This window comes from Gimesia aquarii, from assembly GCF_007748195.1.
GTDB classification, from domain to species: Bacteria; Planctomycetota; Planctomycetia; order Planctomycetales; family Planctomycetaceae; genus Gimesia; species Gimesia aquarii.
Map to the genome: position 1 here is coordinate 519,045 of NZ_CP037920.1, position 115,343 is coordinate 634,387.

General features: G+C 45.9%; 104 protein-coding genes, 5 tRNA genes and 1 pseudogene (2 of these 110 cut by a window edge). 34 read left to right on the top strand and 76 right to left on the bottom strand.

What is annotated here, in order from left to right; all coding sequences use genetic code 11:
- Positions 1-719, bottom strand: partial view of a 3-keto-disaccharide hydrolase gene (locus V144x_RS02095; RefSeq protein ID WP_232102687.1) — the 5' portion only. 358 nt of this gene lie to the left of the window's left edge; only the first 719 of its 1,077 coding nucleotides appear in the window; its start codon is at positions 717-719; its stop codon lies off the left edge, out of view.
- 367 nt (positions 720-1,086) lie between these two features.
- On the opposite strand from V144x_RS02095, the gene V144x_RS02100 reads away from it, so the two are divergent.
- From V144x_RS02100 to V144x_RS02125, 6 genes are all read left to right on the top strand, one after another.
- Complete coding sequence (locus V144x_RS02100; protein WP_144980692.1) at positions 1,087-1,323, top strand: DUF3311 domain-containing protein; 237 nt, start codon at positions 1,087-1,089, stop codon at positions 1,321-1,323.
- Positions 1,323-3,329, top strand: a complete 2,007-nt coding sequence (locus tag V144x_RS02105; protein ID WP_144980694.1) for a sodium:solute symporter family protein — start codon at positions 1,323-1,325, stop codon at positions 3,327-3,329. Before V144x_RS02100 ends, V144x_RS02105 begins: the two co-directional genes overlap by 1 nt.
- 16 nt (positions 3,330-3,345) lie before the next feature.
- Positions 3,346-3,777, top strand: a complete 432-nt coding sequence (locus V144x_RS02110) for an acyl-CoA thioesterase (RefSeq protein ID WP_144980696.1) — start codon at positions 3,346-3,348, stop codon at positions 3,775-3,777.
- A 20-nt stretch (positions 3,778-3,797) separates the two neighbouring features.
- Positions 3,798-4,490, top strand: coding sequence for an ABC transporter ATP-binding protein (locus tag V144x_RS02115; protein WP_144980699.1), 693 nt, complete (start codon positions 3,798-3,800; stop codon positions 4,488-4,490).
- A gap of 37 nt (positions 4,491-4,527) precedes the next feature.
- Positions 4,528-8,040: an ABC transporter permease gene (locus V144x_RS02120; RefSeq protein ID WP_144980702.1), complete on the top strand. Its 3,513-nt coding sequence runs from the start codon at positions 4,528-4,530 to the stop codon at positions 8,038-8,040.
- 146 nt (positions 8,041-8,186) lie between these two features.
- The gene (locus V144x_RS02125; protein ID WP_144980704.1) at positions 8,187-8,744 is read left to right on the top strand and encodes a hypothetical protein; all 558 of its coding nucleotides are present in this window, start codon (positions 8,187-8,189) and stop codon (positions 8,742-8,744) included.
- Positions 8,745-8,775: 31 nt separating this feature from the next.
- Here V144x_RS02125 and V144x_RS02130 read toward each other — a convergent pair whose 3' ends face one another.
- From V144x_RS02130 to V144x_RS02155, 6 genes are all read right to left on the bottom strand, one after another.
- Positions 8,776-9,219 carry an SRPBCC family protein gene (locus V144x_RS02130; RefSeq protein ID WP_144980707.1) on the bottom strand — a complete coding sequence of 148 codons (444 nt, stop codon included), beginning with the start codon at positions 9,217-9,219 and terminating at the stop codon, positions 8,776-8,778.
- Positions 9,220-9,315: 96 nt separating this feature from the next.
- Complete coding sequence (locus tag V144x_RS02135) at positions 9,316-10,371, bottom strand: tetratricopeptide repeat protein (RefSeq protein ID WP_144980710.1); 1,056 nt, start codon at positions 10,369-10,371, stop codon at positions 9,316-9,318.
- Between the two features lie 902 nt (positions 10,372-11,273).
- On the bottom strand, positions 11,274-11,687 hold the full coding sequence (locus tag V144x_RS02140) for a hypothetical protein (protein ID WP_144980712.1): 414 nt from the start codon (positions 11,685-11,687) through the stop codon (positions 11,274-11,276).
- Between the two features lie 318 nt (positions 11,688-12,005).
- Complete coding sequence (gene rpsU / locus V144x_RS02145; protein ID WP_144980715.1) at positions 12,006-12,203, bottom strand: 30S ribosomal protein S21; 198 nt, start codon at positions 12,201-12,203, stop codon at positions 12,006-12,008.
- A gap of 234 nt (positions 12,204-12,437) precedes the next feature.
- On the bottom strand, positions 12,438-13,346 hold the full coding sequence (thyX, locus tag V144x_RS02150) for an FAD-dependent thymidylate synthase (RefSeq protein WP_144980718.1): 909 nt from the start codon (positions 13,344-13,346) through the stop codon (positions 12,438-12,440).
- 198 nt (positions 13,347-13,544) lie between these two features.
- Positions 13,545-14,609, bottom strand: a complete 1,065-nt coding sequence (locus V144x_RS02155) for a Gfo/Idh/MocA family protein (protein WP_144980721.1) — start codon at positions 14,607-14,609, stop codon at positions 13,545-13,547.
- Between the two features lie 218 nt (positions 14,610-14,827).
- Here V144x_RS02155 and V144x_RS02160 point away from each other — a divergent pair, with 218 nt between their 5' ends.
- From V144x_RS02160 to V144x_RS02180, 5 genes are all read left to right on the top strand, one after another.
- Positions 14,828-15,166: a hypothetical protein gene (locus V144x_RS02160; RefSeq protein ID WP_144980724.1), complete on the top strand. Its 339-nt coding sequence runs from the start codon at positions 14,828-14,830 to the stop codon at positions 15,164-15,166.
- Between the two features lie 2 nt (positions 15,167-15,168).
- On the top strand, positions 15,169-16,215 hold the full coding sequence (locus tag V144x_RS02165; RefSeq protein WP_144980728.1) for a Gfo/Idh/MocA family protein: 1,047 nt from the start codon (positions 15,169-15,171) through the stop codon (positions 16,213-16,215).
- Between the two features lie 365 nt (positions 16,216-16,580).
- Positions 16,581-16,931: an ArsR/SmtB family transcription factor gene (locus V144x_RS02170; protein ID WP_197998723.1), complete on the top strand. Its 351-nt coding sequence runs from the start codon at positions 16,581-16,583 to the stop codon at positions 16,929-16,931.
- Between the two features lie 17 nt (positions 16,932-16,948).
- Positions 16,949-17,476, top strand: coding sequence for an SRPBCC family protein (locus V144x_RS02175; RefSeq protein ID WP_144980731.1), 528 nt, complete (start codon positions 16,949-16,951; stop codon positions 17,474-17,476).
- 17 nt (positions 17,477-17,493) lie between these two features.
- On the top strand, positions 17,494-17,916 hold the full coding sequence (locus V144x_RS02180; protein ID WP_144980733.1) for a hypothetical protein: 423 nt from the start codon (positions 17,494-17,496) through the stop codon (positions 17,914-17,916).
- A gap of 45 nt (positions 17,917-17,961) precedes the next feature.
- On the opposite strand, the gene V144x_RS02185 is transcribed toward V144x_RS02180, so the two are convergent.
- The 7 genes from V144x_RS02185 to miaA form a co-directional block, all read right to left on the bottom strand.
- Complete coding sequence (locus V144x_RS02185) at positions 17,962-19,593, bottom strand: hybrid sensor histidine kinase/response regulator (RefSeq protein WP_144980736.1); 1,632 nt, start codon at positions 19,591-19,593, stop codon at positions 17,962-17,964.
- 226 nt (positions 19,594-19,819) lie between these two features.
- Positions 19,820-20,728: a leucine-rich repeat domain-containing protein gene (locus tag V144x_RS02190; RefSeq protein ID WP_144980739.1), complete on the bottom strand. Its 909-nt coding sequence runs from the start codon at positions 20,726-20,728 to the stop codon at positions 19,820-19,822.
- Positions 20,729-20,744: 16 nt separating this feature from the next.
- Positions 20,745-21,518, bottom strand: coding sequence for an SDR family NAD(P)-dependent oxidoreductase (locus V144x_RS02195; RefSeq protein WP_144980742.1), 774 nt, complete (start codon positions 21,516-21,518; stop codon positions 20,745-20,747).
- A gap of 27 nt (positions 21,519-21,545) precedes the next feature.
- A complete protein-coding gene (gene nadB, locus V144x_RS02200) occupies positions 21,546-23,165 on the bottom strand; it encodes an L-aspartate oxidase (RefSeq protein ID WP_144980745.1) in 1,620 nt (539 codons plus the stop codon).
- Positions 23,166-23,234: 69 nt separating this feature from the next.
- Positions 23,235-24,032 carry an SDR family oxidoreductase gene (locus V144x_RS02205; protein WP_144980748.1) on the bottom strand — a complete coding sequence of 266 codons (798 nt, stop codon included), beginning with the start codon at positions 24,030-24,032 and terminating at the stop codon, positions 23,235-23,237.
- A 53-nt stretch (positions 24,033-24,085) separates the two neighbouring features.
- Complete coding sequence (locus V144x_RS02210) at positions 24,086-24,934, bottom strand: menaquinone biosynthesis family protein (RefSeq protein WP_144980751.1); 849 nt, start codon at positions 24,932-24,934, stop codon at positions 24,086-24,088.
- A gap of 223 nt (positions 24,935-25,157) precedes the next feature.
- Positions 25,158-26,102, bottom strand: a complete 945-nt coding sequence (gene miaA / locus V144x_RS02215; protein WP_144980754.1) for a tRNA (adenosine(37)-N6)-dimethylallyltransferase MiaA — start codon at positions 26,100-26,102, stop codon at positions 25,158-25,160.
- A gap of 187 nt (positions 26,103-26,289) precedes the next feature.
- Here miaA and V144x_RS02220 point away from each other — a divergent pair, with 187 nt between their 5' ends.
- Entirely contained in the window at positions 26,290-26,736 is a 447-nt protein-coding gene (locus V144x_RS02220) for an SRPBCC family protein (protein WP_144980757.1), read from the top strand.
- An 18-nt stretch (positions 26,737-26,754) separates the two neighbouring features.
- Here V144x_RS02220 and V144x_RS02225 read toward each other — a convergent pair whose 3' ends face one another.
- Entirely contained in the window at positions 26,755-28,398 is a 1,644-nt protein-coding gene (locus tag V144x_RS02225) for a flagellar hook-basal body protein (RefSeq protein WP_197998724.1), read from the bottom strand.
- Positions 28,399-28,715: 317 nt separating this feature from the next.
- On the opposite strand from V144x_RS02225, the gene V144x_RS02230 reads away from it, so the two are divergent.
- Entirely contained in the window at positions 28,716-29,996 is a 1,281-nt protein-coding gene (locus tag V144x_RS02230; protein ID WP_144980763.1) for a lactate racemase domain-containing protein, read from the top strand.
- Positions 29,997-30,022: 26 nt separating this feature from the next.
- Positions 30,023-30,757, top strand: coding sequence for an RraA family protein (locus V144x_RS02235; protein WP_144980766.1), 735 nt, complete (start codon positions 30,023-30,025; stop codon positions 30,755-30,757).
- 511 nt (positions 30,758-31,268) lie between these two features.
- On the opposite strand, the gene V144x_RS02240 is transcribed toward V144x_RS02235, so the two are convergent.
- Positions 31,269-33,272, bottom strand: coding sequence for a sigma-54-dependent Fis family transcriptional regulator (locus tag V144x_RS02240; protein ID WP_144980769.1), 2,004 nt, complete (start codon positions 33,270-33,272; stop codon positions 31,269-31,271).
- 456 nt (positions 33,273-33,728) lie between these two features.
- Between V144x_RS02240 and V144x_RS02245 the strand changes: the two genes are divergently transcribed.
- Positions 33,729-34,016: a putative quinol monooxygenase gene (locus V144x_RS02245; RefSeq protein WP_144980771.1), complete on the top strand. Its 288-nt coding sequence runs from the start codon at positions 33,729-33,731 to the stop codon at positions 34,014-34,016.
- A 103-nt stretch (positions 34,017-34,119) separates the two neighbouring features.
- Complete coding sequence (gene ilvD, locus V144x_RS02250) at positions 34,120-35,811, top strand: dihydroxy-acid dehydratase (protein ID WP_144980774.1); 1,692 nt, start codon at positions 34,120-34,122, stop codon at positions 35,809-35,811.
- A gap of 96 nt (positions 35,812-35,907) precedes the next feature.
- Here the strand turns inward: ilvD and V144x_RS02255 are convergent, their stop codons facing one another.
- Together V144x_RS02255 and ispD are read right to left on the bottom strand one after the other, a co-directional pair.
- Positions 35,908-36,447: a hypothetical protein gene (locus tag V144x_RS02255; protein WP_144980777.1), complete on the bottom strand. Its 540-nt coding sequence runs from the start codon at positions 36,445-36,447 to the stop codon at positions 35,908-35,910.
- Between the two features lie 325 nt (positions 36,448-36,772).
- A complete protein-coding gene (gene ispD, locus V144x_RS02260) occupies positions 36,773-37,543 on the bottom strand; it encodes a 2-C-methyl-D-erythritol 4-phosphate cytidylyltransferase (protein WP_144980780.1) in 771 nt (256 codons plus the stop codon).
- Positions 37,544-37,976: 433 nt separating this feature from the next.
- Between ispD and V144x_RS02265 the strand changes: the two genes are divergently transcribed.
- On the top strand, positions 37,977-39,488 hold the full coding sequence (locus V144x_RS02265) for a sigma-54 dependent transcriptional regulator (RefSeq protein ID WP_144980783.1): 1,512 nt from the start codon (positions 37,977-37,979) through the stop codon (positions 39,486-39,488).
- A 55-nt stretch (positions 39,489-39,543) separates the two neighbouring features.
- Here V144x_RS02265 and V144x_RS02270 read toward each other — a convergent pair whose 3' ends face one another.
- Entirely contained in the window at positions 39,544-40,116 is a 573-nt protein-coding gene (locus tag V144x_RS02270) for a VOC family protein (RefSeq protein WP_144980786.1), read from the bottom strand.
- Positions 40,117-40,432: 316 nt separating this feature from the next.
- On the opposite strand from V144x_RS02270, the gene V144x_RS02275 reads away from it, so the two are divergent.
- The gene (locus tag V144x_RS02275; protein ID WP_144980789.1) at positions 40,433-41,362 is read left to right on the top strand and encodes a TolB family protein; all 930 of its coding nucleotides are present in this window, start codon (positions 40,433-40,435) and stop codon (positions 41,360-41,362) included.
- On the opposite strand, the gene V144x_RS02280 is transcribed toward V144x_RS02275, so the two are convergent.
- The gene (locus V144x_RS02280; protein WP_144980792.1) at positions 41,337-44,696 is read right to left on the bottom strand and encodes a M56 family metallopeptidase; all 3,360 of its coding nucleotides are present in this window, start codon (positions 44,694-44,696) and stop codon (positions 41,337-41,339) included. The two genes, V144x_RS02275 and V144x_RS02280, sit on opposite strands and share 26 nt — an antisense overlap.
- Positions 44,683-45,075 carry a BlaI/MecI/CopY family transcriptional regulator gene (locus tag V144x_RS02285; RefSeq protein ID WP_144980795.1) on the bottom strand — a complete coding sequence of 131 codons (393 nt, stop codon included), beginning with the start codon at positions 45,073-45,075 and terminating at the stop codon, positions 44,683-44,685. Before V144x_RS02285 ends, V144x_RS02280 begins: the two co-directional genes overlap by 14 nt.
- Before the next feature lie 315 nt (positions 45,076-45,390).
- On the opposite strand from V144x_RS02285, the gene V144x_RS02290 reads away from it, so the two are divergent.
- Positions 45,391-45,933, top strand: a complete 543-nt coding sequence (locus V144x_RS02290; protein WP_144980798.1) for a DUF2617 family protein — start codon at positions 45,391-45,393, stop codon at positions 45,931-45,933.
- A gap of 181 nt (positions 45,934-46,114) precedes the next feature.
- On the top strand, positions 46,115-46,741 hold the full coding sequence (locus V144x_RS02295) for a hypothetical protein (protein ID WP_144980801.1): 627 nt from the start codon (positions 46,115-46,117) through the stop codon (positions 46,739-46,741).
- 29 nt (positions 46,742-46,770) lie between these two features.
- Here the strand turns inward: V144x_RS02295 and V144x_RS02300 are convergent, their stop codons facing one another.
- On the bottom strand, positions 46,771-47,535 hold the full coding sequence (locus V144x_RS02300) for a CPBP family intramembrane glutamic endopeptidase (RefSeq protein WP_144980804.1): 765 nt from the start codon (positions 47,533-47,535) through the stop codon (positions 46,771-46,773).
- On the bottom strand, positions 47,532-48,815 hold the full coding sequence (locus tag V144x_RS02305; protein ID WP_144980807.1) for an HD-GYP domain-containing protein: 1,284 nt from the start codon (positions 48,813-48,815) through the stop codon (positions 47,532-47,534). Before V144x_RS02305 ends, V144x_RS02300 begins: the two co-directional genes overlap by 4 nt.
- 520 nt (positions 48,816-49,335) lie before the next feature.
- Here V144x_RS02305 and V144x_RS02310 point away from each other — a divergent pair.
- The gene (locus V144x_RS02310; protein WP_144980810.1) at positions 49,336-50,271 is read left to right on the top strand and encodes a serine O-acetyltransferase; all 936 of its coding nucleotides are present in this window, start codon (positions 49,336-49,338) and stop codon (positions 50,269-50,271) included.
- Between the two features lie 102 nt (positions 50,272-50,373).
- On the opposite strand, the gene V144x_RS02315 is transcribed toward V144x_RS02310, so the two are convergent.
- Positions 50,374-51,213 carry an FHA domain-containing protein gene (locus tag V144x_RS02315; protein ID WP_144980813.1) on the bottom strand — a complete coding sequence of 280 codons (840 nt, stop codon included), beginning with the start codon at positions 51,211-51,213 and terminating at the stop codon, positions 50,374-50,376.
- 480 nt (positions 51,214-51,693) lie between these two features.
- On the bottom strand, positions 51,694-52,800 hold the full coding sequence (locus tag V144x_RS02320) for a hypothetical protein (protein ID WP_144980815.1): 1,107 nt from the start codon (positions 52,798-52,800) through the stop codon (positions 51,694-51,696).
- A gap of 229 nt (positions 52,801-53,029) precedes the next feature.
- Between V144x_RS02320 and bioD the strand changes: the two genes are divergently transcribed.
- The gene (gene bioD / locus V144x_RS02325) at positions 53,030-53,773 is read left to right on the top strand and encodes a dethiobiotin synthase (RefSeq protein WP_144980818.1); all 744 of its coding nucleotides are present in this window, start codon (positions 53,030-53,032) and stop codon (positions 53,771-53,773) included.
- 109 nt (positions 53,774-53,882) lie between these two features.
- Positions 53,883-55,367, top strand: coding sequence for a hypothetical protein (locus V144x_RS02330; protein WP_144980821.1), 1,485 nt, complete (start codon positions 53,883-53,885; stop codon positions 55,365-55,367).
- Positions 55,368-55,586: 219 nt separating this feature from the next.
- On the opposite strand, the gene V144x_RS02335 is transcribed toward V144x_RS02330, so the two are convergent.
- On the bottom strand, positions 55,587-57,095 hold the full coding sequence (locus V144x_RS02335) for a Do family serine endopeptidase (protein ID WP_144980824.1): 1,509 nt from the start codon (positions 57,093-57,095) through the stop codon (positions 55,587-55,589).
- 525 nt (positions 57,096-57,620) lie between these two features.
- On the opposite strand from V144x_RS02335, the gene rnc reads away from it, so the two are divergent.
- Positions 57,621-58,364 carry a ribonuclease III gene (gene rnc / locus V144x_RS02340; protein ID WP_144980827.1) on the top strand — a complete coding sequence of 248 codons (744 nt, stop codon included), beginning with the start codon at positions 57,621-57,623 and terminating at the stop codon, positions 58,362-58,364.
- A 487-nt stretch (positions 58,365-58,851) separates the two neighbouring features.
- Here the strand turns inward: rnc and V144x_RS02345 are convergent, their stop codons facing one another.
- Complete coding sequence (locus V144x_RS02345; RefSeq protein ID WP_144980830.1) at positions 58,852-60,417, bottom strand: transglutaminase-like domain-containing protein; 1,566 nt, start codon at positions 60,415-60,417, stop codon at positions 58,852-58,854.
- A 278-nt stretch (positions 60,418-60,695) separates the two neighbouring features.
- Positions 60,696-61,157 carry a hypothetical protein gene (locus V144x_RS02350; RefSeq protein ID WP_144980833.1) on the bottom strand — a complete coding sequence of 154 codons (462 nt, stop codon included), beginning with the start codon at positions 61,155-61,157 and terminating at the stop codon, positions 60,696-60,698.
- Positions 61,158-61,717: 560 nt separating this feature from the next.
- Between V144x_RS02350 and V144x_RS02355 the strand changes: the two genes are divergently transcribed.
- Together V144x_RS02355 and V144x_RS02360 are read left to right on the top strand one after the other, a co-directional pair.
- Complete coding sequence (locus tag V144x_RS02355) at positions 61,718-62,848, top strand: BON domain-containing protein (RefSeq protein WP_144980835.1); 1,131 nt, start codon at positions 61,718-61,720, stop codon at positions 62,846-62,848.
- A gap of 303 nt (positions 62,849-63,151) precedes the next feature.
- Complete coding sequence (locus V144x_RS02360) at positions 63,152-63,736, top strand: hypothetical protein (protein WP_144980838.1); 585 nt, start codon at positions 63,152-63,154, stop codon at positions 63,734-63,736.
- 149 nt (positions 63,737-63,885) lie between these two features.
- Here V144x_RS02360 and V144x_RS02365 read toward each other — a convergent pair whose 3' ends face one another.
- The 46 genes and pseudogenes from V144x_RS02365 to V144x_RS02590 form a co-directional block, all read right to left on the bottom strand.
- Complete coding sequence (locus V144x_RS02365; RefSeq protein WP_144980841.1) at positions 63,886-65,682, bottom strand: C25 family cysteine peptidase; 1,797 nt, start codon at positions 65,680-65,682, stop codon at positions 63,886-63,888.
- Positions 65,683-65,898: 216 nt separating this feature from the next.
- Entirely contained in the window at positions 65,899-66,492 is a 594-nt protein-coding gene (locus V144x_RS02370) for a putative metallopeptidase (protein ID WP_144980844.1), read from the bottom strand.
- A 306-nt stretch (positions 66,493-66,798) separates the two neighbouring features.
- Complete coding sequence (locus V144x_RS02375) at positions 66,799-67,512, bottom strand: bL17 family ribosomal protein (protein ID WP_144980847.1); 714 nt, start codon at positions 67,510-67,512, stop codon at positions 66,799-66,801.
- An 80-nt stretch (positions 67,513-67,592) separates the two neighbouring features.
- Positions 67,593-68,609: a DNA-directed RNA polymerase subunit alpha gene (locus V144x_RS02380; RefSeq protein ID WP_197993175.1), complete on the bottom strand. Its 1,017-nt coding sequence runs from the start codon at positions 68,607-68,609 to the stop codon at positions 67,593-67,595.
- A 127-nt stretch (positions 68,610-68,736) separates the two neighbouring features.
- Positions 68,737-69,117, bottom strand: a complete 381-nt coding sequence (gene rpsK / locus V144x_RS02385) for a 30S ribosomal protein S11 (protein WP_144980850.1) — start codon at positions 69,115-69,117, stop codon at positions 68,737-68,739.
- Between the two features lie 163 nt (positions 69,118-69,280).
- Positions 69,281-69,667 (bottom strand): 30S ribosomal protein S13, encoded by a 387-nt coding sequence (gene rpsM / locus V144x_RS02390; RefSeq protein WP_144980853.1) that lies wholly within the window; start codon positions 69,665-69,667, stop codon positions 69,281-69,283.
- Between the two features lie 66 nt (positions 69,668-69,733).
- Complete coding sequence (gene rpmJ, locus V144x_RS02395) at positions 69,734-69,850, bottom strand: 50S ribosomal protein L36 (RefSeq protein WP_144980856.1); 117 nt, start codon at positions 69,848-69,850, stop codon at positions 69,734-69,736.
- Positions 69,851-70,102: 252 nt separating this feature from the next.
- Entirely contained in the window at positions 70,103-71,464 is a 1,362-nt protein-coding gene (secY, locus tag V144x_RS02400; RefSeq protein WP_144980859.1) for a preprotein translocase subunit SecY, read from the bottom strand.
- A 129-nt stretch (positions 71,465-71,593) separates the two neighbouring features.
- On the bottom strand, positions 71,594-72,046 hold the full coding sequence (rplO, locus tag V144x_RS02405) for a 50S ribosomal protein L15 (protein WP_144980862.1): 453 nt from the start codon (positions 72,044-72,046) through the stop codon (positions 71,594-71,596).
- A complete protein-coding gene (gene rpsE, locus V144x_RS02410) occupies positions 72,046-72,525 on the bottom strand; it encodes a 30S ribosomal protein S5 (protein ID WP_144980865.1) in 480 nt (159 codons plus the stop codon). Before rpsE ends, rplO begins: the two co-directional genes overlap by 1 nt.
- Before the next feature lie 39 nt (positions 72,526-72,564).
- Positions 72,565-72,930: a 50S ribosomal protein L18 gene (gene rplR, locus V144x_RS02415; RefSeq protein WP_144980868.1), complete on the bottom strand. Its 366-nt coding sequence runs from the start codon at positions 72,928-72,930 to the stop codon at positions 72,565-72,567.
- A 65-nt stretch (positions 72,931-72,995) separates the two neighbouring features.
- Positions 72,996-73,541: a 50S ribosomal protein L6 gene (gene rplF / locus V144x_RS02420; protein ID WP_144980871.1), complete on the bottom strand. Its 546-nt coding sequence runs from the start codon at positions 73,539-73,541 to the stop codon at positions 72,996-72,998.
- 66 nt (positions 73,542-73,607) lie between these two features.
- The gene (gene rpsH, locus V144x_RS02425) at positions 73,608-74,003 is read right to left on the bottom strand and encodes a 30S ribosomal protein S8 (protein WP_144980875.1); all 396 of its coding nucleotides are present in this window, start codon (positions 74,001-74,003) and stop codon (positions 73,608-73,610) included.
- 66 nt (positions 74,004-74,069) lie between these two features.
- Entirely contained in the window at positions 74,070-74,615 is a 546-nt protein-coding gene (gene rplE, locus V144x_RS02430) for a 50S ribosomal protein L5 (RefSeq protein WP_144980878.1), read from the bottom strand.
- Positions 74,616-74,677: 62 nt separating this feature from the next.
- On the bottom strand, positions 74,678-75,031 hold the full coding sequence (gene rplX, locus V144x_RS02435; protein ID WP_144980881.1) for a 50S ribosomal protein L24: 354 nt from the start codon (positions 75,029-75,031) through the stop codon (positions 74,678-74,680).
- Positions 75,032-75,033: 2 nt separating this feature from the next.
- The gene (rplN, locus tag V144x_RS02440; protein WP_144980884.1) at positions 75,034-75,402 is read right to left on the bottom strand and encodes a 50S ribosomal protein L14; all 369 of its coding nucleotides are present in this window, start codon (positions 75,400-75,402) and stop codon (positions 75,034-75,036) included.
- A 114-nt stretch (positions 75,403-75,516) separates the two neighbouring features.
- Positions 75,517-75,750, bottom strand: a pseudogene (gene rpsQ, locus V144x_RS02445) (30S ribosomal protein S17); the annotation flags it as partial.
- 22 nt (positions 75,751-75,772) lie between these two features.
- Positions 75,773-75,982: a 50S ribosomal protein L29 gene (gene rpmC / locus V144x_RS02450; protein WP_144980890.1), complete on the bottom strand. Its 210-nt coding sequence runs from the start codon at positions 75,980-75,982 to the stop codon at positions 75,773-75,775.
- A gap of 91 nt (positions 75,983-76,073) precedes the next feature.
- On the bottom strand, positions 76,074-76,493 hold the full coding sequence (gene rplP, locus V144x_RS02455) for a 50S ribosomal protein L16 (RefSeq protein WP_144980893.1): 420 nt from the start codon (positions 76,491-76,493) through the stop codon (positions 76,074-76,076).
- A complete protein-coding gene (gene rpsC, locus V144x_RS02460) occupies positions 76,432-77,133 on the bottom strand; it encodes a 30S ribosomal protein S3 (RefSeq protein WP_144980896.1) in 702 nt (233 codons plus the stop codon). Before rpsC ends, rplP begins: the two co-directional genes overlap by 62 nt.
- Positions 77,134-77,218: 85 nt before the next feature.
- Positions 77,219-77,563, bottom strand: a complete 345-nt coding sequence (gene rplV / locus V144x_RS02465; RefSeq protein ID WP_144980899.1) for a 50S ribosomal protein L22 — start codon at positions 77,561-77,563, stop codon at positions 77,219-77,221.
- Between the two features lie 80 nt (positions 77,564-77,643).
- Positions 77,644-77,910 carry a 30S ribosomal protein S19 gene (gene rpsS / locus V144x_RS02470; RefSeq protein WP_144980902.1) on the bottom strand — a complete coding sequence of 89 codons (267 nt, stop codon included), beginning with the start codon at positions 77,908-77,910 and terminating at the stop codon, positions 77,644-77,646.
- 58 nt (positions 77,911-77,968) lie between these two features.
- Positions 77,969-78,826: a 50S ribosomal protein L2 gene (rplB, locus tag V144x_RS02475; RefSeq protein ID WP_144980905.1), complete on the bottom strand. Its 858-nt coding sequence runs from the start codon at positions 78,824-78,826 to the stop codon at positions 77,969-77,971.
- Positions 78,827-78,908: 82 nt separating this feature from the next.
- Positions 78,909-79,217 (bottom strand): 50S ribosomal protein L23, encoded by a 309-nt coding sequence (gene rplW, locus V144x_RS02480; RefSeq protein ID WP_144980908.1) that lies wholly within the window; start codon positions 79,215-79,217, stop codon positions 78,909-78,911.
- Between the two features lie 53 nt (positions 79,218-79,270).
- A complete protein-coding gene (gene rplD, locus V144x_RS02485) occupies positions 79,271-79,900 on the bottom strand; it encodes a 50S ribosomal protein L4 (RefSeq protein WP_144980911.1) in 630 nt (209 codons plus the stop codon).
- Between the two features lie 55 nt (positions 79,901-79,955).
- Positions 79,956-80,645, bottom strand: a complete 690-nt coding sequence (gene rplC, locus V144x_RS02490) for a 50S ribosomal protein L3 (RefSeq protein ID WP_144980914.1) — start codon at positions 80,643-80,645, stop codon at positions 79,956-79,958.
- 159 nt (positions 80,646-80,804) lie between these two features.
- Positions 80,805-81,137: a 30S ribosomal protein S10 gene (gene rpsJ, locus V144x_RS02495; protein ID WP_002649712.1), complete on the bottom strand. Its 333-nt coding sequence runs from the start codon at positions 81,135-81,137 to the stop codon at positions 80,805-80,807.
- Positions 81,138-81,401: 264 nt separating this feature from the next.
- Positions 81,402-83,501: an elongation factor G gene (gene fusA, locus V144x_RS02500; RefSeq protein WP_144980917.1), complete on the bottom strand. Its 2,100-nt coding sequence runs from the start codon at positions 83,499-83,501 to the stop codon at positions 81,402-81,404.
- 256 nt (positions 83,502-83,757) lie between these two features.
- Complete coding sequence (gene rpsG / locus V144x_RS02505) at positions 83,758-84,237, bottom strand: 30S ribosomal protein S7 (protein WP_144980920.1); 480 nt, start codon at positions 84,235-84,237, stop codon at positions 83,758-83,760.
- 91 nt (positions 84,238-84,328) lie between these two features.
- Complete coding sequence (gene rpsL, locus V144x_RS02510) at positions 84,329-84,700, bottom strand: 30S ribosomal protein S12 (protein WP_144980923.1); 372 nt, start codon at positions 84,698-84,700, stop codon at positions 84,329-84,331.
- Between the two features lie 195 nt (positions 84,701-84,895).
- A complete protein-coding gene (gene rpoC, locus V144x_RS02515) occupies positions 84,896-89,302 on the bottom strand; it encodes a DNA-directed RNA polymerase subunit beta' (RefSeq protein WP_144980926.1) in 4,407 nt (1,468 codons plus the stop codon).
- A 98-nt stretch (positions 89,303-89,400) separates the two neighbouring features.
- The gene (rpoB, locus tag V144x_RS02520; RefSeq protein WP_144980929.1) at positions 89,401-93,117 is read right to left on the bottom strand and encodes a DNA-directed RNA polymerase subunit beta; all 3,717 of its coding nucleotides are present in this window, start codon (positions 93,115-93,117) and stop codon (positions 89,401-89,403) included.
- A gap of 537 nt (positions 93,118-93,654) precedes the next feature.
- Positions 93,655-94,071 (bottom strand): 50S ribosomal protein L7/L12, encoded by a 417-nt coding sequence (gene rplL, locus V144x_RS02525; protein ID WP_144980932.1) that lies wholly within the window; start codon positions 94,069-94,071, stop codon positions 93,655-93,657.
- A gap of 134 nt (positions 94,072-94,205) precedes the next feature.
- Entirely contained in the window at positions 94,206-94,724 is a 519-nt protein-coding gene (rplJ, locus tag V144x_RS02530) for a 50S ribosomal protein L10 (RefSeq protein WP_144980935.1), read from the bottom strand.
- 87 nt (positions 94,725-94,811) lie between these two features.
- The gene (rplA, locus tag V144x_RS02535; protein ID WP_144980938.1) at positions 94,812-95,516 is read right to left on the bottom strand and encodes a 50S ribosomal protein L1; all 705 of its coding nucleotides are present in this window, start codon (positions 95,514-95,516) and stop codon (positions 94,812-94,814) included.
- Positions 95,517-95,605: 89 nt separating this feature from the next.
- Positions 95,606-96,031, bottom strand: a complete 426-nt coding sequence (gene rplK / locus V144x_RS02540) for a 50S ribosomal protein L11 (RefSeq protein WP_144980941.1) — start codon at positions 96,029-96,031, stop codon at positions 95,606-95,608.
- A 64-nt stretch (positions 96,032-96,095) separates the two neighbouring features.
- A complete protein-coding gene (gene nusG, locus V144x_RS02545) occupies positions 96,096-96,680 on the bottom strand; it encodes a transcription termination/antitermination protein NusG (protein WP_144980944.1) in 585 nt (194 codons plus the stop codon).
- A gap of 178 nt (positions 96,681-96,858) precedes the next feature.
- Positions 96,859-97,290: a preprotein translocase subunit SecE gene (gene secE / locus V144x_RS02550; RefSeq protein WP_144980947.1), complete on the bottom strand. Its 432-nt coding sequence runs from the start codon at positions 97,288-97,290 to the stop codon at positions 96,859-96,861.
- Between the two features lie 134 nt (positions 97,291-97,424).
- Positions 97,425-97,497: transfer RNA gene (locus V144x_RS02555), tRNA-Trp, on the bottom strand.
- A gap of 87 nt (positions 97,498-97,584) precedes the next feature.
- Positions 97,585-97,740 carry a 50S ribosomal protein L33 gene (gene rpmG, locus V144x_RS02560; RefSeq protein WP_144980952.1) on the bottom strand — a complete coding sequence of 52 codons (156 nt, stop codon included), beginning with the start codon at positions 97,738-97,740 and terminating at the stop codon, positions 97,585-97,587.
- 116 nt (positions 97,741-97,856) lie between these two features.
- Positions 97,857-99,053 carry an elongation factor Tu gene (gene tuf / locus V144x_RS02565; protein WP_144980955.1) on the bottom strand — a complete coding sequence of 399 codons (1,197 nt, stop codon included), beginning with the start codon at positions 99,051-99,053 and terminating at the stop codon, positions 97,857-97,859.
- A gap of 150 nt (positions 99,054-99,203) precedes the next feature.
- A tRNA-Thr gene (locus V144x_RS02570) sits at positions 99,204-99,276 on the bottom strand.
- A gap of 38 nt (positions 99,277-99,314) precedes the next feature.
- Positions 99,315-99,385, bottom strand: a tRNA-Gly gene (locus V144x_RS02575).
- 34 nt (positions 99,386-99,419) lie between these two features.
- Positions 99,420-99,501 (bottom strand) — tRNA-Tyr (locus V144x_RS02580).
- A gap of 83 nt (positions 99,502-99,584) precedes the next feature.
- A tRNA-Thr gene (locus tag V144x_RS02585) sits at positions 99,585-99,657 on the bottom strand.
- A 373-nt stretch (positions 99,658-100,030) separates the two neighbouring features.
- Positions 100,031-101,701, bottom strand: coding sequence for a sigma-70 family RNA polymerase sigma factor (locus V144x_RS02590; protein WP_144980958.1), 1,671 nt, complete (start codon positions 101,699-101,701; stop codon positions 100,031-100,033).
- 804 nt (positions 101,702-102,505) lie between these two features.
- Between V144x_RS02590 and V144x_RS02595 the strand changes: the two genes are divergently transcribed.
- Together V144x_RS02595 and V144x_RS02600 are read left to right on the top strand one after the other, a co-directional pair.
- The gene (locus tag V144x_RS02595; protein ID WP_144980961.1) at positions 102,506-104,125 is read left to right on the top strand and encodes a DUF1549 domain-containing protein; all 1,620 of its coding nucleotides are present in this window, start codon (positions 102,506-102,508) and stop codon (positions 104,123-104,125) included.
- Between the two features lie 23 nt (positions 104,126-104,148).
- Positions 104,149-105,432: a DUF1501 domain-containing protein gene (locus V144x_RS02600; RefSeq protein ID WP_144980964.1), complete on the top strand. Its 1,284-nt coding sequence runs from the start codon at positions 104,149-104,151 to the stop codon at positions 105,430-105,432.
- Positions 105,433-105,543: 111 nt separating this feature from the next.
- Here the strand turns inward: V144x_RS02600 and V144x_RS02605 are convergent, their stop codons facing one another.
- Both V144x_RS02605 and V144x_RS02610 read right to left on the bottom strand, forming a co-directional pair.
- The gene (locus V144x_RS02605; RefSeq protein WP_144980967.1) at positions 105,544-105,963 is read right to left on the bottom strand and encodes a hypothetical protein; all 420 of its coding nucleotides are present in this window, start codon (positions 105,961-105,963) and stop codon (positions 105,544-105,546) included.
- A gap of 143 nt (positions 105,964-106,106) precedes the next feature.
- Positions 106,107-106,943: a DUF1559 domain-containing protein gene (locus tag V144x_RS02610; RefSeq protein WP_144980970.1), complete on the bottom strand. Its 837-nt coding sequence runs from the start codon at positions 106,941-106,943 to the stop codon at positions 106,107-106,109.
- Positions 106,944-107,430: 487 nt separating this feature from the next.
- Here V144x_RS02610 and V144x_RS02615 point away from each other — a divergent pair, with 487 nt between their 5' ends.
- The 6 genes from V144x_RS02615 to V144x_RS02640 form a co-directional block, all read left to right on the top strand.
- On the top strand, positions 107,431-109,521 hold the full coding sequence (locus V144x_RS02615) for a zinc ribbon domain-containing protein (protein WP_144980972.1): 2,091 nt from the start codon (positions 107,431-107,433) through the stop codon (positions 109,519-109,521).
- Between the two features lie 83 nt (positions 109,522-109,604).
- On the top strand, positions 109,605-110,501 hold the full coding sequence (locus V144x_RS02620) for a DUF4974 domain-containing protein (RefSeq protein ID WP_144980975.1): 897 nt from the start codon (positions 109,605-109,607) through the stop codon (positions 110,499-110,501).
- A gap of 38 nt (positions 110,502-110,539) precedes the next feature.
- Entirely contained in the window at positions 110,540-110,836 is a 297-nt protein-coding gene (locus V144x_RS02625) for a (2Fe-2S)-binding protein (protein WP_144980978.1), read from the top strand.
- Positions 110,837-110,875: 39 nt separating this feature from the next.
- A complete protein-coding gene (locus V144x_RS02630; RefSeq protein ID WP_144980981.1) occupies positions 110,876-111,628 on the top strand; it encodes an ABC transporter ATP-binding protein in 753 nt (250 codons plus the stop codon).
- Positions 111,628-114,012: an ABC transporter permease gene (locus V144x_RS02635; RefSeq protein ID WP_144980984.1), complete on the top strand. Its 2,385-nt coding sequence runs from the start codon at positions 111,628-111,630 to the stop codon at positions 114,010-114,012. The genes V144x_RS02630 and V144x_RS02635 overlap by 1 nt, the downstream gene beginning before the upstream one ends.
- A 2-nt stretch (positions 114,013-114,014) precedes the next feature.
- Positions 114,015-115,343 carry the 5' portion of an efflux RND transporter periplasmic adaptor subunit gene (locus V144x_RS02640; RefSeq protein ID WP_144980987.1) on the top strand. 33 nt of this gene lie beyond the right edge of the window, so the window shows 1,329 of its 1,362 coding nt (coding positions 1-1,329); it begins with the start codon at positions 114,015-114,017; its stop codon lies beyond the right edge, outside the window.

The following is a 115,343-nucleotide window of genomic DNA, read 5'->3' on the forward strand; positions in this document are numbered from 1 at the left end:
TCGTTTTCGACTCCCTCCAGTCCGAACGAATCAAGAACCTGGACTTCATAACGACTTTGTAAATAGATACCGCTATTACTTCGAGCCTGACCTGTAGCATAGGGCATATAAGGCAATCGGAACTCAAGGTGCAGACGAAAACTGCGATATTTCTTTTTGAGTTCTGTGCCGACACTCAGCAGGCCTTCGTCCGTAATCTTGCCATTTTTGAAGTGCTCAACAGACGATCCATCAAACAATACGGTTGCATTGGCCGGTGGTTTTGCGCCAAGTGTGATACTCGTTCGTTTGTATTTGGAAAGCTGACCGAGTCGATGACCGGCCTGATCTTGTACAACCGCCATGCCTCCTTTTTTCACTTCAATCTCGAATTGATCTCCTTTCAAAGTGAGGACATCCCCGTTGCGTGTCCCTTCTAACTCACTTCTTTCAGAGTGATCCCAGCCATTCCCGGGAAGTCCTCCGTTGTAGACGGATGCGATAAATTTCCCTTCTCCACGGGCAACCACTTGTAGGCCCATCGCACATTCTCCACACCAGGAACAGTTTGTACCAATCAAGCCATAGTATTCGCCTTGAAAATGAAAATCTTCATCCACTTTGTTGATGTCCAGGATCGCAAATTTTTTGTCACCTTTCTTGGCTTGAGCCCATACTTCGGACGACATGAAACTGGAAACAGAGAAAAAACAGACAACTACAAGACGGAATATCAACATCCTATCCTCTCTAAAAGGCTTAATTAGAACAGGTCAATAATTTTGCGTAAGCCACCATTCTGGAGAGGGCGTCCACCATTTGCAAGTCTGGAATTTATGTATGAAGTTTCAAAAAGGCTCAAATCTGCTGAACAGTAATTCTGTTAACAGAAATTAGCGCTTCCGCGATCTTTTCAAGTGGATCTAGCGAGTTTCTTGCCACAATTCTGACCGTTTCGTTGTGAGACCCTGGAAAATTTGTCACAATGGGTTTTCAGTGCGAATCACTAGGGCTGTCAGGTCCTACATCCCGCCAAAGCCCAGCTATCATCTGGCATTTGCAAACCCGCCTGTAATAATGACTCTGTCAATTTAGAAAAGATGACTTATGAGATACGCCATTTATGGATTGGTTGTTGTGCTGATCATCCTTCATCAGGATAACTGGTTATGGGATGACAAAAGACTCATCCTGGGATTCATGCCCATTACCCTGTTGTATCAAGCGGGGATTTCTGTTGGTGCTGCCATTGTCTGGTTTCTCGCGACAAAATTTGCCTGGCCACATCATCTCGAAGAAATTGCTCAGGACACCCCTGCCCAGGAAACAGGAGAAACAGAATAATGACACAGTTAGTCATCATTGGAATCTATTTGAGTTTACTGTTGTGCCTGGGTCTGTTTTCAAGCCGGTTGTTTAGAGGAACCAGTAAAGACTATATGCTGGCTAGCCACTCAATTGGCCCCTTTCTGTTATTGATGTCTATCTTCGGTACCACGATGACAGCGTTTGCGCTGGTTGGTTCGAGTGGTGAAGCTTACAAAGAGGGTGTTGGCGTCTACGGAATGCTGGCATCATCCAGTGGTATCATTCACTCGCTTTGTTTCTTTCTCCTGGGAATTAAACTCTGGTCCTGGGGGCACAAACATGGCTATACCACTCAGATTCAATTTTTCCGTGATCGATTAGAGAGTGATCGCATTGGAATCATTCTGTTTCCGGTTCTGGTAGGCTTAGTGATCCCCTATTTATTGATCGGGGTGATGGCATCAGGGGTGGTCATCAGCAGCATTACCGAAGGCGCATTTGAAAGTTCTTTTGCCGCCTACGATTATGGGATCCCTCCCTGGCTCGGATCTCTCGTGATTAGTATGGTTGTTCTGATCTATGTCTTTTTTGGGGGGATGCGTGGAACCGCCTGGGCGAATACTTTTCAGACCTTGGTATTTATGGTTCTGGGAGTCGTCACTTTTTTCGTAATTTCGAATAAACTTGGTGGTCTCGATGCCGCCAGTCATGCGGTGCTGGAAAAGAACCCTTCCAAACTGATGCGGGCTGTCGACCCGAAAGATCGTGAACGATACGCCGAAAAATATAAACGTTGGACGTTAATCGCCAAATACAACTATGCGCAACGTGTTCTGAAAACGCTTACACTGACTCCTGAGCAAAAAGCAGAGGCGTACAAAGAATTCAAGCCACGGATGCCTAACTGGCAAACGGTAGCGGAAGCAATCTATGCCAGCAAGAATAAGCTTTATGATCTCACAAGTGAGCAAGTCAACAAGGCTCTGTTGAAGCAGGATGATCGAGTGATGCCGGATCCGTTTCCTGAAAAATGGAAAATGGGATTGATGTCGCATCATGATCTACGAGAGTATCCTCGTAAAGCCAATGCGGAAAAAGAGAAGGCGATGTTGATTTTTGCTGAAAAGGTGGGGCATCCTAACCAGGATCTGGATCCGAATGATCCTTCCAAAGGAAAGAAGTGGACGATTAAAAAAGCGCTCGGCGTTTATCGGGCCAGTAATTGGGCACCAGATGCTCCACACCCCATGAGTAAGCTGGTGTTCTTTACCTATTTCTTCGTACCGCTTTCGGTCGGTATGTTTCCTCACTTGTTTCAACATTGGCTTACCGCTCGAAGTGCTTCGACATTCAAACTACCTGTGGTTGCACATCCGCTCTTTATCATGATCGTATGGGTTCCCTGTGTTCTGGTAGGTGTCTGGGCTACGTCTGCAACTTTAAATGGCGCGCCAATGTTTCCACCTCACTTCCCCGCGAATGCGGTTCTAGCGGCAATGGTGAAAAAGATGACTTCGCCCGTATTGGCAGGTTTCTTAACCGCCGGCATTCTGGCAGCGATCATGTCGTCTCTGGACAGTCAGTTCTTGTGTATCGGTACCATGTTTACTGAAGACATTGTGGTCCATTATGGTGGAAAAGATCGTTTTTCCGATAAACAGGTTGTCTTGTTAGCGCGGCTCTTTATTATTTCAGTGGTTGCCATTACCTATGGATGCAGTTTATTGGAACCGCGGCGCGTCTTTACATTGGGAGTCTGGTGCTTCAGTGGATTTTCCAGTTTGTTCCCGATTATTTTTGCGGCCGTCTATTGGAAAAGACTTACAAAACCGGGCGCGTATGCGGGAATTCTGGTTGCCATTGGTTCCTGGTTGTATCTGTTTAAAGAAGCCGATTATGCCTTAAAACCTAACTATACGTTTCTGGGGATGATGCCTGTTGCCACAATGGTTGTTGCTTCAGCAACGGCAATGGTCCTGGTTTCCCTGGTGACAAAGCCGCCCAGTAAAGAAACGCTGGTCCGTTTCTTCCCTGAAGACTAAAACCGTTGAGCTTTACATGTCCTGTACCTTTAAAACAACTCGTCGTGTTGAATTTCACGAAACGGACATGGCGGGGATTGTCCATTTTTCCAACTTCTATAAGTATATGGAACAGGCCGAGCACGAATATTTTCGCTCTCTGGGCTTGACGATTGTCGATACTCAGCAGGATGGCTCTGTCATGGGCTGGCCTCGTGTCTCAGCAAAATGTTCGTTTGAGTCACCCGTTTATTATGGCGATCAACTTGAAATTCGTTTGTTTGTGGAACGTCTCGGTGTAAAATCACTGACGATCGGATACGAATTCTGGCGAGATCAAACCAAGGTTGCCAAAGGGCGAATGAAAACGGTCTGTTGTCATTTCACGCGTGGTAACCCCATGCAGTCGATTGAAATTCCGGAGTGGATTCAAAAGAAAATTGAAGAATCCCAGGATCACTCTGAATAGTTTGTTTGACAAGAACCAAAATGAATGACTCCCACGCGCCATTAATTGTTCGCGAGTTAACTAAGGCATTTTCAATCGCCACGGAATCATTACCGATTCTCGCTGGAGTGAACTTTGCTCTCAAGGAAGGCGAAGCGTTGGCGATCACTGGGCCATCCGGTTCAGGGAAAAGCACATTGCTCTATATTCTGGGAGTTCTCGATACACCCACTTCAGGAGAAGTCATTCAATTCGATCAAAACCCATTTGAACTTAATGCCAGTCAGCAGGCTGAATTTCGTAATCTGAATATCGGATTCATCTTTCAGGATCATCACTTGATGCCTCAGTTTTCGGTTCTGGAAAATGTTTTGATCCCGACGATGGTTCACCAGGGAACGACCAATGAAGCAGAAGATCGTGCCAAACATCTGCTGGAACGAGTGGGCCTGCACGATCGCATGCATCATCGACCCGCACAAATCTCAGGAGGCGAACGACAACGTGTTGCCGTCTGCAGGGCACTGATTAACAATCCACGCTTGTTATTAGCAGATGAACCAACGGGAAATCTCGACCGCAAAAATGCAGAGTCCATTGGCAATTTACTGCTCGAAATTAATCAGGAGCAAAGTACGATCTTAATTTGCGTGACTCATAGTCGCGAACTGGCAACATTGTTTCCCAAACATCTGGAATTACGTGACGGTTTGCTGGTTTCGAAAACCATCTGAACGTTCCATTAGAAATCATCGATAAGAGTTTGTTCCCATGAATCAAGCCCGATTTGTCATCAAAAGCCTGTTGTATTACTGGCGTACAAATTTGGCCGTCTTGTTGGGAGTCATCGCTGCTACTGCTGTCATTGGAGGGGCTTTAATCGTTGGTGATTCGGTTCGAGGTAGCTTAAGGCAGATGACACTCGATCGATTGGGTGAAATCGATTATGTCATCTCCGGCCATCGTTTCTTCTGCGAGCAACTGGCTACGGATCTCAAAAACTCAGCAAAATTACCAGCTGGCATCAAAACGATTGCTCCCGCGCTCGTACTTAGAGGCAGTCTTGAGAAAAACAACAAAGAGCAGCATCTGCGTGTGGGGCAAGTGAATATCTTTGGCACGGACGAACGTCTCTGGTCTCTGCTGGATCATGAAACGGAGATGCCGCATCCTACGGGAGACGAGGCGATTCTCAATGCACGAGTCGCTCAACAATTAGAGGCTTCAGTCGGTGATGAAATCACACTCTGGATTGAACTTCCCTCTGCCATCCCCCGTGATTCCCTGTTAGGCGAGCGAGAAGAACAGTCAGTCGAAATCACCCTCACCGTCAAAGAAATTCTTACAGAAACATCCAAAGCAGGACGTCTGGCACTGCTGCCTAACCAGCAGCTACCGCTGGACCTGTTTCTCTCTTTAAATACACTTCAGGCTGCCTTGGATCTGGATGAAATCAAACCTTCGCGTCGTAACCCAGAATCACGGCCCGGTCGAGTAAATGCTTTGTTTTTCAGTTCAGACACTGAGGCAGCAGGTAGATCGTTCGAAGCATTACAGACGGCAGAAAACCTGGATACTGCGTTGAAAAGCGTATTGACGCTTGAAGATTTGAATCTCAAAATCGTTCCGAATGAACCATTTCACTATCTCTCGCTGGAAAGCGAGCAGATGATTCTGGACCCACAAATTGAGCAGGCGGGCCTCGAAGCAGCAAATAGTTTGCATCTGGATCAATCCCCGGTGATGGTTTACATTGCGAACGAAATCAGTCATCCCGAGCAAAAAGATGAAAATCAAAAGCTGCGATTCTCGATGTATTCTGTTGTCGCCGGTGTCGACTTTTCAGAAAAGGCGCCCTTTGGACCCTTCGTATTTAAAGGTGAAAAACCAAAGCTTCCCCTCAAAGAAAATGAAATTGTTCTCAATCAATGGTTGGCGGACGACTTGAAAGCGAAAGTCGGCGATTCCATTCGCATGACCTATCACGTGGTAGGCTCGCGAGGAGAACTCCCGGAAATTGAAAAGTCGTTTATCGTTCGTGGAATTGTAGCACTCGATGAAACTCCCGCCGCCGACCGAAAGCTGACGCCCGATATGGAAGGCATTACCGATGCGGATACGTTCGGTGACTGGAAACAACCCTTCCCCATGAAGTTGGACCGGGTCACGGAACGAGATGAAGCGTACTGGGACAAATATAAGGCAACCCCCAAAGCGTTTGTTGCTCTGGAAACAGCGCAAACATTGTGGAACAGTCGTTATGGTAATCTGACATCCTTGCGGGTGAGTCCTTTGCCCGATAACTCTCTGAAAGAAACGGCAGACAGATTTGGAACAGAACTCCTCACAAAGATCGATGTTTTTAAAACAGGACTTACGGTCCAGCCCATCAAGTTTTTTGGTTTGATGGCTGCCAGTGGGACCACTGACTTCACGGGGCTGTTTATTGGCTTCAGCTTTTTCATCATCCTGTCAGCCATTATTTTAATCCGCCTGCTATTCAAATTGGGAATTGACCGTCGTGTTTCCTCCATCGGACTCTTATCGGCAATTGGATTTACTCCGCAACAAGTCAGACAAGTCATCTTCAAAGAAGCGTTAGCGGTGATTCTATTAGGGGGAGTGCTGGGCATCATCGCGGCCATCGGATATGCCTCATTGATGTTGTATGGCTTGAAAACCTGGTGGATCGGCGCGATTGGGACACGCTTCCTGTTTCTGCATTTGACGGTCACCAGCCTTGGCGTAGGGATGTTGATTTCCATTTTGTGTTCCGCTTTTGTTATCTGGCGCGCGATGGCCGAACTGAAACGGCTCTCGATACGTAGCCTGCTTTCCGGCGTCAACTCGCCTGAGTCAGACAGCACCAAAGATGCGCGGCGTGTTGGATATCTCTATAAAGTTACTTTCGGACTGGCATTGGTTCTGATATTGGCGACAGTCTCTGGGCTCATTCCACAAACAGAAGCTTTTTCCGGTTTCTCTTTGCAGACAGTTTCCTTCTTTCTGGTAGGAACACTCGCATTGGTATCCAGCCTCTCCTTTTTATCAAGCAGACTACGAATCGAATCGGCAATCCCTATTCAAGGCAGAGGCACAGGAGCCTTAATCAAACTGGGGATTCGAAATGCCGGTCGGTTTCGACAACGTAGCGTTTTAACTACAGCGTTGATCGCGTCAGCAACGTTTGTGTTGGTCTCCGTTGCTGCCGGACATCGTAACCCGGCTGTTGAGACTCCGGAACTCAATTCGGGGAATGGTGGCTTTACGCTCGTTGCAGAATCAACGTCTCCTTTGATCTTTGACCTGAATACTTCTGAAGGCCGCGCGAAAACTCTAATCAACATTCCCGATGATGAATCGACACAACAATTATTGAGTGGGATGGAAGTGATCCCCTTTCGTGTCAAACCGGGAGAAAATGCAAGCTGCCTGAATATTTATCAAACGAGTGTTCCCACCATATTGGGAGTGCCTCAAGAATTGATCGAACGAGGCGGCTTTAAGTTCGCAGATACCCCCGGGAAAAATCCCTGGGAATTGTTGAATGAAAAGCAGGACGATGGCTCGATTCCCGCTCTGGGTGATATGAATACGTTAATGTATAGCCTGCATAAAGGAATTGGAACAACGGTAGGAATTCCCTCCGACGAACGGCCCGAACACAAATTAAAAATCAAAGGCATGTTTGATGGTAGTATTTTTCAAGGGGTGTTGTTGATCTCGGAAGAACACTTTCAAAAACTCTTTCCTGAACAGGCAGGGTTCCAATATTTTTTGATTGAAGTTCCGCCTGAACAAGCTTCGCAACTATCGAGTCTTCTCGAAACAGGTTTAACCGAGTATGGGTTCGATGCCGATCTTGTTGCCAATCGCCTGGCAGATTTTCTTGCTGTTCAAAATACCTACCTCTCTACCTTTCAGACATTAGGGGGCTTGGGATTGCTTTTGGGTACCCTGGGGCTGGCAACTGTAATGCTGCGCAATGTCGTAGAACGACGAAGCGAATTGGCATTGTTGCGAGCAGTCGGAATGACGGGCGGCAATGTCGCGTTGATTGTCCTCTCTGAAAATGCCTTTCTATTAATCTGGGGTCTCGTTTCAGGAACCGTTTCGGCGTTATTAGCGATGCTGCCACATCTGCTCTCAACAGGCGCTGATCTTCCCTGGGAAAGTGGAATCTTGATTCTCTTAGCGGTGCTGATCACAGGTATGCTCGCCGCATTACTGGCAGTCGTTGATGCTATCAGGGCACCTATTTTGGCCACCTTACGGGCGCAATAAGAGTTTGTACAGAGTCGCTTTTTACTGTTTCATACAAAATTTTGTGGTTGTCAGGTGAAGGAGATCTATAAAGTTACTATCATGATGATCTCTCTTTATTACGATTCGAAACGCTCTCTCCTTTCACAATCTCAGGAGTTTTAATAATGTCGAAATGGGCTGTTGTATTATTGTTTGTCGCGGGTGCTGCATTGTCCTGGGGTGTTTATGTTCCTCTGGTTCACGTCGCTGCCCAGAAGTTGCACAGTAATCTGAGAGCGTTTTTGTTTGTAGGGGTCGCTTATTTTCTGGTTGCCGTTTTGATTCCAGCCTTCTTCATTTTTGTACTGGGTAAAGATCCAACGGTTAAAGGAATTCCCAACTTTAATTTTGGTCCGATCATGTGGGGGATCGCAGCGGGTACTGCCGGCGCTATTGGTGCACTGTGTGTGATTTTTGCGGTGACAACAGGTGGAAAAGGGGCCGCCATTTATGTAGCACCACTTGTGTTTGCCGGTGCTCCCATCATCAATACCATCGCCACGATTACTATTTTCCATCCTACAAAAACACTGCCTGATCTGCGGTTTTTTCTGGGGCTGATCCTGGCCGCAGCCGGAGCAGGCATGGTCATGATCTACAAACCGGTCGACAAACCGCAGGCGCCTCCGGCCGTAGAAGAGAAATCGGCTGACCCCGTCGCCAACGACGCGGGGACCAGTTGATGGTCTCGATTTCAACAAAGTATCAATCCTTTTATTTTTGTTGATTTTCACAGTGCGCTTTGACCATATCCATATCCATCCCCACAGCTTTCGCAACCATGCCTTTGATAAGTGGGTTCATCAACCGTGGCAGGAACTTGTACGCCCTGGCCTCCATGATCAGAGTTAGGTTCGTTTTTCCATTTTCTGACCTGACTGTAAAAAGCGAATCCCACACAGTCCCATGACTGTCCGCCACCATCCGCACACGATCATTTTCGGCGTACTCGGTGACTTCTAATTCGGTCGCTACTTCTTTGCCTTTCATGACCCGCGTTTCACGAAAGCGAGTTCCAACACCAGTCTTGGATTCTGTCAGAAACTCAACCTTGATGATATGCGGAATCGCTTCAGAAAACTGACTGATGTCAGCAACGGTATTGAAAACGTCTTCCAATGGTGCGTCAATGGTTCGCGTTATGGTCGTTTGAGTCATGTTGGAATCTCTGCTGTTTAATACATGAAGGCGTCAAGCGTAAGTGGATACAATCACGGTCACACTTCATAACGATCTACATTGTTTACTATCTTGCTATGGTTGAATTGAACGCCAGGCACTGGGCGCCTGGCCTTTTTTAACAATCTCTGACCATTGCTTTAATTTGTCTTTTCCCAGTGTCCAGAATTTGGAGCACAACGTGAGATATTCGAGAACGGCATCTTGTTCGCCTTTCTGAATTAATTCTTTTGCCAGTGTCATATCAGGGCCGAATGAATTCAGTTGGGGTGATCCAGGGGTATTTCCAGCGTTGAGCAAACGTTGTTTTGCTTCTGCAACGTTGCCTGATGCGAGTGCGATCTTTCCGAGAATAATGTTTCCGTGATGGAGATTATTTCCATGGTTCCATCCGGACTCATTCTGTGTCAGCATTTTTTCAGCATACTTTTTGGCTTTGGCCGTTTCCTGAACAGCCAAAGCAACCTTAGCAAGATATTGGAGAATCGCATCCTGCTCACGACTCGATGATAGTTTGTACGCAGTTTCATACTGTTTCAGCGCTCTCTCTGCTGATTCGCGTTCCGCTTCGTGTTTTGCCTTATACGAGTTGGTAATCATATCGAGGTAGTATAGTTGTCCCAGCGCCGCAGGCCATTTCTGATTCTTGGGATCAAGGGCTTGTGCTTTTTGCAACAATTTTTTTGCCAGCTCTCGATCATGCTGCAGGAAATAATTAGCTGAGCTCTGAAGCAGCTTCAGTTTTTGGGGCTCCTTTTCGATTTGAACTTCCCAAGCTTTCTTACCTTGACGATAAGCCAATGGGTTTAATATTGCATTGAGTTGTCCGTAAGGAGTAGCAAGAATTTTAGATTCGGGTGCATTCTTGATAAGCCACAAAACATGCTTTTGATTTGCTTCGCGTGCAGCAGGGTTGAGATATTTTTTGACTGAGTAGTAACCGAGAAGCTGTGTGCGTGAGTCAACATCGCTCGGATTCTCTTGGACTTGTTTTTCAAGGGCTGCTGCTTCTTTTGCTGTCAATTTACCACCCTGTAGCGCAAGGCTGATGGCATCCTTTGCAAATACCGAAGAAGACAGACCGACAAAAACCAGCATCATAATCATGGCTATCAGTGATCGATTTCTCACAACGTTACACCTTTCATCATTTTTTATTTGATTTGAGTTTCTTTAATGCATGACCTCTGCGAGAAATTGGATTTCTCATGAAGATCTAAGATTGTAACAAACTTACAGTTGTAAAGGTCAATGATAAATCGTCAGTCGAATTTCCAATCCAGGGAAATCGTTCTATCATCTCACCTACTTCAAGAAGCTCAATCCACCTGAAACACAAAGTAGCTTGACTTTTTCGGGAATCTTCTCATTCCATTTTCTCCTTGATTTTCAGTGAATTATTTGTACTTGACACTCTCGCGCCTTTCACGAAACTCCCTGTTTCTGCGTCGCGCGCGCGAGGCGGTTTTTTCTGAATACTGTTAACCACGCACAACTTCCTGTTCTTCACCATCAAATGACCGGTTTTTTCCAGCTTTTCACTGGAACAACAGGAACCGGCTCCCGCTGTCTCGTATGCGATTGCTCTCTTTGAGCACACTTTCCGATAGTTCAAGTAACACAAAGTCTCAATTCTGAACCACATCTCAGACAATAACGCGCAAAAGTTTCTATTGACCGCGCCGCGCCATCCTGCATGATGTAAACAACTCAAAAACAAGGTTATGAATGTAATTAAGCGAAACACATGCATGATAAATCTTTCTATGAAAAGCAAACTCCAAAGTTATGACCGCAGTAGAATGTGAAGGTGCTTACCAGATGCTGTAAAACAATCTGACTCAAATGGTCTGAAAAAATGATACGAAATAGCGCCCAGCAACTCGAACTGAAAATCGGTCAGTGCACAGAGAGAATCAATTAGTAGAGTAATAACACCACTCGTATCAATCGGTCCGTTTGGTGATGACTGTTGGTTCATTATTTAGGCTGGGTATATGGTGCATAACCATATGTAATTGCCTGAAATCATATTAAGGAGCTGGTAAAAATGACCAGGCGGCATAGGCCATGGCCAGCAATGCTATGACAGAGAGTGTGGTCCACCCGGAGCGTAGCGCTTTAATTAACTTTTCTTGTGCATCGCTTTCGTTACGTTGTATGGCGCCCAGGCTCAGAAGATACTGACGCAAGTCCAAGGCTAAAAAAATTGCTCCCAGGGCTCGAAGCAGAGGCATAAAAAAGATTCGCATTTCTATAGAACTGTGAATGAGACCTAACCCAGGTCCCACTTCAGATCGAAATAAAATCACAAACGTTGCCAACGATAATAAGCTGAAGAGGATCAGAAATACGAACACAATGATCGCCTCAGTCCGTGTGTTAACCAGAGCATAAAGCGGATGTTTTGATTCTTCATTTGTGTGCATTGTCTCCGTAGATGCCATCACCGGGACTCCCAAAACGAGTAGTAGAATTCTTATTCTATAGCGTAGAAACTTTAACGTATCCTTTCATGCCGTCTCTGTCTACGGTTTACATATCAAGAGAAACAGTAACACACAATTCAGAATCACAAACAGAACCCGTAGGGGCGAACCCATGTGTTCGCCCTCAGGTATCTGTGGTCGGATACGTGGGTCCGATCCTATATCATGTTTTCTGCTTTTGAAGAAATGGGTTCAGGACACCTGTGTTGAGACGCGCACAAAAAAACGCACCCCGTTTCAGGATGCGTTATGAATTCTCAATTTATATCTCAGTGATTACTGATTGTTCTGCAAGCGGGACAATCGTGCGCGGCGTTCTGCACGTCGTCTGTTTCTTCGGTTTTCATCGCTCGGCTTTTCGTAGTATTCTCGACGTCGCATTTCTTTTTTGATACCAGCGTGTTCAACAATCTTACGGAACCGTTTTACTGCCTCCTGAATTGATTCGTTTTCTCGTAACCGAAGCTTAACCACTCAAATCACCTTTTCTTTTCCTGATTGCAATAAAAGTTTGTAAACATAACCATTTGAATATACATCGTCTCATCGAAGATGAGAATTCAGACGTTTTTTAGCTAAAGCGGGTCCGTTCAACAGACCTCACGCTTCAGGGTGGGGAACGACAAAGATAACAAAACAGGCTACTTCTGCAAAGTCAAAGAGAAGAATACTCGCTGAAAAACCTGAGAACTGTTCGCGTGGATAGTTCTATTCGACCCTTAAAATCCCTAATCGTTGCAATTTTGACTGACATTCATCCCGTTCACGACTTCGTTTGAGTGATTTCCAGGTTTCGTCCTGTGCAGCGAGGAACTCTTCTTCGGAAAAGGGGGGTGCCATCGATTTCTCAGCCGCAGAGGCCATCAAACGTTCCAACACACCTTTATCCAGACGGGTCAGGAACATGGCTCCCTGTCGGTAATCTTCAAAGGCTTCCCAGACCACTGGAAACAGCGGTTTGACAATCTGTTCGCCAATGGCGCGGGAATATTCCTGAATCTCCCACTGGGCATGTGAGTCCATTCGCAAACTGAGAAAATGAATCAGGTTATGTAAATCAATTTTCCAGTAAGCCTCGGTATACGTGGCCAATGGCAAATCTTTGCGGGCCTGCTCTCGTGCCACTCCAGCTTCCAGGCGGGCTTCATAAACAGCACGGGCATTCTGTTGAAATTCGGTTTCTTCTGCGGTCAGTTTGATACCAATTTCATCTGGCAGCGGGGCATCACTGCCCTGCCGATTGTTAGTGGCCTGGGCGCGCCATTCGCCGGGAAGCGTTGTTTGTGCAGAGTCGATGGCCACGGAATAACGGGTGCTGTATTCATTGACATTTGCGGTACGGTGACGAATCCATTGTCGCCAGCAATCCATGGGCACCCGCACCAGAAACTTGAGTTCCGCCATTTCAAACGGGGTACTGTGTCGATGTCGCATTAAATAACGGATCAAAGTTCGGTCATCTGATACGCGCTTGGTTCCCTCTCCATAGCTGACACGGGCTGCCTGAACAATCGAACTGTCATCACCCATCACATCTACCAGACACACAAACCCGTCATTGAGCACGGGAATTTTTTTCCAGCGCAATTCTTCAACGAGATCAGACCGCTCCGTCATCGGGGAAACTCCCACCATTCATAGAAAAGATCAATTGAGCTTAAAATCCAACAGCAGTGATATCATTCTGCCTTTGAAATCTATCAGACATTCAACAGCCATTTATAGTCAACCGAGAACGCAAACGACACCTTACCGGCCCGTGTGTCTGCCAAAATCCATAAATTCACTCACCATTGACACCGTTTGTGAATCTGGTCAAAGCATGGAGAGTCGGGACGTAATGTCCACTGTCCGGTTTTCACGTGAGGATTTCAGAGCCGCCAGTAAAATTTCGGTGACATGCCTGGCGGTTGCGGCATTGGACAGGGGAGGTTGAATTGCCTGCCGAATACAGGTCGCCCAATGCTGGTGTGAATTCTGATGAGGATAGCGGGACAAATCGATGGTCTCTTCGATGAGGGGAGCGTCTTCATCCACATTGGAACTGGGATAAAAATACTGCAAAGATTCCGCCTGTCGGCTGCTTACGATTTTGCCGGCTGTCCCATGCACGGAAAATTCATATGTGCGTGCGGCATCACACCAACCAGTCTGTGCTGTGCCCAGCGCGCCATTTTCAAACTCCAGAATCATGGACGCGGTATCTTCCAGACGCGTGGGCTTGGCCACTGTTTTGAGCTTAGCGGTAATCGATTTCACAGACCCCACCACGCCGACCAGATTCGCGATCGCGTACACACCCATATCAAACAGAGCGCCGACGTCTGCTTGATCGGCGTCGAAAAACCAGAGGTCATCCGTGGGTTTCTCTTCGAGAATTTCCTGAATGCCCGCGTAGTAGACTTCAGGCCCTCCATGGCTCGAACGTGCCTGTGCCGAAGAGATGGTTCCCAGTTTCTCATCGTGAATATAATCGCGGGTTGCCAGCACATGCGGATTTGACATATACGGCAGCGCGAGCACGGTCTGGTTATGATGTTCCGTCTCTTCCACAAAGGCATCAGCTTCGTCCATTGATGTGCTCAGCGGTTTTTGCATGTAGACATGTTTGCCCGCCTTGATGGCTTTGATTCCCCATTCCACATGCAGCGGATGAGGTAACGCAATGGCAACCGCATTGATGTTGTCATCATCGATGACCTCCTGATAGTTCTGAGTCGAACGTGGAACGTTGAACTTTCGACAGAGCACATCCAGCCGCGATTGTTTGCGGCCGGCTAACATCACAACTTCACAATCATCCACCGTCTGGAGTTCAGGGAGATGCATCTTGGCTGCGATGCCCCCTGCACCGATAATCCCCACTTTCAAATCCTGCATTGTCTTCTCCACAAATTTCTCTGAACGTTCCACGCACTATGATTTCAGTTTCATCATTTTAAACGAGTATGTAAAGGGTAGACGTCCCTTGATTATAGAAAGCACATTCCGTTCAGTTCTGGACTTGAAGCACTTTGAATTGTCTGGTCGTTGGCTGTAGAATCAATCATATTCAGAACAATAAGTATCCTTCCCCCGAAACTCCTGAAGGAATTTCAATGAGACAATTTCACCACGTGGGCGTGATTACCGATGAACCACAGCAAAATGAAATCTATGTTTCTGAGACCAAAGTTCATGTCACGAATCCGAATGAGCACCCCTACAAAATTGAGTATCTGAGATTCGAAGCCGACACGCCTGTCACGGGACCTGTTCGAGACCAACCCCACATCGCGTTTAAAGTTCCTGATCTCGAGAAGGAAATTGAGGGAGCAGAAATTCTACTGGGACCGTTTCAGGCGATGGAGAATTTAAAAGTGGTCTTCGTGCTGATCGATGGAGCCGTGTATGAGTTTATGGAATTTGCCGATGACACTGAATTTGGAGAATTTTAATAATGAGCTTACAGTCTAGCTTTTTGAAATTGACTTTGATGGCATTAGTCTATCTGGGGTTTTGTAATCTCAGTTTTGCTGAAGAACCAAAAACGCTCCGAATTGGAATCATTGGTCTGGATACTTCGCATTCCAGTAGTTTCTCAAAAATTTTGAATCATCCCCAACCGGAATTCAAAGAGTTTCAAGCCTGCAAAGTAGTTGCCGCTTATCCCAACGGCAGTCGCGAGATCAAAGAGAGCCTGGAAAGTGTTGCTAAAATAACGGAACTGGTCAAGCAGCAGGGAGTCGAAATTGTTCCTACGATTGAGGAGTTACTTTCCAAAGTCGATGCCGTCCTGTTAGAAAGCAACGATGGTCGCGTGCACCTGGAGCAGGCCATTCCTGTGTTAAAAGCTGGTAAACCGCTGTTTGTTGATAAACCCATTGCCGGAGATCTGGCTGATGTGATTGCGATCTTTGAAGCGGCCAGGCATTTTAAAACTCCCGTTTTCAGTTCTTCTTCATTGCGTTATACCGATGGTGCTAAAGAAATTCGTAGCGGTAAGATTGGTGAAATCATCGGCTGTGATGCCTACAGCCCCTGCCCTGTGGAAACGACACATCCCGATTTCTATTGGTACGGAATTCATGGCGTGGAAACGATGTATGCGATTATGGGCCCCGGTTGTGAGACGGTCATCCGCGTGAATACGCCTGAGACAGACCTTGCTGTGGGAACTTGGAAAGAGGGGAAGATTGGTACGTTTCGAGGACGTCGCAAAGCGAATAATGGCTATCAAGGTGGTTATGGTGGAACTGCCTTTGGAACGAAAGGCGTGGCACAGATTGGCAGCTTCAGTGGCTACGAACCATTGCTGGTGGAAGTGGTAAAGTTTTTCCGTACCGGCAAACCTCCGGTATCGAATGCAGAATCCACAGAAATTTATACTTTTATGACGGCCGCTGATCTCAGTAAAGCCAAAGGCGGAGTTCCTGTCAAATTACAGGATGTTTACTCAACGACGTTGAAAGCAGCCAAACAACGACTTGCCAAATATCTGGATTAGGGAAATCGCTGTCACGATCCCTGGTTCAAATTATTCTACTCTGGCTCGATCTCAAATTCGTTTCGGTTAGTCAAACAAAGCGATTCCAAAACAAGTAGATTGCCAGTATCAGACTACAACATGGGAGATCCTGATCTGCTGAAGATGAGCAATGCCAGCAGGATACGGAATTGTTGAAGATCTTCGGTGAAAGACCTGCGGATATATTTCGTGCTCGCTTTATAGAACCTTGAAGTATCGATCCCAAAGCACGGACCCCGGCTATCTTTGTGTAGTACGGCACTGAGAGCCTGTGAGAGGATTTCCAATATTTATCAGACATTTGAACGTTTTTCTCTTTTTATATAACCGATCGGTTATATAATATGGCTATGAAATCAGCCAATCCAACCTATGACGTCTATACCGCAATTGCTGATCCGACGCGTCGCGCTCTGTTGCTGCGATTGTCACACGAAGGTGAAAGAAACGTTAGTGAGTTGTTGGAACCGTTTTCGATAAGTCAGCCAGCAGTCTCGAAGCATCTGAGGATCCTCCGCGAAGCCGGACTGGTTCGCAGTCGGAAAAAGGGTCGAGTGCGGCTTTATGCAGTTGAAGCGAGTAAATTACAGGAAGTACATGACTGGGTGTCACACTTCGAGAAATACTGGGACGACAAACTCGGCGCCTTGGGAGAGTATCTCGACAAGCAGAAAAATTCAAAGCGGAAGACCTGATTGAAGGGGAATTCAAAATGGTTGCACGACGGCCTATTACGATTCGCAAGGAACGGTTTTATCCACATCCGCCAGAGGATGTTTGGGCTGCAATCACTGATTCGCATGCGCTCGCAGAGTGGCTGGAGCCGAACGATCATCAGCCGATCGTGGGGCACAAGTTTCAGTTTCGATGTGACCCCGGACTTTGTGGATCGGGAGTCACGGAATGTGAGGTGTTGGAAGCAGAGCCTCCTGTACGACTCGTCTGGAGCTGGGTTCATGTCCCCAAAGATCCGAACCGTCCACGGCCCAAGCCAATGATAATTTCCTGGACGCTATCGCCAAAGGACGGTGGGACAATGCTGATTCTTGAGCATAGTGGCGCCGAAAATATCGACTGGCTGACTCGAAACATGATGCGAGTTGGCTGGGGGTTCATGATGAAGAAGATGATCGCACGTGTTCTGTCTCGTGTCCAAGAAGGCACGTTCACGCCCGGCGCGATTCCGTTGGAAAAACGTTACTACACCTGTAAGACAATACCAGAGAAGTACATTCGCTAGACGTAGGAGCGAAGCTTATGAAACCAATCGACTTGGCAAAGGCCATCGGCGTGGCCATCGCATTGCTGGCGATTAATGTTCTGGTTGCCATACTCGTAATGCTCGTCTACGTATTTTTCATTAATTCGGGGCATCCAAATGAGTTCTATGAAGCAGCGGCCTTGCGCATTTCGCCATGGTGTTCACACATCGCAGGAACGGCTCTCTTTCTTGGTGCGGGTTACCTGTTCACGAGACGTCTTCATGGCCGGAATGGTTTTCTGTTCGCAGTGACATTCACGGTGTGGTATGCAATCATCGATGCGGCAACTGTCGGGTTCTTGGGAGCCATGGAGATTGAATTTCTGTTGTCTATGACGGCGAAACTCGTGGCGGCGCTATTGGGTGTCTTCTGCGCAAGGCGGACTATAGTCAACGCTGAATTAAAGTCCGTGAACTAATGCCGGCCTGGTATATGATTCTATTTACTTAGCCAGGAATTGTTTTCATGAAGTCACAGCTTCAGCACGACAGATGAGATTCACGGTACCAATCAATTTATTGCGATCAATTGGTTTGGTCAGGTGGTCGTTACAACCTGCCTCGATGCACTTTTCGCGGTCTCCCTCCATCGCATTGGCAGTCAATGAAATGATGGGCCCGGGATAGCCATGCTCGCGAATTTGTCGGGTGGCTTCGTAACCGTCCAAAATCGGCATTTGCATATCCATCAGAATGACATCGTAATGGACGCCGCTTTCCATTGCTTCCACAGCTTTCTGTCGTGCGACTTCTCCATTTTCAGCAACAGTGACTTCCGCCCCCGCTTTCTTCAATATGAAGGCAATCAGTTTTTGATTGTCAGGGCCATCTTCAGCCAATAACACTTTTCTACCCTGAAGCGTCGATTCATTGAAACGAGGAAAAGCGCACTGAGTGAGTTCCTCTTCCTGGTTTGCTTGTTCATCAAGTTTCTGAAGTTGTTGGATGAGTTCCACATTCTCTAAACTTCCCGTCCGAATCGCGGCACTAAATTTCGAGCCTTTGTTATACTCACTCGAGACTAAAATATCTCCACCCAACATTTCTGCCAATCGTTTGCAGATCGTGAGTCCCAGCCCTGTTCCACCGTATTTTCGTGTTGTTGAAGAATCGGCTTGAGTAAATGGGCGGAATAAATTCGACAACTGAGACTCAGTCATTCCAATTCCCTGGTCAATCACAGAAAACTGAATCCGTGGTTCCTCTCCGGGATTGTCCAGTAGTTCTGTCTCAAGACGAATCGTTCCGACTTCCGTAAACTTGATCGCGTTTCCAATGAGGTTAATCAGAATCTGTCTGATTCTTGTGGGGTCTGAATTGATTTTGACAGGTAGTGGGAACTTATAATTCGCTTCCAGTTTCAAGCCTTTCGCCTCGGCTCTGACCTGAACCAGTTCCATCACTTCCTCGATAATTTTCTGAGGAGAACAGGTAATCGATTCGATATCAAGTTTACCGGCTTCGATCTTTGACAAGTCCAGGATGTCGTTGATCAACTCCATCAGGTGTCCACCATTACGTTTGATGGTATCCAGCGAGTCCATAAACAACTCAGGCATTTGATTCGTTTTCGCTTCCAGCTCCAGCAATTCGGTGTATCCCAAAATGGCTGTCATGGGAGTACGGATTTCATGGCTCATGTTTGCCAGGAATGCGCTCTTAGACTGATTGGCTGCTTCAGCTTCTCTTCTTAATGTTTTTTGTTCACGGAGTAATTCCAAAGCGCGAATCGCATTTCTCACGCGGGCCTTAATCTCCGATTCGGTTGCAGGCTTGGGAATGTAATCAAAAGCACCTTCTTCAAAAGCACGGGCAATCCCTTTGCCATCGCTGTGCGAAGTAACCATGATCACGGATACTTGCTCGGCGCTGTAGTTCGCACGAATTTCCTTTAAAACGGAAAAGCCATCTAAGACCGGCATTTCAACATCTAATAATACGATGTCGGGATTGATTTCGCGAACTTTGTTGCTGCCATCTTCACCATCAAAGGCGGTATGTAATTCATATCCATCTTTCGTCAATGCACTCGAAAGAATGCGTCTCACCACATCGGAGTCATCAACGATCAATATTTTGGTAGCTTGATTGTTCATCTCAAAAACTTCTTCAAAGGGGACATTGGAGCGTTCAATGAGCAGTTAGTATTAAATTAGGGCAGAGAATACGCCTGAGTTGCAAATGAGTTGGAAATTCAATCGGTTTTTAATCGGCCTGGAACCGAGAGTTCCGATTAAACCGTTTAAGCACATTAGTCTGCAAATACAGTGAGGGGTATGATCTACAAATGAGTGCCGGTTTTGCTCTTACAGACTCATTCGATCAGTCATCAGAGACTCTCAGGGCAGGGATATCCCTCTTTAAAGTCTCCAGTGATTCGTCAGAAACCTCCGTATTACTAAGGCTTAATTCAATCAAATTTGGTGTGGATGACAGGTAAGCAACTCCCGCGTCGGTCACATCCGTGTGGTCCAGAATCAAAATTCGAAGCTGAGGGAGTCGAGCGAGTTGTTTCAATCCCAGATCGGTGATTTGCGTTCCAGACAGATCCAGGAATTCTAGATTTCGACATTGGGAAAGAACGGTTGCAGTGCGATCTGTGATATGACAATTAGCCAAATTCAATGCTTGTAACGACTCATTATTTGGCATCTGCTTCAATAGTTCCAGCTCTACTTCCGGAAATGTAGAATCCTCTAAACTGAGTCCCTTTAGTTCTTTGGTCTTCAATAAAGTGACCAGACATGATTTCTCAATCTGGCATCTTTGTAGTTTAAGTCTCTTTAAATTCGAGAGACTCGAAATCGAGATCGCTCTATCCTGATTGATCAGAATTCCCTCTAAATGCAATTCTTCCAGTTTGGAGAAATAGTGAAACAAACGAAATAGTTCGTCCATCTCCTCAGTGTTAGTATTGGGCTGATCGCGTAAATAAATGGAATACAGAGAGCGATGGTATCGTAATAAAGGAGCAGGAATAAAGAAGGGCCCTGGTGCCGATCCATAAATTCCTACAGACGTGTTTCCATGATCGTTCTCATAATTTACCAGCAGACCCGCATTATGTTTTTGAAAGGTGGCGATGCGTCTATGAAATTGAAATACCAGGAAAAATGAATATGCACTGGCTGTGCAGATCAGGACCAAAGCAGCAATCAAACCACGGCGGATGAGAACCCGCCTGTTCATTTTAGTTAGACGAACAGAATCAGGTTTCCCATCAGAATTCATTGAATCACCAACTCATTTAACGTGCCGTCCATCCACCATCGACGGTGACCATACTGCCCGTCATATAGCTCGATGCATCGCTGGAAAGGAAAATTGCAGCACCCTGAATTTCTTCCATGCGCGCCCAGCGATTCATCGCCACGGCGCCTACGATGAATTTCTTGATCTCTTCCGTTTCTGCAAAGGGTTCGTTCATCGGTGTGAGAAACGGTCCCGGGCAGATGGCATTGCAGGTAATACCAAATTCACACAGTTCGATTCCAAGTGCCCGCGTCATCTGCACCACGGCTCCTTTACTGGAAGTGTAAGGAGTGCGATTGGCCATCCCCACCAATCCCAGGGTGCTGGCTAAATTGACGATCCGACCGTACTTCGCCTGTTTCATATGAGGAACCACGGCTTTGGTACACAACCAGGGGCCAGTCACATTGACGTTTTGTACTTCCTGAAATTCTTCCAATGTCAAACCATCAATCGGACCGCGTGTGTTAATCCCCGCATTATTGATCAGAATATCGATCTTCCCAAATTCGGTCATGGCGCGGTCCGTCATCGCGGCGACCTGGTCAGCGTTTGTGACATCGGCTTGCATACCAATGGCTCGATTTCCATAATCGCTCTGAATGCGAGCCGCTGTCGCTTCTACTTCCTCTTGGTTTCGACTGATTAAAAGCAAATCAGCACCGGCAGAGGCTAAGCCTTCCGCCATCGCGGAACCCAAGCCTTTAGAACCTCCGGTAATAATGGCAGCACGACCAGATAAATCGAACAGTTTGATTCCGGGTAGCATGAGAACTCCTTCTTATCTGATATTTGATCAGTGCGTTGAGATCACTGATATATGTTTTTGAAATGCGGGATCGGTTTGAGGGAAATCGCTACGATAATGCACGCCGCGACTTTCTTTACGTTCAATGGCAGAAGAAATCATGAGCTGCGATACCAGCAACATGTTCTGTAATTCCCAGCCACTCAAATTTTTGAATTCACGATTGACAACATAACGACTCCAGAAATCAACTTTGTCTTTGGCATTTTGCAAGGTACCTGCACTGCGTGTGATCCCTACATCGCGCCACATTAAGCTGGCTAGTGAATTTCTGAGGTCCTTACTGTTTAAATCTTCGTCCGAACCTTTTTCACTCTCCCAATCTGACAAGAGTGAGGCAGAATATTGATCGGGCTGGTTCAATGCTGCTTCGGACGCGCCTTTTCCCGCGGCCGCCCCAAAGATTAAACCTTCCAGCAAGCTATTCGAAGCCAATCGATTGCTGCCGTGTAAACCTGTCGAAGTGACTTCACCCGCGGCCCAGAGGTGAGGCACCGAAGTCCGTGCTTGCAGATCGGTCTTCACACCTCCAATCATATAATGCGCACCAGGGCGAACGGGGATTTGATCTTTTGATAAATCAAGCCCAAAGCTCGCACACACATGATTGATGTTGGGAAAGCGTTCCTGAATCAGTGATTTTTTCAGATGGGTTAAATCCAGATAAACGCACGAATGATCTGTTTTTTGCATTCTGTCTGTAATGGCGCGACTGACGATATCTCGATGCGCTAGCTCCAGATCGGCATGATATTCCGACATGAACCGCACACCATTGCAGTCTCGCAAATAGGCGCCTTCACCTCGCACTGCCTCTGAGACGAGATACCGTGCACCGCCGGCAATATAGAGCACCGTTGGATGAAACTGCATGAATTCCATATCCTGTAGCAAGGCGCCCGCACGAAATGCCAAAGCATGTCCATCGCCGGTTGCCAGTGGTGGATTGGTTGACTCGCGAAATAAACAGCCCGCACCACCTGTCGCCAGAATAACCTGTTTTGCCCAGATCAGAGTTTTCCCATGATAGCGATTCCAGATAATGGCACCACGGCACTTTCCTTCTTCCGTGACAAGATCGATGGTAGGGGTCTTCGTCCAGGTTTGGACGGAGGGACGGCTATGCACAGCAGAGATCAAGGCGCGCATGATTTCTTTTCCCGTCGCATCGCCCAAAGCATGCGCCACACGACGATGACTGTGCCCCCCTTCCTTGGTTAAAGCAATTTTTCCGTCCCGGGTATCGAAGTCGGCTCCGATCTCGATCAGTTCCCGGATATGCTGAGGGGCTTCGTGGCAGACATGCTCGACCAGACTTCGATCACAAAGGTCCTTTCCCGCGGCTAATGTGTCTTCGATATGATTTGTGACATTGTCCAGGGGGTCCAGCACGCCTGCGATACCACCTTGTGCATAAGCGCTGTTGGACTGAGTCACTTTCCCTTTGTTAACGATAATCGTTTCCAGACGTGGATCGATCTCTAATGCGGCGCGAGAACCGGCAATACCACCACCTATGATCAAGACATCGGTGAAAATATGTGGAATGCGCTTTGGATTGATGCGGGTTAGATAGCGTTGACCAGGTTCAATAGGGATCGGATCCAAGTCTGCGTGCTCCTTAACCTCGTGCTTTTGAAGCGACTCTGATTTTTACATCGAGCAGCTTCACTGAAATCAAATTGTCATACAGGAAAAACCACCATCGACGGCCATGTTCGTCCCCGTAATGAAACTTCCCGCCTTCCCGGCAGCCAGTAACAGCACTGCTCCTGCCAGTTCGTCCGGATCACCAAAACGGTTTGCCGGTGTATGAGTCATGATACTCGCGACACGCTCTGGTGTCAGCACTTTTCGATTCTGCTCAGCTGGAAAGAAACCAGGAGAAAGTGCATTCACACGAATTCCCTGTTCTGCCCATTCACGCGCCAGATTTTGCGTGAGATTCAGGACTGCCGCTTTTGATGCAGAATAAGTAAAAACACGGGATAAGGGAGTAATGGCACTCATAGAGGCAATATTGATAATCGAACCAGAAATGTTTTGATCGAGCATCGCCTGACCAAAGACCTGGCAGGCCACTTTGACGCTGAGCAGGTTCACGCGAAAAATGCGCTCCCATTCTTCATCGCTGATTTCCAGGAAGGGAGTTGCCGCGTTGATCCCGGCCCCGTTGACCAGAATGTCAACTGCTTTTCCTTTTGTTTTAAGGTGATCAACCAATGCTTCAAGGTCGGTGCGATTTGTGGAATCGGCTGCGAAGAATTCGGCACTCCCCTGCTTTTCCTCAATCGAACGTACACGGCTTGCACCGCTTTCCGCATTGCGCCCCACGACGACCACATGTGCGCCTGCCTGAGCCAGTGCATCAGCAATCGCGCCGCCCAGGACTCCCGTGCCACCAATGACAACAGCCGTTTTACCTGTCAGGCCAAACAGCGTTTGTAAATATTGGGATGAGGAAGATTCACTCATCACGTACCGCCTTCTCTATCTCGATAACTCAATCACGCACGCGTCATTGAAGACTAACCAATAAATTCGAGTTTGACCGGATTGGGAATGATGCCGGCTTCATAACCGCGGTTGAGTAGGGTCGCTACTGCTTCACGTCCCCGTTCGCCGAAGTCCAGAGTCCAGTCATTGACATACATGCCGACAAATTTATCAGCACTTCCCCGATTCAAATCACGGCCATATTTCAAAGCGTGATCGAGGGCTTCATCTCGGTGTTCCAGTCCATACTGGATGCTCTGCTTTAGAATCGCAGTCACCTCTTCCATCATCTCCTGGCCCATATCCTTACGGATGGCGTTAGCACCTAGAGGTAAAGGCAGGCCTGTTTCTTCGTACCACCACTGCCCCATGTCAATTACCAGTTTGAGTCCCTGATTGGCATATGTTAATTGCCCTTCGTGGATGATCAAACCGGCGTCTGCTTTTTCCTGTTCCACCAGATTGAGAATTTCATCGAACGGATGGACTTCATATTCAAAATCATCACCCAGTAGTAGTTTCAGTGTTAAAAATGCTGTGGTCAGTTTCCCAGGTACAGCAATTTTTTTGCCCCGTAAGTCATCGATGGTCCAATTGTCCCTTGAGACGACCATGGGACCATACTGGTCGCCCATAGAGGCACCACAGGAGCAAATGGCATAGGTATCGGTCAGATAGGCGTAACCGTGCAGACTGACCGCGGTCAGCTCCAGTTCTGCATTGAAGGCCCGCTGGTTGAGTGTTTCAATGTCTTGTAACTCATGCGTAAATCGATACTTACCTGTCTCGATTTTATCATTTGCCAAAGCATGGAACATAAAGGCATCGTCCGGATCAGGACTATGGCCTACCTGAATTAATACTTTCTCATCAGTCATCATGGGATTACATACAACTTTTATTTAAGGGGAATACGTGCGATGCAGCACTGGCAAGATAGACCAACTCCATCAACAAGAAAATTGACGTTTACTCTGTCAGCTACTATAGAAAGTTCCTGACAACTTAGCCACCATCCCACGAAAACTACTCAGCGACCGATCAACTGCTTGATACAGTAAAATTGGAGATGTATATTCATATACTGCTAGTTTTGAAAAATGCTCAATCTCGCTTTTCAATCAGGATCTTCCCCAACAAATCAGCCGGTTGATCTTCCGGATGAACATCAATTTCGTGGCACTCTTTGATGTTGCGGAAAAAAGTATGCTGCCGTTTGGCAAAGCGTCGTGTCTGTTGTTTGAGCAGTTCGACGGCTCTTTCATAAGAGTACTTTCCTTCCAGATAGTCAATTAGTTCCTTGTATCCCAACGCCTGCCGGGCAGTACGGCTCATTGGCTCGGTGGCAGTCAGCAGTTGTTTGACCTCTTCCAGCAAGCCTTCGGCGAGCATTTGATCCACACGTTGATTAATGCGTTCATAAAGCCATTCCCGATCCGGCAATAACCAGTAGACATGTGCCGGACATTCCTCTGGTTTCAAAACCCCCTCATCATGCTGTGCAGAAAGCGGGATACCTGACACATGGTACACTTCCAGTGCGCGGGCCACACGGCGGACATCATTCGGATGCAGTTTCTCTGCCGAGATGGGATCAACGGCAACCAGACGACGATGCAGCGCCTCGTTTCCTTCGGTCTCCGCGAACGCTTCCATTTCGCGACGATATTCCCAATCTGCAGAGGGACCGTTAAATACCCCTCTCAAAATTGCTCGTAAATAAAGGCCCGTGCCTCCCACAAAGAGAGGGGTTCGCCCCCGATCAATAATCTGGCGGCAACATTCTTCCGCAGCCGTAAAATAGTCAGCCACACTGAACTTCTCGTGTGGATCAATCAAATCAAGCAGATGATGCGGCACGCGTTTCCGCTCTGCGGGAGAGGCCTTCGCGGTTCCGATATCCATGCCTCGATAGAGCGACATCGAATCCATGGCCAGAATCTCTGCGTTGAGATGTTCTGCCAGCAACAGGCTGAGTTCGGTCTTCCCACAAGCCGTCGGACCCGACAAAAACCAGCATTGTTTCAAGATTTCCGACGAAAACTGCATAATCAATTCAACTTATGCGAACATATCGCCTCACTCAAAATCGGGTGAGACTCTCTCTAGGATGACTCGTTATTTCAGAATTAGTTAGCTACGATACTTACTGCACGTCGTGTTCTGGAACGTTCAGATACAGGCAATGTAATCACTTAGTATATTTATCAGCGGCAAATGTCGAAAGAGACACACTATGGCGAACTTTGAAGCCAGCGTTCAGTTAACGGGGACTCCCGAACAAATTTTTGAATTCCTGATCGATACCGATAACATTCTCAAGATCAGTCCGCCCGATACTGGTTTGTCGTTTACCAACAAACCGGACAAATTATATCAAGGTGCTATTCTGGAGTTCAAAATCCAGGGCTTCGGAAAAGTGCAGGAAGGGACGCACGAAATCATCAAGTTTGAGTCGCCAGAGTTATATACCGAGAAACAGATTTCCGGGCCACTCAAGCATTACGTCCACGAACATCATGTTGTCGCTAATGGAGAGAACGAGGTGACGGTCATTGATCGACTGGAGTTCGAACCACCGAGCGGTCTGCTTGGATTCCTGATTACCGAAACTAAGCTGCTGGATCTGTTTGACGAGGGTTTTTATCACCGACACAATGCACTAAAAGCACTTTTTTCTTAAGTGCACTAAATACATCATTTACTTAAAGACCGGTCGGTTCTCTCTCTGGAGTCGTTTAGCTCCAGGCTGGGCGATACGTTCAGCCGGTAAGCCCAGGTCAGCCTGAACCGGCTCATTGGGCTCTGTCAAATAGACTGCTTTTAACGCGTCCAGACGTTGTTTGATTTGTGATAACGCTTCCAGCTCTTCGCTAATAGAAACATTAGATGCTTCCAAGACTCCCGCACGAATCAGACCCGCTCCTTTCGTACCTGGTGTGAGAACACGCGGTGCACCAGAACGGGGGGTCGCTTCAAACAGGCAGGATTCTCTGGGAACGAGTTCACTTTGATCGGTAAAGCAGACAATCGAAAGTTGACCAACGGTTTGCTCTTTTCCTTCGCGCTTCTCAGGGATAGGGACCATTACCGTCACAACACCCGAATCGGAGATCTGAATGGAATAAGCGTTATTCGGCACTTGAATTTCCGGGACAATAGAATACGTCCTTTGCGAACCATCTAAACAGAGTCTGCCTTGTTGATCGAGTGTCAAGCGGCCAGACCTCGTAAAGGCGGTCTTTCCTGCCAGTTTCACTTGCAGAAAGCCTTTGCCTTCGATAGCAAGATCCAGCGCGCGTCCCGTTTTGATCAGCTCACCTTTAGTTTGTGAGATACGGGTTTGCAAAACATGACTTCCCATTCCAACTGCAATTGGGGGTTCTGTTTTTGATTCCTCACTGGCGGGTGTCTCAAGATACTCATAGGGCAAAGATTCAAACTCGACATAGGAGCGTTTGAAGCCAACGGTTCCTGCATTGGCAATATTATTCACAATCACATCACGCGATAATCGCAGTGCATCCACGGTTGGCTTTAAACGTTGTGTTAGTTCATCGTGATCTGCCTTGGAAGAAAAGCCGATAAAACCACTTTGATCTGGGGACGTCGTTTTGGGTGAAGAGACAGGTTGCTGAGTTGAGTCAGTTGTAAGACCTGGAAGAGACGGATGCCCTTTTTCTTCAGGGATGTGCATCACACTTTTGGGTTGTAACATCTTACGAATAGAAAGCATGTCCGAAGCAACTTTGTGGGGTACCCCTTGAAGTTCTTCGAACCAGATTTCTAATTCCTCTTTAGAAGCATGAGGCAGATGCTCATTGATAATCGAACGTGTAATCTGATCATCTCTGGAATCGGACGGTTTTTTTGAATCCTGTAACGGCTCTGCATTGAGAGGGGGCATCAAAGGACCGGGTGTTTGGGGAAATGCCGGTGTGGGTTTCAATAACGCGGGAAACTCTGGTTTTTGTGCTTCCAGATTAAGGGGCTGTCTGGTTTCATCAGCATGCGGTAACTTCAAGACAGGACCCTCGGAGTTTGACTCATCAGGCTCTTCATTGAAGGGACTGGATTCTGCTAAGGCCAGTTCCACAGGAATCAGATTTTCTTCAACTGATTTCGGATCATTTTCAGTCGATCTCAAATTGATTTTTTTAACAACTGGTTCCTCAAGCAAAACTTGGGGATCTTCAGCCGTTGGTTGCTCAACGGCAACAGAGAGGAGTGTGGGTTCTTCTGAAAAACCGAGACTCCTTAAATAGAGCATGCCCTGAATAAAAAGCACACCTACGAGCACACATACAGAGACGGCAAAAATGATCCGTTCAAAATTTTTTCTCATACCTGCTTCCCTGCAGTAACAAGGTTCGACTTCCAGCTTCGAATTGCTGTTCATTCTTTGAAAATCAGAATCTTTAAGGTATCGAAATTGCCGCTTTAGAACAAGACGTTTCTCTTTGATATACACGGAGATACATAATTCAGCCGGGCGATAAATCATTGTATTTGAGTGATTCAAAAGAATCTTATCAGCGATTGCTCTCCTATGTAGCGTAAACACACTTTGATTTCGTACAATAACCAACTCTTCATAATTCGCAGGGATTGAGATCCTGAACGCGAAATGGCAATGACTTTTAAAAGATCAGAGCAGGAAACATGACTACTGAGCTTCCCAAATTTTACCGAGTTCGCCAAAACTTCCAGTCTTCACGAATAGAGAATGTAGCCGAGGCAGTCAACGCAGAGCTGGCCAAAATCAATTTAGGGGAAGTGGTTAAACCAGGAGAGACTATTGCCATCACAGTGGGGAGTCGTGGCATCGCGAATATCGCTTTGATTATCAAAACCACGATCGAACACCTGAAATCAATAGAGGCGGTACCTTTTATTGTACCTGCCATGGGAAGTCACGGCGGTGGAACCGCCGAAGGGCAGGCAGGAGTTTTAGCAGGATACGGTATTACCGAAGAAGAGATGGGGGTTGAGATTCGCTCATCAATGGAGACGGTGGTTGTCGACACCACATCCCACGGTATCCCCGTCCATTTTGATAAGCACGCTTATGAAGCAGATCACGTTTTAATATGTGGGCGTGTGAAGCCACACACGCGGTTTGTTGGCGATATCGAATCGGGTCTGCATAAGATGATGCTCATTGGTCTCGGAAAACATGAGGGTGCCAAAATCTATCATCGTGCGATTGAAGATATCAGCTTTGAGGAAATCATCAAAGCGGTGGGAAAGTCAGTTCTGGAAAAATGTTCGATTGCCGGTGGCCTGGCCATCGTAGAAAACTCTTATGATGAAACCGGTTTGATCGAAGCCATTTCACCGGGACAGTTTTATGAGCGAGAAAAAGCGTTGTTGACGATCGCAAAAGATTGGCTGCCGCGGCTACCTTTCACACAGACAGATCTTCTGATTGTAGATCGGATTGGGAAAAACATCAGTGGGTCCGGCATGGATGCCTGTGTCGTTGGTCGGAAGTACAATGATCATGCAGCAACCGAGCATGACAATGTCGCCGTGAAACGCATTATGGTGCGCAGCCTTACCGCCGAAACACACGGCAATGCGTTAGGAATTGGATTAGCGGAATTTACGACTCAGCGAACCGTAGATAGTGTTGACTGGAAAATCACTAAGATAAACGCTAATACTGGTAGTCACCCTACATCGGCTATGATTCCGCTGGCCTACGAAACCGACCGGGAAGCCATTGAAGCGGCGTTACAGACCATCGGGCTTACCACACCTGAAAACAGTCGAATCGTGCAGATTTATGACACACTCGAGTTAAGCGAAGTTGTCGTTAGTGAAACGTTTCTGGAAGAAATCAACCAGCGGGATGATCTGGAAATTATTTCCGGTCCTTTCGAACTGCCATTCGATGCACAACACAATTTGTCCTCCGTTTTTGATGAACCCCAACACTAAAATTTAACTTGAACAGAAAGAAATTCATGTCCACCACCGAAGGTCTCTCCTCTGCCGCTCTTGAAGAACTCGCCAAGTATGATACTCCCACCGTCTGTAATGTGATCGAGCTCTGGAACATTCGACCCCGCAACACAGGTTATATGAATGATACCATCAAAGCCTGTTTTCCCAAGATGCCACCCATGGTTGGCTATGCCCTGACTTCCACGTTTCGCAGTATGGCTCCTCCGCGTAGTGGCGATGTTTATTCTGGTCTCGATGCCCAGGTTGCTGCCTTCGAATCACTGCCGGGCGCTCCTGTGGTCGTGTATCAGGATATCGATGAGCCTACAGCGTCTGCCACCTTTGGCGAAGTGATGTGCTCTACCTATAAAGCTTATGGCGCGAAAGGGATTATCACTTCAGGAGCAGGCCGCGACCTGGATCAGGTAGAAGCACTGAACTTTCCCGCGTTCACGAACGGCACCAATTGTGCCCACGGCTACTGTCACACGCTCCAGGTGAATGTTCCAGTGACTGTAGGGGGGATTCCCATCTATCCCGGTGACTTGCTGCATGGCGACCTGAATGGAGTTACGACGATTCCCAGCGAAATCGCTTCTGAAATCGCCGACGCCTGCAAGGAGTTAATGAAAGCCGAAGACATTGTGCTCGACTATCTCAAAGCAGGTAACCTGACACCCGAAGGTCTGGGAGCAGCCCGCAAAGAACTCGGAGCGGAGATCGCCAAACTAGGCAAACGCTTGCGGGGTGAATAACTCGATTCCCAAAACTACTTACAGTAAATTTCCAGGAGGGCTCCCTATATGAGCCCTCTTTTTTTACAGCTTAAGAATTCAGCCCGCCTCTTCTGTAAATCAGTTGTGTTATCAAGGGCTTCGCTACATTTCGTGCCTTTGGTGTTTTTCGTGGTAGTATTACTCTGAGTCGTTAGGGGGGTATTTAAATATGACGTTCCTGTGAGCGACAGGGCGCTAGCCCTCGGTAATTTGAACGAAACAGTTTCTTTTGTGGAATAGCGCTAGCCATCAACTACCAATTTTAACTACTAGTAGTCTATATCCAGGTTTATTGTAGCATCTCCAGGACTGTTTGGACCTCGTATCATCGCATTGAACCCGCTATGGTTAAATTGGACGCGCTATAGATATGTAAAACCGGCGGCTAGCGCCGAGCCGCTTACTTTATCTGTGAATCTTACTCAGTATTCTCGATCCAAATAACAAGCCGAAGTGTGGCACACGGTACGTAGAAATTGATCCATTCAAATCAGTCATCAATTTCCTGTGCATCGTTTGCTTCATGCATCCCCAGTTGTCCCATTTTTCGGTACAGGTTCGAACGATGCAGGCCCAGGCATTTAGCGGTTTCGCTCATGTTGCCTCCCACGCGTTTAATCGTACGGCGGATGTATTCCTGCTGAAAGCGGCGCGAAGCCTCTTTCAGGCTCAAATCGGATGACATATCCACAACCGAATCACGGGAAGGACTGAGGATAAACGCCAGGTCTTCTACCTCCACACGATCACTGGCACACAGGAACGCGACCCGCTCCATTAAATTACGAAGCTCGCGCACATTACCGGGCCAGAGATGTGCCTGCAGGCGTTTTTTAGCTTCAGCTGAGAACTTGAGCACCCGTCGGTTGGCTTGTTCGCAAAACTGAGCAAGAAAGAATTCTGCTAATAAGATCACATCTTCGGGACGCTCTCTTAAGGGAGGCAGATCGAGCGTGACAACACTCAAACGATAATAAAGGTCTTCACGAAATTTTTTATCATGAACCGCGTCAGCCAGCTTCGCATTTGTTGCCGCCACTACACGCACGTTGATGGGAATCGTTTCCGAGCCTCCCACACGGGTAATCACTTTCTGTTCAAGCACGCGTAACAGTTTTGCCTGTCCGCCCAGACTCATGTCCCCAATTTCATCGAGGAAGAGTGTGCCTCCTTCTGCAAGTTCAAATTTGCCGGCACGGGTTTCGTGGGCATCGGTGAAGGCCCCTTTTTCGTGTCCGAACAATTCGCTTTCGAGCAAGGTTTCTGTTAATGCCGCACAGTTTACCGCAACGAAAGGAGTATTGGCCCGCGGTCCCTGATAGTGCAACGATTGGCTGACGACTTCTTTTCCCGTACCACTCTCACCCAGAATCAAAACCGGCAAGTCCGTACCCGCCAGGCGTTCAATGGTTGATCGCAGAGCCGTGATCGCAGAACTTTTGCCAATCACTTGCACTTTTTGTTTGACTTGTTCGGTCAGTTGATCACGACTACGGGAAAGCTGTTCGAGTTCGCGTGTGTTTTCAAGCGCTGTCGCGGCCTGCACCCCCAGTTCTTCGAGGCTTTGGGCATCATCGTCATTAAAGTCTGCCTTCCCTTTTTCTTTGTTCATGACTTCGAACGCGCCGATCATTTCACCGACGTTATTTCGCAGGGGAACACACAACAGGTTATGTGTTCGAAAGCCACTTGACTTATCGACACTGGGGTCGAACCGCGAATCGTTGTAGGCATCATCGACGCGAATGGTCTTACCAGTGCGAATTACATCTCCGACGATCCCGACATCATCAGGCAAACGGAGCGTATTTCCTTCCACTCCCAATGCGGGGCATGCGACAACCTGTTTGTGTTCCTGATCCCAGATGAAAATACTCGATCTCTCACATTCAAGGAGTCGTGTGGCTTCTTTGGCAATCAGCTCTAATAACGGTTGAGTTTCACGTGCTGAGGAAAAGCTGGAAGCAATATGTAATGTGGTCTCTAATCGACTGATGCGTCTCAGATTCTTTTCCCGCTTCTCGACGATCGAGAGTGCATAACCTAATACCCGCGCGACAACGATCACATTACTGAGCGAATCAGCCGTTAAGTCGCGACCACCGACTAAGAGAATGGTTCCCGGGCATAGATCTCCGAGAGGCGCTGCCAGAAATGACCAGTCGTCGCGTTTTTCATCTGCACATAAGCCGCCTGCTCCGCGGTCCAATGCTTCATTACACAGAGCAGCGGGAAAGCCTCCTGCGGTATTCCGACCAAATTCGAATCGCGTTTCCCATTCCGGAGTTCGTTCAATCAGGGTACACCACTGGCAGGATAATTCTGTTGCCAACTGAGGTAGAAATTGCTGGATGTAGTGACTTGCGTCCGCCTGTTGAGCTGCTTCTTCAAGTAGTCGATCACACATTTGGATCAACGACGCTTCCGAGTCGTAGCGTGTTAACAACGGAAGTCTCTTCCAATCCAACCAATCCACTGTTTCTGCTTTACTCAACTGACACTCCCTTTTTTGTAAATCAAAAGAGGCATATAATCACAGCATACATCAGGATTCTGTCATCTATTCGCCTCTTTGCATGGTCTAAATGATAACAGGTGAAAAGTGGCCCGTCATCCAAGTGTGGACTGTATTTGAGGATTTTGGCTCTCTTTTTGACGAGTAAACCGTGCATTTTACGATATCGATAAACTCTCTCACATTGTGTGTTATAAAACGTCCTGCTTTCCATTGCTGATACTGGCTGCAAAATATGTTCTTATGAATAGTTTAGCCCAACCAGTATCCTCGGCAGATTCGAGAGAATTACCGTTCCCTTACGTTTAAGAATCCTGCTTTACTGTCACTTCTGCTGGCGGAGTGTTACTGTATTAGAACAAGTGGGAGTCACAAACCGGGCTTCTCATTTTGTCCCAATTGAACTTAATCCTTATTGAAATCCAGAGAACGACCATGTTTTGTCTCAATGTCATTCTTACAGTGAAGGAAGCCTCTGATGCTGAAGAGATTCAGGGGTTGCTTACTGAAGCCTGTCGTTTATCCCGTACCGAGCCGGGTTGCCTGCGGTTTGATGTCTATTACTCTGAAGAACCAGCCACCTTCGTACTCGTAGAACATTGGGAGGACGAACAGGCCTGGAAAAATCACCGCGAAGAAAAAGCATATCAGGAAATTTATCAACCACAGGTCATGCCACGTGTCGAACGTGTGGCGCATAGAGTGAAGCTCCTGTTGGAATAACCTGCTTGAAACGATTAATGCCGAATCTGAATCAGAGCGGTCAATCATCAATTTCTCAATCACGTAAGACTACAAACGTAAACATAATAGAGGAAGAACGTCGATGTCATCCGATTCCCAGCCCATTTTAAACCGATATAGTTCTCGTATCACTCAGCCCCGTTCTCAAGGGGCCTCTCAAGCCATGTTGTATGCCACCGGCATGAGCGAAGCAGATATGAATAAAGCGCAAGTCGGAATTTCCAGTGTCTGGTACGAAGGAAATTCCTGCAACATGCATCTCAATAAACTGGCCGCCAAAGTGAAAGAAGGAGTCGAAGCCGCAGACCTGGTAGGGCTCCGGTTCAACACAATTGGTGTCAGCGATGGCATTTCCATGGGCACCGACGGCATGTCGTATTCGCTGCAATCGCGTGATTTAATTGCCGACAGCATTGAGACTGTGACGTGCGCCCAATGGTATGATGCGAACATATCACTCCCCGGCTGTGACAAAAACATGCCCGGTTGTATCATTGCCATGGGACGCTTCAATCGTCCTTCAATCATGGTTTATGGTGGAACGATTGCTCCTGGTTGTTTGAACAATGAAAAGTTGGATATTGTTTCTGCCTTCCAATCCTATGGCGAATATCTGGCCGGTACGATCACTGATGACACGCGCAAGCAGATTGTACAGAAAAGTTGTCCTGGCGCGGGTGCCTGCGGCGGGATGTATACGGCAAACACGATGTCATCTGCGATTGAAGCTCTGGGAATGTCACTTCCTTACAGTTCTTCGATTCCCGCAGAACATCCCGACAAATTAGACGAATGTGTTCGAGCCGGTGCTGCCATCAGAACACTACTGGAACTCGATTTAAAACCGCGCGATATTATGACACGCGATGCATTTGAAAATGCATTGGTGCTCATCGTTGCGTTGGGGGGGTCTACGAATGCCGTGTTGCACATGCTGGCGATTGCTCGTTCTGTCGATGTGGAATTAACAATTGATGATATTCAGTCAGTCAGTGATCGCACTCCCTTATTAGCCGACTTTAAACCAAGTGGTAAGTATGTCATGGCCGACTTGCAGGAAATCGGTGGTACGCCTGCTGTCATGAAATATCTGTTAGAAAAAGGCATGATCAACGGGGACTGCATGACTGTCACTGGTAAAACACTAGCCGAAAACCTGGCAGAACTACCTGGTTTGAAAGAGGGACAGGATATTATCCATACGTTAGAAAATCCTATCAAACCGTCGGGCCATCTCCAGATTTTGAAGGGAAATCTCGCTCCCACTGGCGCGGTTGCTAAGATCACTGGAAAAGAAGGTCTGGTCTTTGAAGGGACTGCGAATGTTTTCGATTCTGAAGAAGACATGCTGAAAGCATTGGAAGAAAACAAAATTCAAAAAGGCGATGTCATCGTCATTCGCTACGAAGGTCCCAAAGGGGGGCCGGGCATGCCTGAGATGTTAACGCCGACTTCTGCCATTATGGGCGCCGGTCTGGGGAAAGACGTCGCTTTATTAACCGACGGCCGTTTTTCAGGCGGTTCACATGGATTCATAGTGGGTCACATCACGCCGGAAGCACAGGAAGGGGGGCCGATTGCCCTCGTCAAAACGGGTGATAAGATCACCATTGATGCGGAAAATAATTTACTGAATGTGGATCTTACCGATGCGGAATTGGAAGAGCGTCGCCAGGCATGGACGGCGCCTCCCTTCAAATACACCCGGGGTACACTCTATAAATATATCAAAAATGTGAAGTCCGCTTCCGAAGGTTGTGTGACGGACGAGTAATCATCTTATCAGAATAAACGAAAGCCCGGGATCTGGTTTGATTCCGGGCTTTTTTAATAGCCGTTGAATTTCAATCATTCTAAAGATAGACATCAACTATTGCTTTTTTGTCTCAGCAGGCGCTTCCTCAACGACTTCAACACTTTCCGTTTCAACTGGGGTTCCGCCATTTGCTGCTTTTTCTTTTTTAAGAAAATTTTCCATTCTCTCTTTAGAGATTCGGGGGATGCCGCCTACGGGTTCGCCTCCTGCCAGTCCATCAAAGGCGATCACCTTTTCATCCTTATCTACAAGTAAACGCAGATGATATACTTTGAAAAGACCATTCCAACGATAATGATGTAAGCGTAAGAGTGCTCCCGATTCATCGATTTCTTCAGACGGAGATCCCTGCTTGATCGATTCTAATTCTGCAAAAGGAAATTCTCCCACATCACCCGCTTTGTCCATTGCTGACTGCATATTTTTGAACGTCCCCGCCTGTGAGGACTTGGCACGCCATTCAATCAAAACCACGACAAGCAAAACCCCAATAAATGCCCAGGAAATGAGACGACGTTTCGCGCTGATTTGTTTTTTTGCTTTTGGGGCAGCTTCGGATTCAGGAGTATCCGCTGCATCGGAGGGGGAATTCATGGGCGCGTCCTTTTTCTCTGAAAAGAATGTTTTGTCCGGAAAAGCAGATATGCTTTAGAATAACGTGTCGTATTTTCAATCACCGTATCCCATTGCAACAACGTATCCAATAAAAAAACATGCAATGATTCGATTTCGGTACAAAAAAATCAGATGACCCGCGCTGGGTAAAATTGCGTAGTCAGGGCAGGGCATATCATCGGCCCCAATTTCAGACTGCTTACCAAAGTGAGCGATTAGTAGAGATTTGCCTGTTTTTTTGAGTGAATACTCGCGCAATGATCGGCATTTCGCTGGCGGCGATCATTACTTTTCACGATGGTGATTACAAAATTCCCCGAGGTTCTTCATCGGCAAAGGGGTGTAACGCCCGGATCCCCTTCGGTTTTGGTAACGCATTTAAAAGCGCTTCGGCCATCCGGAAATCAGCAGCCGTAGTAATTTTTTGATTGAGGGGGGAGCCTTCGACAATCGTCACCGAGTGCCCCATGTTTTCGATGAGTTGGGCTTCATCTGTCGGTTGCATCTCTCCCGCTTGGGCATAGGCGTCTAATAACAGCTGACGCTTGAAAACTTGCGGTGTTTGAGCCGCCCAGAGATCGGTGCGGTCGACCGTCTCTTGAATTCGTCGATCCTTTCCCACCCGCTTCAAAGTGCTGGAAATTCGGATGGCGGGAATGACGGCATCCGAATTTTCAACGGCTGTAAAGAGTTCACTGACCCACTTATCAGTAATTAAGGGGCGTGCTGCATCATGGATTGCAACATAATCGATGTCTGTTTTAACACGCGCCAATGCATTCTGCACGGAGTCAGCACGCTCCTTACCACCAGGTACGATTTCAATATCCATGAACGCCAAATTGGGACGAAACTTTTGTTTGAACCACTCGATATCTTCTTCAGCGACCGTGATGATCAACTGCTTAACATCTTCTCGATTCGAGAAGATCTCAGCCGAACGGGTCCAGACAGCGCGACCTTTCAGATCCATAAACGGTTTCTTTTGAGGTCCCGTACCGAGAATCTCAGCCCCCTTCGATTGAAACCGCGTGCTTTTGCCGGCTGCTGCTAGTATTACTGCAAAGGTTGCCACTTTACTTTCCTCTCGATTCAAAATTCCCTCTCAGGTTTGTCTGTTTATTAAGTTTAACAATCCTGAAATCTTCATCCAATAGCATACACTCTTAGATTTTTACGGAGTATGCAGGCATCTTAACGAATCATCAAATGAAGTGACGGAACGACGTTGATTTTTTTCAACAGGGGCCACGTATGATGTTTTTTTACCACATCGTTTTCATCTGAATCCTAGTGCTCGAAAAAAATGACTCTTTCGTAAAACATTCGAATGAAAAGACTTAGAAGTTGTTCGTCATGTTTCCTTAACGTGTTGGCACTCAATTTGTTTAAAAACAGAAGCACTTCGTCAAGCGAGACCACGATACAGACTTTCTTGATGACATGACTGAAGACACACGCCTCCATTGACTGAACCCACTTTGAATATTGAATTAGAGAGAGCCATTATGGAACTTCCCACATTGATTCTGGTGACACAAGACTCAACTCTTCAACAACAAATACTGTCCCATTTCAAGAAAGCGTTCCATTTAGTCATCTGTAGTTCGTTAGAAGACTGTAATGGTCACTGCCGCGAACAGGCGATCGAATTTATCTTAGTCGACTTGCGGTTCCTCGCCTCTGGGGGGCATCAGGAAGATCAAAGCCTGGAGATGATCCAGAAAATGGTTCCCGAAGCTGAAATCATCATGCTGACGGAAGAAGAGTGTCCTGAAATTCTGGAGCGACGAGCAGCCTGCACCAATATTCAACATATCAAAGGTTTTGCCAGTGAAGCGGAATTATTGTTAGAGATTGATTCCTGTCTGAGTCCGGAAGAAGAAGTCGTTGCATCTGAGTCTGTCACAATGAATTCCCTGCATGGAGGGAATTCAGAGAGAAAAATGCCTTCTCATGACTCTTTTGCACAGAATTCTATGCATGATGTTACCAGTTCACAGGTTTCACATGAGATGACGAATCCGGCTCTCCAGGATGGCATCTCTGGTCAGTTCGAAACGAATTCACATGAAATGAAAATCATGCTGAATGAACTGGAGATTGCAGCACAACATGATGTGACTGTGTTACTGATAGGCGAAACCGGGGCGGGTAAAACTCATCTTTCTCGTCTGGTTCATGAAGTTTCTCCACGGCGGAATGAGCCCTTTTTGAACGTGGCCTGCGGTGCGCTGCCCAATGATTTGATCGAAAGTGAATTGTTTGGTCATGTACGGGGGGCGTTTACTAGTGCTCACGCGGACAAAGACGGAAAATTTCTTGCTGCAGGACGCGGAACGATTCTGCTTGATGAAATTGACGTCTTGGGACCAGAACAACAGGTCAAGCTGTTACGTGTGATCGAAACAGGCGAGTTCGAGCCGATTGGGTCAAACAAAACACATATCAATAAGGCACGGCTTGTGGTTGCAAGTAACATGGATCTTCAACCACTGGTCGAACAAGGTAAGTTTCGCCCGGATCTTTATTACCGATTGAACATGTTAAAGTTTGATGTCCTTCCTTTAAGACGCCGCAAGGCTGACATTGTGACACTTGCCCATGGTTTTGTACGAGACATGGCAACCAAGCATAATATTGTGATTGATCGAATCGATGATGAATTCATGGAAGCCTTACACGCCTATCCTTGGCCTGGCAATGTTCGAGAACTGGAGAACGTGATTCGCAGAGCGGTTATTTACTGCCGTGAAGGTATATTACGAAAAGAGAATCTGCCTTCCCATATTCTGATGGGACAAATTGGACCTACCAATGATCCTTCTGTGGTCATCAGTCATAAACAAAATGATTCAGATCGGTTAGGGGATCAGGTGGCAGTTACAGAAAAAGAGTTGATCGAGCAAGCACTCTTTAAAAACAATTACAGCCGCACTAATACCGCCAAGACCTTGGGAATCAGCCGTGTGACTCTCTATAACAAAATGAAGAAGTATGGCATGAATACAAAAAAATGATGACACTCAGCGAGTGTCATCATGAGTCAACTTCGATGTAAAAATTGTTTTCTGTTTACTTCTTCGGACCGACAAGTTCGATCAAATTTCCATCCGGATCACGCAAGAGTGTCAGATAAATGCCTTTGGGAAATCCAGCGGGTAGTTCAAGCGGGCCTTTAGCGATGGGCTTTACTCCATAGGCTTTGGCCCGTTCTAATGCCGCTGTGGTGTCTTTGACATAGATTGTCAGGTAGCTCACGCCTAAGGAAGAATGGATAAAAGAATTATCGGTCTTCTTCGAAGGAGTTCCTTTGAACTGCATGAGCTTCACATTAGTCGCCGTACTGTCATTCTCAAGTACTAGTGGATAAACCTTGAATGGCAGGTTGTCAGAAAGTCCTGAATCGCCGCCCATCTCTGCTGTGACCTTAAATGGCTCTCGCTCTTTTAACCCGAGTGCGTTCTTGTAAAAGTTAAGCGACTTGTCGAGGTCGCTCACCACAATTCCGAAGTCGACGGTTGACTTTGCAAATTCGGCTTCGGGAACAGTTTTGCTACTGGCGGCCCATGCTGCCAAACCACTGACGACCAGCACAATAAATGTTGTGTAGATCAGTTCGCGATTGACAAAACTGGAATTCTTCATTGAGTTGCTCCTGCATTTAAAAATAAGTGGGCATTCTTAAACTCACGAAAGCCCTTCTTTCATCAGGCTACTTTGATCAGATTCAGACCTCAAGGCGATCTACGCGGTTTATCTGAAACTATTTAAATTTGCTATTTAGTTCGTAACTTGATCTTGTAATCTAAATTTAATCTCTTTTTCTATTGCCAGGTGAAATCTGGAATTTACTTTTAACGGGTGACGTTCCGAAGGTTTTTCTTTCAACCCTATTTTCAAGATGCTATAACAACAAAACACGGGGTGTCTGTTTCTAACAACGTGAGAATGAGGACTTGCCATGAGATCTGTTGTGGTTTTCTGTTTCTATTGCATGGCCTGTGTTGTACTTCAGTGTTTTGATCATCCGCAGGTAGTAGCAGATGAAGAGCCAGTAGTGAAACGGACCCGGTTTTATTCAGCGACTCCAGAAGGTGCAGAGCCCAAGGTTTTTTATGTCGCAGAAGATTACTATAACACCGGCTCTCCCACCTTCTCTGCGGATGGGCAAAAATTGGCCTTTGACGGCTGGAAGTCTCAGGAGGGCGAAAGCTTTTCGAACGTGCAGATTATGGTCGTCAACTCGGATGGGAGTGACTTTAAAGTTCTTGGCCCGGGGGCGATGCCGAGTTGGTCTCCGGGAGGGAATCGAATCGCATTTTCTCAGCAGTCTCCCTCAGGCGTCGCCATCATGAACGCCGATGGTTCTAACCGTAAAATGATTGAAACAGGTGGTTGGGGGGCACAGTGGTCACCTGACGGCAAAAAAATTGCTTATCGTGTGTACAAATCAGGAAAATCAAATCTTCGAATCTATGATTTAATCGAAGAAACAAAGAGCGATGTGTTTCCCGAAGGGGAAAGCCCCTATTCCATGATTTACTGGAATATGGCATGGTCTCCCGATAGTAACTGGGTTTGTTTTCTAGGACGAAAAGCGGATAAAACTTATGAGGTCGCTACAGTGAATGTCGCGGGAATGCAAGAAGGATTAAAAGTGCACTTTAAAAGCAAAGTTTCCCCATATCAAGACATGGCCTGGCATCCCCAGGGAGATATGATTGTATTTGGTTCTCCCACATCACCACGCAAACTACTCAAATTTAATCCCGCAGAGGACAAAGCACCCGAACCACTCGAAATCAAAGTCGATGGAAACATCAACGGTGACGTCAGTTTCACACCCGATGGTCAACATTTACTGTTTAACGTCCGGGTGGTTCTAGATTAAGCGTCTCTTCCGATTCGGATAGGTTCATGACAGAGGGGCTAATCAGAAGGAAATACCGTTTATGTTTTTTTGGCTCCGGCTGATTTTGGTTAGAAAACTGGAACGGCAGAAATGCAGGTTCCCTGCCACTAACTTGGTCCGTGATGTCAATCAATACAGATTTCCCGTTGGGAATGGCCATGCTTTTCAGGTTGGATAAAACATCCAACGCATCATTGGCATTGATGGCCATCGAGAGTCGCAGCGTTTGTTTTTCCGGTAGCTCGGTTCGTAACTGAATTCGAAACGGTGAGTTTTTTTGAGATTCAAGAGTCGTTTTGAGATCGAATTCTATTGACTGCCCATTGAAAAGTGAGAGTTTCGGGGCTTGCAGAATATTGAGGTGTTCAGTCCGTTGTGCCATTTGTTTCATTAAGTCAGCATGTTGTAGATCAAGTAGGATTCCTTCTTTTAAATTTCGAGCTTTCAATTGTTTTAAAAGGTCTTGCAGAGCCCGGACTTCAGATCGTTCCCACTCTTTAAACCATTTCTGTAAATGATCAGTTTGGACCAGTTGAAAATCGAGATAGATCATCAGATCTTGAAAGGCTCTCAATTTTTGCAATAACTCAGTAATTTGGTCGTGGGCTTCTCTCGTGTGTCGGACAACCAGAGAAAGTGTTTCTTTATATGCCATGATCGAGCCCGTTTGCTTTTTTTCATTTCTCCAATTTTCAGGAGTGACGTTTTTCTTGATCAGTTCAATCAATGGTTCAAAACGAGGCTTGACAGGCGGTAGCATCGTTGGAGTAAGCTTCTGAGAGGTGACGATTTTACGCGGTAAGGGAACTACCAGATCAGCAACCGGATAGGTTTTCGTGATTAAATTGTCCTCGAAATTAGACTCATCAATAATAATATGCCCTATGACACCGACATCGCTGTTGACACCGATACCAAACATGAGAAGATCCGTGACTGGTTTGACCTTTTCTAACTGGATCATCAATAAAAGCACTTGCGGCTTTTTTGCGTTCTGATCCATTTTAAAACCACCTACTAATAGCGTCTCTCCTAATTGAATCTGTGTTGAATCTGCAAACCGAAATTCGTTTATCATCGGAAGTTCAACGACCTTCCGTTGTTTCGAATTCAAATCAATGGTGTTCTGTTTCACCACACCTTTGTTTTTTGAGAATGTGATTTCGTATTCGAGTCTACCTGTTTTTTGATTCCCACCTTTTTCTGGGAACATTGGTCGTGCGTTAAGATTGAAACCATAGTTGTTTAATTGAAAACGTTGTCCGGCGCCTGCAAACTGATTTTCAAAAACCGGTTTCTCTTTTTGGGCGATGCTCGCTGTTTGACCATTCATCATCGTGATGACAGGAGAGGATAGAAGCGTGCTTTCTGTGGCTTGTATCATTTTTTGGATTTCTTTAGCACGCTTTGTATCCAGTAATTCATAGATCAGTGATTGACTACGATTGGCAACCAGAGTTTCAAATGTGATGGCTTTGTTTTCAATCTCTGAACTGTCCGAAAATGGATCATTCGTTTTCGTTGCTCCACGCATGGGGCCAAATTTGTTGACTTCAATGACTTTGACTTCTTTCCGTCGATCACTGATTTTTGAGATTAATGTTTGTGGAACGGATATGACTTTGATTTTCGTTATGATCTGTAGCTTTGTGAAAACAGACTCAGATAGCTCTTGTATCGCTTGCGCTGCATGTTTGTGAACACCTGGATCTTCACTCAAAACAATGAAATGATCATCCTTGATGAATAATCTTCCCGCAAAATGGGAGCCAGCTGCTTTCTTCATTAATGGATTCGCGAGTTGAGTGTTCGGTTGGGGTAAGATTTCCTCTTTTCTTTTCTGCTTGTTCACGAACGAACGGACTTTTTCGATCAATTCGGCTTTTGCGCGTGATTCACCTACATCTTTGTAGCCTTTTTCCATTAGCTCTTTGATAGAATAAACACGTACGGTTTGCGCTTTTGGATTTTGTAATTCTTCTGTTGCGTATAAGAATTTGAGAACCGAAGAGGAAGGCGAACTTGAGATATTTTTATCTTGATGTTGTGTCCTGGTTTGATTCGGTGAACTCGTCTCCTTCTCCTTACTTTTGTTTTGAATAATCAACAGGTCGGCATTAGTACTCTTCGTCGCTTTTTCAGCTTGTTGGTCCGCTGCAGAAACCACAAAAGCCGCACCAGGCAATACCGTTGCTGATAAAACGATTAAAACCATCCAGCACCACCAGGGTGTTTGCTTTTGACATCCTTGTCCCAATTTCATAATTCGCTCCAAACGTTTTGAGGTAATTTCCACCGGACGCACGCCCGGCACCACAGGAACTGATTTCAATGTATGTTTTAACTCCAGCACTTCCAGCAAACATTTTGCATACAAGCCGGGCTCACAATCTAGCTCTGCCAGAACTTCTTCATCACAACACTGCTCAACTTCAAGCTTCAAACGCCGTCCCGTAAACCAGACCAGCGGATGAAACCACCACACAATCGAGGCTGTCAGTTGCAACAAACCAACCCATAAGTCACCCCGTCGAATATGAATCAACTCATGCGCCAAAATAGGTTCCAGTTCTTTCTTTGAACGAGAATCGACAATCGCTTGAGGCAAAATGATCGTGGGGCGAAATAATCCAATCACTGCCGGTCCGATGCGGCTTTTAGTGATTAACAGCCTGACTCTTCGTTTGACTCGTAATTCCACACTTAGACGCGACAGTAATTGATCCAGTTCTGGATCATGAACCATACTCGAAGTGCGCAATATTTGCCGACATTGCCAGTAACGGATCACCATCACAGCCACAATGCTGGCTGCGATCAAGCCCCAGAGAACAAATCCGCTATACCAGAAAAATGGGCGCGCTGAATACCATTCTTGTTGAGTGAGTGTGGTATCAGGTTTCAAAGCAGAATTCTCAATGTCCGATAAGGGATTCTTTTTCTGAGATCCATCATGAACGGTAATTTGAACGGCCGGTGCTGTTGCCTCTACATCCGGCAGCTTCTGCACATCATCGCCAATGAGTTGTCGAATCGATTCCGTCAGAGTGAGCGCGTGCTGGTCTTGATTTGTGAGAGCTTGGTGTGCTCCTGGTCTCTGAATTCCCTGCACCCAGCAAAATAGACCACTGGAACTGCTCCATAGGGGAGGCGTCATAAATTTCAGTAAGACAATTAACCACAATATAAAAGTCAGATGTGATTGCCGGAATTTGATAAATTTACAGATCAGAAAGACGGCAAACACTAACAACGAGCATTGCCAGAACTGCTGCCAGATAATTTGGACGAACGTTGATTCACTCAGATTCATTTCGTTCCTCCGTCAATTGATCAAGCAAAGTCTTTAACGCATCTAAATCTTCCTGGCTGACGTTTCGATCTTCGATTAAATGTTGCATTAAAGGGAAAGTTTCTCCTGCGAAGAGGCGGTCAACCAGATCATCCACAGTTTCACGAATGACAGTACGTGGTTTCACACGAGGTGAATAAACACGAGTTCGGCCTTCGAGCTTCACATTGACATACCCCTTTTGCTCCAGTCTTCTTAAGTACGTCTGGACGGTTGTGAAATCAATGCCTCGCGATTCTGGAAACGATTCAAACACCTCACGTACTGTGCCGTGTTTCAGTTCCCAGAGTGCACGGGCGACTTCGATTTCGCCTTTGGATAGTGCGGGTCGTTCTGTCATCGTTTCTCCATTCAATTACAACTGTAATTGTGGAAGTTTAATTACATTTGTAATTGAGTCAAGGTCGTATTGATAAAATTTGATTAATTTCCAGAGTACCGTGCCCCCCAAAGTCAATCTAAATATGGGGGTTCTATAAAATAGAGCAGGAGTTTGAAAATCTTGCCGAACGTTGTTTGGAATTGCTCTCCCAATCGCTTAGAATTAAATCGTGATTCAAAAACATGGGATGAATTCTAATGAGAATCACTTCTGTTAATGAATCTTTAAGTAGTTATTTAATCATCTCTTTCATCTTTATTTGGATCCATCAGAATGAGTGTCCGATCTGCCAGACCGAAAGTAAATGATTTGATCTTTCGCTTGATTGGGCGTTCTATACATCCCGAGCTTTACACCACTTGCACTTCGGCGGAGGTGCATCAGAAGAATTATTCTGCTGTATTGAAGATCTGTGAAACGGGGCATATTGCCAGTATTCAGCACAAAGAAAAAACCGTTTGTGAGATTCTGACTTCGTTTCAGAATCCCCTTCCCAGCCAGAAACGAGTGCTGGAAAAGCCCGTTCGTGGCTGTCGTTCTGAATCTGCACAATTGGAATCGGGGCTCTATTATCAGGTCAGCTACCAGTTAGAAGAGCTTGATTATGTGATTTTTAATAATCTGCATGAAGAATATATGATGGATTCCCAAAAGGCCGATCTGGCTTATCATTTTGTCTCAGAAAGCCGTATCACTCCCGGGGCTCTAAGTATCGTTGATTTTGAAGCGAACCAGACAAGCCTGCTGATTCATGCATTTCACACGTTTCCCGAAGAATTAGCGGTTGTGAAAACACAGTCTTTGTTTGAATTTTAAGGCTGTTTCCCGTCAGATCTGAGCATACGATTATTGAAATTAATTGTTCCAAATGGTTCCTGGAGCGTATATAATTGAGCGAAATACAGGCTGCATAGCCGTATCCTCAAGTTGTTTTATGAGGATCTCATTGATCAGCGTCATGGATGACGGGAAACCGGTAACGTGATAGGGCGGTCAAGTGTATTCTTTACGATCTATAATACTGTTCTCTTTCTTTCTGAGTGCATTGACGAGCATTAATACCAATGTCTCATCGGCCGCGCATCCCTACTCTGTTTCCCGATATCGAACTCCTTATTCTCCTTCTGCCTACTATCGGTATCGATATGGCAATCGTTCGGCATACTATGGTTACTCAAATCGCTATGCACGAAACTATTCTTATTATCCCCGTTCAAGCTATTACGGCTTTGGGGCTCGACGATATTACAACCGTTATCGTCCCTACGCGGCAGTCGCCAGCTATCGTTATTACCGGCCCGCTTACTACCGTTTCAACGGTTACCCCAGATATTCGTATTTTGGTTACAACACATTTTATCCCTGGCGGACATGCAACGCCTGGAATTCGTATTCTTCGTGTTACTGTTCACCATATGGATATACCGGTTCGTATGCACCTTATTGGGGCACTTATACTCCGCTATGGGGAAGTTACAGACCTTACTGGGGAGGCTACTTTGGAGGTTACTACGGACCCTATTGTGGCATCTGGCCTTATCGACCAACCTTGTACGGCAGCCTGATATTTCAATACGGCTATAACACCGGCTATGGTCGTCGTGGTTACTATTCGCTCTGGTAGTCGACAAGGTACCAATTCAAATTGGTCTGTCAGGGCCCACTGACCAGCATCACACCGACGATAATATCGTACGTTGCATGCGCGCCGACGGTGATACCAAATCCGCGGAGAAAAAAGAGACCGGCAAAAAAGAGACCAGCCAGAGTCCGAAAAGTGAAGCTGAAGACGGAAAACTGATCTCCGGTAGCACCAATATAATGTGCCAATGAAAAGATAAGGCTAGTCGTAACGATCGCCAGGACTGCAGACCAGCGTACTTTCAGCATCATACCTCTGAAGAGCAGATAACAGAGAGGCAGCAATAAGAGACGAAACATCACTTCCTCATAAACGCCTGCACCAACAAAACTGACGACGCGCGAAGCAGATTCTCGTTCGATGAACATCATCGTTGGCTCGGGTAATTGCTGAAAAGCCAAATCCTGTACCTGCCCCAATATGATGAGACAGAAAGCGAACAGCAGGCTTTCCGCAAACATCCCCATCAAAGTTTCTGCAGAAATTTTCCAGGGGTTTTTACAACAGATGTGCCAAATCAGCAGTGTGCTCACAATCAGGCAAGGCAGTAAAAAGGTATGTGTGAACCCCAGTTGAGAGAGCCAGCTTCGCATCCAATAGTCGGCACCGTTGCGAATCAATTCCGGTTGGTTCCCGCCCATGGAGATCACCCCCAATTCATAGATCACCAACAACGGCGCAAGAAATACCAGACAGACAAGTGGCTGCCTGGCCTCTAACCAATAACTATCAACGGTTAGAGTCATTTCGCTTTGAGAATGTTTTTTTTGCGTCATGACTCTTGTTGGTTCTCTAAAGCCTGTTTGACTGATTCATGCTTTGAACTGGAATGAATATGAGGTTTCATTGGCTGCGTGTGTGATGCGTCCTGGCGATAGTGTTGAAAACGCTTGAGGGAAAACAGATCATTCTTCTGGTCGGTTTCTCTCAACTCTTCTGGCAGATTTGTGTCAAGAGCTGATAGAGTTTGGTCGACGGCCCGTTGATCCCATTCGCCACGTTTCGCTTCCCGATAAAGCTGCAATGCTGCTGCAAATGCTACCTCTTCCATGTCGTAAGATCGAATACCGTCTGCCGTCAACTCCCGCCGGTTGTTTTTCAACTCCAGATAGCGACAAACCACTGCCATACGTTGCGAATGTTCGTTTAAGGCATAGGTGTGTAACCTGCGCGGATAACCAGTGCCATCAAGCCGTTCATGATGTTGAGAGATCACTTCAGGTAGATATGAGTCTCCTGGAAATCCACGCAATCCTCCGAGCAATGCCGCTCCCAGGACTGGATGTTCCCCCCGTTCATCATGTAACAGCCTGCTTTGAGAAACATCTTTATCAGGATTCTGATTTTTCAACATCAACCAGCCAAAATCGTGCAATAAACCGGCCAGCATCAGAAAGTCAACATTTTTTTGCCAGTCCTCATGTTGCCTGCTGACGAAGTAAATCAACCGCGCGGTTTCCAGGCCCCTTGCGTAAACGGGCATATCTTCATCGGAGGACTGTTGTTGAGCAACAGCCAGAAAATCTTCGATTGAAAGAAATAGAAACTCACCCGGGGAAGTCAAATGCACATCATCGTTTTTAATTTTTCTCAACAGATTCAACAGGTAGTTCGGGCTGCAAAATGGCTTTGTCCAGATCTCTAGTGTGGACTCTTTCAACTGGCTCACATAATGTAGAGCCGTTTGACTCAGCAGTAATTGTTGTCTGATGTATTGCTGCTCTTCTCGAACAGAGTTAAGAATTCGTTCTAGAATGGGCAGTTGTGTGTGGCAAAGTGAATGGGTCGGTTCAGAACCCAGGTAAAGCCGACAACGCTCGAGAATCACTTGCACGCGATTTTGTAACTGAATGAGCGTGTGTTGTGGTTTGGGAATGGTGAGTTCCAGATTTTGCTGGTGCAGTTCCCGGTACGCACTGCTGAGCTTTTGGAACTGTGTGTCGTCAGAGTCAATCACTTCTGCTGGCTCTGATTTCAAACGAAGCGTCTTCCATTCTTCACGTTCCTCACGAATTGAGGGTGCAAGCCAGCGGAGTAATCTGGTGGAATGGTTCACAATGGTTTCCTGCCTGGAGATAACTCGTCACATCAATAGTTTTGACACGAAGATATTGGGGGCTCCTTGTTAGTTTGTTTATCGACCGTTCCGTAGTGAGGGATTGAATAGATTGAATGATTTCGGACTGGGTAAATTACTAGAAAAAAAGGTACATATCACATTGATAGTTCATCACTTAGGGTACGAAAACGAAGAATCTGCTTTACTTGCGTGAATCTATCGATGATCAAAACGCGTCGACTTTGCGACTTGTAAGTGGCGTATTATTTGAGCCGAATCAATCGGATGTGAGAATTGCTCAATTTCCTGTCATAAGGACGCCGATTTGTGACTATAGGGGATTTTTCCACTTATCTACTTGTCGTTCTTTTGTCGGCATGCATAGAATCTAGGAGAGATGTCTGTAAATTAAGGCAATTTAAAGAACATTTACTGATGAAATGTGTCCTCATTCAATGGGGACTGAAATCAGTTTTAAAATTCAATTAGACCCAAACTGACGAGCGAGAAAATTCTCATGGCTACGGATTTTCAGCAAAAAGAGCGACTTCCTGAAATTACCGACCGAATCGTGGAGACCTATCACGAACTGGACAGAATTCATCATTTAGGACACTGCCCACTTCCGAGTCAGGACGCAGTAATCGAAGCTGCTCAGGAACTGAAGGAATTGATCTTTCCAGGTTATCGCCGTCGTCAAAATCTGCATATGGGAAATGTGGTCTACCATGTGGGAAATATCGTTGATTCTCTGCACGATATTCTGACAACGCAGATTGGGCGTGCCTTAAGACACCAGTATGTTCAAACACATGGCGCTGATTGCGAAAAGCTGCCCAGTATTGATTTCGAAGCAGAAGGACAAAAGAAAACGATGCTGTTTCTGGAGACCATTCCTGAAATCAGGCGGGCTCTTTCAACTGATGTGCAGGCAGCCCTGGATGGTGATCCGGCTGCATCCTGTGCCGATGAAATCATCTTTTGCTATCCTGGTCTGGAAGCGATTACCATTTATCGAATTGCACACGAGCTTTACGAATTGGATGTTCCCATCATTCCTCGTATGTTGTCGGAGTGGGCACATTCTCAGACCGGAATTGATATTCACCCCGGTGCTACTATTGGCCATTCGTTCTTTATTGATCACGGTACCGGTGTTGTGATTGGTGAAACATGCGAAATTGCCGAGCATGTGAAAATTTATCAGGGGGTTACGTTGGGAGCGGTCAGTTTTCCCAAGGATTCAGAAGGTCGCATTATTCGCGAGCAGAAACGCCATCCCACCATCGAAAAGGGAGTCGTCATTTATGCGAATGCAACCATTCTGGGAGGCGATACCATCATCGGCCAGGATGCCGTCATTGGGGCCAGTGTCTCTTTGATGAAAAGCGTCGTCCCCAATACGATTGTCACAATCGAAAAACCTTCACTTCGATTTCGTGAAGCGTCCTGAGATTGTTAAAATCTGATTCAAAACTTATATCAGCCATAAAAAAAGATCCTGTGTGAGTTCGTCAATCAAACTCACACAGGATCTTATCGCAATAAAATTCAATTAGGCAATCGCACGTTTTGATTCGCCATCATCGTTATGGTCTTTCTCGATCGATCCTACATGGTCCAAAGTTCGGTCAAGTTGTGAGGCGAGTTTCTCTTGGGTTTCCAATAGCGAAGCGGCAGCAGACTCGTATTGTTTTTCACGGCTGGTTAACTGGTCAGCTCGTTGCTGCAGCTCTTCGGAAAATTGAGTCAATTCTTCCATCATCGCTTCGAGATCAGCCAGCAGCTCCAATTGCTCCTGCTCAGAAAGTACTTCCTGATCCTGAAGCTGTTGTTCTTCCTGTTTTTCTTTCATTTGATGAACGTGTGACAGTAACGCAGCAGCTCCCTGGTTTCTTCGATTTTCATATTGTTGGATCAATTGGAAGTCCTGCTCCATCAAGTCAACAAGCTCAGATGCAGACAGGTTTTTAAGAGTAGTTTCATTCGTCATTGAGTGATCTCTTTTGTCCGGAGTGATATGAGCGCTCGTCTCAAGTGGCGAACCAGATAATCTAGCAATGGGAGTGCTCATTGATAATTGTGGACGGGCTACACGAAAAACAAATTCGATGGGCCCAATGCTAATGGAATCGCCATCAGACAGAGGTGATGTCTGAATTGGAATTCCATTGAGTAATAGTTTTGGTTGAGGAGCAATGGCTTCGATCAGGGCTTTTCCCTGTTCGATCTGGATCACCGTATGCAAGATTGGCATATTAGATCCGGCTAACTGGAGACCACAACAAGACCCCGCACCAATCGTTAAGCGATTGTCTTGAACAGGGCGGACGGGAAAATTAGTTTTCCCTTTAATGATTTCCAGAGAATACTGGTGAGAGGATTCTACAACCACAGACTTATCAACCTCGTGTTGAGACAGGAACTTTGTGATTCCTTCAGGGCTCTGATTTCAGTGCCACACAATAATAAATCGACCGTCCCTTGAGGCAAGCATGAGAAAACGTTCCAGTTACTAATTGATCAAAAACTATTGATGGCTTCGATATCAAAACAAAGCAGATTCTGTAACAATTAGTTAAAATAGAGAGGTGTCTTTGGCTGCTTAGAACAATAAAATAGAGAAAATAAATAACGAAATCTGATCAAAGGCTTTGTAGATCCTTGTTAACAAAGGAAACACCTCAGCCCGATGATTTTGGATTTACAATTACTTGAATCGTACCAGAAATTTGATCACTGATTTGTGTTTGTTAATTAAATTTTATCGTTTCGGATATCACCAAGAGTTATATCCTGTGAAGATCGTGAATGGTCCTTAACAGGAAACAGGTGCGAGGCCTTATGAAATAAAAGGGATTTGCGATTAAGTGCCTCAATCAATTTTCGTGCCTGGTAGTTTCCGTTCAGTGGGAGGGGGAAGATCGGGGACCTCTGGTTGCGGTGGTGTTGGAGGAGGAGTATACCCTTCGCAGGTCAACTTGAGATTTCCTCCCAGAGGGACTCGAAATTCGGAATTGGTATCAAGGGCAGTCCACCCCGCGAGAACGCCCCGCTGGTCGGCGTACTGTCGCGCAACCAGGTAAGTATCATAACTGTCTGACCAAACGCGAAAGTTCAGATAAAACAGATTGGGATTCACTTTTTGAATCGACTTGCGAAACAACGCCGAAGGTTTTCTCAGGCGTTCTGAAGTATCGCCTCGACCCTTACGTGGCTCCAGAATGAGATAAGGCACTCCACCAGCGGGTTTGAGTTTGATCCTCCAGTCCCGATTTCCCACGTTTCGATTTTCAAACAACTTCACAAGTTTCTCACAGTCGACAGCTTGTTCTTGTGCTGTCACAAAACGACTTTTGGCAATTGCTGCCAAAGCCAGTGACTGTAGTTGTGGAATATCGACATGTAAAATTCGACCGCCACGACAAACATAATCGATCGGCTTTGCACCTTTCGGAGCATCACGCGGATTCGGTAGATTCACGATTTTTGCATTTGGAGCCGGACCTGGGTCAGGGGTTTTAGCCAGCTTTGCTTTGATGTCAGCTAACTCCGTCTCTTTCTCAACAATTGTTTTCTCGATCGACTTTACTTTTTTATCACGCTCGGCAATCTGCTTTTTGAGTGCTTCAATATTAATTTGAATCTCTTTTAATTTTTCCAGCTCTTTTTTCAGCTTCTCCGCCAAAGCCTTCTGTTCTTCGATATTGACAGGTTTTTTCTGTTCGGTCAGTTTTTTTACGGTCTGTAGTTGCTCCTTTTCCAACTTCAGCAGTGAATCGAGGTCCTCCACTCGTTTCTGGGAACGATCCATGTCTTCATCGGTAATGTCCGGCAGCGCGTCTTTAATACGTTCGACTGCTTCGCCAACCCCTAACTGGGTTACCGTTAATAAAATTACCAGAATCCCTACCACATTGGTCATAGTGTCCAGTAGTGAGTCGAGACTGGCACCGCCAGATGATCCTCTTTTGCGCTTCATTTGTGGATTTGAACTCAATAAACGAAAATCAAATGATACAGGCTTCCCCTGAAACCAGGCTCTACAGCGTGACGTAGAGTGTGAGCGACTTTGCTGTTTCAGACCTCTCTTCTGATGTCGCTTCGTTTCTCTATTCTGTATAATAAAAACGAATCTCCGTCTATCGCAAGCTGGGACCGACGGTTGTTCCATAAAAGAAACAAGATGTTTGTGAAATCAGGAAATCATTGTGGACGTTTTTCCATTAAATATACCCGGTTTGATGATCCTGGGCACTGATACTGATGTGGGGAAGACTTATGTTTCCACTGCCATCGCCCGGCAATTAATATCCGAAGGAATCGCAACGGGTGCGTACAAACCCGCCTGTAGCGGCAGTATCCAGGAACGGAATTCTGGAGATTATTACTGGAATGATATCGAATTGCTTTCAGAGTCAATCAACCGAACATTCCCATTGGAACGGATCTGTCCACAAAAGTTTCATGCACCACTGGCTCCACCGGTGGCCGCGCGCAAGGAGGGCAGACAGATTGACCATGACCTTTTGTGGCAAGGAGCACTCTGGTGGCAGGATCAAGTTGAGTTTTTGATTGTGGAAGGGGTCGGAGGCGTTCTCTGCCCCCTAACAGAAAATACGTTAGTTGTGGATTTTGCTGCAGAATTGAAATTTCCGGTTTTGGTTGTAGCACGCGCGGGGCTGGGAACCATAAATCACAGTCTTTTGACCGTCGAGGCGTTACAGAACCGGGGCTTGTGTGTTGCCGGCATCATACTGAACGACGTCGATCCAGAACTCAGTGATGAATCAAGGTCATCCAATGCCGAACAGATTCAGCAATGGACGACCGTTCCGGTTTTGTCTTTTGTCCCCTTTGAATGGCAGTCGAACTTGCTTCACCATCAGACTCAGGACAGAATAGACTGGGTACAGCTAGCACTTCACCCATCGCGTTTTGTCATCAAAGAATGAGACGATCAGTGCATGAGAACCAGATTTGAAATGATGAAATTTCAAATTCGCTAGTCCATGCATTCAATTGAAATCAGTAAAGTGTGAAAGAAATAAACCGGAGAAATGGATGAGTATTGAAGTCGTTTGTCCTGCCTGTGGCGGGGCCATCCAAATCGAAGACGTGTCAGAAGTCGTTGAATGTCCGCTGTGCCAAATGCACCTGCAAGTGGATCCTGAGACCAACGAACCCGTTCTGATTACAGAAGATCTGGATGAAGTTACCAATGAGGAGCCCGAGGGAACGTTGGCCGATTCAGAAACCTCATCCAACGAGTCTGATATCTCTACTGATCTCAATACTAATCAGGAAGAAACCGAAGTAAATGGCAGTCAGTCAGAGGCAGAAGAAGATCTGGAGAATGGTGATTCAGAAAGCACTCCGGAAGAAGTCGAAACAGAGTCTCCTTTCGCCTTTCTTCCAGGAGGAAATAATGGCACTTCAGACAAAAATCAAACGGTACGGGAAGCGACCAACTTTTCGTTTCTTCCCGGTGGCAACGACGATTCTGAAAACGCTGAGAATGATTCAACGGTAATCACATCAGAAATGCCGAGCGTTGATGAGGAAGAGGAAACGGATTCAACAGAAGAAGTCGTTTCAACAGAACAGGCCGAATCAGTCAATCCAGAGGCGACCACTGAAACAACAACTTCTAAAGAATCCCCTCCAGAGGAAACGACAACAACAGAAGAAACGATCGAAGCTGGTTCCGAACCTGAAACCCCTGAAGTTCAACAGGAATACCGCAAACAAAAAGTGGTCTCCAGGAGATTGTTTACACTCACGCTTACTTATGCCATCGCTGCCACGATCATGGTGGCTCTCTTGTTATATGCCAAATACCTTGGAGACCCGCATCAACTGGAAAGTCTTCCCGATCTGAAACCACCCGTAAAAAATGACGAAATTGCGCTCCAGCTAGTTCCTGAACACGCTACCTTACCGGCAGGGCATACATTGAAACTGGGTGGGCCAGGACGGCGTTTCGGTAATATCAAGGTCACTCCTTTACGAGTCACACGAGGTCCCATTGAGTTCGAACATTACACCGGAGATACAACCAAAACTCGCCCACCTACTGAGGATGTGCTCAAGCTCTACTTGCGATTTGAAAATGTTTCTGATGATCAGACTTTTGAACCCCTTGATCAAAAACTGCTGTTAACTCGTGTTCCCGGGAAAACTCCCGATTCTCATTTGCGGGCGAATAACTTTGTCAGCAGGGTGGATCAAAAAAAGACGAACGGAGAGCGTGTTTTAGTTTATGACATGCCTCCATCCTGGGAATGGAATTTGAAGGGACAGAACATCAACCAGGAAGCCAAACCACAAAATTTGAAACCGGGTCAGAGTTTCGAGACTTATGTCGCCACTGATGAAGCAGGCATTGATTCTCTGAAAGGTGATCTTGTCTGGAGATTACAAATGCGCAAAGGCTATCATCCGGAATCTCATCGAGGAGTCACAACACTGATTGAAGTCGTGTTTAATAGTGATCAGATCCAGCCAGAAAAGCCTTCAGAAAATAAAGAATCACTCCCCACCAGTTGATCTCGATTTCAACTGTGTTCGGTGTTCCCAGTTCCCGCTTGCCATAAAAAACGCCTCGACGGCACTCCAAGAATACCATCGAGACGTTACGCGGAACCGCATATACGATGCGGTGAGGAATTATCAATGAGGACAATCTTTCCGCTGATGGTGCTGGCACAAGTCTCCAGAGTCAGAGACTTGTACCAGTCACACTTTCAGGAGAGTACAATCCTGAAACTACTTCGGGACCACAACAAAACGGGCACCACTGTTGTTTCTTACCAACAGCAACACACTCTTCTTGTCTTTGGCCTCTTTCAATCCTTGATTAAACTGATCCATTGAAGAGACTTCAGTAGTTCCAATTTTTTCAATGATCATGCCTTTCATCAAACCAGCTTCTTCAGCAGCACTTCCAGGTTCGACAGAAGTAATAACGACTCCTTTGACATTGTCGGAATATCCCAGCTGATTCGCCAGTTCGCTTGTTAAGGGTTGAACTTCAATATTGAGATCATTAACACTGGTTTTGGATTTCTCTTTTTTAGAACCATCAAGTGGTTTTTCATCTTTTGCAACAGAGAAACTCTTTGGCATTTCTTTCATTGTGATGTTCTGCGTGATGCGTTTGCCATCTCGCAAAAGTTCCATCACGTAAGACTTACCAACAACCAGTTGTTCAACAATACCCTGCAGGTTGCGAGGTCCGGATACATCCTTTCCTGCGAATTTCAGGATGATGTCACCTGTCTGCAATTTACCTGCTTCAGCTGGTGAACCTTCCATAACCTGAGTGATGATGGCTCCCTGACCTACCTTGATGTCAAAGGATTTCGCCAGATCATTGCTGATTGGTTGGATTCCTACACCCAGGAATGATCGTTTCACCTGACCGTGGTCGATTAACTGACCAGACACCCATCGTGCCATATTCACAGGAATGGCAAAACCAACCCCATCATATCCACCACTACGGCTGGAGATGGCAGTATTGACACCGATGACTTCACCCTTAAGGTTTAAGAGTGGACCACCACTGTTACCAGGGTTAATTGCGGCATCTGTTTGTAAATAGTCTTCCCGGTCATTGATTCCCGGACCACGACCTTTTGCACTGATGATACCATTGGTCACACTCATACCAATACCGAATGGGTTTCCGATTGCCAGTACCCAGTCACCGATTTCCATTTTAGTGCTATCACCCATGGGAATCGCTTGCAGGTTACTCGCATCGTCAATTTTAATGACCGCGATGTCAGAACGAGGGTCCATACGAATGTCACTCGCGGTAAACTCACGACCGTCGTTTAAAGTGACTTTAACGACATCTGCCCCACGAACGACGTGAGAGTTTGTCATGATGAGCCCTGATTTATTGATGATAAATCCAGAACCGGATCCCATTCGTCGGGGAGACCGTCGAGGCTGATTCTTAAACTGTTTAAACATGTCTTTGAATCGAGGATCATTTTGGAACAGATCCTGAAACGGAGAATCATCACCAAACGGCATCAGGTTTTCACCAGAGACTTTTGAAGTCTTGCCAACTGTTTCAATTGCGACAATTGAAGGCATCGCTTTTTTGCTGACTTCACGGAATACATTCGAGAGATCTTGTACGGTTGCGGCTGTAGGGACATCTGAGCTCGAATCTTTTTGAGCCATCCCTACTGCTGCACCGACCAGACATGCGCTACCAATCATAGCGAACATCCAGTTTCGGTTTGCTGTTAACGCTTTCATGTAAATACCCTCCTACATTAAACGGCTTTCAAGATACGCCTATGGCTATCTCTTTTATGGAATTAATACAAAATAAGTAACGTAGCTCAAATCCCAAAATTGCTCGAAAAATAACTCTGTTTCAGATTGAAATAGCTGAGATCAAGTCAACTCGGTTCGAGAAAACATGATCCGGATGTGTGCACATCTTTTTAGCTTTTTGATTAATTCATCAAGCGGCTGAACTAGTAATACTACGGATGGAAGAGGTTAATCTGTTGGGAACCCTTCGAAAAAAAGATCACTTTTATGGCTTCAAGAGCTCATTAATAAGTGACGAGTATTGATTATAAAGCCTGAAAACCTGAATATTTCTCAACCAATCGTATGAAACGTCATTTTTTTGTTTTCCTCCTACCTACACTAATGTTAATATTGGCAAATACTTAGGTAATACACCCCAAGGCTCATTGCAGCCCCGTTCCGTTGAAAATTGGTTGATCATTTGATTTTCCTCAATACCATGAAGTAAGAGGAGACCCTTTTATGCTGTACGATCTCAATCCTAAAGAGATCGATCAACTCCTGGAAGAGTGTCAAAAGAATCTGGGTTACCAATTTTCGGATTTGGAATTGTTAAAGTGCTGTTTAACTCACACTTCTGCTGCAAAGACCCGGACTGATTCTAACGAACGCCTGGAGTTTTTGGGGGACTCCATTCTAGGCTCAATTGTTTGCGAAAAGCTCTATCATCAGTTTCCCAATGCCCCTGAGGGGGAATTGACCCGGATTAAGTCAGCCGTTGTCAGTCGCAATACCTGTACCAGACTGGCCCGTGAAAAGGATCTGGATCGATTTATTTTTGTGGGTAAAGGACTGGCGATGACGGAAACCTTGCCTGAATCACTTTTGGCAGGGATGTTTGAAGCCATTATCGCTGGAATCTACCTGGATGGGGGAATCGAGCCGGTGCACACTTTTTTAGACCCTCTGGTTGAACGCGAGAATCATAAAGCGTCCCGTTCGACGCATGGATTTAATTATAAAAGCCTGCTGCAACAATACTCACAGAAAAAGTTCTCTGAAACTCCCGTTTATGAGTTACTGGATGAAAAAGGACCGGATCACTCTAAATTTTTCCAAGTCACTGCAATCATTGGTGCGCATCGATACGAACCTGCCTGGGGTTCGACCAAAAAAGAGGCTGAACAACGCGCCGCCTTCAATGCATTGCGCGATAATGAAAGTGACGAGGAGTGGGAACTCCCTGCATTGCCGGACGCCATTTGATTCATTTTTCAGTTGTCATTCTGCAGAGCACCAGTGTGAAACGTGTGAGTCTTATCCGTATGCTCTCGTCCGTAAATAGAAAGGGCCGAGAGAATACGGGAATTCTCTCGGCTCTCAAGATGGGGATGATGTTTTGGAGTGGCCCAGAACGGGCTGACCCGCCTCCACGGGTCGGTGGGATTGTCTCTCTCTTTTCTCTTGAACTTTAAAGTCTCTCAACTCTTTAAAGTCCGATGGGTCTCTCTCTTTACCCAACGCACAGATAAAGCAGCAAGCGTGCCAATCCCAACCAAAAGAGTATTGTTATTTTAGGAATGTGCGCTGAAATGCCTGAAAAGAAGTAGAATTCGTTTCTTGTTTTCTTGGCGATTTTTTTTGCTCGATGCAAAATTGCAAGAATTGCAATGTAAATTCCCTCGGATTGACCCACAAAATGTAAGACTTACAAGAGACAGATCGATGATTCCGATTCATCATTCTTGATTCATCACTTCGATTTCGGGGTAGAATCGATGATTTCGATGGAAAGTTTACCGACTGTTTGAAGTAGAGGCAGGAAGATCGTCAACGGCGCGGGGGCATTATCCGCAAGGCTGGAATCGGTGAGCTTAATGTGCCCTGCCCCAATCCCCCCTTTTCCCAAAGTCGCATCGAGTGGAATCCAGCGATTATCCAGAAACACCTCCGTCCACATATGTCCGCCAAAGCTGGAACGATTTGGAATATAAACCATTCCTACCGCGACACGAGAAGGCAGATTTTGTGCTCGTAACATGGCTGCTAATAAAACGGCGTGTTCGGTGCAATCCCCTTCCATGTTTTTGGCCACCTCAGCTGCCGAAGCCAATGCTGTCGAAAAATTCTTTTTTCTCAAATTCTTGTAAACATAACGTTCCATCAAGAGCGCCTGTTTCCACGGATTTTTCTCAGATTTCACAGCCTCTTTCGCATATTTGATAATGCGCGGATCATCTGATTGAACGAATTGAGTGGGGGTGACAAACTCTGATCCGACTTTACTTTTCGGGAACTGAGTGGGAACAGGGGCTTTGGATACTGTTAACTCGATACTGTTCTTATCAAGGCTCTTGATTTGTTGTGTTTCGCCTGTTGCTAGCAGCTTTGCCGGATCTTCACCCGGGAGAGTGACTTTATAGAGCACTTTTGTCGTGTCATGTGCACGCGGGAGAGATTTGACTTTAATCAGTGTTTGCACCGCTAAATCGAGTTCCTCACCGGAAATCTCTTCCAATGCAATTTCTTTGCTCACGGTATAAGTCAACATGGATGAGCCCAGGAAGTCCATTGCTGTTTTGGGAATTTCTCCATCTTCAGTCACATACAAATCGACGATCATTCCCGGTAAGGCAGACTGCGTCATTTTGACATGCAGGCAGTTTTCACTACGGTCACCATATAATTCTGTTGTTTCATAATCTAAGGCAAGAAGTTTGACTTCAGTTACTTTATTGTATTCAGGCAGCAGCATTGAGAAGGATTTCTCTTCTCCCGGTTTTATTTGAGATGTTTTAAAAATACGCTCCAGATAACTAGGTGCGTGAAATGCAGGGTTCCATTTCAACTCAGACTGTTTAACTTTGTTTGCAACCTGAGTATTTATTTTTAATTTACCGTCTTCGACAACTCCTTTTGAAACGGTCGATTCGGCAGGCGGATTTTTCATTTCGAACGTGTACGATAATAGTTCGCCTTTTGTATTCTCAGTCGTTTTTAAGTGGGTCCCCATATTAATGACTTGCCCAAATCGCTTAATTTTCAGGAACGAATCACTCTGACTGCGAATGACCTTATGGCCAGCCTGATCTTCAATGCGGGTTTGTGAATAGGCATAGCCTATTCGCTGAGAATTGACATAAATGACCTGCCAGACGTCCTCGTCTTGAATTGTTGTTTTGGATGTGGCCGTTGAACCCGTTTCACTGGCAGGATTTCGAGAACAAGCACAAATGCTGAGTAGAAATAGAAAGATACTGATCCAGGCAAGGACAGTCGGTGTCTGATTTTGCTTTTTTTCGAGCAAATGAGTCTTCATATATCGAACCTACTACTAGCTTGTTTTCAGGTTGATTAAAGTGTCTCCAAAACCAATTGAATCAAGGATAATCGTATTGCTGTCATTAAGATTCAAATGACCATGGATGGAAAGAGCGGAGAACACATCCATCAAGTTTGGATCAACTAACATCAACAATATGTGGTATCCAGTTCCGACAACAGATTATAAATAGAATTGGCAAATGAAAAACCCCACAATTCATATCAGAATTATGGGGATTGCTCTAATTCTCACAGCGGCTTGAAGATTCAAACTCACTCAATCTCTTCATCGACTTCGATTTCATCATCAATCGCATCAATCTCGTCAACATCATCATCAATGACTTCTGGTTCGTCTTGAACTTTCAAAGTTTCTTCTTCGTCATCCAAGTCACTGGCATCGTCTTCAGGAGCTTTTGTCGCCGCAACCTGACCATCGAGAGGCTCTTTGATTGGCTGGATGAAATACAGCTTTTTTGCGTTTTTAGCACGTAATTGTTCGATACGTTCTTCAGCTGCATCTCGTTGGTCATAAGAGAAACGAGATTCTTCTTTCATGCTTCCTGTGAATACACCCCAAAACAGCCGCCGTCGAACCTCTGTTTTTGTTGCTTTTTTCTTGCGTACTGCCTTTTTCTTTTTGACGGCTTTTTTCTTGGGAGATGTTTTTGCATCAGCCTCGGCTGCTTCGGCCTGACGGCGCATTTCCAGACGACTGGGAGACTTTCGTGCCATTGTTTATTCTTTGGTAAAATAGGTCTTTAGTGAAAATGGGAACATCCTGCAAGGATTAGCAAGGCAACTAGCATACCATTTCATTTCCTGAATGACTACGGACATGGAAGTAATGAGTGAACGAAGAGGCCATTTTTTTGAATTTCTGACTAACAATATTCAGCTACAATGATCTGCCAATCAAATCAATAAAACGAAAGTGATTTCTCGTAAGGTAAAGTCAGCTTATTTACGGTTGAATACTGATCATAATATCACATTATTTTGTCTGTTCCACTGAGAGGAAATTTTTTTGTCAGCATCTAAAAAAAGCTATAAATCAATTGAAAATAAAGGTTTGTGTGGATTTTATCTCTGTAGAGCCCAAGAACATTTAACCAATTTCTTCGAAATAATCAGAATAACTTATTTAACCGGACCAAGATAACCGATCAATCAGGATAGCAATCTAATTGTTTTGTTTGCGCAGCAGGAATGACTCACTGTGTAAAGCGGGGCAAAAAGATACAGCTATGATTTAATGGACGAAAACATAAACTCAATTGGGAACGGAGTTGTTCATGAAACGGTATCGTAAGTGGGTCTTGACGCTGGGGATCATGGCGGTGACTCCCGGTATCACAATGGCCGGGCCCTTGGATTTCTTCAGCAAGAAGTCTGAACAGTCAAGCTCGACCGCTGTATCCGGTAAACTTTCTAATAATCAGAGAGTCGCCAATGAAATTGCAGACGTTTTGAGAAAAGCTCGACTGACCGGTTACAACATGGAAATCGAGTATAATAAAGGCGTCGCAAAACTTTCGGGTAAAATCCCGACTGCTGCACAGAAAGCACAGGCAACCAGCTTAATCTCTAGAATTAAGGGTGTCACTCGTGTTGACAACCAGCTCGAAGTCAGCGAAGCTCAGAGTAGGCAAGTTCCTACTTTAGGCCGGGAAACCAGTAAATCAAGCCTGAATCCATTCCGGAAACCTGCGGATATTCAACAGGCTTCTGCTACTGATCCCTTCTTGAAAGGATCTTTAAACCAGGCACAGTTTGAACAGTCAGCTGAAAAGCCTGTCTCAAACATTCAGAGAGTATCAGGTCAGGTTGCTCGGGGTCCTGCTCCAAGTAATCAGCAAATGGCTGAGCAAATTGCGAAATCTCTGGGACCTGTCCTGGCATCAGCTCATGATGTAGAAATTCGCTTTAAAAATGGGACTGCCATCCTACAGGGAGCCATTGGGTCCGTTCAAGAACAGCAAATGGCAACTCAAATTGCCCAACGAGTTCCAGGGGTACGGAATGTTGAAAATCGTTTGCAGATCTCACAAGCTGCTCCACAACAACGTTCAATGATCCAGCCTACGAACTACATGAACTATCAGGCCCCGCATCCCGGTCCTGCTGGAGCTCCTGCAATGACTCCTCAACCTGGAATTGGTGCTTCAAATAATGTTTACAATAGTCCGCACTTACCAAATGGAGCCTGGCCAACTTATGCACAATATCCAAACTATGCACAAGTTGCTTATCCAAGCGAGTATAGTGCAAGTGCTTTCCCTTACATTGGGCCTTTCTATCCTTACCCACAAGTTCCATTGGGGTGGAGAGAAGCTCAATTGGAATGGGATGATGGATCATGGAAATTAAACTTCCGACCACGTACAAATCGCTGGTGGTGGTTTATGAATCCCAAAAACTGGTAATGATCGGTTGACTATGACATTGCAAAGTGCCTTTCAGGAAGCATCGTTTCCTGGAAGGCATTTTTCATGAAGTGCTTGTTTTTGCAAAAGAACAAGATCTATGAGACATACTATTTGCCGGTTAAATCGTCAAAATCGTCATATTTTCACAAGAGTTTTGAACGAACCGACCGATAAGAAGAATATGGAGTCATGTTCTCACACAGAATATGACATCTCCTTACCAGAGCATGATGCTCTCTAACACTGATACGAAGCTACGATTAAATTACAGCTTTGTTAAAATCACCCGGAGGAAGAAGGATGTTCAAAATCGGGAAGCAATATACCCGTGCTTTGCTTTTGGGCTGTGCCTGCTTATTAACACTTAATACCAGTGGATGTACGCTGCTCAAAGGTGCAATCGAAGTAACATATGCCGGCTCAATTTTCTGGCGTACTACTCCTTTAATCCCTGTAACCGCATATTGGTCCCAGTTGGTTGAAGATACATATTGGGAAGAAGAGCGCTACGACAAGGTTCCTATTTTAGACCCTGTTGAAGGTGAACACGCTCCTCTCTTCTGCCTTGATCCACCAAGTCCCGATGAAGTCATTCGGGCATTACCAGACAAAACCGGCGGCGGAGTCTGGTTCCTGGCTGAAACAACCCGTAACAATGTGCGTATGGTTGTAGAGCCTATCGTTGACCGTATTGGTGAATGCCGCTTCTTCCCCATGGTCGGCCCTGCTCGCCAGCATCACTGTCACTATAAGTGTACCGTGTATTATGACAAGACAATTCGATCAGACTGGCCCATTCCTTTCTCAAATCATGATCAAACAAAAGAAGTCGTTTACATCGACCACGACCACTTGATCCGCTGTGCGGGACCAGCATCTGAATAGTCTCCAAGATTTAGACTACCCACTTGCAGAGCCGATGATTCTAACCGGGTGATTGAATCGTCGGCTTTTGCATGCGCAGTCCACCAACTTTGAATGACGGACTACCAATTCCTGGTCATTTTGCTTTCGGTAACGCAAATCCTGTCTGACTACTTCACCTGGATTTGTGCCGTCACTCGATTCAAGTTGGCTCCGCTTACCGTTGCCAGCAGTGTTCCCGTTGTTTCTGTTGTGATGTCAAAAGTTGCTTTGCCTTTCGCATCGGCTGCGCGTACTTCATAGACTTCTTTGCCTTTCCACAAGCAGACCGTACTCCCCGGTGCATCCGTTGTGATGTTTACTGTTTGTTTGCCTTGATCCACCGATTTTGGGGCGATGATTTGAGGCATTCGTGGAGACTTCGCTCGCATATCCAGAGTGGGATCACCCAGCAGATTCAACTCACAAATACAGAGATGGTAACCGGCAGTCTTAACGGCATCGGCAGTCATGTCAGCCTTCGCCTTCATGAGAGCTTCACCCGTTGTCAGTCCGCTACCTAGCCCATGAGACCAGTACCGTGTCATTGTCATTGTTGTTCCATCGAGCTTTCCCTCCAGGACCATCAGACGAAAGTCGGAAGGCTTATGAAAGTGCGGTTTACCGGTTCGAATAGGAGCTACGATTGCGACCGTCCCCCCGTTGGGCTGACGAATCATGGATTCAACGATTGATGGATCATCCTCAGAGTCGTACTCACCGGTATTGCAGGAGACTGTAGTAATGAGTGGATACGCTCCGTCATTCTTCAGTTGACCAACATGTTTCGCAGTAAACATCGAGCGTTCAAGAACCCAGGCTGGCAGATGACCATGCCCATGGATATGCAGCTTCCCAGTCGTCTTCTTATTGAGTAAGGAGACCAGATTCTCGGCACTGAGATCGTAGCTCCCTGGTTCGTCGTCCTTGTCCCACGGTGTCTCTCTTGAAAAGAAACGATTGACTTCACCCTCCTTCCAGACTTTGGAAACGTGACTGTCCCAACTCTTACGCACTTTGGGATAAGCGGGACTATCGGTGCAGGTGTAGATCATTTGCCGGGCAAAATCATTAGTGGGATAGCGTGATTCGTAAGCGATTACTTTTTCTGTAAACGCCCTCACATCATCAGCGGTTCTCACCGGGATGCGTCCCAACCCGATCTGACCGTCGGGATAGGAAATCGCCTTGCGATCTTCATCCCACTCGCCATAGATCCCATCTCCATCGGCATCCCAATTCGTCTTACTCAAATAGACAATATCGGTTGGAATGCCCTCTGGTTCCTGTGCGTGCATTGTCCGATGTCCGCCTGGAATCAGACCATTCGCGCCAGACAGGCTGTCTCCGCCCAAAACCACCCACCGTGTTCCTTGCCGGTCAATATGATCGCGTACACAGAGCCGGATTTTCTCTTGTATATTTGTAGCTTCATAGTCTTCTTTAATCTTCTGAACGGTGATGATCTTTGTGGCTTTACCTCCCTGTGTTTTCCACTCCGCAAAGGGCTTCCAGGCAGCTGCGAGTTCGTTGGCCGTAATTAGTAACACGGTTGCCTGCTCCGAGTTTGTGAGCGCTGGAATTACGGTCGACACGCTTTTCAAATCATTGGTTGGTCCTTCAGTCGGGTTAGCCGGTGAATCAGGTTGGGGAGAATTATTTGCTGTGAACTCTCGTAGAACAATAAATCGATTGGTGAATTCTGTATTGGAGATGATACCATCGCCGTTCAGATCAACGGCCGTTGCAAACGCTTTTAATTCTGATTCGCTGAAGCTTGGCAGCGCCGTAGCAGCATAGGCTTGAAATTCATCAACTGTGCGATCGGCTACCTCAGACGAGCCGCAGCCTGCGGAGATGATCACACTGGTGAGTAGAATCAGTCGTTTGGCCACTATGAAGCTAGAATTTGACTTTTGCAGCATCATCGTCTCCCCTCTTCGTCAAATTTGAATCAAACGCGAGTGGGCGATTATAGCATGGCCTGATAACGACATTCCAGCAAAAATCGTTGAGCCCTATTCGAGCATGTCGATTGCTGATTTGAGAGATAATGGATGATCACTTTGCTCTGGCAAGCAAGTCTGTCTGGCTTCGATTTTTGGGGAACCTGGATTGTTAGCGCGCTTGGTTTGTTACTAATCTCAAGCAGTTTGTGAATCGTCGATAGGAATCAGTTTGGGAATAGGGATTTGCAATCCCACGACACCACCATGTCTTTTTTGTAGAGTTGAAAAGCGACATTTCAAAAATGAGAAGAGCTCTGCAGGAGGCTTCTGTTTCAAATACTGGTCTACAAAAACCGCCATCTGCTCATCGTACTCTTTTTGACTGTGTGAGTGCACGTGATAGTGGCCTTCCAAACGGCGAATATCGCCATCAAAGGCAGGACTGATATGGTACAGTTCATGCACAACGGTGATCAATTTTTCCTGGAAGGAATGATTCAAGAAGCGAGGCAGGTAAAACGTCAGGATATACAGCATTTCCTCTTGATCCTGGTAAACTCGTTGCGCCGTCCACTTGCGACCGTATCGAGTCGTATGAAGCGCTCCCTTTTCGAAACGCAGGGGGGTTAACTTAGCCTGCATTCCATAGGGCACATTGCGGCGTGCTTGAGCGAATGCTACTGCAACCCGGTCCATGTCAATATGCTGAAATTCGGGCATCCGCTGTGCAATATCACGGCACAGGTCAAACATGGCATGACTGAAATTAAAAGGCTTTTTCGTTGACATGCTGTGTTATAGTGCGTCCAACTGAAATATAACGATTGTAAAGCTGTTCTACGAGATCTAAACAGCCCTGAAGATGCTACGATCAAGTTGGATACAAGCTAGAATCCTTTCTGCTACAACTTCACAACGACGTGATGAGAATCGTCAAACTCTCTTTCAGTCGAATGAGCCGAGGGCTCTTTCGCCCGAAACACATTGGCGGGCGTAAAAAAAGCTAAGAGTATTTATCATTTTGAAATACCCTTAGCTTGTTAATTTTAGCGAGAACATTCGTTTCAGAATAGACGAATTTGAGCCTTCAGCAGCTTATTTCTCTTTCTCTGAATCATCCTCTGTTTCGGTTTCGGCGTCTTCAGCAGCGGCAGTTTCCGCAGAATCTTCGACGGCTTCTTCTGTGTCGGCTTCCGATTCTGCAGTCGCTTCGGTTTCAGCTTCATCAGTAGCTGTCGCTTCTGAACTTTCTTCGAGACTTGCACTACGTTTCTTCGGTTTAATCCGATCACGTTCACCTACAAACTCAATGATTGCCTGCTCGCCAGCATCACCGAGACGAACTGTTGCCAATCGGACAACTCGGGTGTAGCCGCCATTACGCTCAGCAAATCGCTCGGCAAGTTCGTCGAACAGGATATCGACTGCTTCGTTATCGCGAAGTTCAGAAAATGCCCGTCTTCGGTAGCTCAATGCAGGTGCGATTGCCTGATTCCATTCATTCCACTGCTCAGATTCCCGCCAGCTTTTCCACTCACTTGAGTTTTTATCTGCAGACGTCGCAAATTGTGTGGCTTTTTCTAAGTGCGGCTGTGCTTTTTTCGCCAACGTAATCAACTTCTCAATGAACGGACGAAGTTCTTTTGCCTTCTGAACGGTCGTTGTAATACGCCCGGAAACCTTGGGAGCGTTCTCTGCATCTTCGTCAATTCTGACCGTCTTAATGAAACTTGCGGCCATGTTCTTGAACATCGCTTTACGATGTGATGCGTTACGGCCTAGCTTACGGCCTCTCATTCGGTGTCGCATGACTTAACTCAAAATTCTTCTGATTGCTAAGAGTAAATGACTCGTTGATTGTATTGTGACGAAGCGAGAATCCATCAAGATTAACGCGGTTGTGATGAGGAATTAGGAATCTTCATACCAAGACGTAGGCCAATCTGACTTAGCCGCTCACGGACTTCGACGAGAGTGGTTTCCCCAAAATTGCGAACGTGTAACAGATGGTCTTCTGACTTACCTACCAGATCACGAACGGTGTTAATTCCTTCGGATTCCAGACAGTTCGTCGCACGTACTGAGAGGTTTAATTCAGCAAGACTCTGGTTGAGTTTCTCTTCCAGCTCAAGGTCAATTGGGGCATAGCCGGTTGTATCCAACATACCCTTGAGACCACCTTCTGGTGGCATTTCTGGGCCGGGCTCTCGGTAAGTAATAAAGGGATTGAGGTGCTTACGCAGGATCTTGGAAGCTTCGACCAGAGCCATATCTGGTTTGACAGTTCCGTTAGTCCAGATTTCCAGAATCAGTTTGTCATAGTTAGTACGTTGTCCAACGCGTGTATCTTCAATCTTATAGCGAACACGAACAACTGGTGAGAAAGTGGCATCCAAAGGAATGACGCCTACTTCCATATCGTGTTCTGCATGTTCAGAGGCGGGAGTATAACCACGACCATTTTCAACGGTAATTTCCATGTTGAGCGGAACATCGTCTGTCATTGTTGCTATGACAAGATCTTGATTGATCACTTCGACCTGATCATCGGTAATGACATCAGCTCCCGTTACAACACCACGCTCGTGTTTTTCGATTCGCAATGTTTTTGAAGTGGAACTGGAATTCTTGACGATTAACGATTTTAAATTCAAGCAAATTTCGGTGATGTCTTCAACCACTCCAGGAATGGTTGTGAATTCGTGTTGAACACCTTGAATTTTAACACGCGTGACGGAGCTACCTTCCAAACTGGAAAGCAGGATTCGCCGTAAACTGTTGGCAATAGTTGCTCCGAATCCACGCTCAAATGGTTCGGCTACAAACATACCATAAGTAGATGTCATTGAGTCCCGATCAGGGATGACACGGCTTGGTAATTCCAGTCCTCGCCAACGGATTCGCATTGAAATAATCTCCAAAGAACACAGCCAATAGAATTATGATTATCAAATCACATTTCTTGTTATTTTTAACCCAAATCTTTTTACATAAGTAAAAAGTGAATCACCTCGTTACAAGAAGTGAATTTACTCAGACTCTTCGTTTTTTCGGTGGACGACAACCATTGTGTGGTAATGGAGTAATGTCTTCGATCGCCCGAATCGTAATACCCGCTGACTGTAAGCCAGTGATAGCACTTTCGCGTCCGGAACCGGGTCCCTTAACCCGAATTTCCATTTCTTTGACACCAAATTTTGCCGCTTTTTCAGCACAGATTTCTGCAGCTCTCTGGGCTGCAAAAGGTGTGCTCTTTCGGCTGCCTTTGAAACCAGAGGTTCCTGCGGTTGCCCAACAGAGCACATCTCCGTTTAAATCGGTAACGGTGACAGTGGTGTTGTTAAACGTTGCTTTAATATAAGCAACCGCTTTCGTGATATGACGTTTCACTTTTTTTCGTTTGACTTTAGCCACTCTAAAACTCCTGGTGTTTCTGTCACCCTGTTTTCAGAAACTGAAATTCAATATTTCGAATATTTTATAATCGCAGTCACCAAAACTTATGGTAACCATTTTTTATGAACACATTTTAGTAATCTTCGCAGGATAAAATCCAACAGGCTCGAGGAACTGTGGCCTAGTGGCGGGCATCCTTAACACCTTTTTTACCAGCAACGGTTTTCTTTCCACCTTTTCGTGTACGGGCATTGGTTTGAGTATTTTGCCCGCGTACGGGAAGACCGCGTCGATGTCGTATTCCACGATAAGACTGAATGTCTCGCAAACGAGCGATATCCTGTTGAGTTGATCTGCGTAATTGCCCTTCGACGGAATATTCCGTATCTAACAGATTCACAATCCGACTTAATTCGTCGTCTGTAAGATCTTTTGCTTTCAACTGAGGATTGATATTCAATTTGTGACAAATATCGGTCGCTGTCACACTGCCAATCCCATACAGATAGGTAAGGGAAACATAGACAGGTTTTTCATTTGGAATATCAACACCGAGAATACGAGGCATTTTATTTCACTCCGCTGGATGTAAAAACTGATAACATAAAAATCACAGAGACTCTACTTGAGACGATTACCCTTGCCGCTGCTTGTGGCGTGGGTTCGAAGAGCAAATGACATACACGCGCCCTTTTCGCCTGATGACTTTACAGCTTTCACAAATCCGCTTAACACTAGCTCGGACTTTCATCGTATTACGATTTCTCTATAAGTTTGGTTCAAGATTATGGGCAGACAACGATAGGCGATTTACTGCTCATCTGTTGCTACCCGTGTCATTTAATTTATGATGCCCGTAAAATGAGCAAACTCCGGCTTCGTAACAAACCTGTACTATTTCCGAAGCGGAGCGAATCAGGAAATTATAAACTTCACAATTGCAAATCGACAAGTGACACACCCCTTTTTTGGCGATTTTCACAGTGACTTGCTTGTTTATTCTTTACAGATCGCTCTCCAGTAGTCCTGAATAGTTCCGCATCACCAGATGGCTGTCAATTTTATTGACCAGGTCTAATACCACGGAAACTACAATTAAAAGGCCGGTTCCACCGTAAAAACTCGCCACCAGGAAATCGACTCCCAGCCAAGTCGACACCAAAGTAGGAATAATTGCCACAATTGACAGAAATGCTGCCCCGACATAGGTAATGCGAACCATCACCTGTTCCAGGTAAGCGGCGGTTCTCGCTCCAGGACGATATCCGGGGATAAAAGAACCATAATCTTTCAAGTTTTCTGCCATATCTTTGGGGTTAAATGTAATCGCTGTCCAGAAGTAGCAGAAGAAGTAAATCAATACTACGTAAGACATTGTGTAAATAAAGCCACGACTCATCGGCTGAAATGCTTCATCCAACATTGCCCAAAACGGCCAGCTGGACCATTGGCTAATGGCATGAAACAGAAAGTAAGGGAACATCAATAAACTGGATGCAAAGATGATCGGCATCACGCCTGCCTGGTTGACTCGCAGAGGCAGTGACTGACGTTGGCCGCCGGAGACTTTTCTGCCTCGAACATGCTTTGCACTTTGGATCGGAATACGTCGTTGTCCCTGAGTAATAGCAATTACCCAGACCACTACGAAGACAAACACCAGTGCCAATATCAATAAACGGTCAATTCCCGTATCTGTTCCTAAAGCAATTCCTTTTTCAAACGCCGGTTCTATTAAGCTCCAGCCTGCCTGAGGCATTCGAGCCAGAATACCCGCCATAATCAGTAAGCTGATCCCGTTTCCAATTCCATAAGCGTCGATTTGTTCACCGATCCACATCAGGAAGACGGTTCCTGTCGTCATGGTAATGGTGGCGACGAGATGGAAATAGAAGTTATCGTATTTTTCCAAAATCAAACTGGTACCGGAGCCAAAGCCGCCCGAAAGCGTGGAGATCCAAAAATAGCTCTGTACCAGACAAATGACGACAGTAGCGTAACGTGTATATTCATTAATTTTCTTTCTGCCAGCCTCCCCTTCTTTCTGGAGGCGTTCCAGAGGTGGATAGACCGTACCCATCAACTGGAAGATAATGGAGGCAGAAATGTAGGGCATAATCCCCAAACCAAAGATCGTACTCTGGCCAATATTAGAAGCAGAAAATAAAGAAATTACCTGCATCACCTGGCCAATTCCACCTTCCTGACTTTGTAAGTCAGTCAGTGTTTTAGCGAGCTGTGCCTGATTCACGAATGGCAGGGCAATCCAGAATCCCATCCGGTAAATGGCTAATAGTCCCAATGTGAGGACGATTTTTCTACGCAGCTCGGGAATTTTGAACAGAACTAATAATTTACCGAGCATAGGTGGCGGTCCTTTGTGTCATAGTTCAGCAAACGCTTTGTGATATAAGCCCTCAGATCAACTTTGATTGACGGCAGAATGTTTTTGTCTCGCAACGGATTGCTGAAATCAAGTCCTTGAATTATTAACTTATGACAAAATTCGACTGACAGTACCCCCGGCAGCCTGGATTTTTGTCTCAGCTGACTGGGAAAACAAATGAGCGGTCACAGTTAATTTTTTACTGAGATCGCCGTTACCTAAAATCTTCACTTGATCGAAGCGTCCTTTTGCCAGGCCTTTTTCAGCCAGTACTTCAGGAGTGACTTCAGCGCCGTTTTCAAATGCCTGCTCCAATGAGGAGACATTCACTACAGCGACTTTCTTCGCAAACTGTTTATTATTGAACCCACGCTTCGCAACTCGTAGTGCCAGAGGAGTCTGTCCCCCTTCAAAGCTCGTACGACGCGATGAACCAGCACGACTTCCATAACCTTTATGACCACGAGTTGATGTTTTGCCATGACCTGAGCCCGGTCCACGACCAACTCGTTTTCGTTTTTTATGCTTTTTGATTCCGCGATGGACATCATCAATTATCATTAGACTTCAACTCCTCTCAAACGTGCAACATCTTCCCGGGTTCGTAATTTTGAGAGTCCATCAATGGTGGCTTTCACTACGTTGATCGGGTTATTGGAACCACGGCTCTTGGTGAAAATATCAGTAATTCCAGCTGCTTCCACAACGGCACGCACACCAGCTCCGGCAATAATACCTGTACCAGGACGAGCTGGGAGCAATAATACTCTTGAAGAACCAAAACGGCCGACCACTTCATGTGGTACTGTATGCTCGACTACGGGCACTTGAATCATGCTTCGATTTGCCTGCTTAACCGCTTTATCGACGGCTAGTGGAACTTCGATCGCTTTTCCGTATCCCCAGCCAACACGACCTTCTTTGTCTCCCACGACAACTAAAGCCGTAAAACTAAACCGACGCCCCCCCTTGACTACGCAGGCACAGCGACGGATCTGGATGACTGTTTCTGGCGTTTGCTTTCCACCTTCTTTTGACACGATATCTTCTCCAACTCGTTTTTTTGAGTGATGTCTCTATTAAAAATCCAATCCTGCTTTTCGAGCAGAATCTGCCAAGGCTGCAACGCGCCCATGATATCGATAAGGACCACGATCAAAGGCAACTTCTTTAATTCCCTTTTCGACGGCTCGTTCACCAAGTAATTGACCCACTTTTTCGGCAGCAGCAATGTTACTGCCATTTTTGAGTTCACCGGCAAGACTTTTGTCTTTGGAACTGGCTGAAACCAGTGTATTACCTGCGGTGTCATCAATTAATTGAGCATAAATATGATTGTTACTGCGATAAACAGATAAACGAATACGACCAGTGTTACGAACCGTATTGCGAATACGAAACGCTCGTCGTTGCTTCTGCTTTTTCAGGGTCTTTTGTAATTTCATGTTACCGTCATCTTTTAAAAAACAGTTCCGCCTCAAGCTACATTCAAACAAGTTGTTGAAAACGATTAGCTCGCAAAGGCTTTACCAGCTTTACGTCTTACATATTCACCTTCATAACGTATTCCTTTGCCTTTGTAAGGTTCAGGCGGACGTACGCTACGAATATTCGCCGCAAATTGACCCACAGCATGTTTGTCTGCCGAGGTCACAACAATACTTGTGTTGTTCGGCAATTCACAAATCACTCCTTTGGGAACTTCCAGTACGATCGTATTGGCGAATCCCACCTGCAGGCTTAATTTTTGACCATTCAGAGTCGCTTGATAACCAACTCCCTGAATTTCCAGTTTTTTCACAAAGGGAGATTCAACCCCTTGAACCATGTTGGCAATTAAGGCACGTGTTAGACCATGCAATGCACGATTTTGTCGTTCGTCATTGGGACGAGAAACTTTAATGGCATTGGTTTCCGAATCTAACTCAACATTCATAGCTGGGTGAAAATCTAAGGATAACTCACCGTGTTTTCCTTTTACGGAAATTGATGGGCTATCAATTTTAACTTCCACTCCACCAGGAACGGGAATTGGTTTATTACCGATTCGAGACATAACTTCAAATTCCAGTTAAATTAAAACGCTGCAGATCTCTAACAGCCAGCCTTAAATACCTTAGTATTACCAGATCGTACAAAGCAACTCGCCGCCGACACCTTCTTTTTTGGCTTCACGATTACTGAGTACGCCTTTACTTGTTGAGAGAATACTAATTCCCATCCCTTGCAAAACTTCTGGCATTGACCGTAAGTCCTGATATGAACGACGCCCGGGTTTACTCTCACGAAGGATCTTCTGAATGACCCGTTCTCCGTTAGGGCCATACTTCAAATTCACTCGTAGAATATTTTGAGGACTGTTTTCGATCACCTCATAATCCCAGATATATCCTTCACGTTGCAAAGCAGCAGCAATTGCTTCTTTGATTTTCGATGAAGGAATATCTACAAAAGGCCGTTCAATTTGCAGTGCATTACGAATTCGTGTCAGCATGTCTGCAATAGGGTCTGTCATCATTAGCTGGCTACCCTCACTGTTATTCTCCGACAATCTACTTTATGGTTGATGTTTTAAAATTTTTGACTACTTACGAAATGGCATTCCGAATTCGGTTAACAACAGAAGCCCCTCTTCATTGTTCGAAGCCGTAGTCACAATCGTAATATTCATGCCTTGTGTATAATGTACTGAATCCGGATCAATTTCCAGGAAAACCATTTGCTCATTTAAACCCAGGCTGTAATTCCCAGCACCATCGAAGGCTTTGGGATTTACCCCTCGAAAGTCACGTACACGCGGTAAAGCAAGTGAAATCAGGCGTTCCAGAAATTCATACATGCGAGTGCCCCTTAAAGTCACCCGACAGCCAATTTCCTGCCCTTCACGTAATTTAAATCCAGCAACGGACTTACGAGCACGTGTGATTTGTGATTTCTGGCCAGCTAAAAGAGTTAAATGGTCCGCAACCTCACCAAGTCGTTTTCGATCTTGATTTGCGGCACCAACACCCATGCTGATCACAACTTTTTCAATTTGTGGCAGCGAATGAATATTGGTTCGTCCCAGTTTTTCTTTCAACGTGGGAACAATCTCTTCACGATATTGTTTTAATAGTGTTGGTGTTGCCATTGTTTTGTTTCAGGTTAACCGAGCTGCGGAGAACCTTCCTTACTGTAAACTACAAAATCTGATTATTGTTGCTGATACTTTGCTTTCGCGGGGCTGATTGTCCCCACTGATGCACTGCAAGATTTACAGAACCGTTCTTTGCTGCCATCTTTGGTGTAACGATAACCAACGCGGGTCGGTGCACTACATGCTTCACAATAAAATTTCACATTCGAAGTATCGATGGGCATTTCCACTTCCAATCGTCCACCCTGGGGACTTTTGGGATGCCCGCGCTTTACGTGCTTAAACACACGATTCACATTTTCTACTGTTATTTTTTTACCACCATCTACTACGTTCAACACACGTCGAGGTGTATCGCCTGCATCTGCTCCGGTGATTACGATCACAGAATCGCCACGTCGTATCTTCATTGTCAGACTACCTCGTTTGCCAGACTAATAATTTTCATGTATTTGCGTTCTCGAAGTTCACGGGCCACTGCGCCAAAAATACGTGTTCCTCGAGGATTTCCCTCACCATCTAGTAAGACCATCGCATTACTGTCAAATCTTACATAGCTTCCATCATCGCGACGACAAGGATACTTTGTGCGGACAATCACACCACGTACGACCTGGCCTTTTTTGATGGTACTACCAGCCAGCGTCTTCTGGATACTGACGACAATCACGTCGCCGACTTCAGCGGTCCGGCGTCCAGTACCACCCAGCACTTTAATGCAGCGCGCTACTTTGGCCCCTGAATTATCACACACATCCAGATCAGTTTGCATCTGAATCATGGCTTTGCCTGTTCCTTATCAACCCAAAAGATGAGGTAAACCTTATCTTTAAACTTTGTACAACTAAAAAACACCAAATCGCGGTCAATCTACGAAAGACGTTTAGTCTTTCTTCTTCTCCACAACTCGGATCATATCCCAACGCTTTGTTTTGGAACGTGGACGACTTTCGATAATCTCGACAGTGTCCCCTTCCTGTGCTTCATTTTTTTCATCATGAACATGGCACACCGTACGGCCGCGAACAGTCTTTCCGTACATCGGATGACGATATCGTCTTTGGATTTCCACCCGTAACGTTTTATCCATTTTGGCGCTAGCCACGGTGCCTGTTAATATTTTTCGCATTTAATTTCCTCAACGAGCCTCATTAAGCATTCTTTTGCAGACTTAAGTCACGCTCACGCTGAATTGTCTGGATTCGTGCAATTTCACGTCTTAGTCGCTTGATGTTACTCGGTGCATCAAGCCTTTCAGTTGCCGCTTGAAACCGCAACTGAAACAACTCTTTTTGTGTTTCCTGCAGAGCGAATGATAATTGCTCGTCATTCATCTCTCGTAATTCACTCGCTTTGGTCATCAGTCAAACCCAATGATGTTTTGCAGTCTGACCCAAAAGGGTAAGACAGGACTAAAGTGATAAAAATTTCAATAACTTGACATTAACCAGATCAAATGGAAGGGCGGCGTTCGACCAACCTGACATTCACTGGTAGCTTATGTGCGACACGTGCAAAACAACGTTTTGCTGCCTCTTTCGAAACTCCCGATAATTCAAACAACACTGTGCCCGGCTTAATGACGGCAACCCAGTGATCCGGCTCCCCTTTTCCTTTACCCATACGGGTCTCCAGAGGACGGGATGTAACCGACTTCTGAGGAAAGATGCGGATATAAAGTTTACCTTCACCTCGAACATATTGTGTTGCTGCAATACGGCAAGCTTCAATGGTATTTGCTGCTATGTGCCCAGGATCCAGAGATTGTAAGCCCCATTCACCAAAGGCAACAGTGTTACCACGTGTCGCATTACCTTTTATGCGCCCTCTTTGGCTTTTGCGGTGCTTGACCCGCTTTGGCATTAGCGCCATCGCGATTCTCCTCATCTGAATAATCACCAAGGTCGATCCAAACTTTCACTCCGATGACTCCGAAGGTGGTGTGTGCCTCGCGGAATCCGTAGTCAACATGTCGTTGCAAAGTCGAGAGTGGAATTGAGCCACGGCTTGCTTTTTCACGCCGCGACATTTCTGCTCCACCCAATCGACCTGAAAGCTCGATTTTAATTCCATGAACGCCCGTTTCCATTACCTGGTCCAGGGCACGTTTAATTGTGCGACGAAAGCTACCGCGCTTCGATAATTGCTGAGCGATATCTTCCGCAACTAATGCTGCACTTTGCAGTGCATTATCAACTTCAATAATCTTCAATTCCATACGGCGACCGGTCAGGTCTTCCAGTTCTGCTTTTAACCGGTCAACTTCCTGTCCCTTACGACCAATAATAATTCCGGGGCGAGCCGTAAATAAGTGTACCACAACCTGATCGCGAGTTCGTTCGATCTCGACTTTAGGAATACCGGCAAACTTATACTTCGTTTGAATAAATTTACGGACTTTCTGGTCTTCAACCAACAGTGCCCCAAAATCTTTCTTGGAGGCATACCAGCGACTTCTCCAGTCTTCTACCACGCCGATTCGAAATCCGGTTGGTCGAACTTTTTGCCCCATGATTCAGGTTATCCTTTAAGTAGTTCAGTTTGAATATGATGAGTTAAGACGTTGACAAATCAACAATCAAAATAGTGTATTAGGTTTAAGGAAGCTCTGGTGCTTCAATTGCAATATGAATGTGTGACATTCGGCGTCTGATGGTATATGCCATACCTCTGGCACGGGGCTGAATCCGCTTGAACATCGGCCCGCCATCAACGCGTGCTTCTGTAATCTTCAGACCCTCAACATTACGGGCACCTTTGTCTTCAGCATTGGCGACCGCACTTTTGATGACTTTTTCGAGAAAACGTGCTCCTCGGTTTGGAAGATACTTTAAAGAATCCAAACCTTCGGAAGTTGTCATTCCTCGAACCAGATCCGCAAAAGGACGAACTTTCGTTGCTGAAATTCGTGCAAATTTATGTGTTGCTCGAACTTGTCCCATGACAATTACTCCACTTCACTATTGCATAATTCTTATACGTTATCGACTGTCACAGTCGTAATAACAACAAACAAAAACGTTTATTTCTTCTTAGCGGTATGGCCGCGAAAGGTGCGGGTCTGGGAAAATTCACCCAATTTATGCCCTACCATTTCTTCGGTAACATATACGCTTAAGTGAGCGCGCCCATTATGCACCAGGAATGTGTGGCCTACAAATTCCGGAGCAATGGTTGAAGCCCGAGCCCATGTCTTAATCGATTCTTTTTTACCCGATTCGTTCAGCTTCTCAATCTTTTTGAGAAGCTTTACATCAACATAAGGCCCTTTTTTCAGTGAGCGACCCATAAAACTTGTCCTCAATTATCGAAAACGATATTTAAACTTTTAAAATCAAACTATTTTCTCAGAGCTTCAACTGGCCATAACGACGTGACTTACGACGTCTGATGATGGCTTTGGAAGAAGCTTTTCTTTTCTTTCGTGTTTTACCACCTTTGGCAAGCTTACCAGTTGGGCTACAAGGATGACGGCCTCCTGAGTTTCGACCTTCACCCCCACCCATCGGGTGAGCAACCGGGTTCATACAGGTTCCACGAACGTGAGGGCGTCGCCCCATCCATCGCTTACGACCTGCTTTACCCAAGACGATTTTAGTATGTTCCGAATTGCCAATTTCACCGAGCGTGGCGCGACAAGAGCTGGGAACACGTCTGACTTCTCCCGAAGGCAGAGTAATCTGAGCCCAGTTTTCTTCACGTGCATTCAACACAGCTGAGGTGCCTGCACTACGACAGAGCTGCCCTCCACGGCCTGGTTGCATTTCTATATTATGAATGATTGAACCAAGTGGCATACTTGCTAAAGTCATGCAATTACCAGTGTTTGGTTCTACTTTCTCTCCGCTGATGACAGTGTCTCCAGCAGTTAGACCTTCTGGAGCAAGAATATATCGTTTTTCACCATCCGCATAATGTAATAGTGCGATTCGAGCAGATCGGTTGGGATCGTACTCAATACCGTTTACCTTGGCAGGTACACCATCTTTATTGCGACGAAAATCAATCATACGATACATTCGCTTGTGACCACCACCACGGTGGCGTGCTGTGATCACTCCTTGATTATTTCGTCCCCCCTTTTTCTTGTATCGCTTAACCAGGGATTTCTCAGGAGCTTTTCTACGATCAGTGATCGCTGCAAAATCGCTCACCGATGCACCACGCCGACCTGGTGTCGTTGGCTTGTAGTATCGGATTCCCATAATTTATCCCCTCGAAATATGTTTGGTTTTGAAACCAATCATTAAAAAAATCTTTAAGTCAAACTCGACACAAAACACGTTTTTAGAAGAACGAAATTCGATCATCTTCGTGAAGTTCGACAATTGCCTTTTTCCACGATTTGGTATAACCAATTTTGTGTTTATGTCGACGCGGTTTTCCGATTCTGTTTTGAGTGCGAACTGAAACAACACGCACATTCCACAAATCAGAAACCGCATTCTTAATGTCTGTTTTTGTAGCAGACTTATCAACAACGAACGTATATGAATTATAAGACTCAGACAGGTGAGTCCCTTTTTCTGTAACCAATGGCCGGATGACGACCTGATACGGCTTCAGTTGAACGCCTTTTTTTAAACCATCCGACATGACAACTAACCTCGATATCCAAACTGGAATATTAAACTACAAATCGCGTTAAATTAACCTTCAGACCGGCCAAGTAAGCGGTCTAAGGCAGACTTGGTCAAAACCATTTGCCGTTGATGTAGAATGTCATAAGCATTCAAATCAGCAGCCGGTGAGACCTGAACTTTCTCAATATTTCGAGCAGACTTCCAGACAACAGGATCATGCTGGTCGATCGTCAGCAAACAGCTGGTCTCAGACAATCCCAGTGCTTTCAGTACGCTTGTGACTTCTTTAGTCTTGGGCACTTCCATTGCTAATTCATCAATGAGCGTCACTTGCTCATCTTCAAATTTACTTAAAATGGCCATACGTGTTGCCAGCTTTACCGCTTTTTTGGGCAGACGATATGACCAGTCTTTGGGTCTCTTGGCAAATGTATGACCACCACCTCGACGTACGGGTGTGCGAGAAGAACCGGCACGAGCACGGCCTGTTCCCTTTTGGCGATACAACTTTGCTGTACTGCCTCTCACTTCACCACGGGTTTTGGTTTTGGAAGAACCAATTCTTTTATTCGCCTCATACATCACTACTACATCGTGTAGCAATTGACGATTGATGCCACCCGCCAATTCGGTAGCTTCGAACTCATATTTGCCAACTTCTTTGCCAGCTTTATCTTGAATTGCAACAGAAATCATTTTGACACCATTTATTAAGGCAGAACTACCTGATTACCTCAAACACTCAAAAGAACTAATACTTATTGGTATGGCGAATGACCAGGTTTCCACCATTGGGTCCCGGCACTGCCCCCCGTACCAGGAGAAGATTATTCTCCTCGTCAACACGCACAACCTTCAAATGCCTTACAGTAATCTGCTTGCCACCATATCGACCACCCATGCGGGTTCCCTTCATCACACGGGAAGGGTCTGCACTCTGACCAATGGAACCACCGTGGCGATGAACTCGCTTTACACCATGGGTCGCACGTTGGCCAGCAAAATTATGTCTCTTCATCACCCCAGCAAAACCACGCCCCTTACTGGTGCCAATAACATCAATGAATGCCACATCGGAAAATAAAGAGACGTTCAATTCATTTCCAACAGCACAACCATGATCTTCACCATCAGTTCGGAACTCACGGATAAATCGTTTGGGTTCACAGCCCGCTTTCTCAGCAGCAGCAACACCTGATTCACTTAGTTTTTTTTGTCGCTTGCTGTCAAGCGATGCCACATGTCCACGCTCGCTACGGGCAGACAGGCGGCGAGGCTTATCTTCAAAACCAACCTGAACCGCTTCATAGCCATCGGTGTCTACCGTACGCACCTGCAGGACATGACAAGGCCCAGCCTGTATTACAGTGACAGGAACCATTACCCCATCATCATAAACTTGCGTCATTCCGACCTTTTTACCCAGTAGACCGACAGGCATACTCATCACCCTTAAATAACGGGAACAAAGCTTCTATGAAATCTGATCGCACAGAACAGCCAGAAGCATAGCATTACCAGCAAACGCTGGATCCCTAACCAATCAAGCAAACCTGACGATTGCCAGACCTGCGAGCATCATAACGAAAACTGAAAAAGACTAGTTTCCGCCAGCGGACGCCTTAATTTTAATATCAACTCCTGCAGGCAATGATAATTTATTCAAAGCATCAATTGTTTTACCTGTAGGAGACAAAATATCTACCAAACGCTTATGAGTTCGAATTTCAAATTGCTCACGCGATTTTTTGTCAATGTGCGGTCCTTTAAGAACCGTGTAACGTTCAATCCGTGTGGGCAACGGAATGGGGCCATGCACGATCGCACCAGTTCGTTTGGCTGTATCAACAATATCTGCTGCTGACTGATCCAAAACGGAGTGATCATAAGCTTCCATGCGAATTCTAATTCGCTCTTGACTCGCAACGGCCACCAATCATTTCCTTCTCTAAAATAAGATTCTCACCCTGCTTAGAGACCTTCTCCGTGCAAGGAAGCGAGCAATAGTAATGAGACCCTCTTCGCTTGTCAACAACCTGAAGAACGCTTAAAACGCTTTTTTTCAAATTCTGACATTCTCGTAGAGAACGCTTACCATGCAGTGTTCAAATGAGAACTTAAGTCCACATTCAACGAAGAGATACGTTACCCGTTCTGCTGACAGATACCAAGCGATGAAGGCGGGAAATCTTCAAGATTATCCAATCATCTCTTTTAAAACGCTTGGTGGGGCAGGGGCATACTTTAACGGTTCCATTGAGAAGGAAGCTCTTCCCTGAGAAAGGCTACGAATTTGGGTGGAATAACCAAAAAGTTGTGATAATGGCGCTTCCACTTCCATCACACACAGATCACTTCGCCATTCCGTGTTTAACACAGCGGCATTTCGTGCGCTAAGATCAGCTTGGATATTTCCACGGAATTCATCAGGAGTGACCACCTCCATTTTCATGATTGGTTCTAGTAGCTGAATTTGGGCGTCCATGATGCAGCCATGCAGAGCTTCGGATACTGCAGCTTCTACAGCGACGTCGGTCGTTTCTCCCTCTCTGGTTTGGGCATCAATGATCACAAACTGCACATTCAATAAAGGGAAGCCAACCTGCCCGCCTCCCTCCAGCCCCATTTTCAATGTTTCCAGCATTGTTTTTTCGAAGGCTGGGTCCAATTCGCCTGGTTTCAGATTGCTGATAATGGAAACGGAAGAATCCCCTTTAAAGGGCTCCAGTCTTAGTTTTACCTTGAAATAAAGATTCCCTCCTGCAGAAGGGCGGCTGAATTCCACTACTTTCTCAACGGCCTTCGATACTGTTTCACGATAACTGACGCGTGGTTTATGCACACGAATACTCAGGTTGAATTCTTTCTGCATCCGATTTCGTAACACTTCAAGATGCAGTTCTCCCATTCCGGAAACAATGGTTTGCCCTGTTTCCTCATTGGGGGTGGCTTTGAAGGTAGGGTCTTGTCTGGCTAGTTTCTGTAGTGTTTCTTCCAGTTTTTTTCGGTCAGCGCTGGACTCGGGTTCGACTGCCATCGAGATCACTGTTTCCGGGAACGAGATGCTTTCCAGGAGAATGGGATGTCGAATATCACACAGAGTGTCTCCGGTAACGGCTTCTTTCGGGCCTATGACACCAGCGATATCGCCTGCATCAATGCAGTCCGTCTCAACTTTCTCACGCGAGTCAGCGTGGACGCGCCAAAGCTGGCTGATTAATTCTTTCTTACCCGTCCGGGCATTTAACAGGCGACTTCCACTTTTCAGTTGGCCGGAATAGACCCGCATGAAACATAAATCACCATGTTTATCTGCTTGAATTTTAAAGACCAGTCCACACATCGGCTCATCGACTGAGGGGCCTCTTGATTCGGACTCGCCTGCCTTGCCGCCTCTCTTTTTGGGTTGAGGATTAATTCCTTTCACAGGTGGTCGGTCCAGTGGGCTTGGGAGGTAGTTCCCCACGGCATCCAGGACTGGCTGCACTCCGATATAATTCAATGAAGAGCCACAATACGTTGGTTGTAAGTCTCCCTTGAGTGCGGCAATTCTCAGTAGCCGCAGGATGTCTGCCTCGGCAATCTCTTCAGTTTCATAATATTGCTCAAGAATTTCGTCATCCAGTTCGGCAACAGATTCGAGTAGCTTTCCCCGCCATTCCTGGGCTCGTTCCAGATAGGATTCCGGAATCTCTTTGGCTTCAAATTGGGAACCTTTGGAGTCGGCATCGTAATACAGAGCCTGCATTTTGATTAAATCGATGATTCCCTGGAAGGAGTCATCGGCAGAGGTCGAGCCTTCACCGATGGGAATTTGCATTGCCACTGGTTTGGCACCAAGCCTTTTTTCAATTTCTTGAAAGGTGCGTTCAAAACTTGCGCCGATACGATCCATCTTATTAATGAAGCAAATGCGGGGCACATTATATTTATCGGCCTGTCGCCAGACTGTCTCGCTTTGTGCTTCGACTCCCTCCATGGCGCTAAAGACGACCACAGCGCCATCGAGTACACGCAGGCTGCGTTCTACCTCGGCTGTAAAGTCAACATGCCCGGGGGTATCAATGATATTGATCGAGTAGTCTTTCCATTGGCAGCTAATCGCAGCGGAGTAGATCGTGATGCCCCGCTTGGCTTCTTCTTCATCAAAATCGGTAATGGTCGTTCCTTCATCGACATTTCCCATGCGATGTGATGAGCCGGTGTAAAACAAGATTCTCTCGGAAGTTGTTGTCTTACCCGCGTCAATATGGGCAATGATTCCGATGTTTCTGATTTTCTCTGTTGAAGCTGACATCTTATTCTACAATCCTGTCTGTAAAATCATCTCGTAGTAGCGTTTCTATTAAACACAAACCATTCTGCCGGGACTAGCCTGTGTCCAGGTTTTTTGTAGTGTCTCCAGGAGTGTTTGGGCCTCATGTCATCGCTTTGGAGCCGCTACGGTTAAATTGGACGCGTTATAGATACATCGCACTCTACCAACAAAAAAAGACGCACGAAGTATTGGCTGAAAGCCATACCAGTGCGTCCGAATGATCTTAAAAACTACCTTAGCGAGAGAAGGCGAAGTGAGCAAATGCTTTGTTCGCTTCAGCCATTCGATGGATGTTCTCGCGTGTTGTCATTGCAGTACCTTCTCGCTTGTGAGCAGACAAAATCTCGTCAGCGAGTCGAACGTCCATAGGGCGTCCTTTTTTAGCGCGAATCGCAGCCAAAATCCAGCGAATTGCCAGAGTTTGCTGTCGTTTCGGATTCACGGGAGTAGGAACCTGATACGTGGCTCCCCCAACTCGTTTTGAACGAACTTCAATACCTGGCTTCACATTCTCAACAGCTTGTGTGAAAACTTCAATCGGTTCCTCGTCTGGTACACGTTCCTTGATGCGGTCCAAGGCAGCATAAAAAACGTTTTGAGCAACACTTTTTTTGCCATCATGCATCAGGCAATTCACAAACTTTGAAGCCAACAGTGAATTAAACCGTGGATCTGGCTTGAGCTGTGATGCACTGGCTGTAAACTTCTTGCCCATTCCTACAATTCCTCTGACTTTAATTTCAATGCCCGAACTGAGCACTGACTGAATGTAATCAAATACTTGAAAATCGAATATTAAAGAACGCCTATTTGGGGCGTTTTGTACCATAGCGACTACGTGCCTGACGGCGGTCATTCACACCAAGGGTGTCAAGTACTCCGCGGATCACTTTATAGCGAACACCAGGCAAGTCACGAACACGACCACCGCGTACCAGAACAATCGAGTGTTCCTGCAGGTTGTGACCTTCTCCAGGAATATAGGCTGTCAGCTCTTTTCCATTTGAAAGTCGTACACGAGCGACTTTACGCAAGGCGGAGTTTGGCTTTTTAGGAGTTACCGTTTTGACCTGTAAACACACACCGCGCTTCTGAGGGCAACCCTCCAGCAGGGGAGTTTTACTCTTGGAAACTGGCTTTTTTCTCGGTTTACGAATCAACTGGTTAATTGTTGGCATTGAGACAACCCATCTTCACTCAAATCTGAAACGTCAGTAAATATATTATATACAAATGGCCACTAATTTTATCCAAGCTAGTTCTATTGCCAGCAATAGGAACGGGACAATGTATCCCGCCTTACTGCATCCGTCAAGTCTCACGCTGAGTCCATTTACGGTTCTGCTGTAAGACACTTCTCACAGGGAATGAGTTCAACTTGACTTCAACTCATCATCAAATGGGTTGGGGCTGGGGGGTGTGTTTTCCATAGGAGCTTCAACCCCACCTTCACTACTGAATTCAGCAGCATCTTGACCACCACCTAGTGGGATGTCCTCCTGACCGCCACCCAATGGTACCGGTTTGTCAGGCTGGACTTCATTCAACAGGCTCATACGAGCTGCCAGAATCCGTTCTTTTTCTGCCTTTAATTCTTCTAACGCCTCTGGGCGAATCCGAACTTCAGCAGTCTGGTGTTGATAGAAACCTGTTCCCGCTGGTACCAGGTGACCTAAAATGACATTTTCTTTTAAGCCTACAAGGTAGTCAACGCGACCACCAAGTGCAGCTTCGGTAAGTACCTTCGTTGTTTCCTGGAAGCTGGCTGCCGAGATGAAGCTTTCACTTTGCACTGATGCTTTCGTAATACCAAGGAGCTGCGAACTGGCAGACGCTGGCTTAGGTTTTGTAAAACTGGCTGGAGCCTGTCCGGCAAGTTCCACTTGTGCATTTACTTCTTCAATGGTTGAGAGTGGCACCAGGTCATCTGGCTGGAAGTCAGTGTCACCAGAGTCAACCACTTTCACACAAGCAATGGTTTCTTCATTGATCTTCTGGAAAGTCAGTTTATCGAGCACAATTCCCGGCAACAAGTTCGTATCGCCCACATCTTCGACAAGTACTTTGCTTAACATGCGGGAAATAATGATTTCCAGATGCTTGTCATCAATTGTCACACGTTGAGCACGGTACACATTTTGAATTTCGTGCAGCAGGTATTGCTGAACGGCTTCGGTTCCACTGACACGCAAAATATCGTGTGGAACAAGCGGGCCACGAACCAAAGCATCGCCGGCTTTTACGAGGTCGCCGGCATGGACTAATAAGTGCTTACCGTGGGGAATCACGTGTTCGACTTCGGTTCCATCTTCGCCGCGAACAATCACAATTCGCTTGCCGCGTTTCTTCTCAGGCACAAATTCGACTTCACCATCGATTTCCGCCAAAACGGATGGATCTTTGGGGCGACGTGCTTCAAACAGCTCAGTCACACGAGGCAGACCACCAGTAATGTCTTGAGTACCCGAAGATTCACGTGGGTTTTTAGCGACGACAGTACCTGCGGTAATTTGTTGTCCTTCTTCCACTTCAAGGCTTGCCTTTTCAGGAAGATAATAGAAGTCCAAAATCTTGCCTGTACCATCTTCGATGATAATCTGCGGATGCAATTCGCCTTTATGCTCAATTATAGAACGACGAATGTGACCACTGGGGTCTTTGTCAGTTCGAATGGTTTTGCCTTCGACACACTCTTCAAATCGAACACGCCCGCCTACTTCCGCCAGAATGGAAATCGAGTGTGGGTCCCATTGACAGATGACTTGACCTTCATCAAGCTCGTCACCTTCATTCACCATCAGAGTCGCACCGTTAGGAATGGTATAACGTTCCAATTCACGACCTTTAGGATCGTTAATCACCACTTCACCATTTCGCGTCAGCACCACGCTCAGACCTTCGCTATTCACAACCGATCGAATACGGGCGAATGTCGCTTTACCGGAACGACGCGTGCGGATTTCGTTTTCTTCCACTTCACGAGAAGCTGTTCCACCAATGTGGAAGGTACGCATTGTCAACTGAGTTCCAGGTTCACCCACACTTTGTGCGGCGATGATTCCCACTGCCAGGCCTTCTTCTACGAGTGAGCCTGTGGAGAGGTCCATACCGTAACAGAGTCGGCAGATACCTAATGAGGATTCACAAGTCATCGGGCTGCGAACCTGAATTTTTTCCAGCCCCATTTCTTCAATGCGACGGGCAATGTCCACAGTAATCAGTTCATTTTCTCGTACGATCACTTCGTCGGTAATTGGGTCGACGATATTGGTACGACTGACACGACCACGAATCGCGTCGGTCAAACTCATTTCGACTTTTTCACCTCGATAGACAACTCCACGAGTCATGCCTTGAGCAGTACCACAATCATGTTCTGTGACAACCACGTTTTGACAAATGTCGGCGAGTTTACGAGTAAGGTAACCACTATCGGCGGTTTTCAATGCTGTGTCAGCCAGTCCTTTACGTGCACCGTGAGTCGAGCTGAAATATTCCAGAACGGTCAGCCCTTCACGGAAATTCGCCTTAATGGGAGTTTCGATGATCTCACCACTCGGCTTGGCCATCAGTCCACGCATACCACCCAATTGGCGCATCTGTTCGATACCACCACGGGCACCAGAATTCGACATCAGGTAAATGGGGTTCACATAGCGACCTTCGTCCCGATAATCATTTTCCAGTTCATGCATCATGGAATTCGTGATTAATTCACGTGCGTGTGTCCAGGTATCAAGAACCTGGTTATAGCGTTCTTCTGATGTAATCAAACCACGCTCATAAAGCTTGGTTTTTTGCAGTACCGTTTTTTCTGAGTCGGAAATCACTTTTGCTTTGTTGGGTGCTGTTTTCAAATCGCTTGTTGCAAAAGAAAGACCACTCAACGTTGATTCCCGGAAACCGGTTTCCTTCATTTTGTCGAGCAGGTTAATCGTTTCGCGTCGACCCAATTCCAGATAGCAGTCAGAAATCACATTTGAAAGATCACGACCTTTCATGGTCAGGTTATAGAAGGCCATTTTCTTAGGCAGGATGTCGTTGAAAATAACGCGTCCTACCGTCGTTTCAATTAAACCTCCCATTTTATAATTATCGGCGCCATCCCCTTTGATCCGTCGATCCGAGGGCATGCGCACTTTGATAATTGCGTGTCGATCTAATTTACCTTGCTGGAATCCAGCATGCACTTCACCCACACTGGAGAAGATCATCCCTTCTCCACGTCGCTCCGTTTTCTTTAGCGTAAGGTAGTAGCAACCCATCACGATATCCTGCGAAGGACGAATAATCGGTGCTCCATCGGAAGGACTAAAGATATTATTCGTTGCCAGCATCAATGTCGTTGCTTCTACCTGCGCTTCAATCGACAATGGCAAGTGGACCGCCATCTGGTCACCGTCAAAGTCGGCATTGAATCCGGTACAAACAAGAGGGTGGATTCGAATGGCATTACCTTCAACAAGGATCGGCTCAAATGCCTGAATTCCCATACGGTGTAAAGTGGGAGCGCGGTTTAGAAGCACGGGATGGTTCTGAATCACTTCATCCAGAATATCCCACACATCTTCATCTTTGCGTTCCAGCATTCTTTTGGCCGACTTGATCGTGTCAGCGTGACCGCTGTCTTTCAAACGACGGATGATAAATGGCTGAAAGAGTTCTAATGCGATTTTCTTGGGAAGTCCACATTGGTGAAGCTTCAGCTCAGGACCAACCACAATCACACTTCGTGCCGAGTAGTCGACACGTTTTCCGAGCAGGTTTTCGCGGAAACGCCCTTGCTTTCCCTTGATCATATCGGTCAGGGATTTCAGTGGACGGTTAGAGGAACCAAGTACAGGGCGCTTACAGCGGTTGTTGTCAAATAAGGCATCGACAGACTGCTGCAACATTCGTTTTTCATTACGAACGATGACTTCGGGAGCATTTAAATCAACCAGTTTTTTTAATCGATTGTTTCGATTAATAATTCTTCGATAAAGGTCGTTTAAGTCACTGGTTGCAAAGTTACCTGAGTCCAGAAGAACCAGCGGACGCAAGTCTGGCGGAATCACCGGAATCACTTCCAGGACCATCCATTCCGGTCGGTTGTCACTATCCCGTAAGGACTCAACAATTTTCAAGCGCTTGATATAGTCTTTGCGTTTCTGTTGACTCGCAGTTTCAAACAGGTCTTTACGAAGCTGCTCTGAAAGCTCTACGAGGTTCAGATTCATAAGAAGTTTTTTGATGGCCTCTGCACCCATCTCGATTTCAAACGCACCAGGTCCGTACTTGGCCTGATTCTGGCGCGCTTCTTCCTCAGTCATGGTCTGACACATTTCCAGAGGAGTATCGCCTGGATCGGTGACAACATAGTCCTGGAAATAGACCACCTTTTCCAAAGAGGTGGTTTTCATATTCAATAACGCACCCAATCGGCTGGGCATCGATTTGAAGAACCAGATGTGGACGATGGGCGCTGCTAATTCAATATGCCCCATACGTTTTCTACGAACGCGGCTGTGAGTCACTTTGACGCCACAACGGTCGCAAATCATGCCTTTGTATTTCATCCCACGGTATTTACCACAAGCACATTCCCAGTCCTTTTCAGGTCCGAAAATTCGCTCACAGAATAAACCGTCGCGTTCTGGTCGGTATGTTCGATAATTGATCGTTTCTGGCTTTTTGACTTCGCCAAAAGACCAGCTCCGAATATCGTGTGGACTGGCCAAACCAATTTTTACTGAACCGTAATCGTTAATTCGCTCGTAAGCGGTCTGTGCAACACTCACTGTGCACGCTCCTTATTTTCTGAACTAATTATGATCAGACATTGATCCTGAAAACGAACTCTTTACCTTTGATACACCACTCCCTTTGTCGCAAGGTATCAAGCGGGATTCTTTTCCAGTTGTAGATTCAAACCAAGTCCACGAATTTCATTGTTTAGTACGTCAAAGCTTGCTGGCGTACCGGCCTCTAATGTGTTCTCACCATTTACCATGGATTCATAAATCTTTGTACGACCTTCTACATCATCGCTCTTCACTGTCAGCAACTCTTGTAGAATATAGGCAGCACCATAGGCTTCCAGTGCCCACACTTCCATTTCTCCAAATCGCTGACCACCAAATCGTGCTTTTCCACCCAATGGCTGTTGTGTAATCAACGAATAAGGACCTGTCGAACGAGCGTGAACTTTATCATCCACGAGGTGATGTAGTTTCAACATATAAATCTGCCCGACTGTCGTTTTCTGTTCGTATGGTTCACCCGTACGACCATCATAGAGCTGTGCCTTACCGTCATCAGGCAGTCCAGCCGTATCTAAATACTCATGGATTTTTGATTCCATTGCACCGTCAAACACGGGGCAAACAGCACGGAACCCATGCTTTTGTGCTGCCCAGCCTAAGTGGGTTTCAAGAATTTGTCCTACATTCATGCGGCTGGGAACACCTAACGGATTCAACATAATGTCGATGGGTGTACCATCTTCAGTAAATGGCATGTCTTCAATGGGTAATACTTTTGAAATCACACCCTTATTACCGTGACGTCCCGCCATTTTGTCACCGACAGAAATTTGTCGTTTTGAAGCAACATACACCTTCACCATTTGCAGCACGCCGTTTGGCAATTCCTCGCCACGTTTCATGCTGTTTACTCTTTGGTCACAGGTGTCGATGACATCTTCAAGATTAGGCCATGACTCTTCAATCACCGCACGACAGTCAGCTTTTTTCTGTGGGCTGCGAATATCAAGATTATCAAGATGTGTCAAGAAATCATGGGCGTATTGAGAAATGAACTTGTCTTCTGTAATCTCACGAATTTTACGTCCATCATCGTCAACCAGAGGTTGCCCCAATGCAGATTCAAAGGCTTTCAAGAATTCGCGAAACGCAGCTGCAATTTCCTGGTCACCCTGTTCTTCGACTTGCTTGAGTTCTTCATCATATTTTTTGCGTTCATAGTCGGAAAGGCTCATCCGACGAGCAAATTTCTCAGTATGAATGACGATGCCTTCAACACCACTGGATGCTTCCAGCGATTCATTCTTCACATCTTCCCCTGCACGCCCAAAGATGGCATGCAGCAGTTTTTCTTCTGGAGTTAGTTCTGCTTTCGCCTTGGGAGATACTTTCCCGACAAGAATGTCTCCCTGGCGAACACGGGTTCCTACTTTGATGATCCCGTCTTCACCAATGTGCCTTAATGCTTTTTCGCTGACGTTGGGAATATCACGCGTAAATTCTTCGCGTCCCAGCTTGGTCTCACGAATTTCGACATCAAATTCATCGATATGAATTGATGTGTAGACATCTTCTTTCACAAGACGTTCAGAAAGAATAATCGCGTCTTCGTAGTTATATCCATCCCATGACATGAAGCCAACCAGCACATTTCGTCCCAATGAGAGCATACCGTCTGCCGCTGCAGCACTGTGACACAGGATCTCGCCTTTTTTCACCGAATCTCCCACGCTGACCGCAGGAGTCTGATTCAAACAGGTTCGTTCATTAAGACCTTCGTATTTTCGCAAATAGTACTTCTTGCCAGCGACTTCAACAACGTTTCCGTCAACATAAGTTACTTTTCCTGCTTTCTCAGCCCGGATTACCATACCTGAGTTCTGGGCAACAGCGAGTTCCATCCCAGTACCAACCAAGGGTGGCTCTGCGATCAATAAAGGTACGGCCTGGCGTTGCATGTTGGAACCCATCAACGCGCGGTTGGCATCGTCGTGCTCAAGGAAGGGAATCAGTCCTGCAGAAATTCCTACCATTTGTGCGGGATCGACATCGATGTAATCCACATCGTTGCCAGAGATCCATACCACGTCATCACGGAATCGTGCCATCACACGATCTTCAGCAAATTTTCCATTTTCTACCGGGGTGTCTGCAGGGGCGACATGCACTTCAGCTTCCTCATCAGCACGCATCCAGTGTACTTCATCGGTGAGCTTCCCCTTTTTGACATATCGATAAGGTGTGACCAGAAATCCGTAATCATCCACTTTTGAGAAAATACTCAAACTGGAAATCAAACCAATGTTGGTACCTTCAGGAGTTTCAATCGGGCAAATTCGCCCGTAGTGTGAAATATGTACATCGCGAACTTCAAAGCCGGCACGTTTACGGTTCAAACCACCAGGCCCCAAGGCACTCAAGCGGCGTTCGTGGGTTAACATCGACAGCGGATTCGTCTGGTCAACCACCTGTGACAATTCACTACGACCAAAGAAGAAGTCAATTGCCGCGGAAACGCTTTTCGGATTGATCAGTGTTCGCGGAGACATTTCTTCAACGTCTTTTTGCGTCATACGTTCTTGTACGGTACGACGGAGTTTCAGGAAGCCTTTGCGAATTTCATCGGCCGCTAGTTCATCAATCGTACGTAAGCGTCTGTTACCCAGGTTGTCGATGTCATCAACGTAAGCGGTACTGTCGCCAATACGTAATCGAACCAGATAGCGTATTGAATTGATAAAGTCTTCCGCACGTAATGTCATCTCAGTATCGGGAACATCCTGCTTGAACTTCCGATTAATTCTGAAGCGTCCCACACGTCCCAGACGATAGCGGTTAACGTCAAAGAATTTCTCACGGAACAGATCAATGGCACGTTCTAACTGAGGTGGGTTACCAGGACGCAAGCGTGAATAGATACGCAGTAATGCTTCTTCATGCGTCGAAGTGGGGTCTTCGGCAATACTTTGCAGAACGAGAAGATCATTGACATCTGAAACAACTTCCACGGTTTTCAAACCTGTATCGCAGATCTCTTCAATTAACTCTTCTGTAATTGTTCCGCAACAATCCAGGATGATTTCGCCACAGCGTTCATGGCCAGCAGGATAAACGACGTCTTCTGCAACAATTTTTCCAACGAGTTTCTGTGCGGAGGCACCCTTGGAAATCTTTTCTGATTTGGTGTCATAAAACAGTTTGACCAAATCTGTGTCAGACGAATAATCTTTTGACATCGCTCGCAGGAGAGTCATGGCTGAGAATTTACCACTCTGGTCAATACGCACTCCCAAAGTGTCTTTTTTGCCGACAACCAATTCGATCCAACTACCGCGCTCTGGAATCACGCGGCAAGAATATTCTTTCTTCTCACCAGGTTCTGAGCTGAGCACAAAATCGACGCCGGGTGAACGGTGCAATTGACTCACAATACAACGTTCTGCACCATTGATAATAAATTCACCGCCACCAATCATGACTGGCAAATCACCAAGATAGACTTCTTCTTCGATCGGTTGCTCTTTTACCAGACGCAACCAAACTCGGAAAGGTCGACCATAGGTTAATCGCAACTGGCGACATTCTGTCGGAGTATAACGTGGTTTCCCCAACTCATATTTGACGTACTCTAGTTGGTACTGTCCCTGGTAACTTTCTATGGGGAACACTTCACGCAATATCTCTTCAAGTCCCTGATTCTTTCGCTCGCGAGGCGATTTATCAGCCTGAAGGAATTTTGCATATGAAGAGGTCTGAATCTGCGTGAGATCAGACAGTTCAAAACTATGCTCAATCTTACCAAAGTTAATCACAGATTGAGTGGGGATCGTTCGCTGTGCTGGAATCGGCATTAAGATGATCTTTTCTACTTACCTGGTGCCAGATGTGGAAATGCCCTGCCCAAGTAATTTTGTTGACCTGACAGAGCACCAACCAAGAATAGCGGGGAACAGCAGCGCGTACCTTGAGAGAGTACAGGCCACGGGGCTGTATTAAAAGCGAATTGCTCGACTAATTCAAAGCCTGATAAATCGCTCAATACTACTTTGCTATTCAAAAGAGAGTACAATGAGTCGATTGCTTAGACCAAATGGGACTGAAAACGCTAACTGATCGAAGCAGATAAACTTACGAAAACAAACATTAAGCGGTACATGCAATCAAAAAACAATGCTCTAAGTAAGAATGACGCTGGAAGCCATTCCCAATCTGCGCGATCTAACAAAACCGAGCAGCACCCAAGAGCTTATTCTAAACGCATTTTTAGAACACTTCAATTGCACGCAGAAAAAAAACCGAATTACTGGTATTTTATCCAGTATTGACCAGCCTGTACTGAGTTAATTCTCAGCACAGACCGAGTCATTTCGGTTTCTTTTGAAAACCACTTACTTCACCTCAGCAGTACCACCTGCTTCTTCGACTTCTTTGGCCAAAGCTTCGGCATCTTCTTTTGAGACACCTTCTTTAAGTGGCTTGGGAGCCCCTTCAACCAGCTCTTTGGCTTCTTTCAGACCAAGCCCAGTTGCGCCACGAACGACTTTAATGACAGGGATCTTGTTGTCACCAAAGCCAGTCAAAATGACATCGAACTCGGTTTTTTCTGCTGCAGCTTCTCCGCCGCCACCAGCGCCACCATCACCTGGCGCTACCATCACAGCGCCACCGGCGGCAGCCTTAATGCCGTGTACTTCGTCAAGGTAATCAGCCAGTTCTTTAGCCTGGAGCAAAGTCAATCCAGCAATTTTGTCGCCCAGTTCTTTGGTTTCAGCACCAAATTCAGTTGTTGCTTCGGCTGTCGCCATCTTCTCTTTCCTTTCGCACGAATGCGTAAAATAAAATCTCGCATAGCAGTAAATCAAATCAACGCCACACTATTTCAGTAGCAGTTGTTACAAATTTCAACACTCAAATCAAAAGCGATCAGACAACTTTTCGCTTAAGATTCTTCCCCCTCGGAGATTGTCTTAATCTGTCCGGCAAGAGTGCCAGCAGGACCCAAAAGTGCGCCTGCCAACTGTGCACCAGGCCCAAGGGCACGGGACACAATCTCGCCAATCAATTCCATTCGACCAGGGCTTTTACTTAATTTTTCAACATCATCCGACGTGAGCGAAGTTCCTTCTGTTGATCCACCCTTGATAGTGAGATCTTCTATTTCTTCTGCCCACTTGGCCATTTCTTTTGAGAGAGCCACAATATCCTCGCCACCCCAGACAAGTGTCGAAGGACCCTGTAAGCTCTCTTCCATCCCTTCCACACCAGCGTTCGCGAACGCGCGACGTGCCAGTGAGTTTTTGACCGTTAAGGCTGCAATCCCTTTTTCATGCAATTTGAGACGAAAATTGTTATCAGTAATTGCATCCAACTTTGCAGAATCTACGACGACAAAATCTCGAGTTTCTCCAATTCGAGATTCTATCTCAGAGATGATCATTTCTTTTACAAATTTACTCATTAGATCTCTTTCAGCTCATCGAATGCCGAAAATAATAGTTTCAATTGATTTATGTATCTAAAAATGAATCAGGATTCATTGACAGTTTTAGACGGCAATACCGATTCCAGGACTCATTGTCGCAGAAACCGTAATCGTTCGCACGTATGCCCCTTTGACTGAAGAAGGACGTAGTGATTCTATATACTTCAACATTGCCTGAATATTTTCTACTAGTTGATTTCCTTCGAATGATATTTTGCCGACGCGACAGTGCACGTTGCCACCTGCATCGACACGAAACTCAACCTTACCTGCCTTGTACTCCTGCACGGCATTGCCTACATCCTGAGTGACTGTTCCTGCGCGAGGAGAAGGCATTAAACCACGAGGTCCCAAAACACGGCCTAATGGACCTACCACACCCATCATGTCTGGTGTTGCAATGGCCACGTCGAATTCAAGCCAGCCATCTTTGATTTTGTCGGCAAGATCTTTACCGCCTACGGCATCAGCCCCTGCTGATTCAGCAGCCTCTAAATTGCTGCCTTGGGCAAATACAACGACACGTTGTGTTTTACCAATACCATGTGGCAGAATAATGGAACCACGGACAAGTTGATCAGCCTGACGTGGATCAACTCCCAATCGCACAGCTAATTCTACTGTCTGGTCCATCTGGATCGGCTTGATCTTAGCGGGGAGACCACTCTCTAATGACTTGAGGGCTTCCACTGCTTCTTCAAGACTGACAGAGTCAAGCCCCGCCAGCTTTTCATTGTAAAATTTGGTTCGTTTGGATTGTTTTCCCATTACTCTTTATCCGAAAAACGGTTGCTATATTGATTTTGCTCTGCTTAAAGAAGCAGGCTGGAATGACTGCTGTTGTGCAAATAACGAAACTACTTCTCGACATCAAGCCCCATACTACGGGCTGTGCCAGCGATGATTTTTGCCGCCTGTTCAATGTTTGGTGCATTGAGATCTGCAAATTTTGTTTTTGCGATCTCTTCTAACTGGGCAGTGGTAACAGTTCCCACTTTGTTCATTTTAGGGTTGCCCGATCCTTTCGCAATTTGAGCCGCCTGTTTTAGTAAAACTGCTGCTGGCGGACTCTTCATGACAAAGTCAAAAGAGCGATCGTTATAGACACTGATCACAACCGGAACGGTTGTGCCGGCCATGTCTTTAGTACGTTCATTAAACTGTTGAACAAACTGACCGATATTCACCCCATGCGGTCCCAATGCCGTACCGACAGGAGGGGCAGGGGTCGCTTGACCACCGGGAATTTGTACTTTGATTTCTGCAACAAGCTGTTTAGCCATTCAACTGACTTTCAAAACTCTATTAAACGTGATTCTATTATTAATACGAACTTGAGAAGATTGATCAGACCTTTTCGATCTGCCAGTATTCCAGTTCCGTGGGGGTTGGTCGACTGAAGATTTCAATCAGAACAGTCACCTTGCCACTGGCTTCATCAATTCCGTCGATGGTACCTTCAAACCCTTCAAATGTACCATCTTTAATCTTAACAACATCGCCACTCTGAAAATCCAATTTGATTTTCACAGGTGCTTCTTCTTTTGTCTCTTCCCGTCCCAGCATACGCGAGATTTCATGCTCTTGCATGGGAATCGGTTTGCCTGCTGATCCAGTGAAATCGCCGACGCCATTTGTGGATCGCACCAGATACCAGCTATCATCATTCAGCTCGACCTGAATCATTAGATAACCAGGATAAAGCTTTCTCTCAAAAACTCGTTTCTTGCCACCTTTTGTTTCAACAACCTTTTCTGTGGGAATAATGATTTCCCCAAAATACTCTTCAAGTCCGTCTCTTTTAATCCCTCTGAGTAAAGCTTCCCGAATGGATTTCTCCCGGTTGCTTTGCACTTTCAACACATACCAAAGGCGCTTATCAGAGTCCTCTGTTTTCTCAGAGGTAACCTCAGAACCCGAATCATTACTCATGAGACACCTTCAACAGGGATCGCTACATCCAGCTACCCTAATTTTCAACTTAAAGTTGAAACCACACTAAAAGAGACTTTTACAACAGGAATCGCCCATAATGAGCAGGAATTACAATTTATACAAGAAGCAGAGATCAAAAAACTCCGTAATTTACTGAATGGCAGGCTTCGCTTTATCAAATCTGAAGAAAACGAATCAGACGGAAGAACCACTGCCAAATTATATCAAATGCCAGCAACAAAAGCGCCAGTAGTACCATAAGTACAATAACTACAGCCGTTGATCGCCAGAGCTGATCCCAGGTCGCCCAGGTTACTTTTCCAATCTCGGCTTCTACTGATATCAAAAAATCAGCAAAACGTGGGAAATTAACGACACGATAGGCCAGCCAGGTTGAAATCACCACAACAGCGACCGCAATCCCCTTTTGCATTCCCGGAGACATTGCCAATGGTAATGCATTGTAAAGGGAATAAGCACCAAAGATGGCAATTGCCACCAGGCCGATTGCAGTCAACTGGCGTACAAGGCGACCTTGGTTCCTTTTATATAGACCGCCACTTACCAAAGTTGCGGAAAATGCTTGTCCTGTTTTGGATTTAGCCATTGGATCAATTTACTAAATAATACAAAGAGTGGAAACGAACGCGAATTCGTCAGACTCTTTTTTTGAACTTAAACTTAACAGCAAGGAACTACTACCCTTGCAAATGCTACAGCACCAATTACAAAACAAAAAAACACGGGCGGAGGGACTTGAACCCCCAACCGCTGGATTTGGAATCCAGTGCTCTGCCAATTGAGCTACACCCGTTCAAAACCATGAATTGACCAAACATTTTGACCACCGGAAGCAACCCAAAAATCTGACACCAGTCACAAAACCCCGGCCAGCAAGATTTTACTTTTTACGGGACTCTTTATGCAAAGTATGACGCCGTAATTTAGGACAGTATTTCATTAGTGAAAGCCGTTCTGTACCACGCGTCTCTTTACTGACCCGATAATTTCGCATCCCGGTTTCAGTACACTCTAGCCAAACATATTCACGTGCCATAACAGCCCTCATGCCCTTATGGGCAATAAATACGAAAACCAACTATAACTTTAAGGTGCCCACTCCGCCAGAAGGTGAAGTGGACACCATATTAACAAAAAGAGCAGCGCTCTTGATTAGTCGACAATTTTGGTAACAACGCCAGAGCCAACAGTACGGCCGCCTTCACGAATCGCGAAACGACTACCTTCAGACATGGCGATTGGCTTACCAAGTTCCACTTCGACTTCTACATTGTCGCCGGGCATACACATCTCTGCTCCACCCAGTAATGATGTCGAGCCGGTTACGTCTGTTGTGCGGAAGTAAAACTGTGGTCGATAGCCATTAAAGAATGGGGTGTGACGACCACCTTCGTCTTTACTCAGGACGTAAACCTGTCCTTCAAATTTCGTGTGAGGAGGGATCGAACCCGGGGCAGCCAAAACCTGTCCACGTTCTACATCCTCTTTCTTGGTACCACGCAACAGGATTCCCACGTTGTCTCCAGCCATCCCTTCATTGAGGGTCTTCTGGAACATTTCAACGCCAGTACATGTGGTTTCCTGTGTGTCACGCAGACCAACGATCTCGACTTTGTCACCAACGGTGATGACACCTTGCTCAATTCGGCCAGTCACAACAGTACCACGACCAGCGATTGAGAAGACGTCTTCAATCGCCATTAGGAATGGCTTGTCTGCTTCTCGCTCTGGTGCGGTGATGTCGCTATCCAGTGCGTCCATCAGCTCGCCAATGCAGGCGTTAAACTTCTCATCACCTGGGTTGTCGAGTGCGCCCTTGGCGTTTCCACGCACGATGGTAATGTCGTCGCCGGGGAAGCCATACTTTGACAGCAACTCTCGAACTTCCATTTCAACCAACTCGAGCAATTCTTCATCATCAACAAGGTCACACTTGTTGAGAAAGACGACGAGTGCAGGCACGTCTACCTGGCGAGCAAGCAAAATGTGCTCACGAGTTTGTGGCATGGGGCCATCAGCGGCAGAAACTACCAGAATCGCACCATCCATCTGGGCGGCACCGGTAATCATGTTTTTGATGTAGTCGGCGTGACCAGGGCAGTCGATGTGAGCGTAGTGGCGAGTTTCGCTTTCGTACTCCACGTGACTCACGGCGATTGTCACAGTCTTGGTTTCGTCACGAACGGTTCCCCCCTTCGCAACATCAGCATAACTCTTCATCTGGGCAAGACCCTTTTCGCTTTGCACTGCCAGCAAAGCTGTTGTCAATGTTGTCTTACCATGGTCAATGTGACCAATTGTTCCTACGTTTACGTGCGGCTTTGTTCGCTCAAAGACTTCCTTAGCCATCTCTCTATAAAACCCCTTTTTCAAGCTTGATAAACGATCAAACCTAAACAATAAAACCAACAAAACAAATAGCGAGGTACAAACAGGAGTAACCCCTCGCACGCAAGAGGCACACACCTCCTGAAAACCACATTTTACTCTTAATCTATAAGCTGCTGATGGGACTTGAACCCATGACCTCGTCCTTACCAAGGACGCGCTCTACCGACTGAGCCACAGCAGCAATTTTTATATATAACCTGAAAAGCGTTTATACTAAAAAGCGGGTGAAGGGAATCGAACCCTCACAACCAGCTTGGAAGGCTGGGGCTCTACCATTGAGCTACACCCGCGGTACTGTGACTTAACATATCTTTTGTCTCTCATTGGGGGAAGCAGGATTCGAACCTGCGAAGGCATTGCCATCAGATTTACAGTCTGACCCCTTTGGCCGCTCGGGAATTCCCCCTCCCAACCAGCCGAAGCTGGAAATTATTAAGCCTAATGCTACATTGCTTTTACATCACAAAACAACGCAACTCGTGGCAAAAGAGCTAGCGGTGGGAATCGAACCCACAACCTTCGGTTTACAAAACCGATGCTCTGCCGATTGAGCTACGCTAGCCTGCTGACCTAAAAAACTAAGCTATTAGGCTTCAAGCCTCATGCAACCTGAACGACTCGCCTGGCTAAAGAGGTACTTTCCCCGCCAAAACTCAGTAAGCAGCTCAATATAGCAATCAGGCACTTGCTTGCAAGTGACAATGACAGGCTGATTAAAAAAATTGTTATCTTTTCTTAATGATGTATGCCTATATGGCCTAAGATTTTCCATTCGAAACGGTCCGCTTTTGGAGACCCGAGTCAGCCCTGTTTCGGATACTGATCAAAAAAATCGTTCTGAAAAAGAAAAAACAGGCATGATTTACACAAATCATGCCTGCTAAAGGGGGAAACTCACTAACAAATCCAGACAGAAATGGACTTGAGAGCCTGCCTTAAATTCCAGGTATTTCGACCCGTTCTACTTGGGTAATTCGTCGTAATTTTTTCAGTGCGCGAGACTCTAACTGTCTGATTCTCTCTTTTGTCACACCAAAACGATTTCCAACTTGCTCAAGCGTCTGGGGTTCATTTCGAGCGTTCAAGCCATAGCGATAGATCAGAATGTCCTTTTCGCGGCCATCGAGCTGGTCCAAAATACTCATAATCACTGCATGTTGCTTCTGGTTAATCAGCTCTTCTCGATACTGACTTTCCCTTTCGTCTGTTGATTGGAAAAAGAGCTCGTCATTACCCGTTCGGAAACGGTCCAATACCTTGTACTCGGCTGGAATCGAACGTGCATAATTTTTCATAATCGCCCAACTTGCGTAAGTCGAGAATTTATTTCCTTTCGTATAATCAAATTTCTCGATAGCACGGATCAGAGACATATTGCCATCGCTGACCATTTCGAAGAAATTTCCTCCGGGCCTGATGTGTCGTTTCGCAATGGACACCACCAAACGGAGGTTGCTGCGAATTAAAAAGTTTTTCACATCGGTGCTCTCATCCAGGAGCTTTTCAATCTGGTCCATATCACGTGCTTTAGGTCGATTCGGATCCAGATTTTCCTGAATATGAAACGCTTTGTACTTAAGATAATTCAATTTTCTAAAGTAGTAAGCCTCTTCTTCCCTCGTCAAAAGAGGAATGGAATACAAGCTTGCCAGATAAGGGGGTAGTCCCGGTGGAGTACGAACTTTCTGGCTATCTTTATCGACTTCAGGAGGTGGTCCCAAAATCAATTTATCGGCATCGGGTAGCTCAAATTCATCGCTGAACATGTAGTCGATTGTTTGAGCATGCAGACGCACCGCACGCGCTTCCGAAATAATTCGGTAAATGCTTGCCTTGGTTCTGCAATAACGGCGTGCCAACTTTTCAACGGCAATACCACGTCGAAAATTGTTGTAGATATCGCGTTTTTGTTGATCAGTAATTTTTTCAGGAGCATTAGGAAAAATAGCCAATTCAGGATTCTCCCGATCAAAGTTTTTCAAAGTGTAACGAATGGTTTCAGGCGAACGATCCATGTGCCGTGCAATTCGTCGACTGACCTCCGCGGGGCACCCGCCATAACGGGCCAGGCGTCGTGCGCGACGTAAAATTTCCTCTCGATCCTCATCACTCAGCTGGCTGAAATTCATACTGCGTGTAATGTGCCCTCGATTCTTTTCTAAAAAGCGGTCTACAGATGACTTGAGAAAACCAACACGTTTACGCCCATTGAATCGAAACCGACGACTCACCAAACCTTTGTCTCTCCAACGATCTACAGTCTTTGTGGAGATGTTGAATTGTTTGCTGAGGTCCTGGACCGTTAAGACTTCTTCGTCTATATCTTCCACATCGATCTCAGCACTGTCGGAAAGATCCTCAATGAAACAGCGCAAGTCGTGGAATACGTCCTTGCCAGAAATCACCAGGTCAGGATAAATCTCGGAGCGATATGTGGTAATCTCCTTACAGATTTCAGGGTAAGCATAATCCTGAGTCTGTTCGATATTTGCTAAAAACTCCTCAGCGCGGGAAATCTGCTCCAGTTTCACATCTCTGGGGGCGTATTTCACCTGCTGTTCTGCCAACTGCTTGATTGCCGGATTGTGATACCTTGAGCTGATCATGTTTCCCACCCTAAAATTTTGACTTTTCTCAGTAACCAACGTGTCCTTCACGTGACTCATCACCAAGCTCTGTCATTCACTACGTATAAATTAGACGAATTCGATAGGAAAAAGTTCACACGTAAATAATTTTAGTCAAACAACTCTCAAATCCACGAAAATATTGATTTCTGCAGGGTAAATTCGAATAGGTTAAAAATCATAAAGTGTTACTATTATTGAGTATAATTCAATGATGGTTGAAAAGCTGTCTAATGACTTTGCTTAATATAAACCCGGAACTTTCTCAGTGATTCGATAAAAAGTGGCAACTCTTGAAATAAAACTTTGTGAAACATCTCACAATTAGAACTCTAGTCAATCAATGCCGCTTTTTAAGTATACACATGGAACTATACTTTAGTCAATTAAAAATATACATTTATACCCATTTTTGTTAATGGTCCGGTCAATGATATATCCTTTCATTTTAGGACTTTTCTCGTGATGGAATGTATACGAATGGATAAAAAACTTAAGTTGTCTTTCATTGAATCCATCAAAGCCTATTTACCTTTAATTTGAGTCAGATAACATGAATAGATGAGAGTGAATTTCTACTGGGAGTGTTGAGAGTCCATTCAGCGAAAACACGCTCTTCTTTGATCTATGGTTTGTGACTCATTTGCCTATTTTTAAACGTAATCATCATCGAGCGACTACATTCAGTGGTGCTTTCTATCTATCTGTAAATCGTGAAAATGTTTGGTTGATTCCATTCCGATACCAAGCATCGTAGATTCTCATTCGGGAGCGGGTTGCATTATGTTGAAACGTGGTCAATTTCATTATCACTGTTCCCACTTATTGATCCTGTTTATTACCCTGATTTGTCTAATTCTTGTTCCCATTTCCCTGGAAGCAGCTCAGAAAAAAAAGGGGAAGAAGAAAACTCCTGCGCTCAATCTGCCCCCCCTGAAAACTCAGGAGCAAAAGATGCAGCTGTTGGGATATATCAGGCAAACTATGCCAACGCACCGAATCGGACGCAGAATCAGCTTTAGTTCTGACGATTTGGATAAAGCTCTGGAGTTGGAATTAGGACAAAACACACAACGTTTCGCGAAGCAAATCGATGACGAAACTTTTGTGCGACGAGTCTACCTTGACTTGACTGGGAATCTACCAACTCCAGAAACGATTAAAACATTTATTTCCAGTCGCAGTTCAAATAAACGATCGAATCTGATAGACGAGTTACTGGAGACGGAAGCCTATGCTCGTAAGTGGTCTCGCTATTGGACGTCCGTTATTTTTTATGACAGCGAAGCGAACAAAAACCGAATCAGTCCCAAAGCTTTAGAAGATTGGCTGGCAGAACAATTCAGTAAAGGCGCTCCCTGGGATTACATTACTGTCATGTTGATTTCGGCGACACCCAAGCGTAATAAAAAAGTTCGAAATGATTATGGTCAAAAGTATGGTCCTAATAATTTTGTTTTAGCTTGTGAAAATAAGTCGACAGAACTGGCATCGCAGACAGCTCGGATATTTATGGGAATCAGCATCAAATGCGCTGAGTGTCATGACCATCCTTTCGATAACTGGAAACGAGAACAATTTCATGAGTTAGCCGCGTTTTTCCATCCCTATACCTACAAAATGCCTGATAAAGATGACCCAAAAGTCAAAACGGTAGTCAAACCTCGATTTCTATTGGGGGAAAAACCACATGAAAAAATGAAATCAGACGCACGGCGTGTCTCGATTGCCGCTTATTTGGCATACAATCCCAAGAATTACTGGTTTGCCCGCGCGTATGTCAACAGGATTTGGAGCGAACTGATCGGCGATGGTTTTTACGATGTTGACAGCCTTGGACCGGACAGTGATGTCATTCACAAGCCGGTAGTCAATCGCATTGCTGCCAATTTCAGATACAAAGACTTTGATCCCAAGTGGCTCTTTCGATTGATTATGAACTCCAAAGTTTATCAACGCGACATGCAGACAATTTCTTCTCAATCAGAGCTGTTTACCTCAGTCAGACCTTCCCGCTTACGGCCAGATGTTGTGGCCGCCTCGGTAAAAAAACTGATCGGAGAAGATAAAAAACTACATAAGGAAATCATGCAGGTATTTGACATGAACCCCTCCTTGCCCCAGGGGGCGCTGGAGGGATCGATTCAACAGGCTTTAATGATGATGAATCATACGACCCTGCAATCGAAGCTCTCTCAAAGTGAACTTAAAAAACAACTAATGAAGCTTTCTGACCAGGAATTGGTGGATGCACTGTATCTAAACGTGCTTGCCCGACATGCGACAACAGAGGAAGTTGAGAGGAATTTAAGTTATCTGAAAGAGTCTCAGAGTCGTGCCGAGGCTGTAGATGATTTGATTTGGGTACTCGTCAATTCGACAGAATTTCGCACTAAACGATAGCAATGAAATCGCAGGAAAATGATATGCAAACAGATGCGCTCTTACATCTGAATCTAAATCGTCGAGGCAACGTTTCCAGAAGGAATTTTTTGCAGTCTGCCGCATTGGGGATCGCTGGTTCTTCGATCTTGACCCAATTTCAGTTAAACGCCGCTGAATTGAAGAAAGAAGGTCGTTCTTGCATTTTGGTCTGGTTGGCGGGGGCACCCAGCCAAATGGAAACCTGGGATCCGAAGCCGGGTACGCCCAATGGAGGCGAAACGAAAAAGATCAGCACTCAAACTCCAGGCATCGAAATTGCACATTATTGGCCCAAAATCGCTTCGGTGATGAATGAAATTGCGTTAATCCGCTCTATGACGGGCAAAGAGGCAGCACATGAACGCGGCACCTATCATCTGCATACCGGCCACCGCATGATGGGAATCGAGCGATTTCCCCACTTCGGTTCTGTCGTCGCGCAAGAGATTGGCGATCCGCAATCCGATATCCCCAATTTTGTCAGTATTGGCCAGACTTTGAGTTCTGGTTTTCTGGGAGTCCAGGTGGCGCCTTTTATTATTGATCGTCCGGGGCAGTTGCCAGCTAATGTGTTCAATAACACAGCCGATTCCCGGCAGCAACGCAGGTTGGCTCTATTGAGCCAGCAGGAAAAGGATTTCGCGGAAGCCGGTGCAGCGAGTCTTGTTAAAGAACAGAGCAAGCTTTACCAGAAGGCCTATTTAATGATGAAGTCTCCTCGGCTGAAAGCGTTCAAGTTTGAAGATGAGCCCCAGGCGATGCAGGAAGCGTACGGTAAATCTCAACTGGGGCAAGGCTTGTTGGTCGCACGACGGCTTGTCGAAGTCGGTGTGCCATTTGTCGAAGTGCGGAGTGGTGGCTGGGACATGCATAATAGCGTCTTTAAAAATATGGAACGCCGCGCCCCAGACGTTGATCAGGGACTCTCACAACTTTTGATCGATTTAAAACAACGCGGTCTTCTCGATAAAACGTTGGTGATTTGTATGGGCGAGTTTGGTAGAACGCCCAAAATCAACGCCCGCCCACCTGTTCCGGGACGCGATCATTGGGTCAGAAACTTTAACCTGTTGATGGCAGGTGCCGGAATTAAAGGGGGGCAAGCGATTGGAAAAACAGATGCCAACGGTCAGGAGATTGTTGACACACCCGTCGAGGTCGATGATCTCTTCCGCTCAATGTGCAAAGCGATGCAAATTGATGCGGACATGGAATTGCACACGCCCATTGGCCGTCCTGTGAAACTCGTCGAAAGTGGTGAAGTGATCAAAGGACTCTTCGGCTAGCCTGTGTCCAGGTTTATTGTAGCATCTCCAGGACTGCTTAGACCTTGAAGCCGCTATGCTTATATTGGACGTGCTATATAGCTCCTGGTACGAATCCAATACATATCGGAATCAGGATTTGAGATCAATTGTTAACTGATTGTCACTCTCTTTCACAGTGACACTAAAGTCGCTGGAAGTTTCGCTCATATATTTTGCTGGCATACCATTCAGTGGCCGACTGTCTCCTGACAGAAAATAGATCCGATAATCTCCAGGTGCGATCGGTTCAGACAGAGTGAATTTTCCCTCTTTATCGAGAGCTGCCTGTCCGGCCATTCCAAACTGAAGTGAAAAGAAACCCACTTCTCCCCCACTCACAGGTTTGCCGTTAAGAGTCACCAACCCCGATACCTTAGCGCTGTCCGCAGGCTTTTCAGGGACTGCAATTTTGGATTCACACCCAACACTAGTGAATGTCAAACACAAAAAGGAAGCAATCAGGATTCTGAATTCAACAGAACGACAACAGTGTGTTTTGACGTGTGGCATACGTAGAACGTCCTTCAGATTGATAATAGGAGGAAGTCAGTGAATGACAACCGGGAAGCTCGATTCAGTCGTTATGTGGAATCGAGTCGCCTTCCCGTTGGTCACCCATCTGAGAAAAAGATAATGGAACCGTGGTTCATAGATTAGGGAAATTCCACGACATTCCCGTCTGCTTTATCACTCAGGTTTTGGTAGAGCGTGAAGTTCATGTTTTCAGAAAGAAAGTGAACCGAACCATCAGTAAACAGAAAGTGAGCCCCGCCGACATGGTCACTACCAAAGTTTGCAGTATTATCATCCCAGTTCCTTGTTGGTGATGTTGTAACGACGGTTTCGTTGATTCTCGCTTGTTGAGTATTACGGACTGCATGCCATCCCCAACGATATTGCGGACTGGTAAGCGAGAATTCTACAGTTCGTTTTTCACCCACGGCAAATGTATTCGTCGTGCCATCCGTTACATCTCGTAATCGTGTATTGGAATCTCGATTAAACATCCCTTTCCAGTTACTATGTGAATTCGAGTTCGAGTGTCCCGTGCCTGAACTGAAAGCATAATCGCCATAGGCAGTTGAAGAGCTATTCAGACTGGGGCGAGGTTTGGAAGGGCAAAAGAACGCGATAACTGGGGTACTGTTTGCTTCTCTGTTATTTGTATGCGTTTGAGTTAAATTAAAGTCCCACTTATTGTACAACGCCGACTGTTCCATAAAAGGCAAAATGAATGCAAAGCCACCGATGTTACTCGCAGTAATACTTGCGGGTGGAAAAATCGTATGTGTTTCATTGTAATTGTGTAAAGCCAGGCCAATCTGTTTCAGGTTATTCTTACATGAACTTCGGCGAGCTGCTTCCCGCGCCTGTTGAACGGCGGGTAATAAGAGTGCAATCAATATTGCAATAATGGCGATCACCACCAGGAGTTCAATCAGAGTAAAGCCTCTACGAATAGAGAACCATTTTTTTTGAGTCACGAGCACGTTGTTTTCTCCTCAAATATAAATAAGACACAAATACTTTTTCATATTTTACTAGCCGTTTCACCTTTCGAATTCCGAGAACACGTATTTTTAGTCAGGTTTTGCAGCAAGGATGAGTGGTCAATCTTTATGATGAAACAGCCGCTACAATTCAGTGAGAGCATTTCAAAAAGAAATGATTTTTACAGTTTCAGAGAGATCGATTGAGCTAACTATTTATTCGCACGACCGTCATAATCTGCATGTCAGGAATGCCTACTGCGAAAAGTCACTAATGGTTCTGAGTCTTTTGGAATCCAACGTCAGTACAAACCACTATCAAATGCGAAACCAGGCTTAATCAAAAACAAGGCTTAAAAACACTTGGCAGGCCTACTTCATTCAACGTATGATAAAGGCAGGTCCTACTCTTGTGGTGGGACTGATTATGTTGCTTTACTCTTTAATATGGTTGGGTTTACGTAAAACGGACCTTATAGGCAGATTCATGGCGAGCATTGCAGTTCCTTGTCCCCAATGTAAAAAGAGGCTCAAACTCCGGGATGAAAGTTTACTCGGGAAGAAGGCCCGCTGTCCGAATTGTAAACATGCCTTCGTTTTGAAATTACCAACGGCCTCTTCAAATAATAAAGAATCAGCGCCAGTACCAAATCATGTTGAGCAAAAGGAGGTGGTCACTACCGCCCCTCCCCGCCCTCAGGCTCCTTTGGAAAAACCTGTGCAACCAGAGTCTGTGGTATCTGAACAACAACAAGTACAAATCGAGCTGGCTCAACCCGCGAAGCCTGTTGTGGGAACGTCTGTCAAATGGGTTCCCGATGATCCGGCAGACACTCCGCAACCAGTTAATGTCGCTCCAGCTGTTACGCAACCAAACAGCGTACCCCTTCCTGATGTGTCGTCAAACGCTGCTCCTTCCGTGGAACCAGCGGCTCCCGTCATTAATACCGGAATTACTGATTCTGGTGTTCCGAACATACAATTAGAGTCAACAGAGCATGCGGGTGTTGAGCGTCTTCGTGAGTTACGTCGTAAAAATGCCAAACGCAGAAATATTTCGATATTGATCGGGCTGGGGTTGGTCATTCTGATTGGTGTTGGGGGGTACTTTGCCTGGCCTCAAGTAGAACAATCTCTGACTGCGAAACCTGTCGCACCTCCGCCAAAGCCTGTACCACAAACACTGAAACCTGCGGTTGCTTTAGCCAATCAAACACAGGAACAGATTCCAAGTCCGACGTCGGGAGAGCCGGTACGTTTACTCTACGTTCCCGCAGGGACACAGATCCTGATTCATTTAAGACCGGCAGAACTTTGGGAACAGGGATCTCAGGGAGAAGAGTTTCGTGCATGCCTGGGACCTGTAGGAGTCTGGGCTGAGCAAAAGATGAAAGAAATTTGCCTCAAAGAGGCTGCGCAGATTAGTGAGGTGACCTTTTGTTTGATTTTAGGAACGCCGGGCGCGCCACCAGAGTATGCGGCCGTTGTTCGTCTAGTCGAACCAGTGAAACGCTCAGAACTAATTACTCAATTTGATGGCCAACGTTTGGACGATTATAGTTTTCCTGTTTATGCTGGTGACAAACATTCTTATATGATCGTCGACGATAAAACCTATGTCATCGGTCCGCCCGGAGAAATCAGCGCGGTCGAAATGGCGGAATCGCGCGAGTACGATAGCAGTACTACACCTGGCATCGAATCGATCCTGAAGCAGACCGACCGGGATCGTCACTTCACAGTCGTATTTGATCCCGATGAAGTACGTCGCCAGCAAGACGTTTTATTTCCAGAAAACGTCCATCCTTTTTTGAACGAGTTGTTGGATTGGATTGGCGAGGATGTCGAAACAATTGCCTGGAGTATGCATCTGGGACCAAAAGAATATTATTCGGAATTTACATTCCGGAACACAACCATGATTCGTCCTGGCAAATTGGCAACGAACTTAAAAGATCGCTTCAATGAACTTCCACACGATATGCTAGCAGGTGTTGAAAAGATGAACCCGGGAACCGTAGGCAGCCGAAAAGTCATCGGTCGATTTCCTGCGATGCTGAAAGCGTTGAGCTTAGCGACGCAGCAGCAGTCCGGAGAACGTTATGCCCAGCTGATTAGCACCTTACCGGAACGAGCAGCCCCGAATCTCGCGTTAGCCAGTTTGCTTACCTGGGATGAATCGACGCGCACTGATTTCTCCCAAAAAGCGAAACCCAAGCCCACAGCAGGACCGAAATTACCAGACTTGATTGTTGATCGGTTGAAACAAAAAATCGAAATTGATTTTCGTCGTACTCCGCTACAGGAAGCATTTGCGTATATCGCTGAAGAAACGAAAACAAATATTGTTCTGAATGGAGAAGCATTGAAGCTGGTCGGATATACAAAAAATATGCCACAGACCATGAATTTGGGAATGGTATCCGGTTTGGATGCGATACAGGCAATCTTCAATGTGAAAGACCAGGATCAATTGTGTCTCATCATTGATGAAAAGAACAAGACAGCTTCAATTACCAGCAAACCTTTCGCGAAGCAAAATAATTTAACACCGTTTGTGTTTCCACCTAAAAAGTAAAGACCAATTCGGATTGAATCCAAGGGTGATCACTGATGGATATCACCACTTTTCAATGTCCTCACTGTCAGGCTATGCTCAGAATGCGCAGACAGCAGCTGGCCGATACCAGGTTTCCCTGTCCCGACTGCGATCAGCCTCTCCAGGTCACTCAGACTACAGAGGGGGAATTTTCAATTAGTGCGATCAGTGCGACTCCTACTCGCAAAGATCATTCTCATCTTCTGCGAAGAGCGCGCGTGTTGGGGGATTTGTTACATCGCTACGGCAGATTTCTGATTACAAGTCCTGTGCTGATGTCATGGCTTGTTGCCGGCACAGGAGCCTTTCTGATTCTGCTACTCATTCTTTTTGATCAGAGTTCTCCTTCTCAGTCATCCAGCAATGAAACGGTTACAAAAGTAATTGAGGCTTCCGAGACGACTCTCAAAAAATCGGTCAATATGGAACCCTCAAAACCTGATCAACCCGAGCATGTGCCCCCTGCTCTCGCGACGCTCAAACAGAATGGACCACCTCAACCAGAAACCCCTGTCCGGCCAGAACCGATCAAACCAGCCCCGCTTGTGGTACAGGAGGAATTCCAGGAATTAATCGCTGCCAAGCCGGAAGACACTCCTCCTTTGAATGCACGTAAGCCTCAATTGGCGCAGCCCTTACCTGCCTTGGAAATCGATGTGAATGTTGCACTTCAGATTCCCATTGTGGAATTCCGCCAACCCACAGAAGTTCCTCTGAAGCAAATGATTAGCCAACTGGAAGAAATGCTGGGAACCGAATTTCAGTTCGCAGAAAATGTAAAAAATGATAAGCGTCTGATGGAGACTCCAATCTCATTCTCTCTTAAAAAAACGACACTCTCAGATTTATTAAAGCGAGTATTGAGTGAAGTGGCCCTCACATTTTCTGTGAAATCAAATAAAATCTATATTCAAAAAACAGAAGCGTCTTTTAAGCCTGATCAATCGGTTCGCAATTAATATGCGGGCTTTTATCTAAAACGAAATTTGTATGCACCGTGAAACTCGACGATAAAGTTTGTTATTGTTTTCATATCAGTAAACGAAAAATTGTGAATCACCTCCGTATTCATCGTCCCAGACGTGCCAGTCAATTGAGTGAGTGTGGAGGAGCCGGCACAGGTTGCGGATGGTGTGTGCCTTACTTAAAGCGGTATTTTTCAGAGTTTGAAAAAACGAACGCGCAAAATGCTTCTGAATTCACCGCAACGGATGACGAAGTCATTACGGCAGAGGAATATGCTCAACAAAGGGACAAGTACATTCAGGATGGAAAAGGAATTCCACCCGCTTAACGTCGATGACGAATATCAACCTGCTCCGAGACCTCAACCATGCCTGCCTCCGATGCTGAAGCATTTAACTCTGACCGAACCAGCGAGAACCGTCTTCTCCTTTCTTTGACGTCCGTTTCCAAGACATACATCACAGGAGATGTTTCTGTTCCTGTCTTGCGTGACGTGGATCTCGAGATTTATCCTGGCGAATTTCTGGTGATTGTAGGCCCCTCCGGTTCCGGGAAAAGTACCTTGTTGAATATCGTAGGAGGTATAGACGTCCCTTCAAGTGGAGACGTCTATTTCTATTCACAGAATCTCTCTCAGTTTACTGAAATGGAACTCACCCGTTATCGACGTAAGCACATCGGTTTTGTGTTTCAGTTTTATAATCTGGTTCCCACGCTGACAGCCCGTGAAAATGTCATTGTTTCAGCAGACATCAGCGATTCTCCCATGTCACCCGATAAAGCATTGAAACTTGTGGGATTAGAACATCGGTCAGATCATTTTCCTTCACAATTGTCAGGTGGAGAACAACAGCGGGTTGCCATTGCACGTGCACTGGTAAAAAATCCAGAATTGCTGTTGTGTGATGAACCAACGGGTGCACTTGATCTCAACACAGGTCGCATGATTCTTGAAGTATTGGGAAACCTGAATCGCGAATTGGGTATGACGGTTGTCATCATTACACATAACTCCGCCATCGGTGAAATGGCAGAAAGAATCATTCGCATCGGTTCCGGAACCATTGCGGAAACGAAGGTCAACTCTCATCCTGTGGCCGCAAATCAGGTGACCTGGTAATGAAAGTGTTGCACCGAAAATTACTGCGTGAGCTAATCGCCGCTAAAGGAGTTTTAGCAGCGATTATCAGCATCATTGCAGTCGGAATTGGTTGCTTCATTGCCATGTCTTCAACCTATGACAATCTGGAATATTCACGGCAGAGCTACTACCGACTCTGTCGTATGGCTGATTTTTCAGTCGAACTGAAAAAAGTACCGACAGGTGACCTTGCTACACTCACAGAAATTCCCGGTGTTACGAATCTCCTGCCGCGAATTATCTTTGAAGTCACGGCTTCCCTGGAAGGGGTTGAAAAGCCACTCTCAGGAAAAGTCATCTCACTGCCAGAACATGAAAATGCGCCCATTAATCGCATTGTGATTCAGCAGGGAAGTTATTTTACCGATCAACGACAGGAAGAGGTGATACTCAATGATGCGTTTGCCCGTGCGCATCATTTGAAACCCGGTGATCATATTCAGTTGATTCTCAATAATCGTCTACAGGATCTTGTTGTCATCGGTACCGCGATCAGTTCTGAATTTGTGTATTTAATTGGCCCGGGAGGACTTGTTCCGGAACCGGAAAGCTATGGCGTCTTTTATTTGAAACACGATTATGCAGAAGATGTCTTCGGTTTTGAAGGAGCAGCCAATCAAGTTTTAGGTCAAGTTGCACCTGAATATCAAAGTAAGAACCGAGTTCGACAGATTCTCGATCAAATTGAGCTCAACCTGGAAGATTTCGGTGTGGTTTCCAAAACCCCGCTTGCGGAACAGTCTTCACACTGGTTTTTGAAAAGCGAAATCGATGGCCTGAAAGTCAGCGCGACGATTCTACCTACCATTTTTTTGATTGTTGCTGCTCTGGCTCTGAATCTTCTAATGTCGCGCATGGCAGAACAACAACGAACTGTGGTCGGAACTTTGAAAGCGCTAGGCTATTCAAATCGGGAAGTCTTTATCCACTTTTTGCAGTTTGGGCTTCTGATCGGTTTGGCGGGCGGCATATTGGGAACTCTGATTGGCTATTCGCTGGCAGGTGGTTTGACGGCACAGTACCGAAATTATTTTGAGTTTCCTGCTTTAACGAACGAGCTTTATCCACGCATTGTTTTACTGGGCATGTTGATCAGTGTTTTCTTTTCGGTCTTGGGGACCTTTCGAGGTGTCCGATCAGTGATGAGATTGTCCCCCGCGGAAGCGATGCGTCCCAAACCTCCATTACGCGCGAGGCGCATTTTGCTAGAGAAGATTCAAGTATTCTGGAATGCTCTGGACTTCCGCTGGCAACTCGTTTTGCGCGATATTTTTCGGCATCGGACACGAACTCTGGGAGGACTGATATCCGCGATGGTTGGCGCGATGCTGTTACTGGTGACCTTCTCCATGTATGATTCCGCGTTTGCATTACTTGACTTTCAATACGATAAGTTATTGTTGAGCGACATAGACGTCACCTTCAAAGACGATCATGATTATTCAGCATTATATGAATCCCAACAGTTTCCCAGCGTGGATTATGCCGAGCCACTCTTTCATGTTGGTTGTACATTGAGAAATGGAATCTACGAAAAAAAAGTCGGAATCACGGGAATTCTCAGAAATGCACAACTGACGATTCCCCGCGATACTGCCGGTAATCGCGTTGTTGTGCCGGAGACTGGAGTTCTGGTAACGCGCAAACTGGCAGAGATTCTCCGAATCCAGGCAGGTGATTCCATCGAAATGACTCCTGTTGCAGGCGATCGTATTGCCAGACAAATACCTGTCATGAAAATCATTGACAGCTACCTCGGGTTGACCGTGTATGCTGACTATCAATACTTGAATCGGTTGATGGGGGAAGCAAGCTCTATCACCAGCGTTCAACTAAAAACAGACCCTGGCCCTGTTGCCACGAGACGAATCTATCAAGAACTCAAGCAGGTTCCCGCCGTTCAGGGTGTGACTTCGATTCGAGATCAGAAAGAGAAATTGCAGGAAGTTTTAATCGAACAAATGGTAGTGATGATTGTGGTTGTAATTGCATTTTCTTGCTTGATTTTCTTTGGCAGCATCTTGAATGCCTCTCTGATTTCGCTCTCGGAGCGACAACAGGAAATCGCGACGCTCCGTGTGCTGGGCTATACACCGAAAGAAGTAGGGTCGATTTTTCTAAGAGAAAGTTTCTGCATTAATTTACCGGGAATTATCCTGGGATTACCCGCAGGTTACTGGGCCTCCAAAGGCATCAACATTGCCTACGATACCGAATTATTTCGAATGCCTTTTACGATTGATACTCTGAGCTGGGTCTATACCGTAATCCTGGGCATTCTATTCACATTAATTGCACATTGGCCGGTACAAAAAACCATTCAAAAAATGGATTGGTTAGAAGCATTAAACGTAAAGGAATAATTGTGTCCCGAAAATATATATTGATATTTGTGTTCGCTGTGGTTGGACTGGGAAGTTACTTTTTTTTGTCAGGGGCTCCCCTGCCCGTTGATGTCACCGTGGCGGAGACAGGCGAGATCAAAGCTTTCATTGAAGAACGTGCGAAAACGTCTCTTCCTCGAATCTATCGCATTGCCATGCCTTTAGATGGTCGCATTTTGCCTATTACCGTTTCTGAAGATCAAGCAGTAACGAAAGGTCAGGTCGTCGCGACAATGGATACTTCGGATCTGGATGCGGAAATTGCAAAAGCAAAATATCGTGTAGAACAGTTTGCAAAGAAAATCATTGAACAGGCAGATAACCGCCTGGAAGATAATTCTCTGATGCAGTTTGATGAGTTTCTCAAATCGATGGATCTGACGGTCGAAGCTGCCAGCAAACAACAGGAGGCCAGTAAAGCGAAATGGCAGTTTTCCAGAGATGAATTTGATCGTAAATACGCGCTCTATCAAAAGAAGGCACTCTCTGAAAGTGAACTCAATGAGTCCGACTTGTTTCGAAAAGAGAGTGAAATCGACTATCAGAAAGACATTTTGACATGGCGGTCTTTGCAGGCCGTTCAAAGTGCCATGCAAATCGGAAAAATTTCGATCCTGAAATACAAAGAGAAAAAAGAGCTTTCAGAAGCTGTTTTACAGGAAGAGCGAAAAGAGGCGCTCTCTCAACTGGAGCAATTACTGCGTGACCGCAAACGAGCCACAATGCGTAGCCCCATCAATGGAACCATTCTTACGAAAAATTATTCAAACGAACGGACTCTCCCAGCCGGTGAAATTCTACTGGAAATTGGGAGACTGGAAAACCTGGAAGTGGAGGCAGATGTGCTTTCCCAATATGTCGGCAATATTCAAGTTGGTTCGCTTGTCGATATTGAAGGGCCGGCTATTGGAACTCAGCCCGTTCAGGGAAAAGTCAAACGCATCTATCCCAAAGGTTTCACGAAAATTTCATCCTTGGGTGTTGAACAACAACGAGTCAAAGTCATCATCAGTTTCAACCAGGATATCTGGAAACAACTCAAACAGCAAAATCGAGATTTGGGGACCGATTTTCGTGTACGCGTTAAAATCTATACCAAGATTAAGAAAGACACTATCAAAGTTTCGCGGGCAGCGCTTTTTCGCAATGGTTCGGGTGACTGGCAGGCGTTTCTAGTACGAAATAATAAGACCGTTCTGGTTGATGTCGAACCCGGAGTGATGAACGATTTTGATGCAGAAATCCGCTCGGGGGTGAAAGCCGGAGATCAACTCATTATCGCACCGAGTATGAATTTGACACCCGGCCAA

Excerpts from the sequence above, each read along its gene's own strand:
- V144x_RS02100 (WP_144980692.1), top strand. The coding sequence starts at position 1,087 with ATGAGATACGCCATTTATGGATTGGTTGTTGTGCTGATCATCCTTCAT.
- V144x_RS02105 (WP_144980694.1), top strand. The coding sequence starts at position 1,323 with ATGACACAGTTAGTCATCATTGGAATCTATTTGAGTTTACTGTTGTGC.
- V144x_RS02110 (WP_144980696.1), top strand. The coding sequence starts at position 3,346 with ATGTCCTGTACCTTTAAAACAACTCGTCGTGTTGAATTTCACGAAACG.
- V144x_RS02115 (WP_144980699.1), top strand. The coding sequence starts at position 3,798 with ATGAATGACTCCCACGCGCCATTAATTGTTCGCGAGTTAACTAAGGCA.
- V144x_RS02120 (WP_144980702.1), top strand. The coding sequence starts at position 4,528 with ATGAATCAAGCCCGATTTGTCATCAAAAGCCTGTTGTATTACTGGCGT.
- V144x_RS02125 (WP_144980704.1), top strand. The coding sequence starts at position 8,187 with ATGTCGAAATGGGCTGTTGTATTATTGTTTGTCGCGGGTGCTGCATTG.
- V144x_RS02130 (WP_144980707.1), bottom strand. The coding sequence starts at position 9,219 with ATGACTCAAACGACCATAACGCGAACCATTGACGCACCATTGGAAGAC.
- V144x_RS02140 (WP_144980712.1), bottom strand. The coding sequence starts at position 11,687 with ATGGCATCTACGGAGACAATGCACACAAATGAAGAATCAAAACATCCG.
- thyX (WP_144980718.1), bottom strand. The coding sequence starts at position 13,346 with ATGACGGAGCGGTCTGATCTCGTTGAAGAATTGCGCTGGAAAAAAATT.
- V144x_RS02155 (WP_144980721.1), bottom strand. The coding sequence starts at position 14,609 with ATGCAGGATTTGAAAGTGGGGATTATCGGTGCAGGGGGCATCGCAGCC.
- V144x_RS02160 (WP_144980724.1), top strand. The coding sequence starts at position 14,828 with ATGAGACAATTTCACCACGTGGGCGTGATTACCGATGAACCACAGCAA.
- V144x_RS02165 (WP_144980728.1), top strand. The coding sequence starts at position 15,169 with ATGAGCTTACAGTCTAGCTTTTTGAAATTGACTTTGATGGCATTAGTC.
- V144x_RS02170 (WP_197998723.1), top strand. The coding sequence starts at position 16,581 with ATGGCTATGAAATCAGCCAATCCAACCTATGACGTCTATACCGCAATT.
- V144x_RS02175 (WP_144980731.1), top strand. The coding sequence starts at position 16,949 with ATGGTTGCACGACGGCCTATTACGATTCGCAAGGAACGGTTTTATCCA.
- V144x_RS02180 (WP_144980733.1), top strand. The coding sequence starts at position 17,494 with ATGAAACCAATCGACTTGGCAAAGGCCATCGGCGTGGCCATCGCATTG.
- V144x_RS02185 (WP_144980736.1), bottom strand. The coding sequence starts at position 19,593 with ATGAACAATCAAGCTACCAAAATATTGATCGTTGATGACTCCGATGTG.
- V144x_RS02190 (WP_144980739.1), bottom strand. The coding sequence starts at position 20,728 with ATGAATTCTGATGGGAAACCTGATTCTGTTCGTCTAACTAAAATGAAC.
- V144x_RS02195 (WP_144980742.1), bottom strand. The coding sequence starts at position 21,518 with ATGCTACCCGGAATCAAACTGTTCGATTTATCTGGTCGTGCTGCCATT.
- V144x_RS02205 (WP_144980748.1), bottom strand. The coding sequence starts at position 24,032 with ATGAGTGAATCTTCCTCATCCCAATATTTACAAACGCTGTTTGGCCTG.
- V144x_RS02210 (WP_144980751.1), bottom strand. The coding sequence starts at position 24,934 with ATGATGACTGATGAGAAAGTATTAATTCAGGTAGGCCATAGTCCTGAT.
- miaA (WP_144980754.1), bottom strand. The coding sequence starts at position 26,102 with ATGCAGTTTTCGTCGGAAATCTTGAAACAATGCTGGTTTTTGTCGGGT.
- V144x_RS02220 (WP_144980757.1), top strand. The coding sequence starts at position 26,290 with ATGGCGAACTTTGAAGCCAGCGTTCAGTTAACGGGGACTCCCGAACAA.
- V144x_RS02225 (WP_197998724.1), bottom strand. The coding sequence starts at position 28,398 with ATGAGAAAAAATTTTGAACGGATCATTTTTGCCGTCTCTGTATGTGTG.
- V144x_RS02230 (WP_144980763.1), top strand. The coding sequence starts at position 28,716 with ATGACTACTGAGCTTCCCAAATTTTACCGAGTTCGCCAAAACTTCCAG.
- V144x_RS02235 (WP_144980766.1), top strand. The coding sequence starts at position 30,023 with ATGTCCACCACCGAAGGTCTCTCCTCTGCCGCTCTTGAAGAACTCGCC.
- V144x_RS02245 (WP_144980771.1), top strand. The coding sequence starts at position 33,729 with ATGTTTTGTCTCAATGTCATTCTTACAGTGAAGGAAGCCTCTGATGCT.
- ilvD (WP_144980774.1), top strand. The coding sequence starts at position 34,120 with ATGTCATCCGATTCCCAGCCCATTTTAAACCGATATAGTTCTCGTATC.
- V144x_RS02255 (WP_144980777.1), bottom strand. The coding sequence starts at position 36,447 with ATGAATTCCCCCTCCGATGCAGCGGATACTCCTGAATCCGAAGCTGCC.
- V144x_RS02265 (WP_144980783.1), top strand. The coding sequence starts at position 37,977 with ATGGAACTTCCCACATTGATTCTGGTGACACAAGACTCAACTCTTCAA.
- V144x_RS02270 (WP_144980786.1), bottom strand. The coding sequence starts at position 40,116 with ATGAAGAATTCCAGTTTTGTCAATCGCGAACTGATCTACACAACATTT.
- V144x_RS02275 (WP_144980789.1), top strand. The coding sequence starts at position 40,433 with ATGAGATCTGTTGTGGTTTTCTGTTTCTATTGCATGGCCTGTGTTGTA.
- V144x_RS02280 (WP_144980792.1), bottom strand. The coding sequence starts at position 44,696 with ATGAATCTGAGTGAATCAACGTTCGTCCAAATTATCTGGCAGCAGTTC.
- V144x_RS02285 (WP_144980795.1), bottom strand. The coding sequence starts at position 45,075 with ATGACAGAACGACCCGCACTATCCAAAGGCGAAATCGAAGTCGCCCGT.
- V144x_RS02290 (WP_144980798.1), top strand. The coding sequence starts at position 45,391 with ATGAGTGTCCGATCTGCCAGACCGAAAGTAAATGATTTGATCTTTCGC.
- V144x_RS02300 (WP_144980804.1), bottom strand. The coding sequence starts at position 47,535 with ATGACGCAAAAAAAACATTCTCAAAGCGAAATGACTCTAACCGTTGAT.
- V144x_RS02310 (WP_144980810.1), top strand. The coding sequence starts at position 49,336 with ATGGCTACGGATTTTCAGCAAAAAGAGCGACTTCCTGAAATTACCGAC.
- V144x_RS02320 (WP_144980815.1), bottom strand. The coding sequence starts at position 52,800 with ATGAAGCGCAAAAGAGGATCATCTGGCGGTGCCAGTCTCGACTCACTA.
- V144x_RS02330 (WP_144980821.1), top strand. The coding sequence starts at position 53,883 with ATGAGTATTGAAGTCGTTTGTCCTGCCTGTGGCGGGGCCATCCAAATC.
- V144x_RS02335 (WP_144980824.1), bottom strand. The coding sequence starts at position 57,095 with ATGAAAGCGTTAACAGCAAACCGAAACTGGATGTTCGCTATGATTGGT.
- rnc (WP_144980827.1), top strand. The coding sequence starts at position 57,621 with ATGCTGTACGATCTCAATCCTAAAGAGATCGATCAACTCCTGGAAGAG.
- V144x_RS02345 (WP_144980830.1), bottom strand. The coding sequence starts at position 60,417 with ATGAAGACTCATTTGCTCGAAAAAAAGCAAAATCAGACACCGACTGTC.
- V144x_RS02350 (WP_144980833.1), bottom strand. The coding sequence starts at position 61,157 with ATGGCACGAAAGTCTCCCAGTCGTCTGGAAATGCGCCGTCAGGCCGAA.
- V144x_RS02355 (WP_144980835.1), top strand. The coding sequence starts at position 61,718 with ATGAAACGGTATCGTAAGTGGGTCTTGACGCTGGGGATCATGGCGGTG.
- V144x_RS02360 (WP_144980838.1), top strand. The coding sequence starts at position 63,152 with ATGTTCAAAATCGGGAAGCAATATACCCGTGCTTTGCTTTTGGGCTGT.
- V144x_RS02365 (WP_144980841.1), bottom strand. The coding sequence starts at position 65,682 with ATGATGCTGCAAAAGTCAAATTCTAGCTTCATAGTGGCCAAACGACTG.
- V144x_RS02370 (WP_144980844.1), bottom strand. The coding sequence starts at position 66,492 with ATGTCAACGAAAAAGCCTTTTAATTTCAGTCATGCCATGTTTGACCTG.
- V144x_RS02375 (WP_144980847.1), bottom strand. The coding sequence starts at position 67,512 with ATGCGACACCGAATGAGAGGCCGTAAGCTAGGCCGTAACGCATCACAT.
- V144x_RS02380 (WP_197993175.1), bottom strand. The coding sequence starts at position 68,609 with ATGCGAATCCGTTGGCGAGGACTGGAATTACCAAGCCGTGTCATCCCT.
- rpsM (WP_144980853.1), bottom strand. The coding sequence starts at position 69,667 with ATGCCTCGTATTCTCGGTGTTGATATTCCAAATGAAAAACCTGTCTAT.
- rpmJ (WP_144980856.1), bottom strand. The coding sequence starts at position 69,850 with ATGAAAGTCCGAGCTAGTGTTAAGCGGATTTGTGAAAGCTGTAAAGTC.
- secY (WP_144980859.1), bottom strand. The coding sequence starts at position 71,464 with ATGCTCGGTAAATTATTAGTTCTGTTCAAAATTCCCGAGCTGCGTAGA.
- rplO (WP_144980862.1), bottom strand. The coding sequence starts at position 72,046 with ATGATAATTGATGATGTCCATCGCGGAATCAAAAAGCATAAAAAACGA.
- rplR (WP_144980868.1), bottom strand. The coding sequence starts at position 72,930 with ATGAAATTACAAAAGACCCTGAAAAAGCAGAAGCAACGACGAGCGTTT.
- rplF (WP_144980871.1), bottom strand. The coding sequence starts at position 73,541 with ATGTCTCGAATCGGTAATAAACCAATTCCCGTTCCTGGTGGAGTGGAA.
- rpsH (WP_144980875.1), bottom strand. The coding sequence starts at position 74,003 with ATGATGACAGACCCTATTGCAGACATGCTGACACGAATTCGTAATGCA.
- rplE (WP_144980878.1), bottom strand. The coding sequence starts at position 74,615 with ATGGCAACACCAACACTATTAAAACAATATCGTGAAGAGATTGTTCCC.
- rplX (WP_144980881.1), bottom strand. The coding sequence starts at position 75,031 with ATGAAGATACGACGTGGCGATTCTGTGATCGTAATCACCGGAGCAGAT.
- rplN (WP_144980884.1), bottom strand. The coding sequence starts at position 75,402 with ATGATTCAGATGCAAACTGATCTGGATGTGTGTGATAATTCAGGGGCC.
- rpmC (WP_144980890.1), bottom strand. The coding sequence starts at position 75,982 with ATGACCAAAGCGAGTGAATTACGAGAGATGAATGACGAGCAATTATCA.
- rplP (WP_144980893.1), bottom strand. The coding sequence starts at position 76,493 with ATGGCGCTAATGCCAAAGCGGGTCAAGCACCGCAAAAGCCAAAGAGGG.
- rpsC (WP_144980896.1), bottom strand. The coding sequence starts at position 77,133 with ATGGGGCAAAAAGTTCGACCAACCGGATTTCGAATCGGCGTGGTAGAA.
- rplV (WP_144980899.1), bottom strand. The coding sequence starts at position 77,563 with ATGGGACAAGTTCGAGCAACACATAAATTTGCACGAATTTCAGCAACG.
- rpsS (WP_144980902.1), bottom strand. The coding sequence starts at position 77,910 with ATGGGTCGCTCACTGAAAAAAGGGCCTTATGTTGATGTAAAGCTTCTC.
- rplB (WP_144980905.1), bottom strand. The coding sequence starts at position 78,826 with ATGGGAATCCGATACTACAAGCCAACGACACCAGGTCGGCGTGGTGCA.
- rplW (WP_144980908.1), bottom strand. The coding sequence starts at position 79,217 with ATGTCGGATGGTTTAAAAAAAGGCGTTCAACTGAAGCCGTATCAGGTC.
- rplD (WP_144980911.1), bottom strand. The coding sequence starts at position 79,900 with ATGATTTCTGTTGCAATTCAAGATAAAGCTGGCAAAGAAGTTGGCAAA.
- rplC (WP_144980914.1), bottom strand. The coding sequence starts at position 80,645 with ATGCCTGTCGGTCTACTGGGTAAAAAGGTCGGAATGACGCAAGTTTAT.
- fusA (WP_144980917.1), bottom strand. The coding sequence starts at position 83,501 with ATGTCAGCTTCAACAGAGAAAATCAGAAACATCGGAATCATTGCCCAT.
- rpsG (WP_144980920.1), bottom strand. The coding sequence starts at position 84,237 with ATGGGCAAGAAGTTTACAGCCAGTGCATCACAGCTCAAGCCAGATCCA.
- rpsL (WP_144980923.1), bottom strand. The coding sequence starts at position 84,700 with ATGCCAACAATTAACCAGTTGATTCGTAAACCGAGAAAAAAGCCAGTT.
- rpoB (WP_144980929.1), bottom strand. The coding sequence starts at position 93,117 with ATGCCGATTCCAGCACAGCGAACGATCCCCACTCAATCTGTGATTAAC.
- rplL (WP_144980932.1), bottom strand. The coding sequence starts at position 94,071 with ATGGCGACAGCCGAAGCAACAACTGAATTTGGTGCTGAAACCAAAGAA.
- rplJ (WP_144980935.1), bottom strand. The coding sequence starts at position 94,724 with ATGAGTAAATTTGTAAAAGAAATGATCATCTCTGAGATAGAATCTCGA.
- rplA (WP_144980938.1), bottom strand. The coding sequence starts at position 95,516 with ATGGGAAAACAATCCAAACGAACCAAATTTTACAATGAAAAGCTGGCG.
- rplK (WP_144980941.1), bottom strand. The coding sequence starts at position 96,031 with ATGGCTAAACAGCTTGTTGCAGAAATCAAAGTACAAATTCCCGGTGGT.
- nusG (WP_144980944.1), bottom strand. The coding sequence starts at position 96,680 with ATGAGTAATGATTCGGGTTCTGAGGTTACCTCTGAGAAAACAGAGGAC.
- secE (WP_144980947.1), bottom strand. The coding sequence starts at position 97,290 with ATGGCTAAATCCAAAACAGGACAAGCATTTTCCGCAACTTTGGTAAGT.
- rpmG (WP_144980952.1), bottom strand. The coding sequence starts at position 97,740 with ATGGCACGTGAATATGTTTGGCTAGAGTGTACTGAAACCGGGATGCGA.
- tuf (WP_144980955.1), bottom strand. The coding sequence starts at position 99,053 with ATGGCTAAGGAAGTCTTTGAGCGAACAAAGCCGCACGTAAACGTAGGA.
- V144x_RS02590 (WP_144980958.1), bottom strand. The coding sequence starts at position 101,701 with ATGATCAGCTCAAGGTATCACAATCCGGCAATCAAGCAGTTGGCAGAA.
- V144x_RS02595 (WP_144980961.1), top strand. The coding sequence starts at position 102,506 with ATGTTGAAACGTGGTCAATTTCATTATCACTGTTCCCACTTATTGATC.
- V144x_RS02600 (WP_144980964.1), top strand. The coding sequence starts at position 104,149 with ATGCAAACAGATGCGCTCTTACATCTGAATCTAAATCGTCGAGGCAAC.
- V144x_RS02605 (WP_144980967.1), bottom strand. The coding sequence starts at position 105,963 with ATGCCACACGTCAAAACACACTGTTGTCGTTCTGTTGAATTCAGAATC.
- V144x_RS02615 (WP_144980972.1), top strand. The coding sequence starts at position 107,431 with ATGGCGAGCATTGCAGTTCCTTGTCCCCAATGTAAAAAGAGGCTCAAA.
- V144x_RS02620 (WP_144980975.1), top strand. The coding sequence starts at position 109,605 with ATGCGCAGACAGCAGCTGGCCGATACCAGGTTTCCCTGTCCCGACTGC.
- V144x_RS02630 (WP_144980981.1), top strand. The coding sequence starts at position 110,876 with ATGCCTGCCTCCGATGCTGAAGCATTTAACTCTGACCGAACCAGCGAG.
- V144x_RS02635 (WP_144980984.1), top strand. The coding sequence starts at position 111,628 with ATGAAAGTGTTGCACCGAAAATTACTGCGTGAGCTAATCGCCGCTAAA.